Annotated in this window: 88 protein-coding genes and 1 riboswitch (2 of these 89 cut by a window edge); of the genes, 55 read left to right on the top strand and 33 right to left on the bottom strand. The window is 64.3% G+C overall.

Annotated features, from left to right (window positions below; genetic code table 11):
* From ISP20_RS16140 to ISP20_RS16130, 3 genes are all read left to right on the top strand, one after another.
* Positions 1 to 1,641, top strand: the 3' portion of a protein-coding gene (locus ISP20_RS16140; RefSeq protein WP_204637131.1) for a hypothetical protein. It extends 135 nt beyond the left edge of the window; the window shows 1,641 of its 1,776 coding nt (coding positions 136–1,776); its start codon lies beyond the left edge, outside the window; it ends in the stop codon at positions 1,639 to 1,641.
* Positions 1,628 to 2,581 (top strand): hypothetical protein, encoded by a 954-nt coding sequence (locus ISP20_RS16135; protein ID WP_204637130.1) that lies wholly within the window; start codon positions 1,628 to 1,630, stop codon positions 2,579 to 2,581. The genes ISP20_RS16140 and ISP20_RS16135 overlap by 14 nt, the downstream gene beginning before the upstream one ends.
* Positions 2,582 to 2,716: 135 nt before the next feature.
* Positions 2,717 to 3,721 (top strand): hypothetical protein, encoded by a 1,005-nt coding sequence (locus ISP20_RS16130; protein WP_204637129.1) that lies wholly within the window; start codon positions 2,717 to 2,719, stop codon positions 3,719 to 3,721.
* Between the two features lie 292 nt (positions 3,722 to 4,013).
* On the opposite strand, the gene ISP20_RS16125 is transcribed toward ISP20_RS16130, so the two are convergent.
* Positions 4,014 to 4,535, bottom strand: coding sequence for an SRPBCC family protein (locus tag ISP20_RS16125; protein ID WP_204637128.1), 522 nt, complete (start codon positions 4,533 to 4,535; stop codon positions 4,014 to 4,016).
* Entirely contained in the window at positions 4,525 to 4,869 is a 345-nt protein-coding gene (locus tag ISP20_RS16120; protein ID WP_204637127.1) for an ArsR/SmtB family transcription factor, read from the bottom strand. The genes ISP20_RS16125 and ISP20_RS16120 overlap by 11 nt, the downstream gene beginning before the upstream one ends.
* Before the next feature lie 255 nt (positions 4,870 to 5,124).
* Between ISP20_RS16120 and ISP20_RS16115 the strand changes: the two genes are divergently transcribed.
* Positions 5,125 to 5,994, top strand: coding sequence for a hypothetical protein (locus ISP20_RS16115; RefSeq protein ID WP_204637126.1), 870 nt, complete (start codon positions 5,125 to 5,127; stop codon positions 5,992 to 5,994).
* A 210-nt stretch (positions 5,995 to 6,204) separates the two neighbouring features.
* On the opposite strand, the gene ISP20_RS16110 is transcribed toward ISP20_RS16115, so the two are convergent.
* Together ISP20_RS16110 and ISP20_RS16105 are read right to left on the bottom strand one after the other, a co-directional pair.
* A complete protein-coding gene (locus ISP20_RS16110) occupies positions 6,205 to 7,854 on the bottom strand; it encodes an alpha/beta hydrolase (protein ID WP_425490840.1) in 1,650 nt (549 codons plus the stop codon).
* A gap of 578 nt (positions 7,855 to 8,432) precedes the next feature.
* Positions 8,433 to 9,350: a DUF1684 domain-containing protein gene (locus ISP20_RS16105; RefSeq protein ID WP_204637125.1), complete on the bottom strand. Its 918-nt coding sequence runs from the start codon at positions 9,348 to 9,350 to the stop codon at positions 8,433 to 8,435.
* Positions 9,351 to 10,158: 808 nt separating this feature from the next.
* On the opposite strand from ISP20_RS16105, the gene ISP20_RS16100 reads away from it, so the two are divergent.
* The 5 genes from ISP20_RS16100 (at position 10,159) to ISP20_RS16080 (ending at position 15,155) form a co-directional block, all read left to right on the top strand.
* Positions 10,159 to 10,599, top strand: coding sequence for a hypothetical protein (locus ISP20_RS16100; RefSeq protein ID WP_204637124.1), 441 nt, complete (start codon positions 10,159 to 10,161; stop codon positions 10,597 to 10,599).
* 372 nt (positions 10,600 to 10,971) lie between these two features.
* Positions 10,972 to 11,379 carry a GntR family transcriptional regulator gene (locus tag ISP20_RS16095; RefSeq protein ID WP_204637123.1) on the top strand — a complete coding sequence of 136 codons (408 nt, stop codon included), beginning with the start codon at positions 10,972 to 10,974 and terminating at the stop codon, positions 11,377 to 11,379.
* Between the two features lie 14 nt (positions 11,380 to 11,393).
* Entirely contained in the window at positions 11,394 to 12,305 is a 912-nt protein-coding gene (locus tag ISP20_RS16090; RefSeq protein ID WP_204637122.1) for an ATP-binding cassette domain-containing protein, read from the top strand.
* A 21-nt stretch (positions 12,306 to 12,326) separates the two neighbouring features.
* Positions 12,327 to 14,189 (top strand): hypothetical protein, encoded by a 1,863-nt coding sequence (locus ISP20_RS16085; protein ID WP_204637121.1) that lies wholly within the window; start codon positions 12,327 to 12,329, stop codon positions 14,187 to 14,189.
* A gap of 357 nt (positions 14,190 to 14,546) precedes the next feature.
* The gene (locus tag ISP20_RS16080; protein WP_204637120.1) at positions 14,547 to 15,155 is read left to right on the top strand and encodes a hypothetical protein; all 609 of its coding nucleotides are present in this window, start codon (positions 14,547 to 14,549) and stop codon (positions 15,153 to 15,155) included.
* Between the two features lie 548 nt (positions 15,156 to 15,703).
* On the opposite strand, the gene ISP20_RS16075 is transcribed toward ISP20_RS16080, so the two are convergent.
* Together ISP20_RS16075 and ISP20_RS16070 are read right to left on the bottom strand one after the other, a co-directional pair.
* Positions 15,704 to 16,018, bottom strand: a complete 315-nt coding sequence (locus ISP20_RS16075) for a HigA family addiction module antitoxin (protein ID WP_204637119.1) — start codon at positions 16,016 to 16,018, stop codon at positions 15,704 to 15,706.
* 139 nt (positions 16,019 to 16,157) lie between these two features.
* Positions 16,158 to 16,502 carry a hypothetical protein gene (locus ISP20_RS16070; protein WP_204637118.1) on the bottom strand — a complete coding sequence of 115 codons (345 nt, stop codon included), beginning with the start codon at positions 16,500 to 16,502 and terminating at the stop codon, positions 16,158 to 16,160.
* Between the two features lie 777 nt (positions 16,503 to 17,279).
* Here ISP20_RS16070 and ISP20_RS16065 point away from each other — a divergent pair.
* The gene (locus ISP20_RS16065; RefSeq protein WP_204637117.1) at positions 17,280 to 18,146 is read left to right on the top strand and encodes a methyltransferase, TIGR04325 family; all 867 of its coding nucleotides are present in this window, start codon (positions 17,280 to 17,282) and stop codon (positions 18,144 to 18,146) included.
* A gap of 200 nt (positions 18,147 to 18,346) precedes the next feature.
* Positions 18,347 to 18,904: a cytochrome b gene (locus ISP20_RS16060; RefSeq protein WP_204637116.1), complete on the top strand. Its 558-nt coding sequence runs from the start codon at positions 18,347 to 18,349 to the stop codon at positions 18,902 to 18,904.
* Positions 18,905 to 18,906: 2 nt separating this feature from the next.
* On the opposite strand, the gene ISP20_RS16055 is transcribed toward ISP20_RS16060, so the two are convergent.
* Positions 18,907 to 19,977 carry a serine hydrolase domain-containing protein gene (locus tag ISP20_RS16055; RefSeq protein ID WP_204637115.1) on the bottom strand — a complete coding sequence of 357 codons (1,071 nt, stop codon included), beginning with the start codon at positions 19,975 to 19,977 and terminating at the stop codon, positions 18,907 to 18,909.
* A 257-nt stretch (positions 19,978 to 20,234) separates the two neighbouring features.
* Between ISP20_RS16055 and ISP20_RS16050 the strand changes: the two genes are divergently transcribed.
* The 3 genes from ISP20_RS16050 (at position 20,235) to ISP20_RS16040 (ending at position 25,042) form a co-directional block, all read left to right on the top strand.
* Positions 20,235 to 20,810 carry a hypothetical protein gene (locus tag ISP20_RS16050; protein WP_204637114.1) on the top strand — a complete coding sequence of 192 codons (576 nt, stop codon included), beginning with the start codon at positions 20,235 to 20,237 and terminating at the stop codon, positions 20,808 to 20,810.
* Between the two features lie 429 nt (positions 20,811 to 21,239).
* A complete protein-coding gene (locus ISP20_RS16045; protein WP_204637113.1) occupies positions 21,240 to 23,018 on the top strand; it encodes a S53 family peptidase in 1,779 nt (592 codons plus the stop codon).
* A gap of 263 nt (positions 23,019 to 23,281) precedes the next feature.
* Positions 23,282 to 25,042 carry an aspartyl protease family protein gene (locus tag ISP20_RS16040; RefSeq protein ID WP_239535974.1) on the top strand — a complete coding sequence of 587 codons (1,761 nt, stop codon included), beginning with the start codon at positions 23,282 to 23,284 and terminating at the stop codon, positions 25,040 to 25,042.
* 11 nt (positions 25,043 to 25,053) lie between these two features.
* Here the strand turns inward: ISP20_RS16040 and ISP20_RS16035 are convergent, their stop codons facing one another.
* From ISP20_RS16035 to ISP20_RS16020, 4 genes are all read right to left on the bottom strand, one after another.
* Positions 25,054 to 26,601: a glycoside hydrolase family 30 protein gene (locus ISP20_RS16035; RefSeq protein ID WP_239535972.1), complete on the bottom strand. Its 1,548-nt coding sequence runs from the start codon at positions 26,599 to 26,601 to the stop codon at positions 25,054 to 25,056.
* A 370-nt stretch (positions 26,602 to 26,971) separates the two neighbouring features.
* Positions 26,972 to 27,466, bottom strand: coding sequence for an Ohr family peroxiredoxin (locus ISP20_RS16030; protein ID WP_204637111.1), 495 nt, complete (start codon positions 27,464 to 27,466; stop codon positions 26,972 to 26,974).
* 3 nt (positions 27,467 to 27,469) lie between these two features.
* Positions 27,470 to 28,240: an SDR family oxidoreductase gene (locus tag ISP20_RS16025; protein WP_204637110.1), complete on the bottom strand. Its 771-nt coding sequence runs from the start codon at positions 28,238 to 28,240 to the stop codon at positions 27,470 to 27,472.
* A 111-nt stretch (positions 28,241 to 28,351) separates the two neighbouring features.
* Positions 28,352 to 29,422 (bottom strand): LysR family transcriptional regulator, encoded by a 1,071-nt coding sequence (locus ISP20_RS16020; RefSeq protein WP_204637109.1) that lies wholly within the window; start codon positions 29,420 to 29,422, stop codon positions 28,352 to 28,354.
* A 226-nt stretch (positions 29,423 to 29,648) separates the two neighbouring features.
* On the opposite strand from ISP20_RS16020, the gene ISP20_RS16015 reads away from it, so the two are divergent.
* Positions 29,649 to 30,413: an NAD(P)H-binding protein gene (locus ISP20_RS16015; protein WP_204637108.1), complete on the top strand. Its 765-nt coding sequence runs from the start codon at positions 29,649 to 29,651 to the stop codon at positions 30,411 to 30,413.
* Between the two features lie 146 nt (positions 30,414 to 30,559).
* Positions 30,560 to 30,967: a cupin domain-containing protein gene (locus tag ISP20_RS16010; protein ID WP_204637107.1), complete on the top strand. Its 408-nt coding sequence runs from the start codon at positions 30,560 to 30,562 to the stop codon at positions 30,965 to 30,967.
* A 19-nt stretch (positions 30,968 to 30,986) separates the two neighbouring features.
* Here the strand turns inward: ISP20_RS16010 and ISP20_RS16005 are convergent, their stop codons facing one another.
* Complete coding sequence (locus tag ISP20_RS16005; RefSeq protein WP_239535970.1) at positions 30,987 to 31,946, bottom strand: RNA polymerase sigma-70 factor; 960 nt, start codon at positions 31,944 to 31,946, stop codon at positions 30,987 to 30,989.
* 225 nt (positions 31,947 to 32,171) lie between these two features.
* Here ISP20_RS16005 and ISP20_RS16000 point away from each other — a divergent pair, with 225 nt between their 5' ends.
* Positions 32,172 to 33,059: a hypothetical protein gene (locus tag ISP20_RS16000; RefSeq protein ID WP_204637106.1), complete on the top strand. Its 888-nt coding sequence runs from the start codon at positions 32,172 to 32,174 to the stop codon at positions 33,057 to 33,059.
* Positions 33,060 to 33,080: 21 nt separating this feature from the next.
* Here ISP20_RS16000 and ISP20_RS15995 read toward each other — a convergent pair whose 3' ends face one another.
* A complete protein-coding gene (locus ISP20_RS15995; RefSeq protein ID WP_239535968.1) occupies positions 33,081 to 33,614 on the bottom strand; it encodes a gluconokinase in 534 nt (177 codons plus the stop codon).
* Between the two features lie 184 nt (positions 33,615 to 33,798).
* On the opposite strand from ISP20_RS15995, the gene ISP20_RS15990 reads away from it, so the two are divergent.
* The 14 genes from ISP20_RS15990 to ISP20_RS15925 all read left to right on the top strand — a co-directional run bounded on the left by ISP20_RS15990 (position 33,799) and on the right by ISP20_RS15925 (position 54,803).
* Entirely contained in the window at positions 33,799 to 34,314 is a 516-nt protein-coding gene (locus tag ISP20_RS15990; RefSeq protein ID WP_204637104.1) for a sigma-70 family RNA polymerase sigma factor, read from the top strand.
* Entirely contained in the window at positions 34,307 to 35,422 is a 1,116-nt protein-coding gene (locus tag ISP20_RS15985; protein ID WP_204637103.1) for a FecR family protein, read from the top strand. Before ISP20_RS15990 ends, ISP20_RS15985 begins: the two co-directional genes overlap by 8 nt.
* Positions 35,423 to 35,550: 128 nt before the next feature.
* On the top strand, positions 35,551 to 38,352 hold the full coding sequence (locus ISP20_RS15980; protein ID WP_239535966.1) for a TonB-dependent receptor domain-containing protein: 2,802 nt from the start codon (positions 35,551 to 35,553) through the stop codon (positions 38,350 to 38,352).
* A gap of 78 nt (positions 38,353 to 38,430) precedes the next feature.
* On the top strand, positions 38,431 to 39,963 hold the full coding sequence (locus ISP20_RS15975; RefSeq protein ID WP_204637102.1) for a CehA/McbA family metallohydrolase: 1,533 nt from the start codon (positions 38,431 to 38,433) through the stop codon (positions 39,961 to 39,963).
* 376 nt (positions 39,964 to 40,339) lie between these two features.
* The gene (locus ISP20_RS15970) at positions 40,340 to 41,296 is read left to right on the top strand and encodes an HAD family hydrolase (RefSeq protein ID WP_239535964.1); all 957 of its coding nucleotides are present in this window, start codon (positions 40,340 to 40,342) and stop codon (positions 41,294 to 41,296) included.
* A gap of 98 nt (positions 41,297 to 41,394) precedes the next feature.
* Positions 41,395 to 43,062: an arylsulfatase gene (locus ISP20_RS15965; protein WP_204637100.1), complete on the top strand. Its 1,668-nt coding sequence runs from the start codon at positions 41,395 to 41,397 to the stop codon at positions 43,060 to 43,062.
* A gap of 200 nt (positions 43,063 to 43,262) precedes the next feature.
* Positions 43,263 to 45,776, top strand: coding sequence for a fused MFS/spermidine synthase (locus ISP20_RS15960; protein WP_239535962.1), 2,514 nt, complete (start codon positions 43,263 to 43,265; stop codon positions 45,774 to 45,776).
* Between the two features lie 17 nt (positions 45,777 to 45,793).
* Positions 45,794 to 46,774 carry an AAA family ATPase gene (locus ISP20_RS15955; RefSeq protein WP_239535960.1) on the top strand — a complete coding sequence of 327 codons (981 nt, stop codon included), beginning with the start codon at positions 45,794 to 45,796 and terminating at the stop codon, positions 46,772 to 46,774.
* 10 nt (positions 46,775 to 46,784) lie between these two features.
* The gene (locus tag ISP20_RS15950; RefSeq protein WP_204637098.1) at positions 46,785 to 47,735 is read left to right on the top strand and encodes a DUF58 domain-containing protein; all 951 of its coding nucleotides are present in this window, start codon (positions 46,785 to 46,787) and stop codon (positions 47,733 to 47,735) included.
* Between the two features lie 5 nt (positions 47,736 to 47,740).
* Positions 47,741 to 48,244, top strand: coding sequence for a DUF4381 domain-containing protein (locus tag ISP20_RS15945; protein WP_204637097.1), 504 nt, complete (start codon positions 47,741 to 47,743; stop codon positions 48,242 to 48,244).
* Positions 48,231 to 49,253: a VWA domain-containing protein gene (locus ISP20_RS15940; RefSeq protein WP_204637096.1), complete on the top strand. Its 1,023-nt coding sequence runs from the start codon at positions 48,231 to 48,233 to the stop codon at positions 49,251 to 49,253. Before ISP20_RS15945 ends, ISP20_RS15940 begins: the two co-directional genes overlap by 14 nt.
* Positions 49,254 to 49,256: 3 nt before the next feature.
* Positions 49,257 to 50,867 (top strand): VWA domain-containing protein, encoded by a 1,611-nt coding sequence (locus tag ISP20_RS15935; protein WP_204637095.1) that lies wholly within the window; start codon positions 49,257 to 49,259, stop codon positions 50,865 to 50,867.
* A complete protein-coding gene (locus tag ISP20_RS15930; RefSeq protein WP_204637094.1) occupies positions 50,864 to 52,198 on the top strand; it encodes a BatD family protein in 1,335 nt (444 codons plus the stop codon). The genes ISP20_RS15935 and ISP20_RS15930 overlap by 4 nt, the downstream gene beginning before the upstream one ends.
* 136 nt (positions 52,199 to 52,334) lie before the next feature.
* A complete protein-coding gene (locus tag ISP20_RS15925; protein WP_204637093.1) occupies positions 52,335 to 54,803 on the top strand; it encodes a tetratricopeptide repeat protein in 2,469 nt (822 codons plus the stop codon).
* A 60-nt stretch (positions 54,804 to 54,863) separates the two neighbouring features.
* Here ISP20_RS15925 and ISP20_RS15920 read toward each other — a convergent pair whose 3' ends face one another.
* Positions 54,864 to 55,277, bottom strand: coding sequence for a DoxX family protein (locus tag ISP20_RS15920; RefSeq protein ID WP_204637092.1), 414 nt, complete (start codon positions 55,275 to 55,277; stop codon positions 54,864 to 54,866).
* 143 nt (positions 55,278 to 55,420) lie between these two features.
* Positions 55,421 to 56,233 (bottom strand): SDR family NAD(P)-dependent oxidoreductase, encoded by an 813-nt coding sequence (locus ISP20_RS15915; RefSeq protein ID WP_204637091.1) that lies wholly within the window; start codon positions 56,231 to 56,233, stop codon positions 55,421 to 55,423.
* A 202-nt stretch (positions 56,234 to 56,435) separates the two neighbouring features.
* On the opposite strand from ISP20_RS15915, the gene ISP20_RS15910 reads away from it, so the two are divergent.
* Positions 56,436 to 57,047, top strand: coding sequence for a hypothetical protein (locus ISP20_RS15910; RefSeq protein WP_204637090.1), 612 nt, complete (start codon positions 56,436 to 56,438; stop codon positions 57,045 to 57,047).
* Positions 57,048 to 57,330: 283 nt separating this feature from the next.
* Here ISP20_RS15910 and ISP20_RS15905 read toward each other — a convergent pair whose 3' ends face one another.
* Genes ISP20_RS15905 through ISP20_RS15890 form a run of 4 tightly spaced genes read right to left on the bottom strand, consistent with a single transcriptional unit; the run spans position 57,331 to position 62,327 of the window.
* A complete protein-coding gene (locus ISP20_RS15905) occupies positions 57,331 to 58,542 on the bottom strand; it encodes an AGE family epimerase/isomerase (RefSeq protein ID WP_204637089.1) in 1,212 nt (403 codons plus the stop codon).
* Complete coding sequence (locus tag ISP20_RS15900) at positions 58,539 to 59,516, bottom strand: carbohydrate kinase family protein (protein WP_204637088.1); 978 nt, start codon at positions 59,514 to 59,516, stop codon at positions 58,539 to 58,541. Before ISP20_RS15900 ends, ISP20_RS15905 begins: the two co-directional genes overlap by 4 nt.
* 14 nt (positions 59,517 to 59,530) lie before the next feature.
* A complete protein-coding gene (locus ISP20_RS21855) occupies positions 59,531 to 61,234 on the bottom strand; it encodes a sugar MFS transporter (RefSeq protein WP_204637087.1) in 1,704 nt (567 codons plus the stop codon).
* Positions 61,235 to 61,277: 43 nt separating this feature from the next.
* Entirely contained in the window at positions 61,278 to 62,327 is a 1,050-nt protein-coding gene (locus tag ISP20_RS15890; protein WP_204637086.1) for a LacI family DNA-binding transcriptional regulator, read from the bottom strand.
* Positions 62,328 to 62,484: 157 nt separating this feature from the next.
* Between ISP20_RS15890 and ISP20_RS15885 the strand changes: the two genes are divergently transcribed.
* The 4 genes from ISP20_RS15885 (at position 62,485) to ISP20_RS15870 (ending at position 68,834) form a co-directional block, all read left to right on the top strand.
* Positions 62,485 to 64,887, top strand: coding sequence for a GH92 family glycosyl hydrolase (locus ISP20_RS15885; RefSeq protein WP_204637085.1), 2,403 nt, complete (start codon positions 62,485 to 62,487; stop codon positions 64,885 to 64,887).
* Between the two features lie 86 nt (positions 64,888 to 64,973).
* The gene (locus tag ISP20_RS15880) at positions 64,974 to 66,770 is read left to right on the top strand and encodes a sensor histidine kinase (protein ID WP_204637380.1); all 1,797 of its coding nucleotides are present in this window, start codon (positions 64,974 to 64,976) and stop codon (positions 66,768 to 66,770) included.
* Positions 66,767 to 67,213, top strand: coding sequence for a response regulator (locus ISP20_RS15875; protein WP_204637084.1), 447 nt, complete (start codon positions 66,767 to 66,769; stop codon positions 67,211 to 67,213). The genes ISP20_RS15880 and ISP20_RS15875 overlap by 4 nt, the downstream gene beginning before the upstream one ends.
* Positions 67,214 to 67,280: 67 nt before the next feature.
* Positions 67,281 to 68,834, top strand: coding sequence for an ATP-binding response regulator (locus ISP20_RS15870; protein WP_239535958.1), 1,554 nt, complete (start codon positions 67,281 to 67,283; stop codon positions 68,832 to 68,834).
* A 1,100-nt stretch (positions 68,835 to 69,934) separates the two neighbouring features.
* Here ISP20_RS15870 and ISP20_RS15865 read toward each other — a convergent pair.
* The 8 genes from ISP20_RS15865 to pgmB form a co-directional block, all read right to left on the bottom strand.
* Positions 69,935 to 71,341 carry a sigma-54-dependent transcriptional regulator gene (locus ISP20_RS15865; RefSeq protein ID WP_204637082.1) on the bottom strand — a complete coding sequence of 469 codons (1,407 nt, stop codon included), beginning with the start codon at positions 71,339 to 71,341 and terminating at the stop codon, positions 69,935 to 69,937.
* A 77-nt stretch (positions 71,342 to 71,418) separates the two neighbouring features.
* Positions 71,419 to 72,486 (bottom strand): alpha/beta hydrolase, encoded by a 1,068-nt coding sequence (locus ISP20_RS15860; RefSeq protein WP_338031022.1) that lies wholly within the window; start codon positions 72,484 to 72,486, stop codon positions 71,419 to 71,421.
* Positions 72,483 to 74,177: a trehalase family glycosidase gene (locus ISP20_RS15855; protein WP_204637081.1), complete on the bottom strand. Its 1,695-nt coding sequence runs from the start codon at positions 74,175 to 74,177 to the stop codon at positions 72,483 to 72,485. The genes ISP20_RS15860 and ISP20_RS15855 overlap by 4 nt, the downstream gene beginning before the upstream one ends.
* A 49-nt stretch (positions 74,178 to 74,226) precedes the next feature.
* A complete protein-coding gene (locus tag ISP20_RS15850; protein ID WP_204637080.1) occupies positions 74,227 to 76,476 on the bottom strand; it encodes a glycoside hydrolase family 65 protein in 2,250 nt (749 codons plus the stop codon).
* A 40-nt stretch (positions 76,477 to 76,516) separates the two neighbouring features.
* Positions 76,517 to 77,968, bottom strand: coding sequence for a sulfatase family protein (locus ISP20_RS15845; protein WP_204637079.1), 1,452 nt, complete (start codon positions 77,966 to 77,968; stop codon positions 76,517 to 76,519).
* Positions 77,965 to 79,227, bottom strand: coding sequence for an MFS transporter (locus ISP20_RS15840; protein WP_239535956.1), 1,263 nt, complete (start codon positions 79,225 to 79,227; stop codon positions 77,965 to 77,967). The genes ISP20_RS15845 and ISP20_RS15840 overlap by 4 nt, the downstream gene beginning before the upstream one ends.
* Positions 79,228 to 79,332: 105 nt before the next feature.
* Complete coding sequence (locus ISP20_RS15835) at positions 79,333 to 81,873, bottom strand: TonB-dependent receptor (protein ID WP_204637078.1); 2,541 nt, start codon at positions 81,871 to 81,873, stop codon at positions 79,333 to 79,335.
* 64 nt (positions 81,874 to 81,937) lie between these two features.
* Complete coding sequence (gene pgmB, locus ISP20_RS15830) at positions 81,938 to 84,946, bottom strand: beta-phosphoglucomutase (protein WP_338031021.1); 3,009 nt, start codon at positions 84,944 to 84,946, stop codon at positions 81,938 to 81,940.
* 472 nt (positions 84,947 to 85,418) lie between these two features.
* Here pgmB and ISP20_RS15825 point away from each other — a divergent pair, with 472 nt between their 5' ends.
* Entirely contained in the window at positions 85,419 to 86,372 is a 954-nt protein-coding gene (locus ISP20_RS15825; protein WP_204637377.1) for a LacI family DNA-binding transcriptional regulator, read from the top strand.
* A gap of 197 nt (positions 86,373 to 86,569) precedes the next feature.
* Here ISP20_RS15825 and ISP20_RS15820 read toward each other — a convergent pair whose 3' ends face one another.
* Complete coding sequence (locus ISP20_RS15820) at positions 86,570 to 88,201, bottom strand: sensor histidine kinase (RefSeq protein WP_338031020.1); 1,632 nt, start codon at positions 88,199 to 88,201, stop codon at positions 86,570 to 86,572.
* A gap of 299 nt (positions 88,202 to 88,500) precedes the next feature.
* On the opposite strand from ISP20_RS15820, the gene sucC reads away from it, so the two are divergent.
* Positions 88,501 to 89,664: an ADP-forming succinate--CoA ligase subunit beta gene (sucC, locus tag ISP20_RS15815; RefSeq protein WP_204637075.1), complete on the top strand. Its 1,164-nt coding sequence runs from the start codon at positions 88,501 to 88,503 to the stop codon at positions 89,662 to 89,664.
* Positions 89,665 to 89,677: 13 nt separating this feature from the next.
* Positions 89,678 to 90,553: a succinate--CoA ligase subunit alpha gene (gene sucD / locus ISP20_RS15810; RefSeq protein WP_046972115.1), complete on the top strand. Its 876-nt coding sequence runs from the start codon at positions 89,678 to 89,680 to the stop codon at positions 90,551 to 90,553.
* A 223-nt stretch (positions 90,554 to 90,776) separates the two neighbouring features.
* Here the strand turns inward: sucD and ISP20_RS15805 are convergent, their stop codons facing one another.
* Positions 90,777 to 91,676: a LysR family transcriptional regulator ArgP gene (locus ISP20_RS15805; RefSeq protein ID WP_204637074.1), complete on the bottom strand. Its 900-nt coding sequence runs from the start codon at positions 91,674 to 91,676 to the stop codon at positions 90,777 to 90,779.
* A gap of 182 nt (positions 91,677 to 91,858) precedes the next feature.
* Between ISP20_RS15805 and ISP20_RS15800 the strand changes: the two genes are divergently transcribed.
* The gene (locus tag ISP20_RS15800) at positions 91,859 to 92,476 is read left to right on the top strand and encodes a LysE/ArgO family amino acid transporter (RefSeq protein WP_204637073.1); all 618 of its coding nucleotides are present in this window, start codon (positions 91,859 to 91,861) and stop codon (positions 92,474 to 92,476) included.
* A 73-nt stretch (positions 92,477 to 92,549) separates the two neighbouring features.
* The gene (locus ISP20_RS15795) at positions 92,550 to 94,181 is read left to right on the top strand and encodes an NAD+ synthase (protein WP_204637072.1); all 1,632 of its coding nucleotides are present in this window, start codon (positions 92,550 to 92,552) and stop codon (positions 94,179 to 94,181) included.
* Between the two features lie 245 nt (positions 94,182 to 94,426).
* Here ISP20_RS15795 and ISP20_RS15790 read toward each other — a convergent pair whose 3' ends face one another.
* Positions 94,427 to 95,269, bottom strand: coding sequence for an outer membrane protein assembly factor BamD (locus ISP20_RS15790; RefSeq protein ID WP_204637071.1), 843 nt, complete (start codon positions 95,267 to 95,269; stop codon positions 94,427 to 94,429).
* Between the two features lie 69 nt (positions 95,270 to 95,338).
* Here ISP20_RS15790 and rluD point away from each other — a divergent pair, with 69 nt between their 5' ends.
* Both rluD and pgeF read left to right on the top strand, forming a co-directional pair.
* Positions 95,339 to 96,316: a 23S rRNA pseudouridine(1911/1915/1917) synthase RluD gene (gene rluD, locus ISP20_RS15785; protein ID WP_204637070.1), complete on the top strand. Its 978-nt coding sequence runs from the start codon at positions 95,339 to 95,341 to the stop codon at positions 96,314 to 96,316.
* Positions 96,316 to 97,071, top strand: coding sequence for a peptidoglycan editing factor PgeF (gene pgeF, locus ISP20_RS15780; RefSeq protein WP_204637069.1), 756 nt, complete (start codon positions 96,316 to 96,318; stop codon positions 97,069 to 97,071). The genes rluD and pgeF overlap by 1 nt, the downstream gene beginning before the upstream one ends.
* A gap of 325 nt (positions 97,072 to 97,396) precedes the next feature.
* Here the strand turns inward: pgeF and otsA are convergent, their stop codons facing one another.
* From otsA to otsB, 3 genes are read right to left on the bottom strand one after another with little or no spacing between them, the layout of a single operon-like run.
* The gene (gene otsA / locus ISP20_RS15775; protein WP_204637376.1) at positions 97,397 to 98,782 is read right to left on the bottom strand and encodes an alpha,alpha-trehalose-phosphate synthase (UDP-forming); all 1,386 of its coding nucleotides are present in this window, start codon (positions 98,780 to 98,782) and stop codon (positions 97,397 to 97,399) included.
* A 2-nt stretch (positions 98,783 to 98,784) separates the two neighbouring features.
* Complete coding sequence (locus ISP20_RS15770) at positions 98,785 to 100,605, bottom strand: glycoside hydrolase family 15 protein (RefSeq protein ID WP_204637375.1); 1,821 nt, start codon at positions 100,603 to 100,605, stop codon at positions 98,785 to 98,787.
* Entirely contained in the window at positions 100,598 to 101,401 is an 804-nt protein-coding gene (gene otsB, locus ISP20_RS15765) for a trehalose-phosphatase (RefSeq protein WP_204637068.1), read from the bottom strand. Before otsB ends, ISP20_RS15770 begins: the two co-directional genes overlap by 8 nt.
* A 201-nt stretch (positions 101,402 to 101,602) precedes the next feature.
* Here otsB and clpB point away from each other — a divergent pair, with 201 nt between their 5' ends.
* From clpB to ISP20_RS15705, 12 genes are all read left to right on the top strand, one after another.
* Positions 101,603 to 104,185: an ATP-dependent chaperone ClpB gene (clpB, locus tag ISP20_RS15760; RefSeq protein ID WP_204637067.1), complete on the top strand. Its 2,583-nt coding sequence runs from the start codon at positions 101,603 to 101,605 to the stop codon at positions 104,183 to 104,185.
* A gap of 744 nt (positions 104,186 to 104,929) precedes the next feature.
* Positions 104,930 to 105,168, top strand: a riboswitch (cobalamin riboswitch).
* Between the two features lie 21 nt (positions 105,169 to 105,189).
* Positions 105,190 to 107,148: a TonB-dependent vitamin B12 receptor gene (gene btuB / locus ISP20_RS15755; protein WP_204637066.1), complete on the top strand. Its 1,959-nt coding sequence runs from the start codon at positions 105,190 to 105,192 to the stop codon at positions 107,146 to 107,148.
* 64 nt (positions 107,149 to 107,212) lie between these two features.
* Positions 107,213 to 107,791 carry a hypothetical protein gene (locus ISP20_RS15750; RefSeq protein WP_204637065.1) on the top strand — a complete coding sequence of 193 codons (579 nt, stop codon included), beginning with the start codon at positions 107,213 to 107,215 and terminating at the stop codon, positions 107,789 to 107,791.
* A 2-nt stretch (positions 107,792 to 107,793) separates the two neighbouring features.
* Complete coding sequence (gene cobO, locus ISP20_RS15745; protein WP_204637064.1) at positions 107,794 to 108,414, top strand: cob(I)yrinic acid a,c-diamide adenosyltransferase; 621 nt, start codon at positions 107,794 to 107,796, stop codon at positions 108,412 to 108,414.
* 46 nt (positions 108,415 to 108,460) lie between these two features.
* Positions 108,461 to 109,759 carry a cobyrinic acid a,c-diamide synthase CobB gene (locus ISP20_RS15740; RefSeq protein ID WP_204637063.1) on the top strand — a complete coding sequence of 433 codons (1,299 nt, stop codon included), beginning with the start codon at positions 108,461 to 108,463 and terminating at the stop codon, positions 109,757 to 109,759.
* Positions 109,756 to 110,685 (top strand): adenosylcobinamide-phosphate synthase CbiB, encoded by a 930-nt coding sequence (cbiB, locus tag ISP20_RS15735; protein ID WP_204637062.1) that lies wholly within the window; start codon positions 109,756 to 109,758, stop codon positions 110,683 to 110,685. The genes ISP20_RS15740 and cbiB overlap by 4 nt, the downstream gene beginning before the upstream one ends.
* Complete coding sequence (gene cobD / locus ISP20_RS15730; RefSeq protein ID WP_204637061.1) at positions 110,678 to 111,676, top strand: threonine-phosphate decarboxylase CobD; 999 nt, start codon at positions 110,678 to 110,680, stop codon at positions 111,674 to 111,676. Before cbiB ends, cobD begins: the two co-directional genes overlap by 8 nt.
* A complete protein-coding gene (locus tag ISP20_RS15725) occupies positions 111,673 to 113,154 on the top strand; it encodes a cobyric acid synthase (protein ID WP_204637060.1) in 1,482 nt (493 codons plus the stop codon). Before cobD ends, ISP20_RS15725 begins: the two co-directional genes overlap by 4 nt.
* The gene (gene cobU / locus ISP20_RS15720; RefSeq protein WP_204637059.1) at positions 113,142 to 113,663 is read left to right on the top strand and encodes a bifunctional adenosylcobinamide kinase/adenosylcobinamide-phosphate guanylyltransferase; all 522 of its coding nucleotides are present in this window, start codon (positions 113,142 to 113,144) and stop codon (positions 113,661 to 113,663) included. The genes ISP20_RS15725 and cobU overlap by 13 nt, the downstream gene beginning before the upstream one ends.
* Entirely contained in the window at positions 113,660 to 114,706 is a 1,047-nt protein-coding gene (gene cobT, locus ISP20_RS15715; protein ID WP_204637058.1) for a nicotinate-nucleotide--dimethylbenzimidazole phosphoribosyltransferase, read from the top strand. Before cobU ends, cobT begins: the two co-directional genes overlap by 4 nt.
* A complete protein-coding gene (locus ISP20_RS15710; protein ID WP_204637057.1) occupies positions 114,703 to 115,281 on the top strand; it encodes a histidine phosphatase family protein in 579 nt (192 codons plus the stop codon). Before cobT ends, ISP20_RS15710 begins: the two co-directional genes overlap by 4 nt.
* Positions 115,278 to 115,343: the 5' portion of an adenosylcobinamide-GDP ribazoletransferase gene (locus tag ISP20_RS15705; protein ID WP_204637374.1), read on the top strand. Its footprint extends 654 nt past the window's final position; 66 of the gene's 720 nt are visible here — the first part of the coding sequence; it begins with the start codon at positions 115,278 to 115,280; the stop codon falls past the right edge of the window. The genes ISP20_RS15710 and ISP20_RS15705 overlap by 4 nt, the downstream gene beginning before the upstream one ends.

The following is a 115,343-nucleotide window of genomic DNA, read 5'->3' as shown; positions in this document are numbered from 1 at the left end:
GCCACCCTCGGTTGTATCGTCGATATTGTTGTTGATCACGCATCCTCCGATGGCCTCGAACTGAGTTTGCTCCAGCAGGCCGCCGACCTTTGGGCGCAAGGAAGGTCGCTTTACGATCAGCTTGCCAATGCCCGGTCGTCTTTGGAGCAGGCATTGTTGGATCCCGCGGCAACGGACGCGGTTCAGCTTGCCAATTCAGCGCTTTCAACGCTAATGGGTGTGCAGAATGCGGCGCTGTCTCTAAACGCCAATATGGCTTCACTCAAGTCGGCGGTTGATCCCCTCGCTCATATCAAGGCACATCCCCGACAGTCGGACGTACCAGAAGAGAACTGGGGCTGGCGGGATGTCTTTCTCGGGCGCCGCACGGATGCCTTTGTCGAATCGCTCTTTCGCCACGCGAAGACAAAGCGGGCAAGTGCGTTCGCATTTGGAGCGTTATCGAGCTACAGCGCGAACGTCGCCGGATCCGCCTATCTCGGATGCGTAGTTGGTGGTCCGCGACGACTGCATCGATTTCGAGATCGTTTGGCGCGCAACTCGGTAGGAGCCTGGCTGCATAGTCAGGCAGGCACGCCCAGCTGCACTTCGCTCGCCCGTGCTATTGCGTTTCGCCCGTTCGGTGTGGCCATTGGCTTTCCATCCGACATCCAGTCCACGCTCAAGGAAGCCATGAGTGACGCATGGCCAAACCGCACGGGCCCGGATTGGGATCTCGGCCTCTCGCGAACCGTTCGTCATCTTCAACTGCTCGACCAGTTCCAGCGACCTGATATTCCAAGCCCACCGCCGCCTAGCCTGATCTCCGCCTGTAGCGGCATGGAATCGCTCAACGTCATGAACGAGCAGGATCCCAATTTTCCGACGGTGGGCGTGGACACCGACGGTAATGTCAGCGGGAGCATTGGCCAGCCCGATGGTGGAAGTTCACAACCCAAGAGTGGCAGCGCCTGCCTGGCGGTGATCCTTGTCCTGATCACGGTTGGCATTGCGCTGCTCATTTACTGCATCGGTCAGTGGTCGGAAGGTAAGAAGTGCAAGCCCGGGGATTTCTTTGACAGTCTGCAAGGATCGGACGCACCGGATCCTCGCGATCCAACGAATGTGAGCCAGCAACAATTGAGTGCGCTCGCAGACCCCAGTGCAGCCTGCCATATCGTCAACGAATTGTTTTCACTCCAGATGATGATCTGGCAAGGCTTTGACACTGCCGCCGGTTACCTTGGCGTATCGGGACTAATCTACCCCGATGAATTCATGATCGCATCGCCGCTCTATCAGCAATTCTTGAAGACACCGCCGCGCTTAACATGGCCGCTTCGTGAAGATTCGAATGCGGCAACCGATTTTCAGTTTGATCCGCCCACGAGCGCCGAGCAGCCAGCCGCTGCAAACTCGCCTTTCCCGTCGCATGAAAACCCGATGGCATTCGCCGGGCCATGGTCGCCACAACAGAGCCATGGCCCGACGCCCATCGCGCAGCAGATTTTCCGCGTCGTTCAAACGGGATCGCGCGACCACGTCAATCGTGATCTCGACGCCGATCGAGGCTACCTCCATCCGTGTTGGGCAATCGAAGCAGGACATTCGATTCATGATGCGACTCTTGCCGTTGAGGTGCTTTCCTATGACGCTGATTAATGCAACCTTCGTGGAGACCGCCGCGCGATTGATGGCTAGGACGAGCCGAAACACCCAGGACGATCACGACCGTAATGTGGACGCCGGCACTTATCTGGTTATCCCTTACTTTCCCAATGATGTGGGTCGGCCCGCCAATGAGCGCCCGTTAGGTCCTGGCGTGGTGAGTTGGCTGTGCCCTTCCATCGTCGTCAATGACGTGCCAGGCGAGAACAACTTCAAGCGTGGCGAAGAGACCCGCGTCACTGTCGACATCGGCAACTACGGCGCGGGAACACTGACCGCGCCGGTTTACCTGAAAGTGTGGTGGTCCGATCCAAGCGCGGGATTCACCACCCTCAACTTGTTCGGCCAAACGACCTTGGCCATACCGAACGGAACCGTGCGACGTTCAATGGAGCTGGTCGGAGTGATTCCCACATCCGCACCCGCGCATGTCTGCCTGCTGGCGCAGGTCTGGAGCCCGCTCGATGTTGGCGGCTCGCCTCTGCCCGACCCAATGAACGACCGGCACTGGGCACAACTGAATATCAATGACTTAAACGTAGATGCAGGACAGACGATCCAATTCATGTTCTGGGTCGGCAACCCCTCCACCCAGGCTGATGAGTGGGAAGTCAGCGTTGCCAATGTGAGCGAGGAAACCCACGAAGTGGTTCAGCGCATGAGAAGGTCAAGCCACACGCCAAGTGCAATCCATGAACTTCATCTTCACGACCCCCGCGATCTGGAAGCCGCCGTGGCTACGTTCCTCCGACCCCGGTCGACTGTGGTGCTGAAGCTCGCTGGTGGCGAGCGCCGTCCTCTCGTTCTCACCGGCAGGGCGCCGGATGCTTTTGCCAGAGGCTCAATGGCGATGTTGGAAATCACTTCGGCGCCAGCTCGCCGGGGGCAACCGCATACGGGTTCGATCGGTTTGATCATTCAGCCCCGGCATTGACCGGGCTCTATGGGCGCCGAACGGCTAGTGCTACGTTTTGTTGAGCAAAGTTGCCCAAACTTGACAGAATCTCGGGCCACGGTTGGGTTTCTACGATAAAGATGGCTCTCTGCAGCGGGTTGAGGCCATTGAGGAATGGTGTCTGAGGAATTGAGGAATGGTGTCAGGGACAATTTCAGTCAATTCGTGGAAATTGTCCCCGACACGTTTTCGACGGAACTTATGGACAAGCGAGCAAAGAAACTGGTCGTCGTGACGGCGGGTGTGGCTGCGGTCATTGCGGTCATTGCGGTCATTGGGTTGAGCTGGGGTGGCCGGTCTTCGTCAACTGATTCGTCCAGCGAAGGGTGGAATCACGACCAGCCGGCGACATCCGCCGTGGCCGTTTCATCTACGACGCCAGTGACAGTGGTTCGGCCGAATGTTGCATCCTCCGCCAGCGAAGGGGAAAAGCAGGCCGCGGCACTGTCTGTGGCATTTGAAGCCGCGAAGCGCTGTGCGGTGCTCGCACGGTCAATCGATGACATGCAGAGTCAGATCAGGGCCTGCGAGGCAGGCGCCTCTGATGCGAACTTCCACGCGTCGTGCAGCCGCAATACGCAAGGTTTCGCAGAGAAGGTCGAGAAGGCCAGCAGTGAAATGGCGGGATGCAACCACGCAGATCTGGAGCAATCCAAGGAGGCCTTCTTCCAGAGCACCGTAGCCGCAGCTAAAGCAGGAAGCCCCGACGCACAAATGTGTTACGTCGCTTCGGATTTTGACCTAAACAGGCCATGGACCCGCGAAGAAGTGGCGGCTTACAAGGCTGATGCAGGAGCTTACGCGAACGCTGCCATGAACAGAGGCGACTGGCGAATCGTCCAGGCCCTTATGACTTCGCCTCGGGTCCTCGGCCATATGAATGGACTTCTTGGACTCATCGACGATGGTAATCCCGTGACCATTTACAAGATGAACCGTCTAGCGCGTCTAGGGGCATCCGGAGCCTATGCCGCACGGCTGGATTCGATAGCGCTCGACCCCGACAGCCCTCTTCCTGCGCAAACGGTCACGGAAGCAGATACCTGGGCCAGAACGATGTACCAAGACCATTTTTCGCAGTCGCCTAAGCTAGAAAGTCAGCCGGAGACGTGCCATTGATGGCACGCCTTCGGGTCCATACACGCTATTCCTTCGCCCGAAATGATCAATGAAGGTTATGTTTGTCGTTCGGACTCGTATCTTCCCTAATGATCAAGTCGGATTTGTGCTGCCAGTATCCGCTCGCATGCCTGCAGTTCTGGATAGAACCCGCGATACACCTTGATCAAATCCACTTTCGATGACGCCAAGGCGATGGTCTCAGCATCAATCCAAAGGGCGTTTTTGAATACGGACTGCTCTCGCCTGTGCGCACGGCACAGTGACGTAGAGCAGCCTGGTGCCTTCTTGTCTATTGAACAAGCTCTGCGGTTTCGCCCAAGTCCAGCAATAGCTCATCGAGCCGTTCAAGGGTAGAAGCCAGGCCGTCCTTGAGTCCCATGCCGATAGCTTTCTGCACGTCGTCGGCCGAGTTGTACTGCACAACCGTAGTGACGAGGGTTCGCTCGCCGGCGTCAGTGAAAGCGACTTCCCAGCGTGACCTTGGCATGTCGGGGTTGACCTGGCCTGCTTCATCACAGAAACCGTCCAGGGCGGCGTAGTTGTCGATGGGGTTGATTGCCTGATAGTCCAGGCGATTCCAGAAAGTTTGACCGTCGGGGGTGATCATGGCGTAGTGCCAATGGCCGCCGACCTTGAACTCCATGCGCTTGGTCTGGGTCGTGAGCGGCTTGGGAGCGAACCATCTATCGAGCAACTCGCGTTTCGTATGGCAATCCCATACCAGCTGACGCCCTGCGGCAAATTCCCTTTTTACGACGATGCTGTTCTTTTCTTTGTCGACCGCAAAATCGAAATGAAGCTCAGCTTTCACGTTCTTCTCCATTGAGTGATTCCAAGAGACTGTCGAGGTTCTGGTACCGGCTCGCCCACAGGGAGCGCTGGTCCGCGAACCAGCGCTCAGCAGCTGCCAGGTTCTTTTGTTCGAGCGTGCATGTCCGTGTACGGCCGTGTTTTCTTGAGCGAATCAATCCAGTCTTTTCCAGCACCCCCAGGTGCTTCATGAAGGACGGCAACGCCATAGCGAACGGCTGGGCGAGCTCGCCTACCGTCGCCGGCCCCCTGCCGAGGCGTTGAACGACCGCTCTACGTGTCGGGTCGGCAAGCGCCTGAAAGACCGAATCCAACGCCGCTGAATTGTTAGCCATATGGATAACTATAGGTTGGCGAAAGTAGGTGCGCAAGGGCCGGGACCGGAGGTGGATAAATGGTCGAGCCCTGATCGGATGAGAGCTTCCAGTACGTGGCGCTCCTGGGCCAATATTGGCTGGGCGTGGGACGTCCGCTTTCGACCCGGTGCGGACAGCTCGAAATCTGGGTCAGCAAAGGAATGGCGCAACACCGGAATCTATCTGCAGGCTGGGTAGAGTTCGCTCGTCATCTCATACACAGGGGAAGAAATCATGTTGGCTCGACCGTCATTGCTGGTCGCGGTGCTTATGCTGGGCGGGTGTGCTGCCGCACCGAGTAGTCCTCCGTCGTCCAAGATAACAACGCCGGAATCCGTTTCCATCGCAGTCTCCGATGCGCTGCCTGCCTCAGGGTATTTGCCGGAGCAATCGGCCGTGGCACCCGGCACGAAGTATGTTGTGGTTCAAGCAAGCGGCGGCAGTCTTTTCCTCGGTCCTATTCTCGGTAGCGCAAACATCTCCTCCAAAACGAAGGCGATGGCCGAAGAGGTCAAGGGCACGGTCCTTTCCGTTGATCCCGAACCGGTAGCGCTGGACGCCATTCTTCATACTGGCCTGCCAGTAAACGAATCGTCCTCGACCTACACGGTTAAACCTTTTGTATTCATGCAGCACTGCGACGATGGCAAGTTTCGCCTGTCGCTGGTTTTTCATGTCCAAGGCAATGGCGCAGGCTCTTCATGGGTCGGGCGCTACATCTATGACCTGCCGACGGCGTATGACGATTCCCGCCTGAAATCCATGAGTCCAGCAGATCTGGCCAACTATCGTGCAGAGCTCTCCGCTGGCGCAGCGGCCTTGTCGGATCTGATGCAACGGGATCTGAAAGGCGAACTTCCCATGAAGGGCACGGCGGTCAACTTTGGATCGCTCTATATCATGGGGGTCAAGATGGGAGGCATGGGCATCTATACCCAGCCGCAAGAGATCCATTTTCGCGGACAGCTGATTGAAGAAACAGATTCTTATGTGACTGTTCGTCTAGATGGCCATATGCACAACACGCTCATGGGCGGTGGTTTGGCTTTCGGCGTGCATCGCACCAGTCGAAAGCTTGCACACACGCTTACGCCGGTAGGCTAAGTGGCGCAACCGAAGGTCGACTGGCTTGGTGGAGGGCGCGCTGACGTGGCGGGTCGAGGTGTTCCACACATCCAGCATTTTTCGAGGAAGAAGAAGGCCCGGTGGGCGGGCCTCCTTCATCTCCAGCTGGTTATATCCCTGGTCGTCTTGGTGGCATTTACTACCAATGACGATGGCTGACCGCTGAAGCAAAAGCGACAGCCGGCCTGCTCAGTGCAGAATCAATGGCGCCGGTGCCTTGGTGCCAGGACGCGCGATCGCGTACATCTGCCAGCTGATGTCCTTCAACAACGCGTAGCGATCGTCGCCCAGCGTGTAGAGATCGAAGTGGCCTTTGGCGGGCAAGAACCGGAAGTCCGACTTGGCGCCCAAGCCATCCAGTACCGCTTTCAACTTATGCGCGGGGCCCTCCAGATAGGCGCTATCGACGCTGCCCACATAGAGGTGGATCTTGCCGTCCAAATCGCCTTTGAGCTGCGGCCATTGCTGCTGCAAGCGATAGGCGATGTCGTAATGGTCATGCCAGTAGCTCATCACCTTGGGATCGATCGCGCCGGTGTCGCGATCGAACATCGGCATCGGCCGACCGTCCTTGCCGCGCGGCGAGAACACCCATTCGAACGAGGACATCTGGCCGCCGTACTCGCCGGCGACCCGCTCCTGCTTGGAAAACTCTTCAAGCGTGGCGATCACCTTGCCCTGGTCACGAAGAAACGGCCGCTGCTTGCCCTGCGCATCGCGATAGAGGTTGGCGTTTGGCGCGTACAGATCCACGCCAACAAAATCGTGGAAATCGCTGGGGTCTGGCGAGGTCGACCAGGTGCCGCCGAAGATAGACGGGTAGGTGGTCTGCAGCCACAGCGTGGCCCAGCCGCCGGACGAATGGCCGTTGAGGAAACGGCCGTTCGGCGTGGCGTCCATGTGGTATTTCGCCTCCAGCGCAGGGATCAGTTCGGCGGTGAGCGCCTGCCCCCAGGGGCCGTTGTTGACCGAGTCGGCGAACTCCACCGTGCCGGTGTAGCCGGACTCATCCAGGAACACCCAGATCATCGGCGGCATCTCGCCCTTGCTCATTGCCGCATAGACACTGGCCAGCACGGGAACCATGCGGTCGTTGTTGCCACCGTAACCATGCGTGTAATACACCGTCGGATAGCGCGTGGCGGCATGGGCATCGTAACCCGGCGGCAACAGCACGCGGCCACGCATGGCGATCGGGTGGCCCCAGAAAGCACTCAGCGCCGGGCTGGTGAAGTCGATCGCCTGCGTATGCGCGCGCGCTTGCGGCAGCAGTTGGCGCACCGCAGCCGGTGTCTGGGCCGACAGCATCCACGGATCGCTCGTTGGCAAGGCACGCGTGAGCTTCAATACCGGCGCTGAAGTGGCGGGCAGATGCACCGGCACCACCTCGCTGACCAGATCGCCGGGGACACGACCGTCGACCACGTTGTAGCCGTGATCCACATCGAGCACCGCCTGCATCAAGTAGTCGCCCGGCGGTAGCTTGGAAAAAGCCGCCGGAAATGCCAGTTGATCGGCGTCAAGCGTCACCGGCTGGCCTGGCTGCAGATGGGTCACCTCGCGCGCCGCTACCCAGGCCTGCCCGGGGTCAAACGGACTGGCGTCGACCATCTCGACCTTGCCGTTCTTGGCTGCCGCCTGCGCCGCCTTGGCGTCGCTGGCAAATAGCAGCAGGCGACCGCTGACCGGTTGCTGGGAGGCGCCGTCCAGTTCGATCTGGAACAGGCTCTGCGCTGGCGCGGACTGTTCGGCGCGCGCCAGCTCCGTCCAAGCCGTTCCAGCGCCAGTTACGCACACTGCCAGCAGTGCGGCGGCAATCTTCGTTCGATATTGACCCACAAACACTCCTAGGCGGCCATAAGCGCCGCCGGTAAAAACATCGTTGATCAAGGAAGCCAGTGCGAGCCGGCGTCTCAAGTATTTTTATTTGGCGTTGACTGCCGCCGATAGCGTCGGCCGCAAGTCCTGAATGTTTGCTTGCGTGAGCGTTGCAGTCATCGTCACGGCAATAGACAGCCCACCAACAGTCGGTCGTATGTATCCGCTCGTGATTTGTCTCCAATGAAGGCCAAATGGGGCGAAGGCTCTTTTCTACTTCGCTGGCAGCATTCACCCGGTTACGCACTTTTTGTCGACGGAAATGAGAGCTGCTCCAAACTCTTCGTGCGAGACGAGGCCGGAAATTTGCATCTCATGCAGCTACGGAGAGACTCGACCCGCGCCCCAGGGGCCGTATTGAATGGAGCCTCGCCAAGCAAATCCGTGTGTACTTGGCGAGGCGAGGGCATAGTGTCTATCCGATGCCTGTCTTTGCGCCTACGTGATTTTGCGGCCGCTGCACTCAACTCTTGAATAGCATCGTCAGCAGCGCTGAGCCAGACAGGGTTTGCGACGATAGTCCCGTAGACCAGTGCTGATCAGATATCTTCATGCACCTTCTGTTCGCCAGCGTTTATACGCAGAGTGAGACGATTTTCGGGTATCGCTATGGGGCAATTAGGGAAAGGTATGAACGCACAAGGAGGATTGACGGCCTTATTGAAATCCAAGACGATTTTTCCATCTTTGGCCGCAGGGGTCAGTAAGAAGCGGGCGCCACCATAGGTCTCTTTTCCTGAGGTGCGATCCGCAAAGACGAACAGTACCTCGTCATTCGACTCCATGTATGGCATGAGCTCGTAACGCTTTCCGTCTCGATAGAACACCGCCTTGCTCTTGATTTGGACCTTTTGTACGGAGCCTTGTATGTATGCAACCTCGACTTCACGCGGCTCTTTCAGCGGCTCCCAATCTGCCGTGATTTTCCAGCTTTGATCAATCGGGAAATACTTGAGGCCTTTGAAATTGACGAGTCGCGGGGCCTGGGTATCGGTAACCAAGAGCCGCTTTTCACCTTTGTGGTAATCGCCCTCGTAGGAATATATTTTCAATGTTTCGGTGTTGGCATGGATCGTGGAGGGTGTCTTGCTTCCTTCAACAGGATCCAGCAACAAGGTTCCGTCTGGGAAGAAGGCTAAGCCATTCACGTGAAATGGTTCGATGCTGCCTTTCCCTGAGGGCGAGTGGTCGATCGTGGCTTGGCTGCCATTAGCCAATGCCAGACTAATGGACCCATCGTCAGCATAGGTAAGGTTGCCGAGATGGGAGGGGCCCGATGGCAACACGATGTCCTCGTCCGCTGCAGATCCAAGGCGGCTGATTCCCTTTCGCAAAACTTCAGAGTTGGTGACACTGAGCCAGCTTTGAGGGGACTTCAGCTTTTCTATCCGCTGTTGCTGCCATTGCTGTATCTCAAGCTGATAGCTGTCGGCAGCAGCTCGTGCAACTTCACTCATTGCACAGGTTGATGCCAAAGCCACTAAACACGACGAAAACATACGCTTTAAGTTCACGAGCCCTTACCTTGCTTGATAGTGAAAACAGGGGCGTGTCAGCTAGTCCTTCAACCTCCACGAACAAGCGCAGCCGCCATCGCGGCCTGCCTTATGGCGTAAACCCGATGTAGGCCGAAGAAAGTTGCGCCCCTCGTTGCTCACGTCATAAGAACGATTAGTTCGTCCTTGGAGGCGGTTGGTTACCCGCGTAGGCTCGGCGTCCTTAGTCATCGTTCATTTTGCTGGTGCCAGAGCCGAGATTCTTGCCTCTGGCTTTCTGAAGAGGGATCGCCACAGTGTCCGCTTCGGCCAGCGACTTCAGACGGTCAATGCAACACATCGCGAACCCTGCCGGGCTAGATGACAAGGAGGGGCAATGTCGAGGTCGGTCGAAGAGGCCCGGCGCCACTCTCACGCAGCTGCAAACGGTCCGTTTCTAAACCTGGAAAGTCTCGAAGCGCTGCCCGAATTCATCGGGCGCCGAGGAGGCAACGACGCTCAAGGCACGTATGAGTTGGGAACGTGCCGGCGTGACGATCCAGTGTTGGACCGGGGGACCCCGAGCATGAACTGCTTGGAAAGCCGGGCCTTCCGTAAAACTACGGTTTGCTGAAGCGCGCCTTTGCGGGACGATGTGCCGTCGCGGTCGTATGGGCGCGCGGAGTTTCGATGATCTTCATCGCGTTCGTCGTCATAAGGACTTGGGTGTCACTTCATCCAACATGCGGTTGATAGCTGGAACTCTCACCCTCAGTCACGGAGGCATCCTATGAAAGGTCGACACCTCGTTCAGACGTCCTTGGTGCTGTGCGCGCTGACCCTCTCGCAGATCGTCAGTGCCGCTGATCTGGAATGCACCATGCGGTTCAGCCTGTCCGGCTGGTCAGTGATCTACAAGCACACGAGCGGCAAAGGTGTGGTTACTTGCAAAGACGGTCAAACCATGAAGGTCAAGATCGAAAGTCATGGTGGTGGACTGACGGCGGGTAAATCGCGCATCGATAATGGCATCGGCAATTTCAGCGACATCATCAAGATAACCGACGTGCTCGGCACTTACGCACAGGCGGACGCCAGTGCAGGTGCCGTGAAATCCGGTACGGCGCAGGTGCTCACCAAGGGCCAGGTCTCCCTTGCGCTATCAGGTGCGGGCCAAGGCATCGATCTCGGCGTAAGCATCGGTGGCATGACGATTTCGGAAGACAAGTAGAGTTGAAGCCTTTCTCGAAATGAAGCTCCAAAAGCGACGATAAGAGACAGGCAACCTCCTGCATGGCGAGGTTGCTCCCACTCTGCCGGGAGCATCCCTCGCGCCACCGCGTGCGAAAAGTCAGGGGCGGCGGGATGCGCCCACGATGGTTCCGTTCGGGTCCATGGAAAGGCAACTTCCTCGCTGCCATTCTCATGGCGCACCAGGTACTCGTCCCATCTCTGGGGCGTGACTCCAATTAACTCGTGCGATGTGACTGGACCCAGCTTGGGTGCCAGGCGGGCATCGTGCGCTGAACCCGCCAAAACGCATATTGACTCGTTCACTGAGTTGACTGTACTAATACGCGCAGTACAGTGGTGGATGAGGGTTATGACCAAGAAGCAAGGGTTGGCGATCAGCATTGCCACCGGCGACAGCCGGTCGATCAGCAAGCAGATCGTGGATGCGATTCGCATCAAGGTGGCCAAAGGAGAGCTTGATTCAGGCGCGCAGCTGCCGAGCGTGCGCGGACTGGCCATGCAGCTCTCGATCAATCCGAACACCGTGGCCAAAGCCTATGCGGAGTTGACAGCCGAAGGCTGGCTACAGGCGCGTCAGGGTTTGGGCCTGTATGTGGCCGAGGCGCGCGCGAGGCTCTCCACCGAGGAACGAGACCACCGTTTGAACGAGGCGGTGAATCGCTTTGTCAATGAAGTCGTGGCGCTCGGGGTAAGCCACGACGCCGCGCTGACGCGGTTGGACCAGGCCCTGCGTCACGTCATGCGCCGGTCGGCGTAAGCAAGGAGGCTTGCGTGAAAACATCAACACCCATCATTCATACCCAGGGCCTTGCCATGCAGTTCGCCGGCAAGGCGGCGATCAATCATCTGGACCTGACGCTTGAACCCGGGATTACGCATGCCATCGTGGGTGCGAACGGCGCGGGCAAGTCCACGCTGTTTCGCATACTGCTTGGTTTCATGCAGCCCAGTGCCGGACAGGCTTGGATTCTCGGCTGCGCCAGCCATGCACTGACGCCGGAAGTGCGCGGCCGCATTGGCTTCGTCAACGAAGAACACACCTTGCCCTCGTGGATGCGCGTCGAGCAGTTGGTGGCCCTGCAGCGCAGTCTGTATCCACGTTGGCGTCAACCGTTGTATGACGAAATCATCGGCCACTTCGACGTCGGGCCGCGGCAGCAGATCGCTGAACTCTCTCGCGGCGAACGCGCCGGCGTGAATCTCGCGTTGAGCGTGGCACAGGCACCGGAGCTCTTGATTCTCGACGAGCCGACGCTGGGTCTGGATGTGGTGGCCAAGCGTGCCTTCATCGAGGCGTTGCTCTACACGGCGGAGGAAGAGGCGCGCTCGCTGATCTATTGCTCCCATCAGATGGATGAAATAGAGCGGGTCGCCGATAACTTGATCATTCTGGAGCGGGGCACATTGCGTCACGTTTCGCCGCCGGACGAGTTTACCGACGGTATTCGCTACTGGATCGCCGAGATGCCGTTCCGCGGGCCTGATCCGCATAGCGTGCCCGGCCTGCTTGAAGTGCAACGCATCGATGGCCTGCATCATTACCTGGTGCTCGATACCGACGATAGCTTTGGCGACTTTCTCAAGCAGCACGGTGCGCGCTCCATGCACAGCATGCCGGTAAGTCTCGATCGCGCCATCAACGGTTTTCTCGCCAAGGGCCATCGAGTGCCTGTGGCAGCCTGACATTTCGAGGAATTCTTTGCCATGTGGTTATTGTTCAAGGCTGAACTTCGCCGCTTCCGCACCCCGGGCGTACTGACCCTGCTCGCGCATCTGGTTGTGCTGGGTTTCTTATCGCGGACCAGCGATCTAGCCCAGCAACCCCTGCTTTACTACCGTACTTTCGCGGCGTGCTACGTGTTGGTCGGCGTTCTATTGGGTGCCTATCAAACGTTCACCTATGCGCGTCCCGCAGCTTGGATACAGCTGATCCATCGGCCCCTGTCTCCCGCGCGTATCGGCTCGGCGTTGCTGGCCGCCGGCGCGGTCTGGCTCGTGCTCACGGTCGCTTTGCCGCTGTTGTTGATCGCAGCCTGGCAGAGTGAGTTCACCGCGCGTGTGGTGGATCTTCGTCACTGGATGATGGCGCTGCCTGCACTCAATTGCGCGTTGATTGGCTACGCCGCAGCTGCCTATGCGGTGTTGGCCAATCGCCGCATCGGTTTTGGCGTACTCATATTCTTCCTGTTGATCACGGTGGCGCGTGCGCAGTCGTTTGATGCCCTGTTGCTGCAATGGCTGGTGCTTGGCTATCTGGGTGTTCTGCTGTGGCTGGTGTTTCAGCCTGCTCACGCGGCCGTGCCCGCATCCCCCTGGCGACTGGCGACAATGCTCGCGCCAACCGTGTTCGTGCTCTACGTGTTAATACTCAGCACCGCGCGTTTCGGCATGCAGTGCACCTGGATCATGCTTGGTGACGCGCCGGCTACCGCAACCGTGCCGCCTGCGAACTCCGTACAAGAAAGTCTCCGCTCCACCGACAAGGACCTGATGCTCGCGGGTTTGGCGGCGAGCCATGATCCCTCTGCTGGACGTTGGGCCAGCGAGCTGCGCGCGCAGGAAAAGCTCGAGAGATACGGCCCTTTTTTCACGGAACTGCCCCGTCGGCAAGCCTTCGCAAACGTGCTGACGTTGAGCTTCAATGATGCAGCCAATGACACTTTGTGGACCTTCAGTCACGACCATATGCGGTTTGAGGGCCGCGGGCTTGCCGATGATCGAAGCCCCCGCGGTTCGCTGGCGCCGCCCCAAGCCAGCGCTTTTGCAAGCCCTACGATGCCTATCGCCGGCGTGCTTGGCCTCGACCATCTTGATAGCGTTGTGATGCTGGGCGAGCGCGAGGCATGGGTCTATGAACCTCGTTCGCGGGTGGTGCGGCCGTTGCTTGCGCTGAGCGGCAGTGAAGTCTTTGCCTCCCCGCCGATGCGCGTGGGTAATCATCTGGCCGCACTCAGCGATCAGGCTCTGTATGTCGGTAACGAACTGACGTTTCCCGAGCACGGCAGCGCGCGCATCTCGCTGGGTGGTCCCATTGACGTGCTATCTCGTGTGGCTCTGGCTGACGTGGACGACGGCTACCTCGTCTCATTGACGTTCCTGCGCAACTTTCGTCAGGAGTCTTTTTCGCGCGTTCAACGCGTGCTGCATGTCGATAGCGATGGTCGTTCGCGGATCGTGGCGACACGCCTTCTGGCACAGGATTATCCGGCCTGGTTTCGTTTTGCGGATTGGTGGATGTCGCCGCTGCTGGACCGTGTGGCGATCACATTGAAGGGGCTGTTCGCTGCTCAGCCTGGGCTTGAGCCGCCAGAACGGGAACTGCCTCCTGCCGATATGGTCTCGCTGGCTGCCGTATGCGCCGCGTTGTCGATGTTCGCGACCGCGATCCGCTCGTCGCAACGGCGTTTGTCGCCGAAAGTCACGCTGTCGTGGATGCTGGTCAACGCGCTGCTCGGCCCGGCGGGAGTCGCAGCGTTCTACTTGGCGGGCGGGCCTTCGGTTGCACGCCGTTCGATCGTCCGGACAGGGCAAGCCGCGTGGCACGACGGGGCATGCGGCACGTCGTAAATTCGTCCTTTGGCCATGTCTATTTTCGACGGCGGAATCCGCAACCTCTGGCGGACATCGAAGCAGTATCTTGCGTAGCCAGAAATCGTCCATCGCTGGGCGAAACAGGACCTCGCAAAGCTCTGGTTCGGAGCTGGGTGTCCACGAGTAACTTTACTCGCGGGGCATCAAAAGCGGCAGTCTGACGGAAGCCGCGCGTACCCCACAAAAGAAAACGAAAAGCCTGCTGTTCTACGATCACGGCCGTTTGGTTTGAGTAACCACCTGCGTGGATCCCTACTCAGACGACATGATCGAAGAGCCGCCACCGCCGCGTCAGCGCTTTTCGGCTTTGCACCTTCAACGGGAGCGCGTGACATGAATAGAAAGCGATACTCAATGGCGGCAGGCGCGTGGTCACGCGCTACGTGGATCCGCTGGCCGTTGGCCTGCGGTTTGCTGGTTTCGTCGGTCCATGTGAATGCGGAATCGACCCTCCCGCTCCCCCAGGCACCGGCCGGCTCGGCTTTCGGGCAGTGGGGGTACACGCATGACCAACTCGCCGCGATGGTGCCGAAACCTCGCCCGGAGGATGTCGCCAGTCCTGAGGCGATAGTGAAAGCGTGCCATGAGGCGCTGAACGGTCCCAAGGGACCCTGGAATAGCGATCGGTTCCGTTCGTTGTACCTGCCGAACGCGGTGCTTACCGACGTTACGAAGGGCAAGCATGGAGAAGTGATCATTGGCAACCGAACCCTGAGCCAGTTCATCAAGGACGTGAAGGACGTCCATGACGAATCGGCCTGGTACGAGAATATCGAAATTTTGCACGTCGAGAAGACGATGAAGAACGGCGGCGGTATCGCCATGGTCTATCACCATGGCATTGCGGGTTCGACGTTGACCAAGCCTAAGGAGATTGGCGAGGGCATGGCGATGGTGATGTACGATGGCGAGCGATGGTGGATCGTCACCGACGCGTTCTAGAACAAATCAGGTTCGAACGCCGTGGTCCAACACACTCCGAAGTAAACCGGGCATGTCCGTTTCCGAGCCGTAGCGGATATAGACATCGCGGTGGATGCGGAAAATGGTGTCGGAAAATGGTGTCAGGGACAATTTCTGCCAATTCGTGGAAATTGTCCCCGACACTTTTTCAGACACCTCTTCGGCACCACCGATCGCTGTCGCTCCCGGCGCCCATGCTTTCGTACCGGCGCGGATTCGTGTTGCCCTGACTCGCTTAATCAACGAGCGGACGGGGAAAATGGTGTCAGGGACAATTTCTGTAGAACAAATCAGGTTCGAACGCCGTGGTCCAACACACTCCGAAGTAAACCGGGTATGTCCGTTTCCGAGCCGTAGCGGATATAGACATCGCGGTGGATGCGGAAAATGGTGTCAGGGACAATTTCTGCCAATTCGTGGAAATTGTCCCCGACACTTTTTCAGACACCTCTTCGGCACCACCGATCGCTGTCACTCCCGGCGCCCATGCTTTCGTACCGGCGCGGATTCGTGTTGCCCTGACTCGCTTAATCAACGAGCGGACGGTAGGCGCGGATCGCGGGCTTCGCCCTCTCCAGATCGTATCGGGCCTGAAGCGCCAGCCAATAAAAGGCGGTGGTGTCGAAGATGAGGGAAAGGCGTAGCGCGGTCTTGGGGGTGATGGGGTGGGTGTCGGCGATGAAGGCTTTGATGTGGTCGGAGGGGATGCCGGAGCGGCGGGCCAGTTGGGCGGGATTGAGTGCGCTTGGGATCAGGTAGGCGTGCAGCAGGATGTCGCCGGGGGCTCGCAGCGGTTGCGAGGGGTCCACTTCCGAATGCGGGGTGAGCTGGATCAGTTCCATAACTGTTCTCCCTGTCGGACACGGCCGCGCAGCGGCCCAAGCGCTTACAGCGCTCCGTGTCAGTGAATGCTTGGCAGCTTCGTCGGTGATTGCCCGAAAGAGGCGCATCGCCATGCCGGCCGATGCGCCGTAACGGCGATCATCGGAGGCGTGTGGTGTTCACTCGAGGCTCGTTACCGAGCAGGCGGGCGTATTGCTGGAGGCAGTGGACCGCCGTACCCAGGCTGGCCGTGACGGCCACGGGAAGCGGCCAGGGCAGCGGTCTGCCGGGGAATCCCCGTGCCTGCGCGTGGCGGCACTGTTCGCTGTCGAGGCGCAAGCGCGTGAGGGCGAGCACCGCCAGGGCGATATCGCCGCGAGTGCTGTGACGCAGGGTTTCGGGCCATGCCACCGCCGTGGATGACGGGTCATCAGGCGGAGAAGTGAGAGTGTCGTCAGGGGGAACGGACGAGCGAATGCGTCCCGTATGATCGCGGGTAGCCATGATCAACTCCAGTGAAGTTGTTGATGGTTAGCGGGTCGTGGGTGTTTCCGCACTCACGGCCCGCGCCTCATGACCGGGTGGTCATGATCACCCGCGAAGCCGTGCAATACGACATCGCAAATGACCGACTGACCCTAACAAGCAGGGTTGGCATCGTCTGTCAGGGATCAGCGAGATAGGTGTCCACTTGGGCGAGGTGGCGCGTGACGGCGCGGGGCCGGCCGAATGTCAGCACCATTCCCTTACTCACCCATGTGAAGCGCTTCTTCATCGACCTGTGCCACCTTTCCGCCGACTCGATCCAAGTGAATCTCGACAGACGCGGCGCTCATCCGGTCTGCCTTGAGGCAGTTCGTGATGTCGACGACACGATCATGCAGGTGATTTGGAGCTGCATCGGATGGCGCTGGCGGGACTGGCGCAGGATGCGGTGCGCATCGAGCCTCCGTGGATCAGTTGAAAAGGCGCTGGCCAAACGGAAGAGAATCCCATCGGTTCGTTCAGGAAGTCGTCTGCCCTATGGTCTACGGCCAACTGGCGATCTTTCTAGTGCCGCTTTCGTGCCGTAAGTTCTTGCGCATGAGGGGCGCAATGCTCTTGTCCGTGGTCGTCATGCTGGTGATGGCATTCGAATGATCGCTGCTTAAGTGCTCGCCTTGATTGCCATCGTGATCGCGACCACGTCGGCGAGAGCGCCAGGCGGTGCATCCATGCCGTAGCGAACGGCACGGATAGCCGCCACATCAGTCTTCTGAAGACACCTGTAGGAGTGTCGCCATGAGTAGCAACGCATCGGGTTGGGGACTCTACCGATTGCGCCAAAGCCTGATCCGTGCGGCCGCCGATGTCGGGCAGCTACCGGGGATGCATTCGATCGCGGAGCCGTTCTATCGGCGTTATTTCAAGCGACCATGCCGCCGCGGAAATTTGTACTACGGTATCTTCGAAAGCTACGACGAGGCGCTGGCGCAAGCCGAGCAATTGTCGTCAGCGTCCCTTCCCGCCAGCTACGACGTCGAAGGCGCCGCGCTCAAGTATCGCGCTCAACTTGAAACGTTGCGCACATGCGACTATCCCGCGTTGTATTGGCTCCGCGAGATTATCGAAGCAGGCGGCCGCAAAGTGTTCGACCTTGGCGGGCACCTCGGCCTGGCCTATTACGGTTACAGCAAATATCTTTCCTATCCGCACGATCTGCGCTGGCGGGTCCATGATCTGCCGCAGGTCATGGCGGCAGGGCGTAGCTTGGCCAGCGAGCGCGGTTGTTCGGGGTCGCTGCAATTTGTCGAATCGCCATCGGACGCCGACGATGCGGACGTATTGATCAGCGCCGGCGCTCTGCAGTATCTGAATTACCGACTGCCGGCGCTTATCCAGCGCCTGCGCAAGCCGCCGCGCCACGTCATTTTCAACCTCACGCCGCTGCATGATTCGAAGTCATTCTTCACCCTGCAGAACCTCGGCATCGCCATCTGTCCCTACCGCATCGATCACGCTTCGACGCTGTTCGACGAAATGCGGAACCTTGGCTACAAAGTGAGAGACCACTGGACGCTAGCCGACCGCCGGATACGCATCCCGTTCGCCGAAGCTTATAGCGTTGACCATTACCACGGATGCTATCTGGAGCTGGCGCCTTCCTGATGAGCGGAATGGCCCGCCATCGGGATCGATGGATGGCGATGGACGGGTGCGTGGCTGTGGGCCCCCGATCCCAACAGGGAAGCGCGCAGCCGCGCTTGTCGCCCTGTGCCGGAATAAAACGGACCGTAACCGGGTTATGTGGATAGCGCCCCGTGCCGAAGAGCCTGGCGCGAAGTCCATTCCATAAGGTCCCTACACCCATGCCGTTGCCCGCGCGTATTCCCGCAAGCTACACACGCACCGCCAAAGTCCTGCATTGGCTGGTGGCTCTGTTCATACTGACCAACCTCGTCATCGGCCTGCGGATGGAGCGTTTCCCTGGCTACTCGCACAAGTCGCCGGAATGGAATGGCATCTTGTTCTGGCACGGCTCGATCGGCGCGGTGGTGCTGTGGCTGGCCATAGCACGGATCATCTGGCGCACGGGCCATCGGCCGCCGCCGCTGCCGCTGCCGGGCAGCATCCCGCCCTGGCAAGCGTGGATCGCGCACGGCGTCCATGCGCTGCTCTATCTGGCCATGTTGGCGTTGCCGCTGTCCGGCTACGCGCATCGCGTAGCGGGAAATCATCCGGTGAGTTTTTTTGGTCTATGGAGCTGGCCCGATCTTCTTGCCCCCAACGAGTCGCTGCGCGTTCTGTTCGGAAGCATCCATGTCGATCTTGCCCTGGCGCTCGGTGGCCTTCTCATTCTCCATGTCGGCGCAGTGCTGAAGCATCTGCTGATCAATCGCGACGGTGTGGCCAAACGCATGCTGTGACGCTAGTGGATCGCGCGCTTGGCGATGTCCCCGACCAGCGCATCGGAATCGATCACGCTGGTGTTGCCCAGCATGATGATGGTGATGTCCTGGTCCATCACGTGGAAGAACTGGGCCTGCGCGCCCATGATGAGTCCGGGCCGCTTGACCACGGGATGCTTGGCACCCTTGGCGGTGAGTTGGTAGGACCACAGGCCGTCGCCGTATTCGTCCAGCCCGGGTTTGATCATCTGCTGCAAGGTGGCGGGTGCGATCAGCCGGCCATTGAACAGGGCATCGGCAAACTTCCGCAGGTCGTCCGTGGTGGAATACATGGCGCCGGCGGCATACCAGTTTTCCGGATACACCGGGATTTCCCGGGACAGGATTTTCCTGTCGTCGGGATACCAATACGTATCGGCGAGCCGGTCCACGATGTCGCCATGGAGAAGCACGCCGCTGTCGATCATGTGCAGCGGATCGAGGATGCGCTCCTTGAGCACGTCCTCGTAGGGCTGTCCATACAGGCGCGCGATGATCTTGCCGAGCACCACATAGTCGGCATTGTTGTAGTTGAACTTCTCGCCGGGCACGCTGATGAGCTTGCCGCTGCTGATCTGCGCCAGCAGTTGGTCGCTGGTGTGCGGCAACTGGTAAACGGGAATGCCTTCCTTCAACGCCGTCGCCTGGTCGGTGACTGCATCGAAACTCGGCAGGCCCGAGGTGTGGTTGAGCAGTTGCTGGATCGTCACCTTGCTGCCTGCCTCACCGGCAAAGTCGGGCAGGTAGGTTCTGATGGGCTGATCGAGATCCAGCTTGTGCTGCTCGACGAGCTGCAGGATCAGTACCGAGGTGAACAGCTTGGTGACCGAAGCAATCTTGAAACGCGTCTGCGGCGTATTGGCCACCCGCAAAGGAATGTTGGCAAGCCCGTAGCTCCTGTCCAGGCGGGTGCCGTCGTGCCACTGCACCAGGATCGATCCGCTGTAGTGGTGTGTATTCGCATACCCGTCGACAAAGCTCGCCACGGCATCGTCCTGGGCGAACAGGCGGGCGGAGCACAACAGGCAAACCATCGCGACAATGCAGCGCATAACCAGCTCCCGGGCAGGACACGGCGGGCGAATCGGCGGTGGCATGTCCAGCGTTGAGCCGCGCGATTCGGTTGATCGCATTGAGCGTATCCATCTTCTGCTTGCGTGCCAGATGTCATGCGACGAAAACCGCCCTGGGGCGACGAAGCGGGCGGCCGCCGGGATGAAACGCCGGGTAGGGTCCGATTCACTGCGCTTGCGGCGGGGCTCGGTCGGCATCAAGCTTTGTGGGAAAGGGGCAGCCGCCGCAGGGGGAAATGGTGAAGCGCATCGTCGCAGTCTTTATTCTCTTTGCGTTGCCATGCCTATCAGTACGGGCTGGTCCGGCTTCCCGAACGTTCCAGGAAGAAGATGCGTCGGTCCTGCAGGCCGCTTTGAGATCTCAATGCCAGACCGAAGATGGCTACGTCCTGTTGTCGTCTACAACGGTTGCCCCCGAAAAGACGGACGACATGGGGGAAGCCGATGAATCAGGTGCTTTTGCCGACCTGAAACGCAGAAACGGCGCCGCCGCCTCTCTGCCGGAAAGCGTTTCCTGCAAGGGAGCACGACTGCACCGTGAGCAGGACATCCTACGGTTCTTCGATCGTGCACCCATTGCAGCGGGCAAGGTGTCGTTGAACGAGGCCTGGAAGAAGCTGCACGAGTCTTTCCCAGGGGCAACCGGTTGGACATCGGTGAGCCTTCCGGGTTATTCCGCGGAGAGAGACATCGCCGTTGTCTATGTGGCCCATCACCGCGGCAGCCTCTGCGGGCAGGGCTATTACCTCTACCTGCATCGCCTCGGTGATCAGTGGAAGGTGCTCGTCCGCTTTCCAATCTGGACTTCGTGAATAGGTTCGCTTTTGAGTCCGGCTTCGGGCAATGAAAGCAGCATGCTGTAGACGTGCAAGCGAACTCATTCAAAGACGCTGCAAGTCACAGAGAAGTGGCCGATCATCGCCGTCGAACACGCATATGGGCATCTATACGTCCATCAAATAGTCGTGAACTTACGCCTGCGCAAGCCCGAAGCAAGCATCTTCTTGCGCCACGTAACGAGAACGCAATCACATTATGAGATCGACGACTTTCCTATAAAAAAAAGACAGCCAGGGCGCTGACGGTCGCAAGGTCGACCTCTCTCACGCGCGCTTCTGTACCCGACTATCCGCACGGCACGACTCTTCGACGACGGTCGAGGACGGGACGTGTTTTGGCGAATTCGGGCTGTGCAAGCCTGCTTTGGGCTTGTCTTTTCATTTTATTGGGGAGTTACCTGCATGAAAGAAAAAAGCAACGGCATGTCCCGGGCTATCGTCGGGGGACGCGTAGCCGGTTTGTTGGCGTTGGCATTGGGTGTCCAGGGGGCGCTGGTGGCGCAGTCCGCGTTTGGCGCGGATGCGTCGACGTGGTCCGCGACGCGCACCCAGGTTCCCTACACGGGGGATGCCTCGTTCCAGGGTTATGCGGCCGATCAGGAGCCGGTGTCCATCACCGTGTCGCTGAAGCTGCGCAACCAGGATGTGCTGGAAAGTTTCACGCAGGAGCTCTTCAGGCCGGGCAGCCCGTCCTTTCATCAGTTCCTGAGCAGCCAGGACAGCACCGCGCTGTTTGCGCCTACCGAGGCGCAGGCGAAGTCGGTGGCGGACTATCTGGCGCAGCAGGGCTTCACCAACATCCAGATCGCGCCGAATCGTCTGCTCGTCACGGCTGACGGCACCGTGGGCTCGGCTCGCAACGCGTTCCGTACCTCGATCGGCCACTACACGCGCCATGACCGCAGCGGCATCGCCAACACCAGCGGCGTGCAGGTGCCTGCCGCGTTGAGCCAGGTGGTGGACCAGGTGCTTGGCTTCAACACGCTGCATCAGGCGAAGGTGTTCTCGCTGCCGGCAAACCAGATCAAGCCGGCGTACACCGTGGTGTCGACGCAGACGAACTCCTCGGCTCACGCCTACTATCCCCAGGAGTTTGCCACCGTCTATCACGCGGGCACGGCGGCCACGGCCAGCAATACGACGGTTGCCGTGGTGGGTTGGGGCAGCATGACCAACGCTCAGACGGACTTGACCAAGTTCGAAAGCGGTCAAGGCATCACAGCCGTGCCGACCTCGATCGTGTCGACGACCACCGTCACCAGCAAGGACGACAGTGGACAGGGCGAGTGGGGCATGGATGCGCAGGCCATCGTGGGTATTTCGGGTGGCGTGAAGAAGGTGGTCTTCTATACCGACGGCGGCACGTACAGCGCGAGTGCGGGTTCGAGCGGCGCCACCAACAGCGGCCTGCTGTCGGTGATCAACCGCGTGGTGAGCGACAACACCGCGAAGGTGGTGAACATGTCGTGGGGTCTGCCCGAGTGCGACGGTGCACCCGGCTTCGCCGATTCCGCGCTTGCGCTGGGCGTGACCCAGGGCCAGACCTTCTCCGCCGCGAGCGGCGACAACGGTTCGTACCCGTGCCCGCTCAACGGCTCGGCGCCTGAGAACGGTGCGTATGGCAGCACGACGCAGCTCTCGGTGAACTATCCGGCGAGTTCGCCGTATGTGGTCGCCGTGGGCGGCACGACGCTCAACACCTCGTCGACCGACAGCTACGTTTCCGAAGCATCATGGGCGTATAGCGGCGGTGGCGTGAGCGCGTCGGAAGCCACGCCGTCGTGGCAGTCGTCCAGCTATGCGCATCGCAGCGTGCCGGACGTGGCGTTCAACGCTGACTGGAACAACACGCCGATCATCGTGTACTTCACGGCCAGCTCGACCTCGGGCATCTCCCAGTCCGGTTACTACTTGAACGGTGGCACCAGCCTGGCATCGCCGCTCTTCGTGGGCGTGTGGGCTCGCCTCGAGTCTGCCAACAACAACGGTCTGGGCTTTGCCGCTCCGGCGCTCTATGCCTACTCCGGTTCGTTCCCGTTCCACGACGTGGCCACGGGCAGCAACGGCTACTACTCGGCCACCACCGGACGCGACAACGCCACGGGCTGGGGTAGCATCGACATCCAGGCGGCAAGCACCTTCATTACTGCCACGCCGGGCTTCAACACGGCTACGCATTAATCCGCTCGGCAGTTACTGCCAGTTGGAGGCGGCTTCGTGCCGCCTCCAACACTGAGGACGTTGCGCGCGATCAACAGGCCAGCAGATCGCCGATTTCTCCCGCCCACGAATCGATTCGTGGGTTTTTGCGTTCAGGGGGGCGGGTGCCGGCGCTTATCCGAAAGGGGGCATTGCGTGTGCCGCGAGGCGAATTATGATCGTCCCGCAACTCATGCCCGCGGGCTCGCCCGCCGGCCATGACACACAGGGGGATGGGGATGGGAATGTTGCGTTGTTGCCTGGGCCTTGGCCTGGTGTTGTTGCTCGCCGGTCAGGCCTGGGCTGACGACTGCCATTTGAAAAGCTACGGCACCTTGCCCGTGGAGATGGTTGGCAGCCGGGCCACCACCATGGTGAAGATCAACGGGAACAACGCGCGTTTCATGCTCGATACCGGGGCCTTCTTCAACTTCATGTCCAAGGCCAATGCCGCGGCGCTGGGACTGACGCTGCAACCCGCGCCCTTTGGCTATCGCATCACCGGGGTGGGCGGGGAGGCGAATGTCCAGCAGGCGCACGTCAAAGAGTTCGGCATACTCGATACCACGCTGAACAATGTCGATTTCATCGTTGGAGGTACTGACACGGGCGAGGGCTTGCTCGGTGCCAACCTGCTCGACCTGGCGGACCTGGAACTCGACCTGGTGCACGGCAAGGTGACGCTGTTCAAGGCCGAGCATTGCGACAAGACCTCGCTGGCCTATTGGGTGAAGGACGGCAAGTACAACATCGTTGACATCGAACCCAGCAAGAACGAGCACGACCGGCGCACGTTCTTCACCGTGGTCATCAACGGCACGAAGCTGCGGGCGGTGCTCGATTCGGGCGCCAGCGCCACGGTGCTGAGCCGCCGCGCTGCCGAACGGGCCGGCATCGATGTCAATGCGCCGGGCGTCAAGGCGGGCAGTAGCAGCATCGGCCTGGGTTCCAAGCCGGTACGGACCTGGACGGTGAACGTCGATTCGTTTGCCGTCGGTACTGAAATGATCCAGCACACACAGATGCAGGTGATCGATTCGCGCATGGGCGACGATACCGACATGTTGCTCGGCGTGGATTTCATCCTCGCCCATCACATGTTCATCGCCAACGGCAAGAAGAAGGCGTATTTCACCTATAACGGCGGACGCGTGTTCACCTTTGCCGATGCGGGCGACGGCGATGCCGCGACCGGAGCTGCGGCGGCGAACGACAGCGGGGCGGACACCAGGAGCGCTGCCGACTACGCGCTGTCGGGCCAGGCGCATCTGTCGCGTGGCGAATCGAAAGCAGCCATGGCCGATCTCGATGAGGCGATCAAGAAGGCTCCCGATCAAGCCGCCTACTACACGGCTCGCGCGAAAGCGCACCTTGCGGACAAAGACCGGGACGCAGCGCTGAGCGACCTGGACCAGGCGTTGAAGCTCGATCCCAAGAACTTCGATGCGTTGCATCTGCGCGCCGAACTTCGCTTTGCGCGCAAGGACCGCACCGGTGCCGCCTCCGATGCAGCCGCTGCGGCAGCGGTGGCGCCGGCAGGTTCCTCGCAGGCGCGTTCGATTGCCGCGTTGTACATCGACCTCGACCAACCCGCCGAGGCGCTGCCGATACTCGATGCCTGGATCGACCTGCATCGTGATGACGCCATGCTTGGCCCCGCACTCAACGAGCGTTGCTGGGCGCGCGCGCTCAGCAATCAGATGCTCGAAGACGGCCTAAAGGATTGCCGCAAGGCCATCAAACGCAATGGCCCCAACCCGGCCTATCTCGACAGTCTTGGCCTGATCGAGCTGCGGCTGGGGCAGTACGCCGAATCGATCAAGGCGTACGAACAAGCGTTGGCGCAGAAGCCGCATTCGGGATGGACGCACTATGGGCTGGGCCTGGCGAAGATCCGTAGCGGCCAGGCCGATGCCGGCCGTGCCGATCTGGTGGCCGCCCGTGCGATCGATTCGCACATCGATGAGCGAGCCGCCAAGTTCGGCCTGACCGCGCCGGAGCCCTGAGGCGCGCGCCCTTATCGCTGGGCGCGCAGCAGCCATTCGCGGATGCGGCGCATCAGCGCATCCGCGGGATTGAGGTTCCACTCGAAGGTCGCCACGCTGCGTGGCGGCATCGTGTAGTCGAAACGGTGCTGGCGTTCCGCCACGGAGATAGGGCGCTCCACCGTATCGCTGTTCACCACCACCAGCACGATCGATCCGCTGGCGCGGTTCTGGAACGCCACATTGTCGATGCCCTTTTCGGTGGCGGTGGATCCCACCCGCACCGCACCCGGCAAGACAAATCGGCTGAAATGCGCGAGTGCGTAGTATTCGTCGTTGCGGCTGATCGCGCCGGTCTTCGAGTCGACGGTGACCACGCCCTTGCACAGCTCGCAGCCGCCGAAGTGCGGGCCGTGGTTCTCGTCGAGCACCAGGTTCCAGTAGATCACGCCGCGCGCCCATTGCCGGATGCCGGTGACCAGCAGGTCGCGCGAAAACCAGATCAACTCGCCATTGGCGGCCGAGGCCCAGTCGCCACCGGAACACTCGGTGATATAGACGTTCTTCTGCGGGAATGCGTGATGCACGCGACCCTGGTTGAACGGGTTGCCTTCGTAGCAGTGCCAGGCCACGCCATCGATATAGCGCGTGGCCAAGGGATCGCCCAGCACGCTCATCGGCTGCTCGGGCTGGTTCCAGTTGTGGTCCCATTCCAGAATGCGCGTGGCGGGCTGGCGGTTGGCCAGCTTGGGACCGAGGTATTGCCCGATGATGCGCGCCCGGGTGTCCGAGGGCATCAGCATGCCGGGGTAGGTGATCGGTACGAAGCCGGGCTCGTTCTGCAGGGTCAGCGCGAAGATCGGAATGCCGTAGCCGCGCATGGTGTCGAGGTACTTGATCAGATAATCGGCATAGGTGCTCTCGTACTGCTCCAGCAAATCGCCGCCGATCAGGTTCTGGCTGGTCTTCATCCACGCCGGCGCGCTCCAGGGCGTGGCGACGATCAGCAGGCCCGGATCGATCGCCAGCACTTCGCGCATCACCGGTATCACGTCCTGCAGATTGGAGGTGACGTTGAAATGCTCCAGCGCCTCGTCGGTCTGGCCGAACGGCACGTCGTCCAGGGTATAAGGCTTCAACGAGAAATCGGAGGCGCCGATGGTCATGCGCATCATGTTGAAGTCGAGGTTCGGCGGAGGGCCGAACAGTTCCTGCAGCAGGGCGCGGCGTTGCAAGGGATTGAGCTTGTTCTGCAGCAGCCACGCCGACGAATCGGTCATCGCCGCGCCGAACCCGTCCATGGTCTGATAGGTCTTCTGGACGTCGATCACGATGGTGGCAGGCGACTCGTCCCGCGCGCCCATCGCGATGTCAGGCTGCGGTTCCAGTTTCAGGCGGCGATCGGCCGTGCTCAGCCACAGCTCTACCACAGGCCCCGCCGGCCGGGCCGTGGGTGCCGCAAGGAGTTCGACGGTGGGATGCTCGAAGCGTGGTGCGAACAGGGCAGCCAGGGTGAGCAGGGTGATCAAAGCGATGAAGGCGGCGGCAGCCCCGGCGGATCCGGTTTGGCGCTCATCCATGGCGCGCGCCAATCCCATCGCTGCTATTGCTGTTCATTTGGATCACGAAGCTTCCAGGCCTCCACTTCAAACCGGGGTGCGACCGGTGTTCAGAACGGCGCCGGGTTCGTGGTCGACCCGGCGGCAAAACCGGTAGCGCGGTTGCAGCATACCAATCTGGCGCCGTTTTGACTGTGAGAGGGCATCGCGGGGTTGCGATGGCAATGCTCGATCTGGCCCTGTCGGAGTGGCCGAGATCAGCATCGATGCCAAATTCTTGCGTTGCGACGCATTCGCACGCGGCAGCAGACAGCAGCAAGCAGCGCTCGGCAGGTCGGGCGCTGCTTGCTGGAAGTGTGGTTTTCTTCGCGGCCTCACATGGCCAACGCTGCTAGCAATCGAGCGATACCACGCATGCGATGCCGTCCCTGGCCATCTTGCTGTAGGGACAGATGCGTTCCGTGTTGCGCACCAGCTCCTCGGCCATGGCCGAGTCCATGTGGGGCAGGCTGATGCGGATGTCCGCCGTCAGCGTGAACAGGCCATCGACCGGATCGCGCCCGAAGGTGACCGAGGCGGTGACCGCTGCATCGGGAATGGCCACCTGCGCGCGGGTCGCCAGCAGGTTCAGGGCGCCGTGGAAACAGGCGGCATAACCCGCGGCAAACAGTTGCTCGGGGTTGGTTCCTTCACCGTTCCCGCCAAGCTCGGGTGGCATCCTCAAGCTCAGCTCGAGGCTGCCGTCCTGCGATCGAGCCGTGCCGGTGGCGCGCCCATGCCTGGCCTCGCCACCGGTCACGTGCACCGTCGCCGTATACAGCGGCTGGAATTCCGCGCCACGGTATTTGTCGAGCAGCGACGGCGGGGGCGGCTGCGGTCGCTTCATGATTCAGGCTTTCCCCGCTGCCTGCGCATACGAGGAATGATCGAACCAGGATTGAAAGCCGATCCTGCCGAGTCGCGCGTTGGCGGCGGGCAGCAACGTGTCTTTCTCCAGCTGCGCGCCGAAGTAGGGTGTACGTGCATCCGCGAAGACCTGGTGCGGATCGTGCGTGAGCTTGAGGAATCGCTCCACCAGCTGGGACATGTCGACCTTGTCCGGCCCCGCGATTTCCACCACGCCGTTCACGGGCGTGCCGAGTGCATAGTCGGTGACGGCATCGGCAACGTCGTCGGAGGCGATGGGTTGCATCAGCGCACTCGACACATGGATGCCCTGCTCGCCGGTGGCGGATTTGACGATGCTGCTGAGGAATTCGAAGAACTGCGTGGAGTGGACGATGGTATAGGGCACGCCCGAGGCGCGAATGATCTTCTCCTGCGCGATCTTGCCGCGGAAGTAGCCGCTGGCCGCAAGACGGTCGGTGCCCACCACGGACAAGGCGAGATGATGTTTCACGCCGGCCTTCTTTTCCGCTGCAAAGAGATTCCGGCCGGACGTCTCGAAGAAATCGAGCACGGCCTGGTCTTCGAACGACGGCGAGTTGGCGACGTCGACGACGATCTGCGCGCCGGCCATCGCCTGCTCGAGACCTTCGCCGGTCAGCGTGTTGACGCCGGAGGCGGGCGATGCCGCCAGCACCTCGTGGCCCCGCTGCCGCAGCCGTTCGACCACCTTGCCGCCGATCAGTCCGCTACCGCCGATAACTACGATCTTCATGGGACACCTCTCGCTGGGGCAAACGCCGATGCGTTGGAAGACTCATGGTAGGCGTGGCTCGCGCGAGCCCGGTAGACATCGCGGCGGGCTCACGGTGTTGCCTGCGATGCATCAATCCACGCGGTCCTGCAGGCGCGGATGAACGATGTGGCCATGCCCGGGCGCAAGCAGGTTGCCAGCGCCGGCAGCAGGCGGCGCAGGCGACAGGCCTCTCACGTACTGCAGATCCATCGCACGTATCGCATCGGTCATGTAATCGATGAACGCGCGCACCCGCGCGGGCAGTTGTTGCCTGCTGAGATAACAAAGGTAGTGGCCACGATCGTCGGGTGCATGGGCGGCGAGGCAGGACACCAGCCGTCCTTCGCGCAGGTGTTCGGCCACCTGATAGCCCGCCAGCTGGGCGATGCCAGCGCCGTCGAGCACGCTTTGCAGCACGAGGTCGACATCGTTGAACGTGCACAGGGACGGCGGCACGAGCTTGTGCCTGTGCCCGCCCACCTTGAACTCCCATTCCGCGATGCGTCCCGAGGCCGTGCGGAAGTTGATGCAGCTGTGTTCGGCCAGTTCGTCGACGCTGCGCGGCAAGCCGTGGCTGGCGACATAGCCGGGCGATGCGCACACCAGCATCTGCATCGGCACCAGCCGTTTGGCCACGATCTGGCTGTCTTCCAGCTGCCCTTCGCGGAAGGCGAGATCGATGCGATCGGAGGTGAAGTCGGTCGGGCGGTCGTCCAGCAGCAGATCGATCGAGATGTCGGGATAGCGGACCCGGAAGCCGGCCAGCAGCGGTGCGACGATCTGGCGGCCGAAACCCGCGCTGGCGCTGATGCGCAGATGCCCCCGCGGCGGCCCCTCGCGAAGTTCGCGCATGTCCTCCAGGGCCTGCACGATGCGTTGCACGCCCGGATGGCAGTTCTCGTAGAACAGCTCGCCTTCGCGGGTGAGCGAGGTGCTGCGGGTGGTGCGCAGGAACAGCCTCGCGTTGAGTTGAGACTCGAGCTTGCGCACGCTGCGGCTCACCGCGGAGCGTCCGACGCCCAGCCGGTCGGCGGCACGCGCAAAGCTGCCCTCGGCAGCGACCGCCATGAAGGCGACGACACCGGCATAACTGGCCGTGAAGCTCGACGCGAGGGAATCGGCGGCGTCGCCCTGAGGCTTGTCATGAAGGTTGGCGGTCATGTGCGAGGTACCTCGTCGGGTGCTGCCGGGTGACATGGGGCAGGGGCGCGCGCATGCGGCCCGCGCGGCGCCTCCCGTACCCTCTAGTCGGATGAGACGGGGCGTTTGTGACGTCGGCTCCGGATTGGTGCCTCGCCGACAACTCGATATGTCCCTTGTCGTATCTATTGATGCGCCGGGGCGCGGCCTAGCATCCGATGCCAATGGGCGACGATGGAGGTGGGCCGTGAAGATCGTGGTGATCGGCGGCAGGGGGCTGGTGGGCAGGAATATCGTTCGCCGGCTGCGCGAACAGGGGCATGAGGTATCGGCCGCGTCGCGCTCCACCGGCGTGGACATCGTGACGGGCGTGGGGCTCGCTGACGCGCTGGCGGGTGCCGACACCGTGGTCGACGCCAGCAATTCGCCGGAGCTGGAAGGTCTGGCGCCCTTCGAATTCTTCAGCAAGGCGATCGACAACCTGCTTCAGGCGGAAGCCGATGCCGGTGTGAAGCATCATGTGGCGGTCTCGGTCGTGGGCACCGAGCGCATGGCGGACAGTCCGTATTTTCGCGGCAAAGCGCTGCAGGCGGCGCGCATTCGCGCCTCCGGCATTCCCTTCACCATCGTGCATGCCACCCAGTTCTACGAGTTCCTGTTGCAGATCGTCGAACTCAGCGTGTATGAGCAGACCCTGCGTCTTTCGCCTGCCTATATCCAGCCGGTCGCTTCGGCCGATGTGGCGGTGGCCATGGCCGAGCTTGCGCTTCGTCCGCCGCGGAACGCCGTGCTCGAAATGGCCGGCCCCGACCGCGAACGGTTGTCCGAACTGATTCAACGATTCCTGGTCGAGATCGAAGCGCCGTACGACGTGATAACCGATCCGCTCACCCCGTACTTCGGCGCCACGCTCGACGACGAATCGCTAGTGCCGGGACGCGATGCGCGCCTGTGCAGCACAGGGTTCGGCGCCTGGCTCAAGCAATCGGAGTACTGGGGTGCCAACTGGTGAGCGCGCCGCGTCATTGGCAGTGGCGCACCGACGCCGGCCGCATTGATGCCAATCGTGCAACACCGTGAGCACCTGCGCAGATCTAGCGAACGCTGCGCGGCGCGCCTAGCCTCGCTGCCAGAGGTCACACCAAGAGGAAGTCCGTCATGCTCAAGTCCATCTCCTGCACCATCGCCGCGCTGCTGCTTTTCGTGGGAAGCGCGGTTGCCGCGGAACAGCCTGCGCCGGAGGCGGTGGTGTCGTCGCTGCTGACCAAGGCGTTGAACGACTATCCCGGCAAGGAAGTCCAGATGATCACCGTGGACTACCCGCCGGGCGCGGTCGATCCCGTGCATCGCCATCATGCGCATGCGTTCGTGTATGTGCTCGAAGGATCGATCGTGATGGGCGTGCGTGGCGGCAAGACCGTTACCCTGATGCCGGGTCAGACCTTCTACGAGGGACCGGACGACGTGCACACGATCGGCCGCAACGCCAGCCAGACCAAGCCGGCGAAGTTCGTGGTGTTCCTGATCAAGGGCGTTGGTGCGCCCGTGCTGACGCCGGCGACCTGACCGGCGCCTGCCGGCGGTATCACAGCGGCGTGAACAGCATCACCTGCAGCTGGGAGGCGATGCGCGCGAGTTTCGCCGGATTGCGCTGCACGCGGACGCGGGTGATGCGTTCGCCGTCCGTTTCGATGGACTGGACCGACTCCAGTGCATCGTCGAAATAGCGCAGCATGGCCGACTGGCCGTTGATCGACGCCAGCTCGATGCGCAGGCCGCTCTTGTAGCGAAGATTGGACGCGTAGAACAGCTGCGCGATACGCTGACCGCCGACCATCGGCTTGGGGAAACTGGTGACTCTGCCGCCGCCATCGCCGACCAGTTCCGCATCTTCGGCAAGCAGCGACTTGATCAGCTGGAACTCGCCCTTGCCAAGCGCCTGCGCAAAGCGCTGCACGATGTGCCTATGCGACTCGGACGAAACGGCATAACGGGGTTCGCCGTCGCGCAGCTGCGATTTCGCGCGGTGCACGATCTGGCGCGTTGTGGCCTCGCTCTTGTTGATCGCGCCGGCGACATCGGGGTAATCCACGTCGAACACCTCGCGCAGCAGGAAGGCCGCGCGTGCCTCGGGGGAAAGCCGTTCGAGCAGCGAGAGCAGGGCCACCGAAACCTCGCTGGAACGTTCCTCGATCTGCTCGGGCGTCGGCGGGCTTTCCGTGAGCACGGGCTCGGGCAGCCAGATGCCCACATAGTTCTCGCGGCGGGCCTTGAGCGTGCGCAGACGGTCGATCGACACCCGCGTGGTGGCGGTGACCAGCCACGCTTCGAGGTTGCGGATGAGCGACTGTTCGGCGCCGTGCAGGCGCAGCCATACGTCCTGCACGACGTCTTCGGCATCGGCGACGGAACCCAGCATGCTGTATGCAATGCCCTGCAGCCGGGCGCGCAGTCGCTGGAAAATGGCGTTGACGTCGTTCACGGCAATGAGGGGCCTCGGCGTGCGGGTGCTGGTCAACGAGATATCGAGTTTGCGACAGGCCATGCTAGCCAACCATCCGACTTCCGTCGTAGTGGACTTGCACGATTGCACGGGATCGGCTCCCCGAGCGTGCAGCACGGGGTACGAGTCCGCTGCATGCGTCGCGTATTTTTCACCGTGCCTGGCGCATCATCAACCATTCGCGTCCGGCACATGCGCAAATCACGGCCTGCGCTCCGAATACCTTGCACGGGACGTGCGGGTTAGCCCCTTTCAAGAGTGACGATCATGCGTTCCATCCAGCGAATTCTCCTGCAGACCACCATTCCCCACGCGGACGACGACTGGCATATCGGACGCTTCAGTCTGTTGCGGCAATGCCTGGCCGATCTGCGGGCCGACGATGGCCGGCCGTTGTTCGAAGTCACCGCGCGGGATCGCGATGCGCTGGGTGCGCCCGACAGCGTGCTGTCTGCATTGGACCGCTCGCCCTACGATCAGTTGTGGCTGTTTGCCGTGGATACCGGCGATGGCCTGACCGAAGCCGATTGCGCGGCGATCGGCCGCTTCCGTGAGCGCGGCGGTGGCATGCTGGTGGCGCGCGATCACATGGACCTGGGAAGTTCGGTGTGCACCTTGGGCGGCGTGGGCGCGGCCCACTACTTCCATTCCAAGCACCCCGATCCCGATCCCACGCGACGGCAGATCGACGATACGGTGACCACCAACATCCTGTGGCCCAATTACCACTCCGGCGCCAACGGTGACTTCCAGCGCATCGAGGCCTGCCTTCCCGTGCATCCGGTGTTGCGCGATGCGGATTCGCCGGAAGGGACGATTCGCTTCCTGCCGGCGCACCCTCATGAAGGCGCGGTAGGAAAACCCGAGCACGACGACTCGGCGCGGGTGATTGCAAAAGGGCGCAGCCAGGCCAGCGGCCGCGAATTCAATCTCGCCGTCGCCTTCGAACCCTCCGCAAGCGCGGGGCCGGCAATTGCCGAGTCGACCTTCCATCATTTCGCCGATTACAACTGGGATCCCTCGAAAGGTTCGCCAAGCTTCGTCAGCGAACCGCCGGGCAGTGCATTGGCAGGGTCGCCGGAGGCCCGGCATTCCGTTCGGCAGTATGTGAAGAACCTGGCGATCTGGCTGGGCAGCGGACGTGCATCATCCTGATGCGCGCACGACAACGCTGCATCAAGTGCGCGCACCCGGTGCGCTTGTGGTACGCCACCATGCCTGTGCCCGCTCAACGACGACGTGCAGCGGTTCGCAGGCATCCACCGTCAGCACCAGCGGCTCGTCCGTGGGCGGCTCCAGATCGCGGAACTGGCTCTCCACCAGCGTGGCAGGCATGAAATGACTGGAGCGGTGCTTGACGCGTTCCGTGGCGGCTGCAGGCGATAGCTGGAGAAAGACGAAACCGAGCTCTGGCACGGCGGTTCTCAACAGATCGCGATAGCGACGCTTGAGCGCGGAGCAGGCGAGTACGGCAAGCTCGTGCGCGGCAACCGTCCGCGCGAGTTCGGCGGCCAGCTGTTCCAGCCAGCCCTGGCGATCGGCGTCGGTCAGCGGGATGCCGGCCTGCATCTTCTGCACATTCTGTGGGGGATGGTAGGCGTCGCCTTCGATCATGCGTGCACCGATATGCTGGGCGAGTGCGCTGGCGACGCTGCTTTTGCCGCAGCCGGATACGCCCATGACCACGATGGCGCGCATGGGTTCCTGCATGCTCATTTTGCCTGGCCCGCCGATCGCGTTTCGCCTGCTGTCCATTCGGCGAGGATACTGTGACCACGGTCGCGATGGTCATCTCAAAGCCGCTGAAGTCACGAAGCCGTCATAAGCCCGCCCTAGGCTCCTTGCGGTCTGAGTGCCGTAGCCTTCCTCGGCAAATGCGGTCGGAGGTGGCGCGGTGCGTGAAAAGCATGGGGCGTGGTCGGCGTTGTTCGCGGAAAAAGGCGCCACGCTGAGCAAGTATTTCCTGCGCCGGGTGGCGCATCGATGGGACGCGCAGGACTTGGTGCAGGAGGTCTATCTGCGCCTGTTGCGCATCGAACCGGCCGACGCGGCCAATATCCGCAGTCCCGAGGCCTATCTGTTCACCGTCGCCGCGAATCTGGTGAAAGAGCACGCCGTGCTCCGCCAGCAGCAGCCGATGGGCAGCGACGAACTGGAGCAGGTGGTCGAGCAGCTGGCTGCGCCCACCAATCTCGAGGCGGACATGGACAGCGAGCTGCGCCAGCAGCGCCTGGGCGTGCTGATCGATCGCCTGTCGCCCAAATGCAAGGCCGTGCTGATCATGCACTACCGCGACGAGCTGTCGTATCGCGAGATCGCCAAGCGCATGGCCATCTCGACCAGCATGGTGAAGAAGTACATCGTGAAAGGCTTGGCAGCATGCCGGCAAAGGATGGCCGACTATGAATGATTCCACCCAGTTCGATGCCGCACGACAGGCGCGCCGCATCACCGAACAGGCCGTGTCCTGGTACATCGAGCAGCAGGAGCCGCTGAGCGAACGCCAGCGCGTGGCCTTCCTCAACTGGCTGCGCGCTTCGCCGCGGCACGTGGCGGAGTACTTCGCGGTGGCGCAGATGCACGGCGATTTCAAGGCGGCCGCGATACTGAAGACGATCACCGCCGAGGAATTGGTGGAACGGGCCGGCCGCGACAGTCCCGTGGTGATGTTCCCGCTGATGGGCAGCGCCATCGCCAAGGAACATCGGCCGCGTACGGGCCGCGCGCGTCGCGTGGCTGCCCGCGCGGCCGGTCTGGTCGCGGCGGTGCTGATGGCATGGCTTGGCGTGGGCTACTGGCGCGAGGCCAATGGGCGGGTGGAACGCAGTTTCCAGGGCGATACGGCGGCCGTGCGCAGCGTGACGCTGCCGGACGGAACGCTGGTTCAGCTCGACCAGAACAGCAGGATCGACGTGCATTTCGACGGGCGCTTCCGCCGCATCGAGGTGGTTCGCGGCAACGCCTTGTTCGATGTGGGCAAGGATGCGAAACGGCCGATGCTGGTGCACGTCGGCGGCCATGTGTTGCAGGACATCGGCACCGTCTTCGATGTGAAGCGTGAGGCGGGCGGCGACACGCTGACCGTGATCAGCGGTCACGTGCGCGTGCTCAATGCACTCGATGCGTCGCACAAGGACGAATTCGCCTCGCTGCTCGACGGCATTGCCGTGGCCGACCTCACCGCCGGCCAGCAGATTTCCCTGAACGTGGCGGGCGTGAGCACCAAGCAGCCGGCGCAGATCGCCAGGGCCACCGCGTGGCTGCCGTCGGAGATCCGCTTCCAGCACGAAACCATCGGCAACGTGGCGCGACGGTTCAATGCGTATACGAGCAAGCCGCTGGTGATCGAGAACGAAAGCATTGCCGATGAACGCATCAGCGGCATCTTCCACGCGGACAATCCGCAGGCGTTTGCCGCCTATCTGTCAACGCTGCCGGATGTGCGTGTGGTGGAGGAGCGCGATCGCGTTCGCATCGTCGCTTCGAGCCGAACTGCAACAAAAAATGGATCCATGTAAGAAAAGATTCATGCAATCGGAGGTGCCCGGTTTCGCGCCGGAGGGCTCTTCAAAGGTATGGGCCGGCAAAAAGTGCTTAGCGCGCTGCATGCCGGCCACCACTTACCCCACTCAGAGCTGCTCCCCACATGCGTAATCGTTTGGCCTTCCAAATCGCACTCGCGCTTGGCGTGTGCCTTCCCCTGGCGGCGCTTGCCCAGGCGCCCGCTGCCACGCACACCACGGCGATCGCACCGATGCCGCTTTCCAAGGCATTGGAGAGCTTCTCGCATGAGGCAGGCATGCAGGTCGTCTATGGCTCCGAGATTCCGGACACCGTCCGCAGTCCGGGTGCCGATGCGGGCATTGCCCCGGAGCAGCAGCTGCGCCAGTTGCTCACGGGTACGGGTCTCAGCTATCGCCTGGTCACACCCAACACGGTGACGATCGTCCCGGGAAACGTGGCAGCCAATGCGGGCAACCCGGCCTCCGCTGCGGTGACGACGGCCGGTAGTGCGGGTGGCGAGGCATTGGCCGGCGACACGACGGCTGCTTCGGGAAGTGGCAAGAGTGCCAAGGATCTCGATCAGGTCGTGGTGACCGCCCGCTCCGGTGTGGACGAACGCACCAAGGCGCAGACCAGCTATTCGATCACCACCATCGACGAAGATCGCCTGCGCATGCAGAACCCCACCAGCGTCACCGAGGCCTTGAAGTCGGTGCCGGGCTTCTGGGTGGAAGCGTCCGGTGGCGAGGCCAGCGGCAACATTCGTGCGCGCGGCATTCCGGTGGACGGCTTCGGTTCGGTGAACCTGCTGGAAGACGGCATCCCGGTGCAGCACGATCCGGCCCTGGGTTATCTCAATGCGGACCAGGTGTTCCGCCTGGATGAAACCATCGACCGCATCGAAGTGGTGCGCGGCGGTCCGTCGTCGATCTTCTATTCGAACGCGCCGGCCGGCGCGATCAACTTCATTCCGCGCCAGGTTGGCGATTCCGCGGAAGGGCTGGTGAAGTACACGCTGGGCAATTACGGCCTCAATCGCCTGGACTTCTGGTACGGCACGCCCATCGGCGATGGCTGGAAGTTGAGCGCGGGCGGTTTCTATCGCCAGGACAACGGCATCCGCAGCCCGGGCTACACCAACGACCAGGGCGGCCAGTTGCGCGCCACGCTGTCCAAGCAGTTCGAGGAAGGCAGCATCAGCTTCGACATCAAGCGCATGGACGACAAGGTGGCGCTGGATCTGGGCATCCCGATGTTCCGCAATGCCAGCGGCGACCTGCAGGCCGTGCCGGGCTTCAACGGCAACTACGGCACGCTGGCCGGCCCGGAGACCGAACATATTCAGATGATCCAGGGCAACGGCAGCCTGTACAACTTCGACAACTCGCTGGGCACGCAGGTCAAGCGCACGCAGTTCACGGTGAAGTTCGACTACAACCTGGGCGACGACTGGAAGATCGCCGAGAACCTCCGTTACAGCGATACGGATACCGTGCGCAACGGCGTCTATCCGAACGCCGTGCAAACCGAAGCCGATTTCGCCGCCACGGCGAAGACGCAGCTGGCCAAGTACTACCCGAGCGCCGCCGGCACGCAATTGCAGTATGTCGACAACGGTCAGGCCTATAACGCCAGCCCCAACAACGGTCTGGTGGTGACCGGTGGCCTGCGTGGCATCACCATGCCGATGAACGAATTCACCAGCGACACGCGCCTGCTGCGCAAGTTCGAGTTCGGCGACCAGACCCACGACGTGACGCTGGGCTACTACTACGCGCACTTCAACCAGAGCTTCGATCGCTACTCGTCCACCGCCATCCTCACGGCGACGGACAATGCGCGTCTGCTCGACGTGGTGGCGGTGGATGCCGCCGGCAACGCGCTCGGCAAGCTCACCAACAACGGCATCTACGGTTACGGCTACGAGTGGGCGCATGCCAGCGGCACGTCGAGCACGAACGCGTTCTACGCCTCCGACGAATGGCAGGTCAACGACAAGCTGCGCATCGACGGCGGCGCGCGCTGGGAGCGCGTGAATACCACCGGCTGGACGGAACTGTCGCAAAACGTGAACCTGGGCACGCCGCCGACCAACAACATCCTCACCGGCACCGGGCAATACGTCGACTACGATCACAGCTTCAGCAAGCTGGGCTGGACGCTGGGCGCCAACTATCAGTTCAGCGAACACCAGGGCGTGTTCGCGCGCTACACCTCCACCTTTCGCCTGCCGAACCTGAGCTCGTACATCACCACGCCGACGGCCACGCCGATCACGCAGACGATGGCACTGCCGGAGATGGGTTACAAGTACAGCAACCGCTACATGGATGCGTACGCTACGTTGTTCTATACCAAGTACAACAACGTGAGCTTCAGCAACTACGTGTTCGATCCCAACTCGGGCGTGTCGACGCCGCAGACGGGCTACGCCGATACCGAGACGTACGGCCTGGAACTCGAAGGCACGTTCTATCCGTCCAAGTGGTTCGATGTGCAGTACACGGCGACGGTGCAGGATCCCAAGTACAAGGGCCTGACCTATACCACGGTGACGGCGGGCGCCCCGGTGCTGCTCGACTACGACGACAACCAGCTGATCCGCGTGCCGAAGAAGAGCTTCCGCGTGGTGCCGGGCGTGAACCTGCTGGACGACAAGCTGCGCCTGCAGATGTCCTACGAGTACGAAGGCCGCCGCTATGTCGATACGGCCAACTCGGTGGTGTTGCCGCAGTACCACACCATCGGCCTGAGCGCGCGCTACCAGATGACGCCGGAGCTCTCGTTCTTCCTGTATGCCGACAACCTCAACAACTCGCTCGGCCTGACCGAAGGCAACCCGCGTGCCGGCGAACTGGCCAGCAGCGATGCGACCAAGAGCGTGTTCATTGCGCGCCCGCTGTTGGGCCGCTCCTTCCGCGCCTCGGTGATGTACCGCTTCTGACGGCGACCGGCGTTTGGCATCCTGCGCGTCGCACCGCATGGCGGCGCGCGGGATGGTTTTTCCTCCAGGAAACTCCTCATGAACGAGAGTTCGCGTTATTCCTATCGCTTCCTGGCGCTGCTCGCGCTGTGGCTGGCGATCCTGGGCGTTGCCTGCGCCACCGATAGCGAACCGGACGTGGTGCTGCACGGCTCGCTTCAAGGCAGCGACAACCACACCTATCGCGAAGTGCCGTTCCAGGTGCCCAGCGGCGTCAATCGCATCACCGTGCAGTTCGAATCCACAGGCCGCGCCGAACACACGACTATCGACCTGGGACTGGAAGACCCTGATGGCTTCCACGGCCCGCAAGGCCTGCGTGGCTGGACCGGCGGCAGCAAGCGCTTGTTTACCGTGGGCGTGCTCGACGCGACGCCGTCGTTTTCGCCGGGGCCGATCCAGCCAGGCCGCTGGGCACTGCTGCTTGGCATTCCCAATATCCGTCCCACGTCCAAGGCGGATTTCACGGCGAAGATCTGGTTTGGCCATCCGGGCGATCCGGCCTGGCTTCCCGCGGTACTCAATCCGCCGCTGCGCAGCGGGCCGGGTTGGTACCGGGGCGATCTGCACATGCACGGCGCCCATAGCGACGGTAGCTGCCAGACCCAAAGCGGCGACGCACGCGTGCCGTGCCCACTGGTGTTCACCGTGGAAGACGCAGCGAAACGCGGGTTGGATTTCATCGCGCTGAGCGACCACAACACGGTGTCGCAAGCGAACGACATCCGCGAGCTGCAGCCTTATTTCGATCGACTGCTGCTGATTCCGGCACGCGAAGTAACCACGTTCCAGGGCCACGCCAATCTGTTTGGCAGCACCGAGCCGCTGGATTTTCGCCTGGGCAGCAAGACCGTGCCCGACTGGAACGCGTTGCTGAAGCAGGCGGCGCTCCTGCACGGCGTGTTTTCCATCAATCATCCGAACCGCCCCAACGACGAAACCTGCATGGGTTGCGGATGGACGCCGGAGCTGCCGGTGGACATGCGCGGATTCCAGGCCATCGAGGCGGTCAACGGCATGGATGCATCGAGTCCGAAGTACACCGGTATTCCGTTCTGGCAGGATCAGCTCAACAAGGGTTTCCATTTGACCGGTATCGGCGGCAGCGACAACCACAACGCGAAGCTGCCGCTGCCGATGGCCGGGGGCAGCATGGCGATCGGCTTGCCGACCACCGTGGTGCACGCCAGCGAGCTGTCGATGAAGGCCATCCTTGATGCCATTCGCGCCGGTCACGTGTTCATCGATGCGCAGGGCAGTCGCGATCGCTCGATGGATTTCGTGGCGAGCGTGGACGATCGCTCGGCCGAGATGGGCGATACGCTGGCCGCGCCGGCGGGCAGTGCGGTGCACGTGACGATGCATGCTACGGCCGTCGATCGTGGCAGCGTCGAGATCATCGTGGATGGCCAACCGTTCCACCCGAGCACCGATATGTCGATCCACGGCGCCACCCAGGCGTTTGCGTTCGATTGGCCCAGCGACGGCAAGCAGCACTGGATGCGCGCCAACGTGCGTGCTGCGGATGGCGCGTTGCTGCTGGTGGGCAACCCGGTCTACCTCAACCACTGACCGCCATTGCCGAAGGCGCACCGTGATGGTTCTCGCGGTGCGCGCCTTCACTCGATCCTCACGAGCACGGGACAGGCGGCGCGATTTTCTGCGGTATCGCCGTTCACACCGTAGTTTTGCTTAGAACCCCTAGGTAGTCTCTCGAATTGTCAGTGCCTCCCAAATCCGCGACCGTGATCATCGGCGCGTCGTGTCACCGCGCCCGGGCCGGGCGCCGGATCCCATAGCGCGCCCATCATGAGTTGTCGTCGCTGACGCTGACGGCACCGATCCATGGGGAGATGCTTGGATGCACGCCGCCATTCGCCCTGTTAACCGCGGGGCATTCGCGCGAAACACCTGGGCGGTTCGCTGGGCGTTGTGCTGCATGCTTGGCATGCTCATATGGGCCAATGCCTGCGCGGCAGCGGACGACCCGCTGCCTTCGTGGAACGACGGAACCACCAAGCAGCAGATCCAGGGCTTCGTCAAGAAGATCACCACCACCGGCTCATCGGACTTCGTGGAGCCGGCCAAGCGCATTGCCGTGTTCGACAACGACGGCACGCTGTGGGCTGAGCAACCGGCCTACTTCGAATTCTTCTTCGCGCTGGACCAGGTGAAGGCGATGTCGCCCCAGCATCCGGAATGGAAGACCACCGAGCCGTTCAAGTCGGCCTTGGCGGGCGACATGAAGGGGCTCGCCGCGTCGGGCGAGAAGGGCATTCTGGAGTTGGTGGCCGTCACGCACTCAGGCATGACCACCGATGAGTTTGCGCGCAACGTGAGCCAGTGGGTATCCACGGCACGGCATCCCAAGACGCAACGGCCGTTCACGGAGATGGTCTACCAGCCCATGCTGGAGCTTTTGCACTACCTGCGCGACAACGGTTTCAAGACCTACATCGTCTCCGGCGGCGGCCAGGATTTCATGCGCGCCTGGGTTCCCGCGGTGTACGGCATTCCCCCCGAACAGATCGTCGGCAGCCAGGGCGAGTTGAAGTACGAGCTGCGCAACGGCACGCCCGTCATGGTGAAGCTGCCCAAGGTGGCGCTGATCGACGACGGCCCGGGCAAACCCGTCGGCATCCAACGCGTCATCGGCGTCAAGCCGATCTTTGCGTTCGGCAATTCCGACGGCGATCAACAGATGCTCGAGTGGACCGCTTCCGGCGACGGCGCGCGTTTCGCTGGACTTGTTCACCACACCGACGCCGCTCGCGAATGGGCGTACGACCGCCAATCGAAGATCGGCAAGCTCGACAAGGCACTGGATGAAGCGAACGCCAAGGGCTGGACCGTGGTGGACATGAAGAAGGACTGGAAGGTCGTCTACCCCTCGGAAAAGCCATGACGCATGACGACGGCGCAGCGCCTTGAGCGCCGTTGCGGAATGAAAGATGTGATCGACGGTGGCTGCCCCGTGCAGTCGTGCACATTAGGAGGTTCCCCATGTTTCGCCCGTGGCAGCGCAGCACCTTACTCAAGTCACTGACGACGGTAGTCGCGACGGCGTTGCTCGTCGTGGCGGCTGTCACCCTTCAACCGCCCGCCGCCAAGGCACAACCGCCGGCGCAGGATCAGCAGCAGGAGCAGGCGAACAGCGGCAAGCCGAACATCCTGGTGATCTTTGGCGACGACGTGGGCATCTCCAACATCAGCGCGTATTCGATGGGCCTGGTGGGGTATCGCACGCCCAACATCGACCGCATTGCGCGCGAAGGCATGATCTTCACCGACTACTACGGCGAGAACAGCTGCACGGCGGGTCGCTCCACCTTCATCACGGGTGAGAACGTCCTGCGCACCGGCATGTCGAAAGTGGGCGTGCCGGGTGCGCCCGTGGGCATCCAGGATGGCAACGTCACCATCGCCCAGGTCCTGAAGGGCATGGGCTATGGCACGGCGCAGTTCGGCAAGAACCATCTCGGCGACCAGGATCGCTTCCTGCCGACCAAGCATGGCTTCGACGAATTCTTCGGCAACCTCTATCACCTCAATGCCGAGGAAGAGCCCGAGCGTCCGTATTGGCCCAAGGACAATCCGGATTTCCTCAAGGTCTATAACCCGCGCGGCGTCCTGCACACCTTTGCCGACGGCAAGATCGAGGACAGCGGTCCGATGACCAAGAAGCGCATGGAGACCATCGACGACGAGACCACCGGCGCCGCGATCTCCTACATCCAGAAGCAGGCCAAGGCTGGCCAACCTTTCTTCACCTGGATGAACTTCACGCGCATGCACATCTTTACCCATGTGCGGCCGGAATTCGAAGGCAAGGCGGGCCTCGGTGCCGGCGACATGTATGCCGACGGCATGTGGGAAATGGACCAGAACGTGGGCAAGCTGCTCAAGGCCCTGGACGATGCCGGTATTGCCAAGAACACCATCGTCATCTTCACCACCGACAACGGTCCCAACTTCTTTACCTGGCCCGACGCGGCAAGCACGCCTTTCCGCAGCGAGAAGGATTCCAACTGGGAGGGTGCCTTCCGCGTACCCGCCATGATCCGCTGGCCGGGCCACATACGGCCCAACACCGTGAGCAATGCGCTGATCTCCGGTCTCGACTGGTTTCCCACCCTGGTGGCCGCTGCGGGCGATGGAGACATCGCCGGCAAACTGCTCAAGGGTTCGAGTTTTGGCGGCAAGAGTTTCAAGGTGCATCTGGACGGCTACAACTTCCTGCCGTACCTCACAGGCCAGACCAACGTGAGTCCGCGCACGGAATTCTTCTACTTCAATGACGACGCCGAAGTGGTCGCCATACGCTTCGACATGAACAGCAACGGCGCACAACGACCTACGGCCTGGAAGGTGGTGTTCTGCGAGCAGAAGGCGCCGGGCGGCATGCAGATATGGATGGAGCCGTTTGACTGCCTGCGCACGCCCAAGCTGTACAACCTGCGCATGGATCCCTACGAGAGGGCGGATATCGGGCCGACCAACGGTTACTACCAATGGGTAGCCGAGAACGCCTACTTACTGTTCGAGGGCAATCGCCGGGTCTTCAACATGCTGGCCACGTTCAAGGATTTCCCGCCGAGCCAGACGCCGGCGACGTTCTCGATCGATCAGGCCGAACAAGCACTCAAGCGCCAACTCGAACAGAAGAAATAAGCAGCACGCTTTAACGGCGGCACGGATGTCGCCGCAACGGAAGCAGGAAACGCCAGTTGTCGCAGCGATGCGCGACTGGCGTTTCGCCTTCTGACCGTTGCGATATCGGCGCCGGCCATTCCTACTTAAGTAACGAACCACACGCCGATTCCTCCCTATACTCAAAAGCAATCCAGCCTCGCGCGAGTTGCATGCCTGTCATGAAGCCTCCTCGTGTTGGACAACATGCCTTCGTGGCGAAGCGCGCGGTTTCCCCGCTGAATGCCGCGCTTGCGCTGCTGCTATTTGGCTCCGGCGCGGCGTCGCTGGTGTACCAGCTGCTGTGGATCAAGCAGCTGTCGCTGGTGGTGGGCGTGGAGGTCTATGCCGTCACCATGGCGGTGAGTGCGTTCTTTGGCGGGCTGGCCGTGGGCGGTGCGTGGCTGGGGCGCAAGGCCGACGACCTGCAACGGCCGTTGAGGCTGTACGCCCTGCTGGAGGTCGCGGTGGCGATCCTGGCCGTGGCCACAACGGTTGCGTTGACGCACAGTGCGGCGGCATTCGCGCTGCTGGAGCAACGGGTCGGTTGGCTGGCCTGGCTGTTGCCGTTCGTGTTGGTTGGCGTTCCCGCGGTGGCGATGGGCGGTACGTTGCCTGTACTGGTGCGTGCCGCGGCGCGCGGGAGTGTCGCCCGTACCGGCGGACGTCTCTATGCCGCCAATACGGCGGGCGCCATTGCCGGCGTACTGGCCGCTCCCTTTCTGTTGCTGCCTGTATTGGGCGTGCAGGGCTCGGCCTGGGCTGCCGCTTCGATCAATGGACTGGCGGCTGCGCTTGCGCTGGTGATCGATAGACGCATTGCGCTGCCTGCGCCTCCCGCGAAGGAGAAACAGGCGGGTGCCTCACCATCCGCGCGACTTGCGCTTGCCCTGTATGCCGTCGCTGGCGGCATCGCGCTGGGTTACGAGGTGGTGTGGTCGCAGACGGTCGTGCAGTTCATGAGCACGCGCGCATTCGCTTTTTCGGTGATGTTGGCGGTCTATCTGCTGGGCTTGATGGCGGGAAGCGCGATTTACGCGCGCTTTGCCGATCGCGTCCGCGATGGCTGGCTGGCGTTTGGCGTGCTGATTGCGCTGGCCGGTTTTGTCGCGCTGTTGCAGGTGAGCTTGCTCGGCGACTGGTTGCCCACGCTGCAAACCCAGGCATCGAATCTGACGATGGCGATCACGGGGAGCCGACTCGCCGCGATGTGCGCACGCTTTGCGGTCGCCGCGTCCGCGATCGTGCTGCTGCCCACGTTGTTTCTCGGCGCTGCGTTTCCCGCCGTGCTGCGTCTTTCTGCCCATCAGCAAAGCGCAGGGCGAAATGTCGGCCTGGCGCTGGCACTCAATACGCTGGGCGGCATCGCGGGCACCGCGCTGACCGGTTTCGTGCTCGTGCCTGCGTTTGGCCTGGTGCATTCGCTTGCGCTGCTGGCGATGGCGGCCTCCGTGGTGGGTTTGCTCGCCGTGTTCGCGGGCTCCGTGCAGCGTCCGCGCCTGCGCTGGAGCGTGGCGCTCGTCGCGGTCGCCTCGCTCGCGGTGGCGGCGCTCACGCCAGCGCAGAAACTCGCCGATCTGCTCGCGCAAGGGCGCGGCGGCGAGGTGACGTATTACGAGGAAAGCCGTGGCGGCACGGTGGCCGTGCTTGCGCAGGGGCAGGGCGAGCAGCGCTTCCACCGGCTGTACATCCAGGGCGTGTCCAATTCCGGCGATACGTTGCCGTCGCTGCGCTATATGCGGCTGCAGGCGCTGTTGCCCTTGATCATCCATCGCGGCGAGCCGCACTCGGCGCTGGTGATCGGATTCGGCACCGGCATCACGGCCGGTGCGCTGTCGCAGTATCCGGGGCTCAGCACGCGCGTATGCGCCGAGCTGTTGCCGGCGGTGGTGCGCGCCGTGCCGCAGTTCCAGGGCAATTACCGGGCTGGCAGCGATGGGGGCCTGGAGATTCGTTTGCGCGACGGCCGCCGCGAATTGCTGGCAAGCACGCAGACCTACGACATGATCACGCTGGAACCGCCGCCGCCTTCGGCCGCGGGCGTGGTGAACCTGTATTCGCGCGATTTCTACCAGCTGGCCGCCAGGCGGCTGGCGCCGGATGGCGTCGTCGCCCAATGGTGGCCCATTCCCACCCAGAACGATGAGGACTCACGCGCCATGGTGCGCGCCTTCCTGGACGCGTTTCCCCACGCCACGCTGTGGACCACGGAACTGCACGAAATGCTGCTGATCGGTTCGAACCAGCCGATCGAATTGGATGCCGCCCGGATCGAGCGACGCTTCAACCAGCCCTCCGTGGCGAAGGCACTGGGCGAGGTCGGCATTGCATCGCCGGCCGCCTTGCTGGCCACCTGGATGGGCGATCGCGACAGCCTGGAGCGTTATGCGGGCAAAGCAGCTCCCGTGACGGACGACCGCCCGAACATCGAATACGCCACCTGGGTGCGCCGCAACGAGCTCGTTCGCGTGCTGCCCGAGCTCGTGGCCGTTCGCAACGAACCGCGCGTGCAAGGTGCCAGTCCCGAGCTCATCGCCGCGATGCATCACCAGCGCGACCTGCTTTTCACGTTCTACGCCGCAGGCCTGGCCGCCTATCAAGGCGATCGCGAGCATTGGTCGCAGGCGCTTGAACTGGTGCTGCAGGCCGATGGCCAGAACCCCTATTACCGCTGGATTGCCGGTGGCGGTCCCTGATCGAGCCGCGAGGTCACATGAACGCGAAAGAAGCCATGGCGACGCTGCAGACACAGATGGAACGCTCCATCATCGGCCAGCGCGACCTGATCCGGCAGATGATCGTCGGCTTGCTGGCCAACGGACATCTGCTGCTCGAAAGCCTGCCGGGGCTCGCCAAGACGCGTGCGGTGAAGAGCATGGCGAAGAACCTGGATACCGACATGCGGCGCATCCAGTTCACGCCCGACCTGCTTCCTTCCGACATCACCGGTACCGAGGTGTTGCACCAGCAGGGTGGCCAGAACATCTTCCAGTTCCAGCCCGGGCCGATCTTCGGCAACGTCATCCTGGCCGACGAGATCAACCGTGCGCCGGCGAAAGTGCAGGCGGCGCTGCTCGAAGCGATGGAAGAGCGGCAGATCACCGTGGCGGGCACCACCCATGCGATGCCCGAGCTGTTCATCGTGATGGCCACGCAGAACCCCATCGAGCAGGAGGGCACCTACCCGTTGCCCGAAGCGCAGCTGGACCGGTTCCTGATGAAGGTACTGGTCGACTACCCGGACAAGGACAGCGAGATCCAGGTGCTCGAACTGGTGCGCAGCGAAGAAGTGGCCGCCTCCGCCAAGACCGCCGCCGCGCAGATCACACGCATCGAGCCGGCCAGCGTATTCGAGGCGCGCGGCGAGATCCATGCGACGCACGTGGCGCCCGCCATCGAGCAGTACATCATGGCGCTGGTCGATGCCACGCGTCATCCGGCCAACTACGACAAGGCGCTGGCCAGCTGGATCCAGATCGGTTCCAGCCCGCGCGGCGGTATTGCGCTGGAGCGCACCTCGCGCGTCAACGCGTGGCTGGATGGGCGCGGCCACGTCACGCCCGACGACGTCCGCGCGATGGCGCATCCGGTGCTTCGCCATCGCATCATGCTTTCCTACGACGCCAGCGCCGAAGGCATCCATGCCGATCAGGTGATCGACAAGATTCTCGAGCTGGTGGCGGTGCCGGCCTGAGCGCTGCGCCATGGCAGAGATAGCGGCCAGCGATGTCGGAACGGTCTATGTCACGCCCGCCCATCTGGCGCGCATGGAATACGACGCGCGCCGCCTCAACGCCACGCCGCACCGTCCGCATCACAGCATCCTGGCGGGCCGGCATGCGTCGCGGCTGCGCGGACGCGGCCTCAATTTCGAGGAGATCCGCGCTTACGTGCCGGGCGACGATCTTCGTCATCTCGACTGGAAGGCGTCGCTGCGTGTCGGCCGCGCCCTGGTGCGTTCGTATACCGAGGAGCGCGACCGGCCCGCGCTGTTCGTGGTCGACCAGCGCATCTCGATGTTCTACGGCACCCGCCGCGCGATGAAGTCGGTGGTGGCGGCGGAAGTCGCCGCGCTGGCGGCGTGGATGTCCTTCCAGGCGGGCGATCGCGCCGGTGCTGTGTTGTTCGACGACAGCGCAATCCACAGCATCCGCGCCCATCGTAGCCGTACGCGCGTGCAGGCCGTGCTAAGTGCGTTGGCACGTTGCAATCAGGCGTTGCGCGCCGACAGTCCCGTGCGGCCCAATGCGGGACAACTGGACGCCGCGCTGCGGGCTGCCTTGCACCTGGCCACGCACGATTACCTGGTGTGCATCGTCAGCGACTTCTTCGGTGCGGACGAGCAGACGCTGCAACTGGTGCGGGAACTGGCCACGCACAACGACGTGGTCGCCGTGCTGGTGTTCGACCCGTCGGCGCGCGCCGTGCCCGCGCGCGGCAAGATCGTGGTGACCGAGGGCGAGCTTCAGGTCGAACTGGATTTTGCACGCAAGGCCATCCGCGAACCGCTGGGCGCCATGTTCGAGCAGCGCCTGGCGCAGACGGAGGATCTGGTGCGCCGTTGCGGCGTGCCGATGCTGACCATCGACACCGAACAGCCCACGCTGTTGCAGGTGGCGCGGATGCTCGGCCACTTCGCGCAGCGGCGGAGTTGAGCGCGATGCTGCTGCCTGCCGCCAAAGTCCCGATGGCGTCCATCGCCGATCTCAAGGACATTCCGCCGCCGCCTCCGGTGTCCTATATGCCGCAGACAGCGGGTTGGTGGGTGCTGGGCGGCCTCATTCTGCTTGGCCTGCTCGTGTTTGCCTTGCTCAAGTGGCGCAAGTGGATGCGCAATCGCTATCGGCGTGAGGCACAGGCCGAGCTGGCTGCGATTGAAGATGCGCTGGTCGATCCGGCGCGGCGAGCCGACGCGATGGCCTCGATTCCTGCCCTGGTCAAACGCACGGTGTTGGCTTGGGCGCCGCGGCAACCGGTGGCGCCGATGAGCGGCGATGCGTGGCTTCGTTATCTCGACGGCACCTATGCCCAGGGCGGGTTCGTGCAAGGTCCCGGTCGCACGCTCGACCGGCTTGCCTACGGCGATGGCGCGATCGGCAACGACGAACTCGCCTCGCTGATGGCCTTGCTGCATCGATGGATCGACCACCATGTTCGAGCTTGAATACCCCTGGCTGCTGCTCCTGCTGCCGTTGCCCCTGCTGGCATGGTGGCTGCTGCCGCCCTACGGCGAGCGCACGAAGGCGATTCGCGTGCCGTTTTTCGACGACCTGGCCAAGGCCACCGGGCAGACGCCCGCGCGCGGCGCGGTGATCCTGCGCGGCAACTGGCTGCGGCGCATCCTGGCGCCCGTATGCTGGGCGCTGCTGGTGTTGGCCCTGGCCGGGCCGCAGCGATTGGAGCCGCCGATCGAACGCACCGAATCGGCGCGCGACCTACTGCTGGCGATCGATCTGTCCGGTTCGATGGCAACGCCGGACTTCCTCGATGCGCAGGGCCGGCGCGTCGATCGCCTGAGCGCGGTAAAAGGCGTGGTGGACGATTTCATCCGCCGTCGCGCCACCGACCGCATCGGGCTCATCGTGTTCGGCACCAACGCGTTTCCGCAGGCGCCGCTGACGCTCGATCACGTGGCCGTGCGCGAGTTGCTGGACGAATTGCGCGTGGGCATGGCCGGCGAGCAGACCGCCATCGGCGATGCGGTGGGTGTGGCGGTGAAGATGACCGCCAGTTCGCAACAGCGCGAACGCGTACTGATCCTGCTTACCGACGGCAACGACACGGCGGGTCGCATCCCGGCGGAGAAGGCCGCCGAGATCGCCAAGGCCAACCATATCGTCATCCATACCATCGGCATCGGCGACCCCGATGCCAAGGGTGAGAACCGCGTGGACCTGGCGGCGCTGCAGCGCATCGCGACGGCTACCGGCGGGCGGAGTTTCCGCGGCGAGAATGGCGAGCAGCTTGCAGGCATCTACGCCTTGCTCGATCGTGTCACGCCGAGCAAGGTCAAGCACTCGGTCTACCGGCCCAAGCTCAAGCTGTATTACATCCCGCTGGGCGCGGCCTTGTTGCTGATGATCGCCTATCACCTGCTGATGCTGGGTGTGCTGGCGCCATTGGCGCGCAGGCATGCCAGCGCATCGCTCTCGCCCGAGACGCCGGGGAGCTGAGCGATGGAGCAGGGCTTCCATTTCATCCGTCCGCTATGGCTGTTGCTGCTGCCGCTCGGCCCGCTGGTGCTGTGGTGGTGGCAGCGGCGCAACGATCCGTTGCAGCGCTGGAAGGGCATGATCGCGCCGCATCTGCTGGCCCATCTGGTGGTGGGCGACAGCGAGCACTGGCGTGCGCGTCCGATCCATCTCGTCTGCGCCGTGATCGTGATCGGCAGCATCGCCTGTGCCGGCCCGACCTGGGAACTGGAATCGCCACCGTTTGCGGAAGACCGCGCGCCGATGATGGTGGCGATGGATCTGTCCCCCGCGATGAATGCCATCGATGTGTCGCCTACGCGGCTGGAACGCGCGAAACAAAAGGTGCGCGACCTGATGAGCTTGCGGGTGGGTGGGCGCACCGGCCTGATCGTGTATACCAACACCGCGCACATGGTGCTGCCCCCCACGGACGATGCGGCGCTGATGGAGATGTTCCTTTCCGCGCTCAGCACCGACCTGCTGCCGGGCAAGGGTCAGAACTCCGCCGCCGCGTTGGCGCTGGCCGATCGGCTGCTCGATGCGGAAAGCGATCCCGGCACCATCGTGTTCTTCACCAGCGGCTTCGACGATGCGCAGATACCGGCGTTCGTGGCGCATCACCAGCGCTCGCGCCAGCAGGTGTTGATGTTGGCCGTGGGCACGACCAAGGGTGGTCCCCTGCGTACCGCGTCCGGTGCCATGCAGACCGGACAGGATGGTGCGCCCATCGAGGCGAAGCTCGACGACCAGGCTCTGCAGCGACTCGCCTCGCAGGCGCATATCCCGCTCACCAGCATCACCGCCGGCAATGCCGACATGCAGTGGGTGCAGCGCGAGGCCTTGCATCACCTGCAGATCATGAACGACAAATCGTCCGTGCACTGGAAGGAATACGGCTATTTCCTGTGCTATCCGCTGGTGTTGCTCAGTGTGTTCTGGTTCCGTCGTGGTTGGGTGGTGCGATGGGTGCTCGTGCTGGGATTCGTCGGTGTCGGCGCGATGCCGTCGACGGCATCGGCCGCCGACTGGCACGTGGCCGACTGGTTCTTTACGCCCGACCAGCAAGGGCGCTGGTACTACGAGCATCGCGACTTCGAGCAGGCCGCGCAGCACTTCCAGAATCCGTACTGGAAAGGCCTGGCGCTCTATCAGCATGGACGCTGGGAAGACGCGCAGAAGATCTTCGAGACGCTGCCCGGCGCCGATGCGAAGCTGATGTCCGGCAACAGCTACGCGCACCAGTTCGAATACGAGGAGGCCAAGGATGCCTACAACGAGGCGCTGCGCATGCGCCATCCCTTCCCGGAGGCGGAAGCCAATCTGCAGTTGATGACGATCCTGATCAAGCAGCGGGCTGACGTCCCGCCGGAAAAGCAGGACGAGGATACGCGCCCCGACCAGATCAAGCAGGACAAGGAAGGCAAGCAGGGCAAGGACACCTCGACGGTGCAGGGCCAGCGCCTGATGCCATTGCCGGCCGACGTATGGATGCGCAATCTCAGCGTGTCGCCGGCCGATTTCCTGCGTACCAAGTTCAGCATCGAGAGCGGCCAGCCGGCCGCTGCGTCGAGCAATGGGGGAGCACCGCCATGAAGGCCTGGCTGGCGAGTTGTCTGTGCTGGGTCGCGATCATGGCGCACGCCGATCAAGCGGCGCCGCCAGCGCCTCCCGTGCAGGTGCGTGTGCACGCCGTGCCGACCGGTTCACTGATGCAGGGCGAGACGGCGCGTATCGCGGTGGATCTGCTCACGCCGGATTTCTTCACCGATGCCCCGGTGCTGCCCGAGCTGCATGTCGACGGTGCCTATCTGTCGCTGTCCGACGAGACGCCCGGTCACCTGGTGGAGACGGTGAATGGGCAAACCTGGTCGGGCGTTTCGCGCACCTATCTCCTCACGCCGCTGATGTCGGGCGCGATGGAGATACCGTCGTTCGAGATCACCGCGCACGTGGGCGCCGCGCGCACGCCGGTCAGCGTGCAGACCCAGCCGCTTTCGCTCAGTGTGCGTGCGCTGGTGTTGCCGCCCGGTGTGAGCGAGGCGTTGATCGCCGGTTCGGTCAAGCTCACTCAGACCATCACGCCACAGGACGGCAGCCTGCACGTGGGCGACACCGTCACGCGTCGCATCGAGATCGTGGCCGAAGGCGCACCGGCGATGATGTTGCCGCCGACGACCTTCGCGCCGGTCGACGGACTTACCTTGTACGCCGCCTCGCCAGTCACGCGCGATGCGGTCGACAGTCACGGCGGCTTCGTTGGTGGCGACCGCGTGGACACGGCCAGCTACGTGATCGGGCATCGCGGCCACTATCGTTTGCCGGCGGTCACCGTGCGCTGGCTGGACAGCCGCACCCGCCAATGGCGTGAAAGCACGGCACCCGAGGTGCGTTTCCACGCGTGGTGGGGCGCTCCGGACAAGCCACGCTTTGCCTTGCCTGGGCGTGGATTCATGCCACGCCTGATCGGCTGGCTTTCCAGCGATGCCGGTTTGGCCGTGCTGCTGTTGATCGTGCTGGGGTGGCTTGGCTGGTTCTTTCGCGATGCCTGCCGGCGCGGCTGGCAGCGATGGCAGGCGTGGCGGTATCGCCGGCGCCATTCCGAACCGGTGGCGTTTCGCGCGGTCAGGCGCCAACGCCAGGCCAGCTCGGCCGCCGCTATGGCCGAGGCGATCGATGCCTGGGTGCGCCGCGCCGCCGATGACGGTGCGCCTGTCAGCGTCAGCGCATGGGCCAGCCGCTACGGCGACGCCACGCTGCGCGTGCAGTGGGCCGGTGTGCAGGATGCGCTGTACGGCCAAGGTGGATCGGCGTGGTCGGCATCGTCGCTGGTCGATGCGCTGGGCAGCGCACGGCAGCGCTGGAAACACAGCCGGCGCCGCTGGCGTCACCGCAGCGCGTTGCCGCCGTTGAACCCGCTCAACTGATGCGCCGCATCGTGCAGTGCGCTGCCGCTTTCACGGCTTCATCGCCCGCGGCCGCTACCATGCCCGCGCAGCCGGTGGAAAACAGTGCCCCAGGAAAGGTGCGCAGAACTCAAACCGTAGGCGGGGAGACGAAGGGATGGCGCGTTCCAAGAGGAGCCACGGCAAGCGCTCTGGCAAGACGGCGTCCGCGCGCCCGACGCCGCCCGTGGTGGCACCTTCCGGGCAAGGGCAAGGTCGGCTCTGGTGGATGCCGCTGGGCCTGGGCGTGCTGGTGCTCGTGCTGCTGGGCCTCTGGTGGCTGCGCGTGCCGTCGCCCGGCGTGGCGACCACGCCCGTGGCATCGGTGGCCACCGTCCCCACGCCTGCAGCGGCTGCGCTGCCAGCGGCGCATTACGTGGGTGCACAAGCCTGCGCCTCCTGCCATGCGAAGGAAACGCAGGCCTGGCAGACCTCGCATCACGCACTCGCCATGCAAGTGGCGGACGACAAGACCGTGGCGGGGCGGTTCGACGGCAACACCTTGAAGCAGGACAGTGCCACGGCCAGCTTCGTCAAGCGCGACAAGCGCTACTTCGTGAAGACCGACGGGCCGGACGGCAAGCCCGGCGAATTCGAAGTGAAGTACAGCTTCGGCGTCTACCCGCTGCAGCAATACCTGGTGGCGTTTCCCGATGGCCGCCTGCAGGCGCTGCGCACCGCCTGGGATGCGCGCCCCGCGACGGCAGGCGGGCAGCGCTGGTTCAATCTCTATCCTGGCGAACACATCGATGCGCACGACACGCTGCACTGGACGCGCCTGAACCAGAACTGGAACTACATGTGCGCGGACTGCCATTCCACCAACCTGCAGCGCAACTACGACCTCACCAGCAACACCTTCAAGACCAGTTGGAACGAGATCAACGTGGCGTGCGAAGCCTGCCATGGTCCCGGTTCGCGCCACCTCGAATGGTCGAAGGCCAGCGAAGCGATGAAAAAGACCGATCCCTCGATGGGCCTGGGCATCGCGCTGGACGAACGCAAGGGCGTGCACTGGATTGCCAACCCGGTGTCCGGCAATCCCGCACGCAGCGCGCCATTGGCGACGCACCGCGAAGTGGAAACCTGCGCGGTCTGCCATTCGCGGCGCAGCATCATCGCCAAGGACACCGCGCCCACGGGCCGCCTGATGGATACGCACGATCCGGTACTGCTCACGGAAGGCCGCTATCACGCGGACGGACAGCAACTGGATGAGGTCTATGTGTATGCCTCGTTCCTGCAGAGCCGCATGTACGCCAAGGGCGTCACCTGCAGCGACTGCCACGATCCGCACACCGGCAAGACGCGGGCGCAGGGCAACGCATTGTGCGAGAGCTGCCATACGCCGGCCGTGTACGACACGGCGGCCCACCATATGCACAAGCAAGATAGCGCGGGTTCGCAATGCGTGGCCTGCCACATGCCGTCGAAGAACTACATGGTGATCAACGCCCGCCCGGATCACTCCATCCGCGTGCCGCGCCCCGATCTCACCGTGCAGTACGGCGTGCCCAATGCATGCGCCCAGTGCCACGCGGACAAGGGTGCGCAGTGGGCCGCCGACGCCATCGCCAAGGCACATGGTCCCGAACGCAAGGGCTACCAGCACTTCGTCGACGCACTGGATGCCGCGCGGCGTGGCAAGCCTGGCGCGGCCTCGCTGTTGACAGCCCTGGCCGCTGACGCGAGCTCACCGACGATTGCGCGCGCCACGGCGGTCGACGAACTGCGCCACTACGCCAGCCCGGATGCGGTGCCCACGCTCCAGGCCGCGCTGGGCGACGCCGATCCGCTGATGCGCGAGGCCGCACTGGATGCGTTGCTCGCCTTTCCGCCGGAAGTGCGCGGGCCGATGGCGGCGGCATTGGCGGACGATCCGGTGCTCGCCGTTCGGGTCAAGGCCGGGCGTGTGCTGGCCGGCGTGCCGGATGCACCGCTCGATGCCGGCCAACGCGCCGCACGGGATCGCGCCTTCGCCGTTTACCAGCAAGCGCAGGCCGCGATAGCCGAGCGGCCGGAGTCGCATTTCGACCTGGGGCTGGTCTATGTCGAACGCGGCGATACTGCCGCTGCGGAGCAGGCATTCCGTCAGGCCCTGAAGCTGCAGCCGGATTTCGTGCCGGCCTATGTGAATCTCTCCGACATGTTTCGCGCCACGGGGCGCGAGGACGAAGCGGTCAAGGTCATCGACGAAGGCCTGGCGCTCGTGCCCGAGAACGCCAGCCTGCTGCACGCGAAGGGGCTTGCGCTGGTCCGCCAGAACCAGCCGCAGCAGGCGCTGTCCTGGCTTGAGCGCGCGCATCGCGCCGATCCCGCCAATCCGCGTTTCGCCTATGTGTACGGGGTGGCGCTGAACTCGGCCGGCAAGGGCGAGCAGGCGCGCAAGCTGTGGGAGGAAAGCCTGCGTGCGTCGCCATACGATCCGTCGTTGCTGTTCGCGCTGGCGGGCGCGGAGCGCGATGCCGGCAACGCGGACAAGGCGCGCGGTTACGCCGAACGCCTGGTAGCCGTGGCCCCGCGTTCGCGCGAAGCGCACGAGTTGCTGAAAAGCCTGGGCGGCGGCGATGCGCCCAGCTTCCACTGAGCGGAGCGTGCCCGGCCTGACGCGAGTCGTCGCGTCAGGCGCCAGCGGCCTGCGGACCGCCTATCGCTTGTCCAGCGAGTACTTGCCCGGACCGGCGACACACAACAGCAGCAGTCCGCCGCTGATGCTCACGTTCTTGTAGAAATTGATCATCGTGCCGATGCGCTCGGGATCGACCATATGCCAGAACTGGTGCCCGATCACCGCCGCGGCCAGGGTGTAGAAACCCAGCAACAAGGCCAGCGGGCGCGTGTAGAAGCCCACCACGATGGACAGGCCCACGACGAACTCCAGGAACACCGCGACAGATGCGACGACCGTTGGCATCGGAACACCGACCGAGCCCATATAGGCCACGGTCGCCGAAAAGCCGGTGACCTTGAACCAGCCGAAGATCACGAACAGAACCATCAGCAAGAGGCGGGCAAGGAGAAGCAAACCGTCCCTGCTGCCTGCCAATAACGTATATCGCATGGTCGTTCTCCCATGGTTCTACGCAAGCGTGACGCTGTGCAAGGCGCGCGAGTGATGCTCCGCGTGGATCGCGCCGCCGGGGCGGCGCGGTCGGCCCCACTATATGCCAGCGCGCACCGGATGGCGCAGCTGGCCTTCGCATTTCAGGCGTCTTCGGGAATGTCGCTCTTGTAGCGGTCGGCGGCCACGTTGCGCGAGAGCTCCGGTGCCATGCGGCGTCGTGCTTCGTCGAAGCGGTTCCATTCCTCGATATCCGGCAGCGAGGGAATGGTGATCACTTCGCCCTGGTCGTAACCGGAGAGCGCGGCATCCACCATTTCGTCCACTTCCATGATCATCTGCGCGGGAATCGCATCGAGCCCGCCGATCTGGTCCCAGATCTCGGTGCGCGTGACGCCCGGCAACACGCATTGCACGCGCAGGCCATGCTCGGCCACTTGCTTGTGCAGCGCGAGGGTATAGGTCAGCACATAGCTCTTGCTGGCGGCATAGGCGCCGCCGAACAGCTCCGGCGCAATCGCCAGCGCCGAGGCGATATTGATGATGCTGCCGTGACCGCGCGCCAGCAGTCGCGGCAGCAACGCGGCAACCAGCCGCGACGGTGCGGTGACGTTGAGTTCGATCATGCCCTGCACGACCTCGGGCGAGGCCTGCGCCAGCACCGACCCGCCACCCACCCCTGCGTTGTTCACCAGGATGCCGATGCTGTCGTCGTCGCGCAGGCGCTGCTCGACCTTGGCCCGTTCGGTCGACGAGGTAAGGTCCGCCGCCAGCACATCGGCTTTTACGCGATATTCACGCTCAAGACGCGCAGCCAGTTCCTGCAACCTGGCTGCATTGCGCGCCACCAGCACCAGCGGGTGGCCGCGTTGGGCGAAGCGATCGGCATAGGTGGCGCCGATGCCGCTGGATGCGCCGGTGATGAGGACGGTGTCGAGCGGTTCTGCGACGGACATGCGTGTCTCCAGCAAGGGCGCGAGGCGAGCGCCACGCGGATGCCCGCAAGCTTGCGCCTGCATCGCTGCGCTGTCACGCCCCGGGCCTGGGTAGAAGTACGTAGCCCGGCCGAGTGGTTTTACGCTCGTGACGCGCCACATCCTGGACGAACATGGCGGGTGCCGCGTGACCTGGGCGATCGACACTCAGAGGAGACCCGCCATGAAGCATTTCCAACGTTCCACCCGCTGCCTGATCACCGCAGCCATCGCGCTGTCGACACCGCTTTTCGCATGGGCGCAGCAGACCGAAGCGCCCGTCAATTCCACCGTGCACGAACTGGGACGGGAAGACCGCACGATCACCGCGACCGTCGTGTCGGTGGACCAGGCCACGCGCATGGTGACGTTGAAGGGACCCAAGGGAAAGGAAGTGACCGTCCAGGCCGGCCCCGAAGTGCAGAACCTCGACAAGGTGCAAGCCGGCGACCAGGTGACCGCGCATTACCAGTCGGCGGTGGCGGTGCAGGTGATGCCGGCCGACAGCGCCCAGGCCGGTGTGGACTACCAGGCGGGCCAGGCCACCGCGCCCAAGGGCAGCGAGCCGGGCATGAAGGCCGGGCAGACGGTCACGGTGACCAGCAAGCTGTCCGCGGTGGATCTGAAGAACCACACGGTGACGCTCACCGGACCCGACGGCAAGGAGCGCACCATCGAAGTGAAGAACCCGGAGCGCCAGGCGCAGCTGTCCAAGCTCAAGGTGGGCGACATGGTGGTCGCGACCTATGTGGAGGCGTTGGCGGTGACGGTGACGCCGAAGGCGAAGGCCAAGTAAGCGGATGGGAGAGGGGCGTTATGCCCTCTCTTTATTTCGCGATGCACTTCACTTCTCCCTCTCCCCGCTGGGGAGAGGGTCGGGGCATTGCCACCTTTACGGTGGTGAGGGCCGGGTGCTCGCGGGAACGCGTGGGTCTTCTTTTGTGGGAGCGCACTTGTGCGCGACAAGCCAACGGAGCGATACCTCCCGGCGTGGCTTGTCGCGCACAAGTGCGCTCCCACAGTAGCCCTGCAACTTTGATTACGGACTACCTTTCACCAACAAACCCAACCAGGATTCCCTACGGAACCCCACCATCCCGCACCAGCGCCATCACCTCATAGCACGCACCCATGGTGTGATAGTCGGTCTTGCCAGCTGGACTCTTCTCGTCGTCGTACTTGCGATTGTCACGGGTAAGGATGCGATACCACGCACCGTACTTGTGGTCGACGAAATGCTTCCACGAATAGGCCCACAGCTTCTCGTACCACGCATCGTATTCGGCCAGGCCGGTACGGGCGTGCAGCAGCGCGGCGGCGGCGAGCGATTCGGCCTGCACCCAGAAATACTTGTCGTCGTCGCAGACCTTGCCGTCGGGTGCGAAACCGTAGGCCATGCCGCCGAACTCGTTGTCCCACGAATTGGCCAGCGCGGTGTCGAACAGGTGCTTGGCGGTGGGCGCCAGCCACTCCACCTCTCGCCCGCGCTCCAGCAGCAGCGGCTCCATGATCAGCAGCAGCTTGGCCCATTCGGTTTGATGGCCGGGCTGGAAGCCCCATGGGCGGAACAGGTGCTTGGGATTGTCGAGGTTGTACTTCCAGTCGACGTTCCAGTTCACGTCGTAGTGTTCCCACACCAGGCCATCGGCCTTGGCGGCCTGGCGGCGGGTCATGTTGTCGGCGAGCTGCAGTGCGCGTTCCAGGTAGCGCGGTTCGTCGCTGGCCTGGTAGGCGGCGAGCATCGCCTCGCACATGTGCATGTTCGCGTTCTGGCCGCGATAGTCGGTGAACTGCCACTGGTCGTTCGCCTCGTCGCGATAGAGGCCTGCATCGGCATCCCAGTAACGCTGCTCGAGCAGTTCCCACGTCTCGTCCATCCACGCTTCGGCCTCATGCACGCCGGCCTTCTTCGCGGTCGAGTAGGCGAGCAGCACGAAGGCGACGCCGTACGCGTGGTACATGGTGTCTTCGGGCTTGCCGTCGCGGATCGTCCACGCATAGCCGCCGGTGGCCGGATTGCGGTGCACCTCGCGCAGGTAGCGCAGGCCGTGATGGACGGCATCGAGGTACTCGGCGTTGCCGAACTCGTTGTACGCCATCGCGTAGTTGAAGACGAAACGCGTGCTGCTCACCAGGTGACGGTGGCTGCGATCGTAGATCGTGCCGTCGTCCTTGTAGTAATGAAAGAAGCCGCCGGCCGGATCGATCGCGTGCGGGTGGTAGAACGCCATGGTCTGCGCAATGTGTTCGCGCAGGAACGCCTCGCTGCGGAAATCGGGCGTGGTGGTCATGCGTAGGTCTCCATGAAACTCAGCACTTCGGCTTCGTCGGGAATGGCCGAGAACGAACCCTGGCGCGTCACGGTGAGCGCGCCACAGGCCGCTGCGAAGCGCAGGGCTGCATGCAGGCGGGGCAGTTCGGTGATCAGGTGATCGATGCGATCGTCGGTGTGTTCGAGCATGGCCAGCTGATAGAGCAGGCCGCCGACGAACGCATCGCCGGCCGCCGTGGTGTCCACCGCAGGCACGGTGTACACCGGCAGCTCGCCTTCCACGTCGGGATGGAACCAGCGCAGCGCCTTCGCACCATCGGTGATGATGACCAGGCGCGTGCGGCCTTTCCACAGCTTTTCCAGCGCGGCTTCTTCGCCGTCCACGGCGAGCCAGGCGAATTCCTCCGCGCTGAGCTTCACCACGTCGGCCAGATGCAGCGCCGGCCACAGCAGCGGTCGCGGTTCCACCTGGCGCGGCCACAGGGCGGGGCGCAGGTTGAGATCGAAGCTCACCAGCGCGCCCGCCGCGTGCGCGCGACGCATGCCGTCGCGGGTGGTTTCCGCCAGCGCGGCATCGGTCATGCTGTTGGAGCAGACGTGGAAGACGGCCGTGCCCTCGAAACTTTCCGCATGGAAATGTTCGGGACGGAACAGCAGGTCGGCCGACGGTGGACGATAGAAGCTGAAGCTGCGTTCGCCGCTGGCATCCAGCGACACGAACGCGAGCGCGGTGTTCGCTTCATCGGTGCGCGCCACGCCGTTCGTATTCACGCCGACACGCTTGAGGCTGTCGAGCAGGAAGTCGCCGAACATGTCCTTGCCGAGCATGCCGGCAAAGGCGGCATCGCCGCCCAGGCGTGCCACGGCCACGGCTACGTTGGCCGGCGCGCCGCCCGCGTAGGGCACGAAGCTGCGCGGAAAGCCGGCTTCGTCGCCGCCTTCGCTGTGAAAGTCGATCAGTGCTTCGCCGAAGCAGAGGATAGTGCGTGACATCAACGGGAAACTCGTCAGTGGGGAGCGGGCGTGACGGGGTCGCGAACCAGCGAGCCGCGCAGACCGTAGAACACGATGTAGCCGTAGCAGAGCAACGGCAGGATAAAGGCGTGCTGGATGCCCATATGGTCGGCCAGCAGGCCCTGCGCCAGCGGCAACAGCGCGCCGCCGACGATGGCCATGATCAGCAGGCTCGAGGCCTTGCCGGTGAGCGGACCCATGCGTTCGATGCCGAGCGCAAAGATGGTCGGGAACATGATCGAATTGAACAGGCCGATGGCGATCACGCTGACCATCGCCACGTCGCCGTGGGTGAGCATGGTGGTGAGCACCAGCAGGCCGGCCACGCCCGCGAACGCAGCGAGCAGCTTGCGCGGGTTGATGTAGACCAGCAGCGCCGAACCGGCCAGGCGGCCGACCATGGCGCCGCCCCAGTACAGCGACACATAGTGCGCCGCCTGCTGCTCGCTCATGTGGCCGATCTCAGGCAGCGACAGGTAGTTCACCAGGAAGCTGCCGATCGACACTTCCGCGCCGACGTAGAAGAAGATCGCCAGCACGCCGAACAACACGTGGCTGTGGCGCAGCGCGTCCATCAAGGTGTGGTGCGTGGTGTCGGCCGCTTCGGTCGACTCGGTCAGCGGCGGCAGGCGGAACAGCCACACCACCACGGCGAGGATGAGCAATGCGCAACCCAAGCCGAGGTACGGCTTCTGCACCAGCTCGGCCTGCTGCTGGCGATAACCGGTCAATTGCTGCGACGTGGCCGGAGCCAGGTCTGCACGCACCTTTGCCAGCTGAGCGGCATCGTCGGCATTGAGATGCGAGGAGGCGAGCTTGTCCAGCGCAGTGGCCAGATTGGCCGCCGGCAACGCGGCCAGTTGCTGCTGCGACAGCGAGGCCAGCGTGGCCAGCAAGGGTGCACCCGAGAGCTTGTCCAGCGCGTGCGGCAGCTGGTCCGCGGGAAGGCGCGCGATACCCGCGGCCACGTCGCTGGCGGGGAGACGGTCAAGCGCGCCGGCGGCGGCATCGTTCAATGCGGCCACCAGGCGTTCCGGCGGTGCCTGGCGAATCGCGTCGACGGCCTGCGCGGGCGGCGCATCGTTGAGCGTCTGCACCAGTTGCACGGTTTCCGGCGCCTTGCGTACGGCATCGGGCACGCTGAAAGCCACGGCGGAAAGAATCAGCAGACCGCCGAACCAGGGGCCTAGCGTCGTGCCCAGCGAATTCATCGCCTGCGCGAGGGTAAGGCGGCTGGAGCTGGTGCGTTCCGGGCCGAGCAGCGCCACGTACGCATTCGCCGCCACCTGCAGCACGGTAATGCCGGTGGCCAGCACGAACAGCGCGGCAAGGAAGGCCGGGTAGGCATGCGACCACGCCGCCGGCCAGAAACCGAACGCGCCTACCGCGGCGATCGCCAGTCCCGCCACGATGCCCTTCTTGTAACCGAGCGCCGCGACCAGCCGTCCTGCCGGCAGCGACATCAGGAAATACGCGCCGAAGAAGGTGAACTGCACCAGCATCGCCTGCGCGTAGTTCAACTCGAACACGGTCTTCAGATGCGGGATCAGGATGTCGTTGAGGACGGTCAGGAAACCCCACATGAAGAAGATCGTGGTGGTGACCGCCATCGCCATCGGGTAATCGGTGTAGCGCGTGGAGCCGGAGGCCGGCGACGACGATGTCGCCGACTGAGTGGGAGGTGCTGCAAAGGCCATGCGGAATCCGTGGGTCAGGAAACGTGGATCAAGGACATATGGATCAGAGAGGGGGACAACTGCTTTCGCGCACGACCAGTTCCACCGGCGCGATGATGGTGCCCGAGGGCGCCTGCGGATCGCGCAGGCGGGCGAGTAGCATCTCCGCCGCCTGGCGCCCGCGTGCGCGGGGAGCGGTGGACAGCGTGGTGAGCGAAGGCATGCTCATGGAGGCTTCTGAAATATCGTCGAAGCCGGTGATGGCGAAATCGCGCCCCGCCTGTCGTCCATGTTGATGCAGGCCCAGCATCAGGCCCAGCGCCACCGCGTCGTTGTAGCAAACGGCGGCGGTGGGCGCGCTGCCCTTGCCTTCGAACAACTCACCCGCGGCCCGCGCGGCGTCGATGCGTGTCGGCGTGCTCTGCACGCGCCACTGCGCTTCCACCGGCAGACCGGCCGCCTGCATCGCCTGCGCATAGCCGGCATGGCGTTCGCGGGTGGAGCTGGCGTGGTCGTGCCCGCCGAAGAAGGCGATATGGCGATGACCCTGCTTGATCAGGTGTTCGGTGGCCTGGCGGGCGCCGCGCTCGTTGTCGAGCATCAGCCGGTCCCAGTGCGCGTATTCCGGCAGCTCGCCGCCCAGCTCGCGGTTGAACAGCACCACCGGCGTGTGGGTGCCCACCGCGGCGAGCACCTTGCGGGCTTCGCTGTCTTCGGCAGGCGAAAGGATGATGCCGCCCGGTCCGTGCTCGATCAGCGAGCCGAGCACGGCGTGCTCGCGCTCGGCCGAGTCGCCGGAGCTGCCCAGCAGCGTCACGAAGCCGGCCGTGCCCAGGGTTTCGTCCACGCCCGCAGCGAATTCGGCGAAGAACGGGTTCGCCAATTCGTTGATGACCAAGGCCACGCTCGACGACGTACGCCGGCGTAGGTTGGCCGCGGCCCGGTTGTAGACGTATCCCTGGCGCCGCAGTTCTTCCTCGACCCGTGCCCGGGTAACCTTATTGACGAGGGGACTGCCACGCAGCACCAGCGAAACCGTGGCGCGAGACACACCGCAGCCGGCTGCGATGTCGTTGAGTGTGATCTTTCTACCGACCGGGGTCTGGCTTTCCATCGCAGGCCTGGGTTGATTGGAACGATCCAAAGGTACCTGCGTCCGCCCGCGAACGGAACCGATTTCGATGGCGCGACGCAGCATGCAACGATGCCTGCAGAGATGTTAGCTTCAGGCGAAATTAGAACGATTCAAATCTACTCGTTCGGGGAATTCTATGCGTTCTTTGCGTTTCCGTGCATGGCTGCCCAGTTTGTTGGCCGCCGCGGTCTCTTTTTGCCTGGCTGCACCGGCTCCCGTGAGGGCGGCCGAGGGGCATTCGGTCGATGTGGACCCCCGCATCGGCACGGGCGGCGACGGCCATACCTTCCCCGGCGCCACGGTGCCGTTCGGCATGATCCAGCTGTCGCCGGATACGGCCATGCCGGACTTCAAGCACGCCTACAAGTGGGCCGCCGGCTACCAGTACGGCGACGGCAGCCTGCTGGGCTTCTCGCATACGCATTTCTCCGGCTCCGGCCATTCGGACCTGGGCGACGTGCTGGTGATGCCGATTGCCGGCGACGTGCGCCTGGAGCAGGGCGACCCGGCCAAGCCCGGCAGCGGCTACCGCTCGCGCTTCAGCCACGACAGCGAGGTGGTGCAGGCCGGCTACTACGCCGTGACGCTGAGCGACTACAACGTCCGCGCCGAGCTGACCGCCGGTCGCCGTATCGGTTGGCATCGCTATACCTTCCCGGCGGGCAAGCCGGCACACCTGTTGCTTGACCTGCGCCCGAGCATCTACGACTACGAGGGCAAGGTGCTGTGGGCCAGCCTGCGCGTGCGCGAAGACGGCACCGTCACCGGCTGCCGCACCACGCGGGGCTGGGCACCGGGCCGCGAGCTGTGCTTCGCCATGCGTTTCTCGCAGCCGATGGCGTCGCGCACGCTCTACAACCGCGAAACCGACATCCTCTACAAGGGCTTCAAGGGCCCGGGCTATCAGCCGGAAGACCATGACGCACAAGGCGGCCGCGCGCTCGAAGGCGTGTTCGACTTCGGCATGCTCAAGCAGCCGCTGGGCGTGAAGGTGGCCATTTCCTCGGTAAGCGAAGCCAACGCCATCGCCAACCTCGATGCCGAGGGCCAGGGCTGGGACTTCGATGCGCGCCGCGCCGAAGCCCGCGGCCAGTGGGACAAGGCGCTCGCCGCCATCGATGTGGAAGGCAGCAAGGATCAGCGCGTCGGCTTCTATACCTCGCTCTATCACGCGTTGCTGTCGCCCACCCTCAGCATGGACGTGAACGGCCAGTTCCGCGGCCCGGATGGCGCCGTGCACGAGGCCGTCGACAAGAACGGCAAATTCGAATTCCACTCCACCTGGTCGCTGTGGGACGTGTACCGCGCACAGCAGCCGCTGATGGCGTTGTTGATGCCCGAGCGCAGCAGCCACTTCATCCGCTCGCTGATTGCCTCGCGTGAAACCAGCCCGTTCGGGATCCTGCCGGTATGGGCGTACCAGGGCCTGGAGACCTGGTGCATGATCGGTTACCACGCCGTGCCGGTGATCGCCGATGCCTACGTGAAGGGCGTGCGCGGCTTCGACGCCGACGCCGCGCTGAAGGCGATGGTGGCCAGTGCGACGTATGCGCCGTATGGCGACCTGGGCGATTACATGAAGCTCGGCTACGTGCCGATCGACAAGGAACCCGAAGCCGCATCCAAGACGCTCGAATACGCCTACGACGACTGGTCGCTGGCGCAGATGGCCAAGGCGATGGGCCGCAAGGACATCGCTGCGACCTTCGACAAGCGTGCCGGCAACTGGCGCAATGCGTACGACCCGAAGACCGGCTTCATGCGCGCACGCAAGACCGATGGCAGCTTCCGCGAACCGTTCAACCCCGATGCGGCCGGCTACGGCAGCGACTACACCGAAGGCAATGCGTGGCAGTACTCCTGGTACGTGCCGCAGGACGTCGCCGCGTTGATCAAGGCGATGGGCGGCGACGACAAGTTCGTCAGCAAGCTCGACAGCGTGTTCGAGGCCAAGGTCGACAAGTCGCACTTCGCCAACGTCGAGGACATCACCGGCCTGATCGGCTGGTACGCGCACGGCAACGAGCCCAGCCATCACCTGGCCTATCTCTACGACTACGCGGGCGCGCCGTGGCAGACCCAGAAGCGCCTCAAGCAGATCATGGACAGCCAGTACGCCAACCGTCCGGACGGCCTGGCCGGCAACGACGACCTCGGCCAGATGTCGGCCTGGTACATCTTCTCGGCGCTGGGTTTCTATCCGGTGACGCCGGCCAGCGACGAGTACGCGATCGGCCGCCCGTTCGTGGGGCGTGCCACCCTGCATCTGCCGGGCGGCAAGACCTTCACCGTCACGGCCGATCCGCTGGATGACGCCCACCCGTATGTCGGTTCGGTGACGCTCAACGGCAAGCCGCTGGAGCGGGTGTTCCTGCGTCACGGCGAAATCGTTGCCGGCGGCGAGCTGCACTTCACCATGCAGGCCGAGCCGAACCGGGCCTGGGGACAAGCCGCAAACGCCCGCCCAGCCTCGATGAGCGTGTCTACGACCAAGGTCTCGGCTAGTTCGGACAAAAAGTCAGGGAAAACGCCGCTTTAAGAGGTGGCGTTAGCTGGGGTGATTCTGCAACCATGCCTGACATGTTGCGCTCATCCTGGAAACTGGCGTCGACGTTACGGCCGGCCATGAAGGACCGCGTCGCCCTGCGCTGGCGCCTGGGCGGTCTGCTGGCGGCTGTGCTGGTGATCGTGGCCTTGCCCTACGTGGTGACGCGCAGCGGTGCCAGCGAAGCCATTCAGGCCAATGAGCGAGTCACCCACTCCAGTGAGGTGAAATCGCTTACCTACCGTATCGCCTATGTCACCAGGGACAGCGAGGCGGCCATCTACCGGCTGCTCCACGGCGATGCGGATGCGACGGTGCGCATGCGCGCCGAACGGGCCGCGCACGAAACGCCTGGCCTGCTGCAACAGCTGCGCGACATGACGCGCGACAGTCCGGACCAGCAGGCGCTGATCGGCTCGCTCAGTTCCACCGTCAGCGGACGTCTCGCGCTGAGCGGCCAGGCCATCATGCGGCACGATCACGGCGATGACGCCGGCGCATCGGATGCGATGCGCGACTCCGGCACCTTGTTCAAGATGGACGATCTGATCGACGGGATCGTGCGCAACGAGAACGGCACGCTGCTCAATCGCCGCGATGCGGCCAACCGCGAATCGTTCAACAGCGAACTGGCGCTGACCATCACGGCGATTGCGCAGGTGCTGTTGCTGACCATCGTGGTGATCGTGTCCGAGCGGCAGATCAGCCGCCGCCTGCGTGCCGAAGTGCGCGAAGGCCAGGCCGTGCAGCGTTCGCAGCTGATCGTGCAGGCCGTGCGCGAACCCATCGCGCTGCTCGACTCCACCCTGGGCACCCTGCTGGTCAATGCGGCCTTTGGCGAACTGTATGGATTGCCGCCCGATTTCCGGCAATCGCTGCCGCTGACCGAGATCGGCGACGGCGCCTGGAGCGACGGCGCGCTGCTGCAACGCTTGAACGACGTGCTGCTGCTGGATCGCGAGCTGTGGGATTACGAACTCATCCAGCGCACCGTCGATGGCGTCGACCGTCACGTGGTGATCAATGCCCGCCGCCTGGAGCAGGACAACGGCGGCGATCCGGTCTTGCTGCTCACCCTCAGCGACGTCACCGCCCGTGCGCTGGTCGAGCAGCAGGTGAAGGAACTCAACCGCCAGCTCGAAGGCAAGATCGAGCAGGTATCGGATGTGAACCGCGAGCTGGAAGCCTTCAGCTATTCGGTGTCGCACGACCTGCGTGCACCGCTGCGCCACATCAGCGGATTCGCCGGCAAGCTGCAGCAGCACCTGGGCGAGGGCGCGGACGAACGTTCGCGCCACTACATCGAAGTGATCAATGACGCGGCTAGGCGCATGGCGCTGCTGATCGAAGACCTGCTGGTATTCTCGCGCCTGGGTCGCGGCGCGCTGCGCCTGCAGCCGGTGGACATGCAGTCGCTGGCGGACGAGGCGCGCGCGCTGGCCGAAACCGATGCGCACGGCCGCCACATCGTATGGTCGATCGCGCCGCTGCCGATCGTCATCGGCGACGAGAACATGCTGCGCACGGTGTGGCAGAACCTGATGGGCAACGCGGTGAAATACACCGGCAAATGCGAAGTGGCGCGCATCGACGTGGACGTGCAGCGCCACCGCGACGGCAGCTACGAATTCGTGGTGAGCGACAACGGCGCCGGTTTCGACATGCAATACGCGGGTAAACTGTTCGGCGTGTTCCAGCGCTTGCATCGTGCCTCGGAATTCCCGGGCAACGGCATCGGCCTGGCCAACGTGCGTCGCATCGTGACGCGACACGGCGGACGTGTGTGGGCCGACGCCCAGCCCGGGCAGGGCGCGCGTTTCCACTTCACCCTGCCGTCCTCGGACCTCGCAGAAAGCTTCGCGCAGAGGCGCCCATGAACCATCGAGACCTGCGTACCATCCTGCTCGTCGAGGACAGTCTCGCCGACGCTGAAATGGCCCTGGATGCGCTGGCCGGTGCCCACCTGGCCAACCCGGTGGTGCATGTCGAAGACGGCGTGGACTGCCTGGACTACCTTTATTGCCGCGGCGAATGGGCCGGGCGCGAACCGGTCGATCCGGCCGTGGTGCTGCTGGACATCAAGATGCCGCGCATGAGCGGCCTCGAAGTGCTCACGCAGTTGCGTGCCGACGACCGCTTCCGCCGCGTGCCGGTGGTGATCCTGTCATCGTCGCGGGAAGAGAGCGATCTGGCGCGCAGCTGGGACATCGGCGCGAATGCGTACGTGATCAAGCCGGTCGACGTCGACCAGTTTTTCGAAGCGGTACGAACCCTGGGGCAGTTCTGGGCAGTCCTCAACCAAGGGCCTGACCATAGCTGAGCGCAACGAAATGGCAACGGTTAGCGGCACGACGGAGTAGTTGAACGTGGACAGGCAGCAGTGGGCGTTGCCCCGAATCCGTGTACTGCAGATCGAGGATAGCCAGCTCGATGCGGAGCTCGTGTTGTCCGAACTGGACGCCGATCACATCGAATACGACGTGACCCTGGTGGATGCCGAACGCGAGTACCTCGCGGCGCTCAACGAATTCCAGCCGGACATCGTGTTGTCCGACCTGAGCATGCCGGGGTTCTCGGGCCAGCGCGCGCTGGACATCCTGCGCGAACGCGACCAGGACCTGCCTTTCATCTTCGTCTCCGCCACGCTGGGCGAAGAAGCCGCCATCGAAGCGCTTCGCAATGGCGCCACCGATTACATCCTCAAGCAGAATCCCGCACGACTCGCCTCCGCCGTTCGCCGCGCCATGCGCGAGGCGGAAGCGCAACGCGCGCGGCGACGCGCCGAAACCGAACTGATCCGCGCGCAGCGCTTCGAGAGCCTGGCCATGCTGGCCGGTGGCCTCAGCCACGACTTGCGCAACCTGCTGCAACCGTTGCTGCTCGCCGGCGACAGCCTGCAGGACTATCAGGACGACCCGCGGCTGGCGCGCCTGGGCCGGCTGGTGCGCGATTGCGGCAAGCGCGGCCTGGACATGGTGCAGTCCATGCTGTCCTTCGCGCGTGGCGCGCGCCGTGCCGAGCAGGTGCGCGTGAGCGCGCTGCTCGAAGCACTCGGCCTGCTGCTGCAAGGCAGCGTGCCGCGCAATGTGACGCTTGAGCTGGACGATTGCGATCCCGAACTGAGCTTCGACGGCAATCACACCGAGCTGCAGCAATGCCTGCTCAACCTCAGCCTCAACGCACTGCAGGCGATGCCCGAGGGCGGCAAGCTGCGCATCGGCACCTCGCTCGCCGCGCTGCCGGAACATTTCTTCCAGCCAGGCGAGGAACGCCGCGAAGGCAACTACGTCTGCCTTACCGTGACCGATACCGGCACCGGCATGGACGACGCGGCGTTGCGGCATCTGTTCGAACCGTTCTACACCACCAAGGAGAGCGGCACGGGCCTGGGACTGGTGTCGTGCAAACGCATCATCACCGCACACGGCGGCGTGATGCGCGTGGAAAGCGCGCCCGGCGAGGGCACCAGTTTCCACATGCACATCCCGCTGATGCAGCAGCCTGCCGATGTGGAAGAGCAGGAGACAGCGAACCTGCAGGGCGAAGCCGAACGCGTGCTGGTGGTGGTGGAAGAGGCCGGCCAACTCTCGCTGCTGGTCGATACGCTCGACTCGTGGGGCTACCAGGCCCACGCGAGCCAGAGCGGTACCGCGGCGTTGCAGTGGCTGGAGGCGCAGGGTGTGCCGGATCTGGTGGTGCTGGATGCGGACATGAACCTGTTTACGGGCGTGCGCACCTTGGCGGCCTTGTTCGACCACGGTTATCGCGGCGCGGTGCTTTTGCTCGCGCGGCCCGACGCGCCGCCGGACATGGACGAGCTGCCGGTGATGGAGCATCTGTATCTGATCGACAAGCCGATCTCGACGTTGCGGTTGTTGAAGACGGTGAGGGAGGCGTTGGAGGCGAGTGCGGCGGGGGCGGGGCCGCCGGCGCCGATGTGAGGTAGCGCGTGCTCTTGCTCCCTCTCCCCTCCGGGGAGAGGGTTGGGGTGAGGGGCGGGTGCTCGCGGGAACGTTCCCTAGCTTGTCATCCCGGCGCAGGCCGGAGGCGCTTCTCAACAGCCGAATGGCTGGTCATCCAGAGCCTCAGTGTTTAGTTGTCGCGATACGGCGACCTGGCTCGCCTGCCGCGGGCTTCCGTCCTCCTGCCGGAGGCCGGGTTACTTTCTCTTGCTTGCCCAAGAGAAAGTAACCAAAGAGAAGGGCCCCCCGGATGACGCGCCTTGCGGGCCTAGCGGCCCTCCAGGTGCGCGGGTGGGCTCCGGGGTTTTTCGACAGGGCATCCTGCCCTGGCGAAAAACTGGCCCGCATCCATGCGGGCCACCCTGCGGGCTGATCCTCCACCCACCCGCCGCGTCATACGGGGACCCCTGAGAGCCAAGAGCCAAGAGCCAAGAGCCAAGAGCCAAGCCAAGAGCCAAGAGCAGAGCCAAGAGNGATGACGCGCCTTCCGGGCTTCGCCCTCCAGGTGCGCGGGTGGGCTCCGGGGTTTTTCGACAGGGCATCCTGCCCTGGCGAAAAACTGGCCCGCATCCATGCGGGCCACCCTGCGGGCTGATCCTCCACCCACCCGCCGCGTCATACGGGGACCCCTGAGAGCCAAGAGCCAAGAGCCGGAGCCGGAGCCGGAGCCGGAGCCGGAGCCAGGAGCTAAGAGCGAGAGCTACAGGGCTACTGTGGGAGCGCACCCTGTGCGCGACAAACTTACGGAGCGATACATCCCAGCGCGGCTGTCGCGCACAGAGTGCGCTCCCACAGAAAGCACGCGGGTTCCCGCGAGCACCCGCCCCTCTCCCCGGAGCGGAGAGGGAGAAGCGAGTTGCAATGGATTGCCGAACTATTGTGGGAGCGCACTTGTGCGCGACAAGCCGACGGAGCGGTACATCCGGCGTGGCCAGTCGCGCACAAGTGCGCTCCCACAGGAAAGCGTGCACGAACGGAGATGGGCAGAGGCGGATGCGAAGCGAGACTCGGAATGACGATCCAAAAACAAAAAAGGCCGCAACAAGTGCGGCCTTCTCGTGTGCATCGACAAACCACCCTCAGTCGATACCCAGCTTCTTCAACTTGTAACGCAGCGCCCGGAACGTAATGCCCAGCTTCTTTGCCGCCGCCGTCTTGTTGTAGCGCGACTCCTCCAGCGCCTTGATGATCGCCGTGCGCTCAAGATTGCTGATGTAGTCGTCAAGGCCGCCATTGGCAGTCGGTGCCGCCGCTGCAACCGGCGTCGGTTCGGCGGCTGGCGTGCCAGTGGCAGCAGGTGCTGGCGCTTCGGCATGCGAGCGGGCGGAGCGTTGCGGCAGCATCAGGTCGCTGACGTCGATCTGGTCGCCGTCGCACATCGCCATGGCGCGTTCGAGGATGTTCTCCAGTTCGCGCACGTTGCCGGGGAAGTCGTAGCTGTCCAGCGCCTGTTGCGCGGCCGGCAGCAGGTGGCCCGGGGTGCCGCCGCTCTTGTTGGCGAGCTGGCGCAGGACGAAGTTGGAGAGCTGCGCCACGTCGCCGCGGCGTTCGCGCAGCGGCGGTACGCGCAGTTCGATCACGTTGATGCGGTAGAACAAGTCCTGGCGGAACTGGCCTTGTTCCACCAGCGCGGCAAGGTTCTTGTGCGTGGCGGAGAGAATGCGCACGTCCACCGGCACTTCCTCGCGCGCGCCGATCGGGCGCACGGCCTTTTCCTGGATCGCGCGCAGCAGTTTCACCTGCATGTGCAGCGGCAGTTCGGCCACTTCGTCGAGGAACAAGGTGCCGCCGTGGGCGGCCTGGAACAGGCCTTCCTTGTCGCCGACCGCGCCGGTGAAGCTGCCTTTGCGATGGCCGAAGAACTCGCTTTCCATCAGTTCGGACGGAATGGCGCCGCAGTTCACCGGCACGAACGGGCCGGTGGCGCGCGGGCCCTGCTCGTGGATCAGGCGGGCGACCAGTTCCTTGCCCACGCCCGATTCGCCGGCGATGTACACCGGCGCCTGGTTGCGCGCGAGCTTGCCGATGGTGGCGCGCACCTGCTGCATGGCCGCCGAGTCGCCGATCAGGCGTTCGTTGCCGTCGGGCTTGGCGGCGGCCTGGCCGCTACGTTTTTCCTCGGCCAGGCGCAGTGCCGTGCGCACCAGGCGGCGCAGCATCTGGATGTCGACCGGCTTGGAAACGAAATCGAAGGCGCCCGCCTTGAGCGCGCTGACCGCCGCGTCCACGTTGCCGTAGGCGGTGATCATCGCCACCGGCGTGTCGGGATGTTCGGCGGAAATCAGCTCCACCACCTCATGGCCGTTGCCGTCGGGCAGGCGCATGTCGGTGAAGCAGAGGTCGTAGTGCCGTTCGGCGAGGGCGCGTCGGGCTTCGGTCACGGTACCCACCGCATCCACCAGCAAATCCATGCGGCCGAGGGTGATGGTGAGAAGCTCGCGAATATCGCGTTCGTCGTCGATGACCAGAACGGTCTGTTGGCTCATGTCGTCACTGTTTGCTGTGGACACGGCTAGGATAACCGCCCCCCTCGCGGGGGGCAAAGATTCATCTGCGCGAATGCCTACCCGCGCGTCAAATGTTTGTCGAAGAATTTCACGATGGTCGCGTAGGCCGCCCTGGATTCAGGCATCTCCGGGTCGGAGAAGAAGGAGTGCCACATGCCCTCCCACACCTGCAGTTCGGTGGCCACGCCAGCCTGGCTGAGCAGGGTCTGGCTGCGGATGACCGCGCTCATGGCCGCATCGCGGGTGCCGGTAATCAGCAGGGTGGGCGGGAACTGGTGCAGCAATTCCGGCGAAAGTCCGGGAAAAACCAGCGGATCGGTCGCCTTGCTGCCCTTGAAGTAGGGCAGCTCGCCCAGCCGCAGCGGGTGGTCCGGGACCGGGGCGCCGTTGAGCAGCGGGCCCACCATCACCGAATCGCCGGCCATATCCACCACCGACCCGCAGAAGGTGCCGATGGCGCCGGGCACGGGCAGCTTGTCGGTGATCAGCCGCGCCACGGCCTCGCCGGTGAGCACGCCGCCGGCCGAACAGCCGTAGATGCCGATGCTGCCGGGCTTGTACTGCTTGAGCAGGGCGCGATAGACGGCCTCCACGTCCTCGCTGGCGGCGGGAAAGACGTTCTCAGGGCCCTGCCGGTAGTCCACGCTGATCACCTTGATGCGGCCCAGGCTGGCGATCGGGATGGATTCCACCAGCGCGCCGCTATGCGCGCCCCACAGGAAGGCGCCCCCGTGCAGGTTGATCAGCACGCGCCCCTGGTTCTCGGGTGCGATGCCCTGGGCGGGCTCGACGACATCCGTCAGCACGCCAGCGATGGTTTCGCGATGGGTCTTCACCGGGTAAAGCGCCATCAGGCGATGGGCGCGGTCGGTGTTCATGCGGTCGTAGAACGCGCGGCTCTGTTCGATCGGCGCGGTAATCGGCGGCGCCTTGCTGCCGGCGGCGAGCATCTTGGGAAAGAAGGCGCGCGCCTCCGGTGAAGCTTCCGAGGAGTACGGCAGGGTGATCTTGCCCACGTGCACGCTGCCGTCGGCGCTGACGGTGGGCTTGGCTTCCTGCGCGTGAAGCACGCCGCACGACATCACTGCGGCGAGCGCAAATCGAAGCGCGACGCCGCGCTTCACGGCGTCTTCTCCGTCTTGGCGGCGGGGGCGGCCTTCTTCGCCTTGCCATCGAGCAACTCGTGCAGCTTCAGCCAGACGCCGTTGGTCCAGCCGAAGCCGACCACGTTCTCGCTGTAGCCGGCCATCACTTTCACGTCGGCGTTGCCGAGCACCATGTTGTATTTCTCGCGGATGGTGCCGTCGTCGGCCAGACCCTGGTCGACCGTGGCGGCGAACTTGCCGGCGAGGCGGCGCGCGTCGTCGTGGAAGCCGTAATCATCCAGACCCTTCACTGCCAGCCAGTTGGTGGGCGCCCAGCCGAACGGTTCGCCCCACTGCACGCCGGCCGCATGGTTGTCCATGCTCAGGCCGCCCTTGCGCTCGAACACCTTGAGCTTGCTGCGCAACGCCGCGGCCTGTTGCGGTGAAGCCATGCCGGCCCACAGCGGGTAATACGTCGTCACATACGGATACGGCGACGGCTTGCCGGCGATGAAGTCGTAGTCGAGATACATGCCGGCCTGCGCATTCCACAGGTACTTGTCCATCGCCGACTTGCGCGCCTCGGCGGCCTTGGCCCACTGGTCCGCCTCGCCGGCCTTGCCGAGTTGCAGGGCGAAATCGTGCAGGTCGCGTTCGTAGCGATAGAGCAGGCTGTTGAGGCTGGCGTCCGCGTAGTGATGGGTGGAACCGCCGAACGGGCCGAAATGCGCGTTGGTGTCGAAGCCCGATTCGCGCATCGCGCGGTCGCCGTGGAAGTAGTCGGCGGTGAGGCGATAACCGTCCACCCACGCGCCTTCGCACACCTTCGATGCGCGCACGTCGCAGCTGGCGTCCTTCAATTGCGCCGCCTCCGCATCGTTCGGATGCTCGGCGCCCTTGATCAGGTAACCCGGGTCGTCCTTCGGATGCGCGCGCAGCCAGCGGATCACGCTCTTGTAGTACTCGCTGTCCTTCGCTTCCAGCACCGGGCCACTGCCCAGGTCGTAATAGCGCGACAGCCCCGTATCGCCCGCGCGATGTTCGGGCCGCGTCCAGATCTCATAGTTGCGCACTGCCAGCGGATACGCCCTGGCCAGCCATTCGCGTCGCGCATCGGCACTGGCGAAAGCGGCCGGATCGTCCAGCACCGCCGCCATCATCGCGGTGAGGAAGGGCGGCTGCGAGCGGCTGAGGTAATACGTGCGGTTGGCGTTGAGCACGCCGCCGTAGTTCTCCACTTCGTACAGCGCGTTGTCGACCATGTCCTTGGCCAGGTCGAGGCGATGATCCGATACCAGCCCGATCTGGATGAAGTAGCTGTCCCAGCCGTACATCTCGTTGAAGAAACCGCCCGGCACCACGTACGGATGCGGCAGGTAGAGCAGGCCTTGCTGCGGCAGCTTGGTCGCGTCGATGTCGCCCAGCTGTTCGACCTTCTTCGGCAGCGGACGCACATCGACGCCGCAGCGTTTGCCGATCGCCGTCACGGCCTCCGGCACGGCCTGCCCGGCGGGAACATAGAGCACCGGATGCCCGACCACCTTGGTGTCGACCAGCGCCGCGCAGTCTTCCTGCGAACGCGTGAGCGTGGTCCAGGCCTTGTCGATATAGGCGCGCGTCTTGACCGGATCGGGCGTGCCGGCAGCGAACGCCGTGGTGGCCATGGCGCAGCACAGCGCCATGGCGGCAAGGCGAGGACGAAGCAACGATGGATGGGCTTGGCGGGTCATATCGGCTCCCGGGTGGGTGCGTGATCGTGGGTCTTCATCGCGTTGGCGCTTACAGCGTCTTGCGCGTCAGGTGTGCCTTGCCGTCGGCGCCATACTCGACGGTGATGTCGTACTGCTTGCCGCGGAAATGCACGCCCTTGAGCTGCATCGATTTCCACGCCGACGGCAAGGTCGGTGCGTAGGCTTCGGTGAGGCCGTCGTCGTCGATGCGCAGGCCGCTCAGTCCGTAGACGAAGCTCTGCACGAAGCCGGCCGAGGTGGCGAGGATGTAGCCCGCGTTGTTCGCTACCGTTTCGGTGCGCACATTGAACGGCGGCTTGAGGAAGCCGACCAGGTTGCGCTGGATCCAGTCGTTGGCACCCTGCGCGTCGCCCAGCTCGGCCGAGCCGACGGCCAGCATCACCATCATCATCTCGTTCGGATCGTCGCCGTGTTCCTTCAGCTCGTGCAGCTGGAAGTCGAAATCGTTGCGGCGGATCTGCGGCGTCATCGGCAGGTCAAGGTTGGGATACATCAGCCACGCCAGCGACGAACCCATCCAGGTGATCTTGTCGTGCGGCACCGACGCGTCGAAATCGAGATGGCGCTGGTTTTTCTCATCGAACGGGATGTACATCTTGTCGGCGATCACGCTCCACTGCGGATCGGCAGGCGCACCCACCTTCTTCGCCGCCTTCACCGCGATGCGCAGCGCCTTCTGTGCCACCGCATTGGTGAACGAGTCGTTCGGCACGTCGTCGTAGGCCTCGTCGGGCGAGGTGACGTGATGAATCTCGTAGCGGTCGTTGGCCTTGTCGTAGCTGACGCGGCTGGCCCAGAACGTGGCCACCTGTTCGATCACCGGCCAGCCGTATTGCTTGAGCCACGCCTCGTCGCCAGTGGCGTTGTAGTACTGCCACTGGGCGATCGCGATGTCGGCATTGACGTGGACCTCGCGGAACACGCCATAGGCAAAGTGCGGGGTGTAGTCCTTGCCGGTTTCCGGATCGGATTCCCACGGATACATGGTGCCCTTCACGCCGTACTGCTTCGCGCGCTCCTGTGCGGGGCCGATGGTGCGATGACGGAACATCACGATCGGCTTGGCGCGCTCCGGATGCAACAACAGCAGCGCGGGGAACACCCACGAATCGCTATCCCAGAACGCATGGCCGGCATAACCCGGAGTGAGCGCACACGCGCCCATCGGCCAACTGGTGCCCACCGTGGTGTTGGACAGCAGGTAATACAGATCCGAATGCACGGCCTGCTGGACCTTGGCATCGCCGTCGATGCGGATATCCGACTTCCACAGTGCATGCCAGGCCGCCTGATGCCTGGCGAGCAAGCTATCGAAGCCGGTCTTGCGTGCCTGTGTGGCGAGCGCGAGGTCGGCCTGCGCATTGCCGCCCCAGCCTTCGCGCGAGGCAGCTATGTACTTGGTGAAGCTGTAGCTCTGGCCTTTGTGCAGCTTGGCCTTGAGGTTCAGCGAGAGCTTGTACGGGCCTTGCTCCAGCTGCACGTCTTCGACCTCGAGCCCCTTGGGCAATTCCACCGCCACCGCCTGCGCCACCGCCACGCCTTGCTCGGCGCGTCCGTCCAGCCACAGCGTCAGCGTCTTGGTGTCGCCGCCATTGGATGCGACCCGCACCACGCCGGGATACCACACGGCCGCGCGGTCCGGCGTCGGCACCGGTTTGTTGTCGAGGTTCTGGCCGCTGGCGATCACCGCGGCGATCATCTCGTCGCCGGTCATCTTGCCGATCGGGAAGCGCGGCTGGTGTTCCGACCACAGGCGAATCGGAAAGGTCAGCTGCACACTGCCGTCGAACTGCGGCGTGAGGGTGAGGCGGGTGGCGGCGAGATGCCCCGCATCCTGGCTGACGAAGGTGGTGACCTGCACGTCGGTGGACTTGTTGGCGTACACGAAGCGGTACTTCGTGCTCAGCGTGGCGCCATACATGTCCAGCGTCTGCGAGTAGTCGGTGAAGATCTCCTTCGCCACGCGGGTGGAATTGAGCCAGCCGCCGCCCGGGTTGTAGTCGATCTCGTTCCAGCCCGGCATGGCGGCGGGGCGGGCGATATCGTCCTTCGCATAGTCCATGGTCGCCACCATGTAGCCCATGGTGGGCTCGGTGCCGCGCACCGAGGTGAGCGTGGAGTAATAGCCGTTGGCCAGATAACTCGGGAAATAGCTGCCGAACTGTTCCGACGTGCCGGTCAGCACGAAGCTGGGGTCGGTGGCTGCGCTGACGCGGGCGGCGACCGACAACAGGCCGAGCGCAACCAGGCGGGGAAGGTGTCGTAGCGGGGATGTCATGGGCTTGCGCATTCCTCGTTGCAGCGGTCGAACCTCGCGCTCAGCGTGCGGGTCCAAAGGGATTGGTGATGCCGGCCATCCACGGGTCGTGGGTGGCGGTGCGCCAGCGCGCCAACTGCGCGCGGACATCGGCCAGCGCGGCGGCATGCGCCGGGTCGCTGGCCAGGTTCACGATCTCGTCGGGGTCGGCGTGCAGGTCGTAGAGTTCTTCATCGGGCCGGTGTTCGAACGCTCCCAGCGACCGTTTGCCCAGGCGGGCGCCGGGCGTGGAGGTGATCGCCTTCCACGAGGGCGACAGCGCCACGTCGCTGGCAATCGGCACGCGCAGGCTGGGCTGCAGATTCAGGAAATAGCTGTAGCGCCGCGTGCGCAATGAACGAGTGGGGTAGTACTGATCGATCTCGTGGAACGAGTGCGTAGCAAACACCTCGTCCCAACCGCCGGGCGATGACTGCTCCAGGATCGGTAGAAGCGAACGACCGGGCAGTGGCAAATACCGATAACCCTGCGGCGGTGACACGCCGGCCCAGTCGAGAATGGTCGGCGTGATGTCGATCCAGCTCACCATCGCGTTGTTGCGGATGCCACGACGCGCGGCGTGCGGCGCCCGCACGATCAGCGGCAGATGAATGCCTTCGTAGTAGAGATTGTCCTTGGCGCCGGGAAACGGACGGCCGTTGTCGGACAGATAGATCACCAGCGTGTCGTCCGCGTGCCCGGAGGCTTCGAGTTCGCGCAACAGGATGTCCACGCCGCTGTCCATGCGGCTGACGGCTTCGTAGTACTGGGCGAGATCTTCGCGCACACCCGGAAGATCCGGCAGATGCGAGGGAATGGTCACGTCCTGTGGCCGATAGCGCATGCGCTTCACTTCCGGCCAGTCGCGCGTATTGCCGAACTGCGAAGGGTCGCCCGCGCGATGCGGATCGCTATAGCCCATGGTCAGGAAGAACGGGCGCGTGCCTTGCGCCCGCATCCATTGCCCGGCGGCGTGTCCCATCGCCGCCACGTCGCGGTTGCCGGCTTGTTCGGGCAGCAGCCACGCATCGTAGGCCAGCGCGGCTTCCGGCTTCACGTGCAGCTTGCCGACCAGCGACGTGGCATAGCCGTGCTGCTTGAGCATCCACGGCAGCGTCTTCACGTCTTCCAGCAACGAGAAGTTATGCACGTCGTGCGAAAGGCCGTACATGCCGTTGGTATGCGAATAAAGGCCAGTGTAAAGAGTGGAGCGGCTCGAGCTGCAGGAAGACACCGAGGCATAGGCGTCGGTGAACAGCGTGCCTTCGCGGGCCAGCCGATCCAGTGTCGGCGTATGCACGGCACTGCCCAGGCTCGACATGTCGTAGCCATGATCGTCGGCCACGATCAGCAGCACGTTGCGCATGCGCCCCGTCTGCTTCGCGCTGCCGGTGCCCGACCATGCCTTCGATGTCAGCGCCGCACCCGCAGCGACCATGCCCGACGCCAGGAACTGGCGGCGCGTGAAACTCACGCCGTGCCCTCCGGCGCCAGCATGGGCGGCACCGCGAAGCGATCGGTTTCGCGCTTGAAGAAGAACAGCGTCACCAGGATCAGCGTCATCGGCACCAGCGAGAAATAGAACGCATGGATGCCGCCGAAGTTGGTGAAGACGATGGCGGTGATGCGCGAACCCAACGTGCCGCCGAGCGCGGAGAAAATCACGATGAGGCCGGTCATGGCCGCATGCGAGGGCTTGGGCAGCGAGCTCAACGCCACCGAATTGATCACCGGATAGATCGGCGCCATCAGCAGGCCGATCAGCGGAATCAGGTAGGCGGCGATCGGCGCATTGAACCAGCCCACATCGACGCCCACCACCGCATGGCGCGCCAGCGGCAGCACCAGCAGGATCAGCGCACCCATGCCGACCACGCACAGGTTGAGCAGCACGTGCCAGGACATGCGCCGCAGCAACTGGCCGGCAATGATGCGCCCCAGCGCAGTGGCACCGGCGAGAATGCTCGCCATCTGGATGCTCATCGCATTGGGCAGCTTGAGGATCTCGTTGTTGAAGGTCGGCAGCCAGGTGCTGAAGCTCTGCTCGATCAACACATAGAGGAAGGCGGAGAGCAGGAACACGTAGACCAGCGTGCGCATCAGCAGGCAGTACATGTCGCGCAGGGCCTGGCCCATCGACAGCCGCACTTCGCCATGCGCCGCCGATTCGTCCAGCCGCGCGCCCGACAGCAGCGCCACCGTGCCGAAACACAGCACGGCCAGCACCCAGTACACGTTGAACCACGAGGGGTTGGCCGGGTTGCCATGATCGATGAACGCACTGAACAGCCAACCGCTGGCCAACACGCCGAGCATGAACAGCCCCTCGATGGTGTTGGTGAGCCGGCCGTGCTCGGCCTTGCTGTCGGTCAGCAGGCCGATGGAGGAATACACGGACACCTTCGCCAGCGCGAACGACACGCCCACGCAGGTGAACAACAATTCGGTGGTATGGAAGCTGGGGAACAACGGCATCAGCACGCAGGCGCTGCCCACGATGCACAAGGCCAGCATCATCGCGCGGCGATAGCCCAGCCGCGGCAGGAACGAAGCCACCAGGAACGAGGTGACGGCGATCGGCAAGTCCTTGAACAGTTCCAGCAGGCTGGCCTGCGGCTTGTCGATGCCGAAGGTGTGGATCGACTGCAGGATGACCGTGCCGACGCTGTTGAGCAGTATCGCGAACACCATGTAGATCGATGCCAGCGCGACGACCATGCGGAACCGGTTCATGCACACCCCGTAGTGAGGTTTCTAAAAAGGTCCCGGACCGCCGCACTAGTGGCGGCCCGGGACAGTCGAGGGAAGTGCTAGGTGAAGCGTCTTGCGTGAAACGATTTAGAAGTTGTACTTGACCTGCAGGTTGACCTCACGACCTTCGATCGAGCGGGCAAGAATCACTCCGCCCGCGCTGGCAAAGCCGAACAGACGCGAGTTGCCTTCGGTGATGCCGATCTCGTTGGTGAGGTTGGTGCCCTGCAGGTTAACCTGCCAGTTGTCGCCGATGTTCGCCGTGGCACCGAACGCCAGCGTGTGGTACTGGCCGAGCGGCTGCTGCTCGATCAGGTCGCCGTAGCGGTTGCCGACGTATTCGTAGGTCAGCCACAGCTTCATGTTGCCGAAGCCGGTGGGCCACTGGTACGACGGCGTCAGGATGCCGTGGAACTGCGGCTGGCGCTGCAGCTGCATACCGTTGAGGCTGGCGCAGCCCTCTTCTCCACTCTGCTGCAGGTAGGGCGTGCAGGCGGCGCTGTGCGTGTAGTGGCCGTCCATGTAGTTGCCGCTGAACGCGATCTGGAAGCCCGGCGTGCCCGGCACCGGCTTCAGCACCGTGGTGAAGTTGATGCCCTTGGTGGCCGAGCCGTAGTCGAACGAGAACTGCTGGCCATTGCCCTGGGTGATCGTGTACGGCACGTTGTAGAACAACTTGCGGTACGCGTTCACGTCCACGTACACCCAGTCGGCCTGGTACTTGAAGCCCACTTCCATGTTGTGGATCTTGTTGATCGGCTGGCTGGGCAGGCCACGCAGGTCATCGAAGCCCGGGAAGTGCACGCCGTCGTTGACGCGTGCGTACACGCTCATGTTGCTCTGGATCTCGTAGTTGGCGCCGATCGTCCACGACGGTGCGGTCTTTGCGTAATTGATGTACGTGTTGCCGGCCGTCAGGTACTGCGAGTTGTTGTTGTAGAGCGTGGTCGGATTGCCGTCGAGATCGCCGGTGGCCGTGTTCTGGATGCGGCCATTGGCTTCCTGGCGTTCCTCGCGGACACCGACGTCGAACAACCACTTGTCGACCTTCCACGAGTCGGTCAGGAAGAACGCCGTATTGAAGCCGTTCCACGCTTCGCGAATCGCCGTCGACGGACCGCTGACGAAACCGCCCGGGCTCGACAGCACGTCGCCGTTGCTCAGCGTCACGGCGATCGGGTACGGATTGTTCTTGGCCTGCAGCAGCATGTTGTTGCCGAGCAGCCAGTTGTCGTGATCGTTGTAGACGGCGGTGTAGTTGCCGAACGTCAGCGTGTTGCCTTCGAAGATGTCCTTGCTGATGTGGAACTCGTTCGACGCACCCTGGATGCGCTTGTGTACGTACCAGTAGCCCTGCGTGGTGACGTTCTGGTTCATGTCCGCCGCGCCGCCGTTGTTGACGTAGGTGGCGGTGGCGGTGGTGCCGGCCGGGAGGCCGTCGGCGGTGATCTGGTCGTCGATGTAGCTGCCCAGCGTCTGCGGATTGGCACCGGTGCTGAAGAACGCGACCGTGTTCATCTCACCGCCGGTGAAGTTGAACTTGTCCGAAATGTTCCAGCCGTCGCCGAAGGTCAGGTCGAGATTGCCACCGACGGACACCACGTCGGCGCCGCGGCCGTCGGCCAGGTTCACATGCTGGCCGGCCGGCTGGCAGCCCGCCGTGGTGCACGGCGTGGTCTGCAGGAAGGCGTACTGGTCGGCCTTGCTGCCGAAGGTGCCGGTGAGCGCATCGAAGCCGGGGTAGTTGTCGAACTGGCCACGGCCCGGATTGAGGATCGGCGTATCGGTGACGAACTGGTTGTGGTCCTTCAGGTCGCGCGCGTAGAACATGATCGAGCCGCTGTCGCCGAAGTTGTGCGTCAACGTGGCGGTCAGCGAGCCGCCCTTGTCGGCATCGAACTGCGGATCGCGCACGCCGTCGGACTGGCGCCAGAAGCCGCCCACGCTGCCGTACCAGCCGTCGGCGATCTTGAAGCCGTAGAAGCCGTCCAGACGCACCAGGCCTTCCGACCCGTAGGTGACGCCGATGTCGCCGCTGGGTTTGTCGGTGCCTTCGCGCAGGATGAAGTTGGCGGTGAGGCCGGGCTGGCCGTTGCCGTACAGCACGGCCGGGCCGCCGAGCACGAATTCCGCATGATCGATGGTGTCATCGAGGCGGAACATCGAGGAGTTTTCCATGAACGACAGCGTCGGCATCGGATAGATCGGCGAGCCGTTGATCTGCAGCGTGGCGAACGGCGCATCGCCGCCGCCCGGGAAGCCGGCCACTTCGATGTTCGCACCGGTCTGGCCGCCCGACGATTCCGGGAACACACCCGGCGCCATCTTCAGCAGGTCGGCCGTGCTCTTGGGATTGAATTCGCGGATCTGGTCGAGCGTGGCCGCGGTGACCGAGTACGAGGTGTCGATCTTCTTCAGGCCGCCGGCAGCGGCGGTACCGGTGACCACCACCTGGTCGAGATTGGTGGCGTTCTTCTGGTTGGCCGGCGCGGGCGGTGCCGGCGTCGTGCCTTGTGCGGCAGCGGGCGCCGCGTTGGGTGTCGCATCCTGCGCATGTAGAGAACCGGCGGCGAGCAAAGCGGCGATGCTGGTGACAAGCAGCCGACGAGTCATGCGTTGCGTGTTCATAGTGTTTCCTCCCCATCAAAGAAAAGCTGTTGTTTGTGTTTCTTAGGAGTGGTGCTTCACGCTGTCAGAGTGGTCCTGAGCAGTGGTTCGGCAGGACTTCCGACGACGTCTCCCGGTCGTTCGGCTGCCCGCTGATGTAGCGTTGGATATCGAAAGCCTCGATACCCACCAGAATGTCTTCGGCGCGCGCCAGCACGGTCGCGTCGCCCACGCCCACGGCACGCATGCCGGCGGCGAGAATGCTGTCGACGCCGGCCGCGGCATCTTCCACGCCAAGACACGTTTCCGGCGCCACGCCCAAGCCGGTGGCCGCGGCGAGAAAGATTTCCGGATGCGGTTTGGAGTGCGTGATGCGCGAAGCGTCGACGACGTAATCGAACAACTCGGCGATACCCAGCCGATCCAGCAGCAACGGCGCGTTGCGGCTGGCCGACGCCAGCCCGGTGCGCAGGCCCGCGTCGCGCACGCTTTCCACCGCGCTGCGCGCACCGCGAAGCAGCTGATCGGGGCCGAAGCACTCGATCTGTGCCACGTAGTAGGAATTCTTGCGATCTTCCAGCACGCGTTTCTCGCGCTCGGAATACGCGTGCGGCGCACGTTCCAGCAGGATTTCCAGCGAGCCGCGGCGATCCACGCCCTTCATGCGCTCGGCGATGTGTTCGTCGAACGGCGCGCCGATGTCGTGCGCCAGCTGTTCCCAGGCCGCGCGATGCACGACCGCGGTGTCGGCGATCACGCCGTCGAGATCGAAGATCACGGCTTGCAGCGAGGCGTCGCTGGCGGGCGCGCGATGCGGCATGGAAATCGATTCGCCCTGGCGCAACCGCACGTGTTCGCCGGCATGACGGAAGTGCAGCTGATCGCCGCGCGTCACCGTGTAACGCACGCCGGTGCGATCCACTTCCACGCGCAGATGGCCCCGCTGCCAGGCGATGCCGAAGCGATAGCGATGCCATGCATCGGGCAGTTGCGGGCGCAGGCGCAGTTCGCCATCCACCACGCGCATGCCGCCGTAGCCCCAGGCGAGCGACTGCCAGCTGCCGGCCATGGCCGCCATGTGCAGGCCGTGCGCCGCGTTGCCGTGCAGGTCGTCCAGATCCACCCGCAAGGTGTCCTGGAAGTAGCGCCATGCCTTGTCGGCTTCGCCCACTTCCGCCGCCATCACGCCGAACGTGGAAGCGGACAGGGTGGAGTCGTGCACCGTGACGTCTTCGTAGTAGTCGAAGTTGCGGCGCTTGGCGGCCACCGTCACGTCGTCGCCGGCGAGCAGCAGCGCAAGCAGGGTATCGGCCTGCTTGCACACCTGGTGCCGATAGATGGTCAGCGGATGCAGTTCCAGCAGCAGCGGACGCTTGCCTTCGCCCGCCGAGCGCGCCGGCATGCGCGGCTTGTCGAGGAAGGTGTCGTCCTGCGGGAAGATGCCCAGTTCCGCGTCTTCGGCCAGGTACATCAGCTCGGCGGCGCGCTGCCACTGCATGATCTCGAACTGTTCCAGGCCGATGCGGCGCGCCAGCTCCGCGAAGCTGTCCGGCGCGGTGTCGGCCAGCCAGCGGGCCACGTTCGCGGCATCGCGCAAGTGACGCTGCGCCATGCGGTTGGTGTAATGGTTGTTGTCGACCAGCGCGGTGTATTCGTCGGGGCCGGTCACGTCATGGATGCAGAACGCACCGCCGCGACGCGCATTGAAGTGGCCGATGTCCAGCCAGATGCGCGCCGTCTCGAACAGCATCTCCGCGCCCACGTCGCGCAGGAACGCGTCGTCGCCGCTCGCATCGACGTAGTGGCGGATCGCCCAGGCCACGGCGGCATTGATGTGGTACTGCGCCGAGCCGCTGGGGAAATAGGCGGAGCATTCGTCGCCGCTGATGGTGCGCCATGCATACAGCGCACCTCGCGCGTGGTTCATTTCGCGGGCATGGGCGCGTGCGCGGTCGAGCGTGCCGTGGCGATACATCAGCATGCTGCGCGCCACGTCGGGCGCAAGCGCCACCATCGCCGGCAGCATGAAAGCCTCGGCGTCCCAGAAATAGTGGCCTTCGTAGCCTTCGCCGGTGAGGCCCTTGGCCGCGGTGCTGCCCCGGCCGTCGCGACTGCTCGACTGGAAGATATGGAACAGGTTGAAACGCAGCGCCTGTTCGGTGACGGGATCGCCGTCGATGGCCAGATCGGCGTTCTGCCACAGCTGCGTCAGCGCCTGCGTCTGGCGCGCCAGCAGGGCGTCGTAACCGTGCTCGTATGCCTGGATAAGCGCGCTGGCGGTGCGCGCAAGCAGCTCGGCGTCAGTATCGGCGCCACCGGGTTGGGTCCATGCATAGGCGACGTATTTCTCGAACGTCACCGACTTGCCCGGCGCCAGGTCGCCTTCGAACACCTGCATCACGCCATGTTGCGCGAGGTTGGCCAGGCGGAAGCCGAGGCTGTCGTCGATGATCGCGTGCTGCTGCATGCAGGCCACGCGGATATCGCTGTGCGCGGTGCGCTGGAGCACATGGGCCACGCTATCGCCCGCGGCGGCATCGATGGTGGCCAGGCCGCCGTCGACTCGCGTGCCGATGCGCGGATCGTCGCCTTGCTCGGTCGCGCTGCGCGCCGTGCTGATGGAAGACTCCAGCGTCACCGGGCCGGTGTAGTCCACCGAAGTCACGCGGTACCGGATCGCCAGCAAGGCGGCGCTATCGAAACTGACGATGCGTTCGGCGTCGATCAGCAAGGTGGCGCCGTCCGGCGAACGCCAGCGCAACTGGCGGCGATAGCTGCCGGTGCGCAGGTCGAGGGCGCGTTCGAACTGCTGCCATTCGCCTTCGCCAAGCCGCACCGGCGTGTCGCCCAGGCGCAGATGGATGCGGGTGCCGTCGGCGACGGGGATGCGCGTGTCGGTATGCGCGGCAAAACCGGGGAAGCGCTCGTGGTACTCGATCGGCGTACGTTCCCAGGCACCGGCGAGGAAGCAGGCCTGGCTGGCGCTGTCGCCTTCCTCCAGGCCGCCGCGCACGCCGAGCGCGCCGTTGGACAGGGCAAACAGGCTTTCATCCTGCGCGAAGGCGGCGGGATCGGCGTTCTGACGGGTTACCACCCACGGGTCGCGCCAGGCACGACCAAGGGGCGGCAAGACCTGCGCCGTTTCTTGAAGGTCCAACGTCACTCTCTCCGCTTTATTTTTGGCTTTCCGGAAGGCCTGCAGATCGAGCAGGCCATCCTGGCTTCTTGGTGTGCGGGCGGAGCTTCGCAGCAAATGTTATCGATATCAAGATATCGATAACATTTGCTGCGTCACAACATAGTTGCGTCTGGTATCGATATCATCGGTGGTGTGTTGCGAACTTGCGACGGCAAGCGAAAACTTGCGGCGCCGGGTCACCTTGGCGGCTAAAGGATCATTTCCATACGGCGTTGGACGTTGAGGCCGCAAACCACGACACTGTTCGCGTTTGCCAAGGTTGGCCGTTGTGCGGAAAACCGCGCGACCGCTCACAAGACATTGGGGCTAGGTCTTGAGTCGTCACCAAAAGAATCGCCAAGGCGCCGCGCCGACCGCCAGTCTCACCATGGCGGATCTTGCGAAGGTCGCCGGGGTATCCAAGATCACCATTTCGCGGGCGCTCAGCGATAGCCCGCTGGTGCAGCGCGAGACCCGCGAGCGATTGCAGGCGCTGGCCCACGAGCTGGGCTACAAGCTCAATGTCAGCGCGCGCAATCTGCGCCTGCGCCGCAGCCATACGGTGGCGGTGATCGTGGAAATGAAACCCTCCCACGACCGCACCATGCTCGACCCGTATCCGCTGATCCTGCTGGGCGGCATTTCGCAGGAGCTGACCGCGCACGGCTATAGCGTGCTGCTCACCACCCGGCAGGGCGCCACCGCTGCGGCGGTGCAGGCGGCGGATGGCTTGATCCTGCTGGGCCAGGGTTCGCGCCAGGACGCTGTGCGCCGCTTCGACAAGCTGGGCCTGCCGATGGTGGTGTGGGGCGCGCCGGGCGACGAGCACATCGTGGTGGGCAGCGACAACGAACAAGGTGGCCGCGTGGTGGCGGAACATTTCATCCGCCTGGGCCGCCGCAATCCGGTGTTCGTGGGCAACCCGAACCACCCCGAGATCTTCGAGCGACTCAACGGCTTCGTGGCGGCACTGGCCAAGCACGGCGTCAAGCCGCTGCTGATCCGCCGCGACGAATTCACGCTGGCGTCGGGCGGCGACGCCATGCATTCGCTGATGGATCGCGGCGTGCCGTTCGATGCCGTGTTCGCCTGCAGCGATCTGCTGGCGATGGGCGCGATCCGCGCACTCAACACGCTGGGATGCACGGTGCCGGGCGATGTTTCCGTGGTGGGCTACGACGACATGCCGCTGGCGGCGAGTTTCCTGCCGCCGCTCAGTTCGGTGCGCCAGGACTGGCAGGAAGGCGGCACGCTGCTCGCGCGCAAGGTGCTGGCGCTGATCGGCGATCAGCCGCAGCAGTCGGAAACGCTGCCGGTTGAGCTGATCGTTCGCGAGACCTGATGGGGCCAGGGCGCCTGGCGATATGCCCGCAGCCTCCCTCACCGTCATTCCGGCGCAGGCCGGAATCCAGTGGCGCGAGGTTTAGTTTTCGCGCACCTCTGAGCCCAGGCTGTTTTAAGGCAGTGCCGGCCACTGGGGCGCCTGGATTCCGGCCTGCGCCGGAATGACGGTGAAGGGTGAGGTGCGCTCGGAGGGCCTTACCCTGCCGCTGCCGCATCCCCAGTCGCCTTGCCCACCCGCGCCGGCGTCAACACCAGCCGGAAGCAGCTGCCGCCACCCGCCACACGCACATATTCCAGCGACGCCTGATTCGCCTCGCTCATCTGGCGCGCGAGATAAAGCCCAAGACCCGTGCCGTATTCGTGCGTCGTATAGAACGGCTCGAAGATCTGCGCCGCCACTTTCGGTGCAATGCCCGGACCGCGGTCGATCACTTCGAGAATCGGCACGCCGTGTTCGCCATGGCGGGCCACCACCATCACGCGGGCGGGTTCGCCCGGCATGCGTCCATAGCGCAGTGCGTTCTGCACCAGGTTCCACACCACTTGCTGCAGCTGCTGCGGATCGGCCACCGCCGCCACCGGCGTGCTGGCCTGGATCACGCGCAGCGAATCCTCACCCAGGTCGTTGCCCTGGCGGTATTCGTCGACGAACTGGTTGGCCCAGGTGCCCAGGTCCAGCGTCTCCGGGCGCGAGCGCTCGCGCCGCGACAACTGCAGGATGTTCTCGATGATCTCGTTCAAGCGCACGCAGTGGTTGTTGATGATCTCCACCATGCGCTGGTCGGTCGGCGGCAGGTCTTCCGACTCCGCCAGCAACTGCGCGGAATAGCGGATCGCCGCCAGCGGGTTGCGGATTTCGTGCGCGATCGAGGCCGACAGGCGGCCCAGCGAACTGAGTGTGAGTTCCTCGGCGCGACGCGACACCAGCGAAGTGTCATCGAGGAAGATCAGCACGTGCGAGTCGTCGTTCGGCGCCAGTCGGCTGAAGCGCGGCACCACTTCGGGCACGCCGTCGGCCAGTTGGGTGGCCGATTCATCCAGCTTGCCCGAGGTCATCCAGTGGTACAGGCGGCGCGACAGCTCCGGCGCCACGCGGCCCAGGTCGCGCTGGTCGGCGGTGGGATTGCCCAGCAGCATCCAGGCCGACTCGTTCATCTGGTGGATGCGGTTGGCATCGTCCACCAGCAGCACGCCGGTCTTCATGCGGCGGATGATCAGCTCGTTGACCTGGGCCAGATTGGCCAGGTCGACACCGCGCTGTTCGGCCAGCGCTTCGCTGGCGCGGATCTGCCGGCTCAGCACGTAGCACAGCATGGTGATGGCGAAATAGGCCAGGCCGAACAGGCTCGATTCCAGCAGCTCGCGGTCCATGCCGCCCTGGCCCTGCGCCTCGAGCACCGAATGGCCGATCACCCCCAGCGTCGCCAGCGCGGCGAAGAAGCAGGAGAGCCGCAGCGGCAGGATCAGCGCGCCGGCCGCCAGGTTCACCGCCAGCATCATGGCGATGCCGATGCGGGCGTCGTGCATGGTGATGATCGCCAGCACCGCCGCAATGATGTCCACCGCCAGCGCGCCCGACACCGTCCAGCGGATCCAGGGGGTGGAGCGGCGGGTCAGCGAGAGCATCCCCAGGGCGAACAGCAGGAACAGCACGGCCACGCCGCGGGCCAGTCCCACGTCGGCCAGCTTGGGCCAGCCCAGCGTGCTGGGACTCAGCGCCAGGCCGATGTAGACCAGCGCCTGGGCCAGCCGGAAACAGTTGAGGAACAAGAGCTCGTGGCGCGCCGCCTCGGGAGCCGGACGCGCGGTGGGGTAGGCAGGCTGCACGGTGTTGGACACCTGGGCGGGCTCTCTTTCAGTCGGCCGGAAGGCGGGCGGAGCCAGTATAGACGGGGCTTCCGCGGCTTGTACGCACCGGCCGTCCGCGGCCGCCGGCCGGGCCGCCCCTTTCCATCGGGGGCCGCTGCTGCGAAAATACCGGGCCGTATTGCGCGGTTTCCGTCATGTCGACAGGCAGGCGGCGGCGCACTGCATCCCGGCAGCGCTCGTACCGCCGTCGTTCCCCTGACCGTCCGGTCTCCCACAACCGGCCGGCCGTCATGTTCCCCCGTACTCTCGAGGTATCCATGAATTTCCACGAGTACCAGGCCAAAGAATTGTTCGCGAAGTACGGCATTGCCGTGCCCCCGGGCAAGGTCGCCAACTCTCCCGATGCCGCTGTCGACGCCGCCAAGCACCTTGGTGGTTCGCAGTGGATGGTCAAGGCACAGATCCACGCAGGAGGCCGCGGCAAGGCCGGCGGCGTCAAGTTCTGCAAGAGCCTCGACGACGTGCGCGCAGCTGCCAAGGGCATGCTGGGCACCAACATGGAAACCTACCAGTCGGCCGGCCGTGCGCTGCCGGTGAACCTGGTGCTGGTCACCGACGCGACCAACATCGCCAAGGAACTGTACCTGTCGATCCTGACGGACCGTGACAGCAAGTCGATCTCCTTCATCGCCTCCAAGCACGGCGGCGTGGACATCGAACAGGTCGCCAAGGACACCCCGGAAGACATCCACACCATCGTGGTGGACTTCGTCGAAGGCCTGCAGCCGTACCAGTGCCGCCAGCTTGGCTTCGCCATGGACCTCAATGCGAAGCAGGTCGGCCAGCTGACCAAGATCATGCTGGGCCTGTACAAGCTGTTCAACGAGAAGGACCTGTCCCTGGTCGAGCTGAACCCGCTCGCCATCCTCGAAGACGGCAACCTCGCCGCCCTCGACGGTAAGGTCAACTCCGACGACAACGCCGAGTTCCGTCATCCCGATCTGGCCGCCATGCGCGACCTGACCCAGGAAGACGCTGCCGAGGCTGCTGCCGTCGTGCACAACCTCAACTACGTCACCATGGACGGCACCATCGGCTGCATGGTCAACGGCGCCGGTCTGGCCATGGCCACCATGGACGTGATCCAGCTGGCAGGCGGCGAGCCGGCCAACTTCCTCGACGTCGGCGGCGGCGCCACCAAGGAACGCGTCACCGAGGCGTTCAAGCTGATTCTTTCTTCCGACAAGGTGAAGGCCATCCTGGTCAACATCTTCGGCGGCATCGTGCGTTGCGACCTGATCGCCGAAGGCATCATCGCGGCCGTGAAGGAAGTGGGTCTGAAGATCCCGGTGGTGGTGCGCCTGCAGGGCACCAATGTGGAGCTGGGCCGCGAACTGCTGGCCAACTCCGGCCTGGCGATCACGCCGGCCAACGATCTCAACGACGCGGCGCAGAAAGCCGTGGCTGCGGCCAAGGGCTGAGGAGCAAAGATCCATGAGCGTTCTCGTCAATAAGAACACCAAGGTCCTCGTGCAGGGCTTCACCGGCCAGCAGGGCACCTTCCACGCGCAGCAGGCGCTGGATTACGGCACCAAGGTCGTCGGCGGCGTGACCCCGGGCAAGGGCGGCAGCGAGCACATCGGCCTGCCGGTCTTCAATTCGGTTTCCGAAGCGGTCGATGAAACCGGCGCCGATGCGTCCGTCATCTTCGTGCCGCCGCCGTTCGCGGCCGACTCGATCCTCGAAGCCATCGATGCCGGCATCAAGGTCATCGTGGCGATCACCGAGGGCATCCCGGTGCTGGACATGCTGCGCGTGAAGAACGTGCTGGCCCAGCACCCGGAAATCGTGCTGATCGGTCCCAACTGCCCCGGCATCATCACCCCGGGCGAGTGCAAGATCGGCATCATGCCGGGTCACATCCACATGCCGGGCAAGGTCGGCATCGTCTCGCGCTCCGGCACGCTGACGTACGAATCAGTGTTCCAGACCACCAACGAAGGCCTGGGCCAGTCCACCGTGATCGGCATCGGCGGCGACCCGATCAACGGCCTGAGCTTCATCGACTGCCTCAAGCTGTTCCAGGACGATCCGCAGACCGAAGGCATCATCATGGTCGGCGAAATCGGCGGCAGCGCTGAAGAAGACGCCGCCGAGTTCATCGGCGAGTACGTCACCAAGCCGGTCGTTTCGTTCATCGCCGGCGCCTCGGCTCCTCCGGGCAAGCGCATGGGCCATGCCGGCGCGATCATCTCGGGCGGCAAGGGCACCGCCGCGGCGAAGTTCGCTGCGCTGGAGAAGGCAGGCGTCACCACGGTGAAGTCGCCGGCCGATCTGGGCAAGACGCTTGCGGGTCTGATGAAGAAGTAATCGAGTCTTTTCGATCGAGCGAAGAAGGGCCGCAGCGATGCGGCCCTTTTTCTTTGGATAGCCTCCAGCACAACCTCGTCTGACACCGCATCTGTGGAAGCGCACCCTGTGCGCGACAGGCGCCGCCTACATGGCGAGGCCTCCGAGCTGCGCAGGGCATGCTCCGATTGCGGTGCACCGCCGTCGCGCACAGGGTGCGCTTCCACAGTACGGGCGAGGCCGCTCACCTGCGCTGGCGCAACCCCTCCTGCGCTGCGCGCAACAATGCCACCGTCACCGTCGCCAACGTCGCCGAGCGAATCGACCAGCACTGCCAATACAACGGAACGTCTAGCCATTGATTGGCCGCGATCGGCTTGAGCGTGCCGGCCGCAAAATGCTTCGCCAGCATCGACTCCGGCGCCATCGCCCAGCCCAGCCCCAGTTCGGCGCCTTCGACAAACGCCGTGGACGACGGCACGTAGTGCATCGGCGGTGCCATGCGCGCGCGGGTGACGCTGTGGATATAGCGCCACTGCAAGGCATCCTTGCGGTTGAACACCAGCATCGGCGCCTGGCCGAGCGAGGCGGCGTTGACGCCGCTGGCGAAATGACGCTTCACGAACGCCGGCGAGGCGACCGGGAGATAGCGCATCACGCCGAGCTTCTTCACGCTGCAGCCCTGGACGGGTTGAGCTTCCGCGGTAATGGCGCCCAGCACCGAGCCGTCGCGTAACAGGTTGGTGGAGTGGTCCTGGTCTTCCACGCGTACGTCGAACAACAGCTGATGGCGGTCGTGCAACTGCGCCAGCGCGGCGAGAAACCAGGTTGCCAGCGAGTCGGCGTTGACGCCGATGGCGACCGTGGCCGGGCCGCTGCTGTCCGGGCCGACCCGGAACTCGTTCAAGGTCTCGGCTTCCAGCAGGCGCATCTGCTGCACGCTGCGAAGCAGGCGTTGGCCGGCTTCGGTCGCTTCGCTGGGCGTGTGGCGCAGGATCAGTACCTGGCCCAGCCGATCCTCCAGCGCCTTGATGCGTTGGGAAATGGCGGAAGGGGTCAGTGACAACCGCCGCGCTGCGCCATCGAAACTGCCTTCTTCCAGGACGGCGGCGAACGCGACGAGTTGGGGGTTGAGCAGGCTCATGGTGCGTCGTCCTGGTCATTCACTGTGGGAGCGCACCCTGTGCGCTAAGCCCTCAGGTACGGCAGTCGCGCACAGGGTGCGCTCCCACATTGGTCATTAGGAAAATTCAGGCAAGTTAAGAATAATTAGTTTTACTGTCCAAGACGTCTACGCCACAGTGGCGGTCTTTTCGGAGCATTCCCATGATTTCCACGGCCTATCTGGCCGGCCTCGCCGCGGGCGCGGGGCTGATCATCGCCATTGGTGCGCAGAACGCCTTCGTGCTGCGCCAGGGCCTGCAGCGGCACTTCATCGGCTCGGTGGTGGCCGTGTGCATTCTCGCGGACGTGGGGCTGATCCTGCTTGGCGTCGCCGGCATGGGGCTGGCGGTGAAGCAACATCCCAGCCTGCTGGAGTGGCTGCGCTACGTGGGTGCTGCCTTCCTGGCGGTCTACGGCATGCTGGCGCTGCGGCGCGCATGGCAGGGCGAAAGCGGCCTGCAGCCGGTGGGCAATGGTGCCTTGAGCCGGGGCCGCATCGTGCTGGCCTGTCTGGCCTTCACCTTGCTCAACCCGCACGTCTACCTGGATACGGTGGTGCTGCTCGGCAGCCTGTCGACGCACTACGCAGGCAATGCGCGCTGGTTCTTCGCCGCCGGCGCGTCCACGGCCAGCGTGTTGTGGTTTCTTTCGCTGGGCTATGGCGCGCGCCTGCTGCTGCCGGTGTTCCGCAGCCCGCTCGCCTGGCGTGTGTTCGATGTGGCCGTCGCGGTGTTCATGCTGACGCTTGCGGTGGTGTTGCTGCGGCAGTCCGTGAGCTGACCGGCGCAGGGCAGGCGGCTTCCGGGCGGGCCTCGGGTACAATTTCAGGCCCCAAGAGTGTGGATTCCCCGGCATGCCCTCCCTACGCTTCGCGCTGGCCCAGTTCGATTTTCCCGTAGGCGCGGTTGCGGCCAACGCGGCCAAGGTGGGGGACCTGCTGGCGCAGGCGCGCGATGGCGGCGCGGCGCTGGTGGCGTTCCCCGAGTTGACCTTGAGCGGTTATCCGCCCGAAGACCTGCTGCTGCGCCCGAGCTTTCTCGCGGCCTGCCAATGCGAGCTCAATGCGCTAGCAGGCGGAACCAACGGCGTGGCCGCGCTGGTCGGTCATCCGCATAGCGAGGGCGAGGTGTACAACGCGGCCAGCCTGCTGCGCGGCGGCAGCATCGAACTGACCACGCACAAACAGGCCTTGCCGAACTACGGCGTGTTCGACGACAAGCGCTATTTCCGCCCCGGCCACGACAGCGCGGTGGCGATGATCGACGGCGTGCGTGTCGGCATGCTGATCTGCGAAGACATCTGGCAACCCGAGCCCGCGGCCAAGGCCGCAGCGGCAGGCGCTGAGCTGATCGTGGTGATCAATGCATCGCCGTGGGACGACGCCAAGCAGTCGTCGCGCGAGGCGGTGCTCACCGAGCGCGCGCTGGAAACCGGCTGTGCCATCGCCTATGTGAACCTGGTGGGCGGACAGGACGAAGTGGTTTACGACGGCGGCTCGCTGCTGGTGAACGCCGACGGCAGCATCGCCGCGCGCGCGCCCACGTTCGCGGACGTCATGCTGTGGGCCGAATTCGACAGCGAAACACGCACCCTGCGCGCGGAAAACTGGCCCACGGCCAGCGATGCGTCGATCGAAGCCACGCTCTACGCCGCGCTGGTGCGCGGCATTCGCGACTACATCGAGAAGAACGGTTTTGCGGGCGTGCTGCTGGGTCTGTCCGGCGGTATCGACTCCGCGCTGACCTTGGCGCTGGCGGTCGACGCGCTGAGTGCGGACCGCGTCACCGCCGTGATGATGCCCACGCGCTACACCTCGCAGCTGTCGCTCGACGGCGCGCGCGCGCAGGCCGTGCAGGCGGGCGTGGATTACCACATCATCAATATCGAGCCGATGGTCGATGCCTTTCTCGGCGCGCTCACGCCCGCGTTTGCCGGCAAGGCCGCCGACACCACCGAGGAAAACCTGCAGTCGCGCACGCGCGGCGTCACCTTGATGGCGTTGTCCAACAAGCACGGCCGCCTGCTGCTGGCCACCGGCAACAAGAGCGAAATGGCGGTGGGCTACGCCACCTTGTACGGCGACATGTGCGGTGCCTATGCGCCGCTGAAGGACGTCTACAAGACCGTGGTCTACCGTCTCTCGCGCTGGCGCAACGCGCACGCGGCACGCCTTGGCGAGCCGGAGGCGATTCCTTCGGCGGTGATCGATCGTCCGCCCTCGGCCGAATTGCGCGACAACCAGACCGACCAGGATTCGCTGCCGCCGTACGACGAGCTCGATGCCATCCTCGAGCGCTTCATCGAAGGCGAACAGTCGCAGGCGGAAATCGCCTCGCAGGGTTTTCATGCCGACACGGTGCGCCGCGTGGTCCGCCTGGTGCTGCTCAACGAATTCAAGCGGCGGCAGGCGGCGCCGGGTCCGCGCGTGACCACACGTGCCTTCGGGCGCGAGCGTCGTTATCCGATCACTTCCGGCTGGAAGTAACGCCTACCTCAGTCTCCTGTAGGAGCGCACCCTGTGCGCGACCGCGGAGCTGAGATGTACCTCTGTTCCACTTGATTGCCTCGCGACAACCCGAAACTGTGGTTCGATTCAGCTCCGCGGTCGCGCACAGGGTGCGCTCCTACAGTGGCTGGCCAGATCGCAGCAAGAAACAAAAAAGCCGGCGGCCCAAGGCCACCGGCTTTTTCATTCACGGGTCGCAAGCGACCAGCGTCACCGCTCTCGAATCAATGATGCCCCGAGAACGGAATCATCTTGCGCAGCGTCGACGGCGGATGCGGCCACTTCGGATCCTTCAGGTACGGATGATCCGGGTAGTTCATGGCCAGCACCTGGCGGGTCTGGTCGGCCAGGTTCTTCTGGTCCATGCCCAGGTAGCTGCGGGTGAGGATGGCCAGCGCGTCGCCGGTCTGCGGTGCCTGCTGGTAGTGCTCGATCACGTACTGCGAGCGGTCCGCGGCGGCCACATAGGCCTTGTTGCGCAGGTAATACTCGGCCACGTTGATCTCGAACTGCGCCAGCACGTTGCGCAGGTAGATCATGCGCTGGCGGGCATCGGCGGTGTACGCGCTGTCCGGGTAGCGGCGCGACAGCTCGGAGAAGTCGTCGAACGACTTCAGGTTGAAGCCCTGGTCGCGACGCGTCTGCGCCTGGTCGCCACGCTGCAGCAGACGCTCCATCGCACCGCCGGTGCGATCGAAATTGATCAGACCGCGCAAGTAATAGGCATAATCTACGTGCTTGTGGGTCGGATACGTCTTGATGAAGCGGTTGATCGTGGAGTAAGCGTCGTCCGGCTGATTGTCTTTGTACTGCGAATAGGCCAGATCGAGCTGGGCCTGTTCGTTGTAGTTGCCGGACGGGAAGCGCGCGATCAGGCGCTGGTAGGCCTTGCTCGCAGCCGAATAATCGGCGTGTTCCATCGAGTCGTGAGCCTTGGCGTACAGCTTGTCTACCGGCAGCGTATCGTTGGTGTCCCTCTTGTGATGGAACATCGAGCATGCGCTCATCGACAAAACGATGGCGAGCACGACAAAAATTTTGAAAGCCGGCAGCTTGGTTACGCGCATGAGAAGGGTTCAGATGTTTGAGCGAAAAGGGATGATAGCCGAAACGGCCGGGCGGCCGGGTGGCCAGCCATGACGATGATCCGTCATGAAGCCGCGGTGCCCCTGACGGCCGCGGGTCGGAGGTTCGACCAGACCTTGGCCGAGATGTTCCCCGACTACTCCCGTTCGCGTCTCACGGCGTGGATCAAGGCCGGCGCGGTGACCCTGGACGGCGCCATCGCGCCGCCCCGCCAGCTGTTGCGCGGCGGGGAAAAAGTCCTGCTGCAAGCGGAACTTGAGACCGAAGTGGAGCTCGAGCCCGAAGCCATTGCGCTGGATGTCGTGCACGAGGACGAGCACGTGCTGGTGCTGAACAAGCCGGCCGGGCTGGTGGTGCATCCGGGCGCAGGAAATAGTGCGGGCACCCTGCTGAACGCCTTGCTGCACCACGATCCGAAGCTGGCCCAGCTGCCGCGCGGCGGCATCGTGCACCGGCTGGACAAGGACACCTCGGGCCTGATGGTGGTGGCCAAGAGCCTGCCCGCCCTCACGGCGCTGGTGGACATGCTGTCCCGCCACGACGTGGAGCGGCAGTACGAAGCGGTAGTGCTCGGCACCCTGGTGGCCGGCGGCACGGTGGATGCCCCGATCGGCCGCCATATGGGCGACCGCCTGCGCCAGGCCGTGCGCGACGAGGAGGACGGCAAGCACGCCGTCACCCATTACCGCCTGCGCGAGCGCTTCCGCGGCCACAGCCTGCTGCAGTGCAGCCTGGAGACCGGCCGTACCCACCAGATTCGCGTGCACCTGTCGCATATCGGCCATCCGCTGGTCGGCGATCCGCTGTACGGCGGCGGCCTCAAGCTGCCCAAGGGCGCCACGCCCGAGCTGGTGGCGGCGCTGCGCGGCTTCCGCCGCCAGGCCCTGCACGCCGAGCGGCTGGCGTTCGAGCATCCGGTCAGCCACGAGCCGCTGTCCTTCAGCGCCGAGCGGCCAGCCGACCAACAGGCCCTGATCGACGCACTGCGCGCCGATACCGCCCAGGCCGACCCGGACGACTGGCGCTGATGCCGGGCGACGCCTGGCTTATCCCGGATTGGCCGGCGCCCGCCCGCGTGCGGGCTGCGGTCAGCACGCGGCAGGGCCCCGGCGTGTCCGAAGGCGCCTGGGCGCGCTTCAATCTCGGGGCCCGCTGCGGCGATCTGCCCGAAGCGGTGGCCGCCAACCGGGCCGCGGTTCGGAGTTCGCTGGGGCTGGCTCGCGATCCGCACTGGCTTCAGCAGGTCCACGGCGTGGACGTGGCCGATGTCGACCGCCTTGCCGGTGGGCCGGAGCCGCGAGCCGACGCCTCGGTGACCCAGCGTGCCGGCGAGCCGCTGGCGATTCTCACCGCCGACTGCCTGCCGGTGCTGTTCTGCACCACCGACGGTCGCGCGGTGGCGGCCGCCCATGCGGGCTGGCGCGGCCTCCAGGCCGGCGTGCTGGAAGCGGCCCTGAATTCCCTGCAGGCGCCGCCTACCCAGGTGATGGCGTGGCTGGGTCCATGCATCGGCAAGGCCAGCTATGAAGTGGGCGAGGAAGTGCGCGATGCCTTCATCGTCTGCGATGCGGGCGCGGCCGAGGGTTTCGAGCCGACGCGACCGGGTCACTGGCTGTGCGATCTCGCCTGGCTGGCGCGTCGCCGGCTGCAGGCAGCAGGCATGACTCGCGTGCATGGCGGCGGCTTCGATACGCGCACCGACGATCGCTTCTATTCCTATCGACGCGATGGGGCGCAGAGCGGAAGGTTTGCGAGTTTGATCTGGCTGCAGGACCAGCCATAACGTCGACCCGTTGTGAGAGGGCCCATGGTGGGAGACCCCCTGTGGGAGCGCACCCTGTGCGCGACAGGCGTCCGAAGGCTTCGCTAGAACCGGTTGCCGAGGTAGCGCTCGGACGCCTGTCGCGCACAGGGTGCGCTCCTACAGAAGTAGGTTGGCCGCGGCTTAGCCTGCCAGGTCCCGCAAGAACGCATTGCGCCACGCGGTCACGTCCTGCTTCTCCAGCACATCCATCATCCGGCGCCAGCGCAAGCACCGGTTGCCGAGGTAGCGCTCGGACGCTTGTCGCGCACAGGGTGCGCTCCTACAGAAGTAGGTTGGCCGCGGCTTAGCCCGCCAGGTCCCGCAAGAACGCATTGCGCCAGGCGGTCACGTCCTGCTTCTCCAGCACATCCATCATCCGGCGCCAGCGCACGCGGCGCTCGTGCAGGGACATTTCCAGCGCGATGCCCAGCGCCTCGGCCACTTCCTCGGTATCGGCTGGATTGACCAGCAACGCATCGCGCAATTCCTGTGCCGCGCCGGCGAAGCGCGACAACACCAGTACGCCCGGATCGTCCGGATTCTGGCTCGCCACGTATTCCTTGGCGACCAGGTTCATGCCGTCGCGCAGCGGCGTTACCAGGCCTACCCGCGCGATGCGGTAGTAGCCGCTGAGCAGGCTGTGCGGGAACGAGTTGTTGACGTAGCGGATCGGCACCCAGTCCGGCGCGGCATACATGCCGTTGATGTGGCCGGCCATGCGTTCGAGTTCGCGGCGGATCTGGCGGTATTCCGGCACGCCGCCGCGCGAGGGCGGCGCGATCTGCAGGAAGGTCACTTTGCGATGCAATTGCGGCGAACGCTCAAGCAGGCGCGCATAGGCGTGGAAACGCTCGGGCAGGCCCTTGGAGTAATCCAGCCGGTCGACGCCGATGATCAGCGCACGGCCTTCCAGGCTCTGCTTGAGGTCGTTGATTTCCTCGTGCTCGTCGGCATGGCTGGCCGATTCGGCCACCTGGGCGGTATCGATGCCGATGGGAAACACCTCGGCGCGGAAGGTGCGTCCTTGCGGCGTGCGGATGCGGCCGTCGCGGCGCATGCTGGCGCCCACTTCGTAGAGGAAATATTCCTCCAGCGCACGTTGGTCGCGCGGCGTGTGCAGGCCCACCAGGTCATAGCTCGCCAGCGTTTCCAGCAACTCGCGATGACGCGGCAGTGCGATCAGCAGGCTGGCGGCCGGCAACGGCGTATGCAGGAAGAAGCCGATGCGATTGCGCACGCCGCGTTCGCGCAGCATGGCGGCCAGCGGAATCAGGTGATAGTCGTTGATCCACACCAGGTCGTTCGGCCCGATCAGTGAGATCAGCTGCTCGGCGAACAGGTTGTTGACGCGCAGATAGCCGGCCAGGTGCTTGCGGTCGTAATCGACCAGATCGGGCCGGTAATGCAGCAGCGGCCACAACGTGCGATTGGCGAAGCCATCGTAGAAATCGTCGTGATCGGTGCGGGAAAGATCGATGGTGGCGTATTCCACCACGCCATCGGATTGCTTGTGCACTTCGCTGGCGGTTTGACGAGCCACCTTGCCGCTCCAGCCAAACCACACGCCTCCGCGCTCCTGCAGGGACGCCCGCATGGCAGATGCCAGGCCGCCGGTGGCGGTCTGGTCGGGAAGGGCCACTCGGTTTGAAACCACGATCAGTCGTCCTTGACCGCTGTTTCTTCCAGCCATCATCACAGGGCGTCCTCCCAGCGTCTGGATAGACGCATCGCGGCCTGGATCAGGCCCACCATCGAATAGGTCTGCGGGAAATTGCCCCAGTGCTCGCCGTTCGCCGGCGCGATGTCTTCCGACAACAGGCCCAGGGGATTTCGTTGCGCCAGCATGTGCTCGAACATCATGCGCGCGCGCTCCCGGCGGCCGGTGGCGGCCAGCGCCTCGATGAACCAGAAGGTGCAGATGTTGAAGCTGGTTTCCGGTGCGCCGAAATCGTCGGGTGCGATGTAGCGGAACAGGTAATCGCCGCGGCCCAGCGCTTCGCCGATGGCATCGACGGTGGCGATGAAGCGCGGGTCCATGGCGTTGACGAAGCCGATGTCGGCCAGCAGCAACAGGCTCGCGTCGAGGTGTTCGCCATCGTAGGCATCCACGAACGTGCCCAGCTTTTCGTTCCACGCGCGCGCCTCGATGCGCGCGTGCAAGGCCACCGCCTCGTCGTGCCAGTAGCGGGCACGGTCGTCCAGGCCCAGTTCGGTGGCGATGTGCGCAAGGCGGTCGCAGGCGGCCCAGCACATGGCGGCGGAATAGGTGTGCACGGCGGCGCGACCGCGGTATTCCCACAGCCCCGCATCCGGCGTTTCGGCCACGCGCAGTGCCAGCTCGCCCATGCGTTCGAGGCGTCGGAAGGTGAGTTCGTTGCCGGGATGCTCCAGCCGCCGGTCGAAGAATATCTGCGCGGAGGCGAGCACCACCGAGCCGTAGACATCGTTCTGGCGTTGCCGCCAGGCGTCGTTGCCCACGCGCACCGGACCCATGCCGCGGTAGCCGGCAAGGCTGGCCACCTGCGTTTCGGGCAGTTTGTGTTCGAAGGTGATGCCAAACACCGGTCCTATCTCGTTGTCGCCATCGCTGGCGACCAGGTTGAAGACGTAGCGGATGTACTCCTCCATGCTGCGGGTGGCGCCGAGACGATTGAGTGCGCGCACGGTGAAGGCGGCGTCGCGGAGCCAGCAGTAGCGGTAGTCCCAGTTGCGTCCCGAATTGGCCGACTCGGGAATGGAGGTAGTGAGCGCGGCGACGATGGCGCCGGTCGCCTCGTATTGGCACAGCTTCAGGGTGATGGCGGCGCGGATGATCGGCTCCTGCCACTCGTACGGCACCGATAGATTGCGCACCCACTCGCGCCAATAGGTGAGCGTGTTTTCCAGCGTGTGGTGAATGAAGTCCGCCGGGCTCTCGGTGAGCGTTTCATCGGGCCCGAAGACGAAATGCGCGGGTTTCTCCAGGAAGAACGGCAGGCCGCGTTCGATCATGGTGGAAGCCACGTCGCTGGTCAGGCGCTGCACCACGCCGTCGAGCAGGAAGCGGATGTGATTGCTGCCCGCGGTGAAGTGCGGCACTTCGCTGCCGTACTTGCACAGCGGACGCAGCCGTACGCGGATGCGCGGCGAACCGCCGATGGGACGGACGCGGCGTGCGATAAGCACCGGGTGATAGAAACGTCCGCGCGTGCGAAAGCGCGGCATATAGTCGACGATCTCCACGCCCGAGCCGTGATGGTCGTACAGGCGCGTCACCAGCACCGCGGTATTGGGCATGTAGTGCTGTTCGGCGCGATCGATATCTTCCAGCTCGATCGACCAGTCGCCCCCTTCACACTGTGGCGACAGCAGCGCGCAGAAGCTCGCGTCGCCGTCGAAGCGGGGCAGGCAACACCAGACGATGCGGCCGCGCCCGTCGATGAGCGCGGCAACGCTGCCGTTGCCGATGACACCCAGTTCCAGAGACGACTTCGGCTCCGGCTTGGACTGGGGATCAGGCTGGGTGTCAGGCATTTCCTCCAGAGGAGTGGGCATGCGACAGAGCTCCATGCTTGAGTGCGTGCAGCACGCGGAACAGCCAGGCCCGCGCGGCGGCAGGCTCCGACAGCGAATAGCGGGCGAGGCTCGGTTCGCGGGAACCCACGCGAATGCTCAGTCCGCTCTGAAGATTGGCCGTGGAAAAGCCGTGTTCGTCGGTGAGATCGTCGCCGACATAGACAGGCACGCGGCCACGGAAGGGCCATGCGGACATCAGGTTGGCCACCGCCGAACCCTTGTCCATGCCCTCGGGCTTCAGTTCGATCACCATGTTGCCCGGCTGCATTTCGTAGCCGGCCAACGAAGGCAGTACCTCCCGCACACGCTCGCGCAAGCGTTCGAACAGTTGCGGCGAGGTGCGGCAATGCAGGGCGACCGCCATCCCTTTGTCTTCCACCAGCACGCCGGGAAACTCGCCGGCGATGGTGCCGGCGATGTCGCGAACCAGCGACCGGCGACTGGCGCCGATGTGCACGCCGCGATAGCGGCCGTCGACGCCGCGCAGTTCCAGCCCATGCAGACCGGCCATCGCCCACGGCGGATGGCTAAACAGATCGTCCAGGTCGTCCAGGCTGCGACCGCTCACCAGCGCAAGCGCGCCATCGAGGGTGCCGTAGAGGTCCTCGATCAGTTCGCTCAGGCGCGAATCGACATAGACGTGATCCGGATGATCGGCGAAGTCGAGCAGCGTACCGTCGACATCCAGAAACAACGCCCAGCGATCATCGACGCCTGGCAATGGCGGAGCCGGGAGAGACGGTTGGGCGGACATGGTGGAGTGGGGCACGGGGGATAGCACGAGGCCAGACTATCAAGCCAAATGTGAAGGCAAGCTCTGGGTGATTGGCAGCGCAGGCTGAAGAAATGTCGTACACCTGGCGTTGACGTGGCTTGAATCACGCGCGAGTGATCCGCATGTGTTTTTGCAGTGGCGGCGAGGGCTGCCAGATCCTATTGATCGAGGGGACACCCCATGAGGATGGACAAACTTACGTCGCGTTTTCAGCAGGCACTGGCGGATGCCCAGTCGCTTGCCGTGGGTCGCGACAACAACATGCTTGAACCGGTGCACGTGATGGCTGCGCTGCTCGACCAGCAGGGCGGCTCCACCGCGCCGTTGCTGACCCAGGCGCAGGTGAATGTGCCCACGCTGCGCCAGCGTGTGAACGAAATGGTGGAACGCCTGCCGCGCGTCAGCGGGCAGGAAGGCAATATCCATGTGGGCAACGAACTCACCCGCCTGCTCAACCTCACCGACAAGCTGGCGCAGCAGCGCGGCGATCAGTTCATCGCCAGCGAACTGTTCGTGCTGGCGGCGCTGGAAGACAAGGGCGAGCTGGGCTCGGCGCTCAAGGCGGCCGGGGCCACCAAGGCGAACGTCGAGGCGGCCATTGAGAAGCTGCGCGGCGGAGAAAAAGTGCAGAGCGAAAACGCCGAGGAGCAGCGCCAGGCGCTGGAGAAATATTGCATCGATCTCACGGCGCGCGCCGAGTCGGGCAAGCTCGATCCGGTGATCGGCCGCGACGAGGAAATCCGCCGCACCATCCAGGTGCTGCAGCGTCGCACCAAGAACAACCCGGTGCTGATCGGCGAGCCCGGCGTGGGCAAGACCGCCATCGTCGAAGGACTGGCGCAGCGCATCGTGAAGGGCGAAGTGCCCGAAGGCCTGCGTGACCGTCGCGTGCTCTCGCTGGACATGGGCGCGCTGATTGCCGGCGCGAAGTTCCGCGGCGAGTTCGAAGAGCGCCTCAAGGCGGTGCTGAACGATCTGTCCAAGCAGGAAGGTCGCGTGATCCTTTTCATCGACGAACTGCACACCATGGTCGGCGCCGGCAAGGCCGATGGCGCCATGGACGCCGGCAACATGCTCAAGCCGGCGCTCGCGCGCGGCGAGCTGCATTGCATCGGCGCCACCACGCTGGACGAATACCGCAAGTACATCGAGAAGGACGCCGCGCTGGAGCGCCGTTTCCAGAAGGTCTACGTGGGCGAGCCCAGCGTGGAGGACACCATCGCGATCCTGCGCGGCCTGAAGGAGCGCTACGCGGTGCACCACGGCGTGGAGATCACCGACCCGGCGATCGTGGCGGCAGCCACGCTGTCCAATCGCTATATCCCCGATCGCCAGCTGCCAGACAAGGCGATCGACCTGATGGACGAAGCGGCCTCGCGCATCCGCATGGAAATCGATTCCAAGCCGGAGGAACTCGATCGCCTGGAGCGCCGCCTGATCCAGCTGAAGATCCAGCGCGAGATGCTGAAGAAGGAAACCGACGACGCCTCCAGGAAGCGCCTCGCCGATCTCGACACGGACATCGAAAAGCTGGAGCGCGAATTCTCCGACCTCAACGAAATCTGGAAGTCCGAAAAGGCGGCGCTGCAGGGCGCGACCAAGGTGAAGGAGCAGATCGAGGCCGCGCGCGTCGAGCTGGAAGCGGCGCAGCGCCGGCAGGACTACGCCAAGATGAGCGAGATCCAGTACGGCAAGCTGCCCGAACTGGAAAAGCAGCTCGCTGCCGCGCAGGCCGCGGAGAAGCAGGACTTCAAGCTGGTGCAGGATCGCGTCACCGAGGAAGAAATCGCCGAGGTCGTGTCGCGCTGGACGGGCATTCCCGTCAACAAGATGCTCGAAGGCGAGCGCGACAAGCTGCTGCACATGGAAGAGGCGCTGCACAAGCGCGTGGTGGGCCAGGACGAGGCCGTGCGTGCCGTCTCCGATGCCATCCGTCGTTCGCGCGCGGGCCTGTCCGATCCCAACCGCCCGAACGGCTCGTTCCTGTTCCTCGGTCCCACCGGCGTGGGCAAGACGGAGCTGTGCAAGGCGCTGGCCGAGTTCATGTTCGACACGCAGGATGCGATGGTGCGCATCGACATGAGCGAGTTCATGGAGAAGCACTCCGTCAGCCGCCTGATCGGTGCGCCCCCGGGTTACGTGGGTTACGAGGAGGGCGGCTATCTCACGGAGGCCGTGCGTCGTCGTCCGTACAGCGTGATCCTGTTGGACGAAGTGGAGAAGGCGCATCCGGATGTATTCAACATCCTGCTGCAGGTGCTGGACGATGGTCGCCTCACCGATGGACAAGGGCGCACCGTCGACTTCCGCAACACCGTGATCGTGATGACGTCCAACCTGGGCTCCCAGATGATCCAGGAGCAGGCGGGCGACAGCGAAGCGGATTACATGCAGATGAAGGCGTCGGTGCTGGCCGTGGTGCAGGCGCACTTCCGTCCGGAGTTCATCAACCGGCTCGATGAGCTGGTGGTGTTCCGCCCGCTGGACAAGAAGCAGATCCGCAAGATCGCGCTGATCCAGCTCACCTATCTGGAGAAGCGTCTGGCCGAACGCCAGCTGCGCATGGAGATCAGCGACAAGGCGCTGGATCTGCTCGGCAACGTGGGCTTCGATCCGGTGTATGGCGCAAGGCCGCTGAAGCGGGCGATCCAGCAGCAGCTGGAGAATCCGTTGGCGCGGCAGATCCTGGAAGGGAAGTTTGCGGCGGGGGCCACCATCGTGGTGGAGGCGGAGCAGGGACATCTGGCGTTCCACACGCTGTAACGCGCTGGCGTCCTGTTGATTTGATGGTTGTAGCGCCCGTCCTATGCAAGCAGGGCGGGCGTTTTGTTTTGGACGTCCATTCAACGAGCCACCATCTGCTCCCTCTCCCCTCTGGCGAGAGGGTTGGGGTGAGGGGCCAACCTAGCCTCATTGTGTGGACGTGCCGCAGTCCTCTTTTGCTCGTCATCCCGGCGCAGGCCGGGATCCAGAGCCTCGGTACTTGGTTGTCGCTTTGCCGCGACCTGGCTCGCCTGCCGCGGGCTTCCGTCCTCCTGCCGGAGGCCGGGTCACTTTCTCTTGCTTGCCCAAGAGAAAGTAACCAAAGAGAAGGGCCCCCCGGATGACGCGCCTTCCGGGCTGCGCCCTCCAGGTGCGCGGGTGGGCTCCGGGGTTTTTCGACAGGGCATCCTGCCCTGGCGAAAAACTGGCCCGCATCCATGCGGGCCACCCTGCGGGCTTTCCTCCACCCACCCGCCGCGTCATACGGGGACCCCCGAGAGCCAAGAGCCAAGAGCCAAGAGCCAAGAGCCAAGAGCCAAGAGCCAAGAGCCAAGAGCCAGGAGCCAGGAGCTGCGGATCTACTGTGGGAGCGCACCCTGTGCGCGACAAACCTACGGAGCGGTCTCTCCAGCGCGGCTGTCGCGCACAGGGTGCGCTCCCACAGGACCGTGCGCACGAACGAAACCGGCGAGACGGCTCACCCCAAAACCTGCCTCGCCCCAGCGGCCACACGCCTCACTCTGCTACCATCCCCGGACCTGAGGTGACCCCCAGCCAGTCGGCTGGGAGTTGAAACGGGAATCCGGTGCGGCGCTTAGGCGCCTATTCCGGAGCTGCCCCCGCAACGGTAGGCAGGCGCGATCCAGATGGGGATCGGCGGAGCGACATCAGCCACTGTGCCAAGCGCATGGGAAGGCGTCGTTCCGGAAGACGTGACGTCTTCGCCCGCGAGCCCGGAGACCGGCCTTGAGGTACGACCAGACTGGCGGTGGGCCGTGTCATGGATGCCGCGCACGCGCACGGCCGCCACGCTCCTTCCGCCTGTCTATTTTCCATGCGATCCGCGCGGGCAGGCGCGGTTGAGGAGCAGTACTTTGACCATCCGACTTTCCACGATCCGTCGCTCCGTACTGGCGACGGCGCTCTTGACCATCATTTTGCCGGCGTTCGCCGACGACACCACCAATCTCGACGGCGTGGTGGTCACGGCCACGCGTACCGAGCAGACCCAGAACCTGACGCTGTCCGCGGTGACGGTGATCGACCGCGCCGATATCGAGCGCCTGCAGCCGGCCTCGCTGGGCGAGCTGTTGCGCGGCACGCCGGGCATGTCCATCGTCAACAACGGCGGTCCGGGCAAGGCCACCAGTGCGTTCCTGCGCGGCACCGAAGCCGATCATGTGCTGGTGATGATCGACGGCATCAAGATCGGTTCGGCCACGCTGGGCACGGCTGCGCTGCAGGACATCCCGCTCGAACAGATCGAACGCATCGAGATCGTGCGCGGTCCGTTCTCCAGCCTGTATGGCTCCGAAGCGATCGGCGGCGTGATCCAGATCTTCACCCGCCGCCCGGAAGGCGCGTTCGTGCCGTCCTTCAGCCTGGGCGTGGGCAGCTACAGCACGCTGACTGGTTCGGCCGGTTTTGCCGGCAAGAGTGGCGATGCCTGGTACTCGCTGGAGGCGTCGCACGACCAGACCCACGGCATCAATTCCTGTCGCGTCGGTGCGGCTGAAGTCGGCGCCGCCTGCTTTGCCGACCAGCCGGACAAGGACGGCTATCGCAACAACGCGCTGACCCTGCAGGGCGGCTACAAGTTCGATGAGCAATGGGATGCGGACGTTCGCCTGTTCCGCAGCGAAGGTCACAACTACTACGACGGCACGTATACCGACTCCGACGAGAGCGCCACGCAGATCGTGGGCGGCAGCGTGCACTATCGACCGGCGTCCAACGTGAAGCTCACGCTCAGCCTCGGCACCAGCGGCGACTTCAGCAAGGACTTCTACCAGGGCGTCTACGTCGATCGCTTCGACACGCACCGCGACATCGGCACGCTGCAGGCGGATGTCGGCTTCTGGGGCGGCTTGCTCAGCACGGGCTTCGACTGGCAGCGCGACCAAGTGGACAGCACGGCAGGCTACAACAATGCATTCACCGGCTTGCCGGTCGACAGCCGCATCGATCGCGGCGTGTTCGCGCAGTGGCAGCAGACCTTTGGCAGCCAGTCCGTGCAGGCCAGCGTGCGCCACGACGACAACAGCCAGTTCGGCAGCAAGAACACCGGCAGCGTGCTGTGGGGCTGGGACTTCACCCAGACCCTGCGCCTCACCGCCAGCTACGGCACCGCGTTCAAGGCGCCGACCTTCAACGATCTGTACTACCCGTACTACGGCAATCCGGATCTGAAACCCGAGCGCTCGAAGAATATCGAGCTGGGTTTGCGCGGCAACTACGGGTGGGGCTACTGGTCGTTGAATGCGTTCCGCAACAACGTGACCGACCTGATCACCTACGACGCAGCGACGCAGGCACCGGGCAATGTGGACGAGGCACGCATCCGCGGTGCGGAAGGCGTGGTGAGCGGACACGTGCTGAGCTGGCTGGTGACGGGTACGGCCACCTGGCTGGATCCGCGCGACGAATCGGCCGCCTACGAAGGCAACCTGTTGCCGCGCCGTGCGCGCCAGACCGGCAACATCGATCTCGATCGCAGCTTCGGCGACTTCAGCGTGGGCGGCACCTGGTATGTCTCGGGCCGTCGCTACGACGACCTGGCCAACCAGCATCCGCTGGGCGGCTATGCCATCACCAACCTGCGCGTGGCGTATGCCATCTCGCGCGACTTCAAGCTGCAGCTGGCGCTCAACAATGCCTTCGGCAAGGACTACGAGACCGCCTGGTACTACAACCAGCCGGGTCGTAACTACATGTTGACCCTGCGTTATCAGCCTGCGCAGTAAGCCATGACGCCGGGGCCTGCAAGGGTCTCGGCGTTTTTCGATGCCTTCGATCAGGAGTCGTTTCGTGAAAGCACTCTCCGGTTCCCGTTTCAACGCGCTGTGGCTGGTCTTGGTGGCGGTGATGATCGCCACCCGCTTCAAGCATTTCGGCGACATGCTGCATCTGCCTGATGCTTCGATGGCGGTGTTCTTCCTGGGCGGTCTGTATCTGCGCAGGCATTGGACGTTCGTGGCGATGGTGCTGCTCGCCGTGGCGCTGGACTGGGTGTCCATCAGCTATGCCGGCGTGAGCGATTTCTGCGTGACGCTGGCCTACTCGTTCCTGCCCCTGGCCTATGCGGTGCTGTGGTACGCCGGCCGCTGGTATGCGCCGCGCGTGGATCAGGGCGCGCTGTCGCTGCTGGGCGCGTTTGGCGTGGCGTTGGTGGCGGCGGTGCTGTCCTTCGCGGTTTCCAACGGTTCGTTCTATTGGCTGGGCGGCCGTTATGCGCAACCGCATATGACCGAATACCTGTCGCGCCTGTGGCAGTGGGGTCCGCTGTTCATGCGCACCACGATCAGTTATGTCGCCGTGGCGCTGGTGCTGCATGCGGTGATCGCGCGCATGGCCTCCGCTTCCGCGGCGCATGAAAAGGAGGCCTGAGCATGAGCGACACGCCCGAACAGACCGATCCGGAAGAACGCCACCGCGAGCGCATGCAGCGCAAGAAGGAGCTGGTCGACCGGAAGATCGCCCGCGCCACCATCGAACGCGGCGTGCTGGTGGTGAATACCGGCAACGGCAAGGGCAAGAGTTCGTCGGGCTTCGGCATGCTGGCGCGTTCGCTGGGGCACGGTTTTCGTTGCGGCGTGGTGCAGTTCATCAAGGGCAGTTTTTCCACCGGCGAAGAAGCGTTCTTCCGCCGCTTTCCCGACGAGCTCGATTACCACGTGATGGGCGAAGGCTATACCTGGGAAACCCAGGACAAGGCGCGCGATATCGAGGCGGCGGAAGCGGCATGGAAGGTGGCGGCCGATATGCTGGCCGATGCCTCGATCGACTTCGTGCTGCTCGATGAACTCAACATCGCCCTGGTGAAGGGCTATGTCGACGTGGCGAAGGTGTGCGAAGCGCTCAAGGCGCGTCCGCCGCAGCAGCACGTGGTGATCACCGGTCGCGGAGCGCCGGACACACTGGTGGAACTGGCCGATACGGTGACCGAGATGCGCCTGGTGAAGCACGCGTTCCAGGCGGGCATCAAGGCGCAGAAGGGCATCGAGCTCTGACGCATTTTCCCTGCTGAAGCATGCGAGTGAACGACCGGAGTCGGCGATGAGCGATACGAACACATCCTGTCCCGCGCTGCTGATCTCGGCACCCGCATCGGGACAAGGCAAGACCTCGGTGACCGCTGCGCTGGCGCGCTGGCATGTGCGCCAGGGCCGGCGTGTGCGCGTGTTCAAGACCGGCCCCGACTTTCTCGATCCGATGGTGCTGGAGCGCGCCAGCGGCGCGCCCGTGTACCAGCTCGATCTATGGATGAACGGCGAGGACGACGTGCGCGCGCGCTTGCATGAAGCGGCCGGCGACGCGGATCTTTTGCTGATCGAAGGCGTGATGGGCCTGTTCGATGGCGGCCTGTCGAGCGCCGACCTGGCGCAGCGCTTTGGCGTGCCTGTGCTGGCCGTGATCGACGGCTCGGCGATGGCGCAGACGTTCGGTGCCCTGGCCTTGGGTCTGGCCAACTATCGCGAAGGGCTCCTTGTGCACGGCGTTGCCGCCAATCGTGTCGGCAGCGCGTATCACGCGCAGTTGCTCGCAGGCAGTGTGCCGTCCCATCTGCATTGGCTGGGTGCGTTGCCGCGCGATGCGTCGCTGGCATTGCCCGAGCGGCATCTGGGCCTGGTGGCGGCCGGCGAACTGGGCGATATCGATGCGCGGCTGGACGCGTTGGCGGACGCCTGGGCAACCCATGCTTCCGCCGAGCTTCCCACGCCCGTGGCCTTTCCTGCGGCATCGCGCGCTTCGGTACCGGCCACGCTGCACGGCTGCCGCATCGCCATCGCCCGCGATGCGGCCTTCTGCTTTCTGTATCCGGCCAACCTCGATCTGTTGCGCGAGGCGGGCGCCGAGTTGCGCTTCTTCTCGCCGCTGGCCGGTGAGCCGCTGCCGGAGTGCGACGCCGCGTGGCTGCCGGGCGGCTATCCGGAATTGCATCTGCCGGCGCTCGCCGCGAACGATGCGCTGCGCCATGCCTTGCACGATCACGTGAATGCGCGCCGGCCCTTGCTCGCCGAATGCGGCGGCATGCTTTACGCGCTGGACTCCCTTGCCGGAACCGATGGCGTCGCTTTTCCCATGGCGGGTCTGTTGCGCGGCCATGCAGCGATGCAGGCGCGGCTGGGTGGATTGGGCATGCAGTCGATCGGCCTGCCCGAAGGTGAGTTGCGCGGCCACACCTTCCACTACGCCCTTGCGCAGATCGGCGAGGCGCCACTGGCCATGGCGACGAATCCGGATGGCGGTCCCAGCCGGGAGGGCGTGTACCGGCGCGGACGCTTCACCGCGAGCTTCATGCACCTGTACTTTCCCTCGAATCCCACCGCTGCAGTGGCGTTGTTCCAGCCATGACAATGGCCCTGGCCATGGTCGCAGCGGTGCTGCTGGATGCGTGGCTGGGCGAGCCGCGGCGGTTCCATCCCTTGGTGGCGTTTGGACGTCTGGCGAACTTCGTCGAATCGCGCCTTTATCGCGACCGTCGCTCGTCGGGTATCGCATCGTGGTGCGCGGTCGTGCTGCCCGTCGTGTTCGCTGCCTGGGCGTTCGGCGCATGGCTCATGCATGTCGCGCCGTGGCTGTGGTTCGTCTATCAGGCTGTAGTGCTTTATCTGGTGATCGGTCTGCGCAGCTTGAGCGATCACGCCATGCCAGTGGCTCGCGCACTCGAAGCGGGCGATATCCTCGGTGCGCGAACGGCCGTTGGGCGCATGGTGAGTCGCGACACGGTGTCGCTGGACGACGTGCAGGTCGCCGCCGCGGCGACCGAATCGGTGCTGGAGAACGGCAACGATGCCGTGTTCGGCGCGCTGTTCTGGTTCGCTGTGCTGGGTGTGCCGGGCGCTGTGTTGTACCGGCTGGCCAATACGCTGGACGCCATGTGGGGTTATCGCAACGCGCGCTATGAGTGCTTCGGCTGGGCGGCGGCGCGCTTCGATGACGTACTCAACTTCCTGCCGGCGCGCTTGACCGCGCTCAGCTATGGATTGCTGGGCGATGCGGCGCGCGCATGGCGTTGTTGGCGCGTACAGGCGCCGCAATGGGACAGCCCCAATGCGGGCCCGGTGATGGCTGCCGGTGCCGGCGCGCTGGGCGTGTGCCTTGGCGGTGCCGCGCCTTACGACGGCGTGTGGGAACCCCGGCCAGCACTGGGCGAAGGCGAGCCCGCCGATGCGCGTTCCATCGTGCGCGCGCTGCAGCTGGTTCGTCGCGGCGTGATGTTGTGGCTGGCCGTGATGGTTGTGCTCGGCATCGTCCGTTGGGGAGCCTCGCATGCTTGAGCACGGCGGACGCCTGCTGCGAGCGGCGCAGACCTATGGCATGGCGCCCGATGCATGGCTGGATCTTTCCACCGGCATCAGTCCGTTCGGATGGCCGGTGCCGCCGATTCCTGCGTCGGTGTGGCAGCGACTCCCGGAAGATGACGATGGTCTGATGGAAGTTGCCTGTGCGTATTACGGAGCGAAGCATCTGTTGCCCGTGGCCGGATCGCAGGCTGCCATCCAGGCGCTGCCCGCGCTGCGGCAGGCTTCACGCATTGGCGTGATCGCTCCCGGATACAAGGAGCACGCGCATGCATGGCGTCGTACAGGACACGTTGTCGAAACGGTGCCGGCGTCCGTGTTGCTTGCGGAGGCCTCGCGCTTCGACGTGATCGTGCTGATCCATCCGAACAATCCCGCGGGCGATCGTTTCGAGCGCGCAGCTTTGTTGGCCTGCCACGCGTCGCTCGCCGCACGCGGCGGCTGGCTGCTGGTCGACGAAGCCTTCATGGATGCCACGCCGGACGACAGCCTGTGCCGTGAAGCCCATCGCGAGGGACTGATCGTGCTCCGCTCGGTCGGCAAATTCTTCGGGTTGGCGGGCGCGCGCGCCGGATTTGTCGCGGCGCATCCCACACTGCTCGAACGACTACGCGAACAGCTCGGGCCGTGGACATTGAACGGGCCGGCACGTCATGTGCTCACGCAGGCGCTGGCCGATCGCGTGTGGCAGTCGAGCGCGCGCGAGTGGCTGCACGCAGCGAGCGACAGCCTCGCGGCCGTATTGTCACGCCATGGCTTGTTACCTACTGGGGGCAGCGCCTTCTTCCAATGGTGGCAGGACGCACGCGCCGAGCACGTGCACGTGGCATTGGCGAAGCAGGGCATCCTGACCCGGCTATTCAATGCGCCCGCCAGCCTGCGTTTCGGCTTGCCCGCCGATGCGTCTGCGTTGCAGCGACTCGACCGCGCGCTCGGCACGTTGAACTTCAAGGAATCATCGCCATGACCGCCAGCGTACTGATGGTGCAGGGCTGTACCTCCGATGCAGGCAAGAGCACGCTGGTCGCCGCGTTGTGCCGTTGGGCGTATCGACGTGGCATGTCGGTGGCGCCGTTCAAGCCGCAGAACATGGCGCTCAATTCCGCGGTCACCGTGGACGGCGGCGAGATCGGCCGGGCGCAGGCGGTGCAGGCGCAAGCCGCCGGCCTGTTGCCGCACACCGACTTCAACCCGGTCTTGCTCAAGCCCAACAGCGACATCGGCGCGCAGGTGATCGTGCACGGGCATCCGGTGGCGAACATGGACGCGCGCCACTACCACGACTACAAGCGCATCGCGATGGATGCCGTACTCGCCTCGCATCACCGTCTGGCCAACCGCTACGACGCCGTGATCGTCGAAGGCGCGGGCAGTCCGGCCGAGATCAACCTGCGCGATCGCGACATCGCCAACATGGGTTATGCCGAAGCCGTCGACTGCCCGGTGATCCTGATCGCCGACATCGATCGCGGGGGCGTGTTCGCGCACCTCGTCGGCACCCTGGCACTGCTTTCGGAAAGCGAGCGGGCACGCGTCGTCGGTTTCGTGATCAATCGTTTTCGCGGCGACATGGCGCTGCTGCAGCCGGGGCTGGATTGGCTGGAGCGCGAAACGGGCAAGCCGGTGCTTGGTGTATTGCCCTATCTCCACGGGCTGCAGTTGGAAGCGGAGGACGCCTTGCCCCGCGAGACGGCCCGCAAGCAGGCCGCGCGCCTGCGGGTGCTGGTGCCGGCATTGCCGCGCATCAGCAACCACACCGACTTCGACGCCTTTGGCGCCCATGCGGAGGTGGACTTTCGTTTCATCGGCCCGGACGAAACCCATCCGCCCGCGGATCTGATCGTCCTGCCCGGGTCCAAATCCACCCGCGCGGACCTCGCCTGGCTGCGCGCCCAGGGCTGGAACGAAACCATCACACGGCATCTACGCTACGGGGGGAAAGTGATCGGCATCTGCGGCGGCTTCCAGATGCTGGGGCGGTTCGTGCATGATCCTCAGGGCATCGAGAGCGAGCCGGGCTCGAGCGCTGGACTGGGCTGGTTGCAGATGGAGACCACGCTGGAGGCGCGCAAGCAGTTGCGCCGCGTGGAGGGGAAACTGGTCCTTGGGGATTCGCGGGTGAGCGGCTATGAAATCCACTGCGGCGTCAGTCGCGGTGCAGCACTGGGGCAACCGGCCAGCTGGCTCGGTGCGGGCGAGCCGGACGGCGCGCTGACGCCGGACGGGCAGATCCTCGGCACCTATATGCACGGCCTGTTCGACGAACCGCAGGCGCTCGCCGCATTGCTGGGCTGGGCCGGCCTGCGCGATGCCGCGCCGCTGGACATGCATGCTTTGCGCGAAGCGAGCATCGATCGCCTGGCCGACGCGGTCGAAGCGCATCTCGATATTTCCGCCTTGCAGCGTCTGCTGCAACCCAGGGAGCGCACGCCATGCGCACCCTGATCCTGGGCGGCGCGCGCTCCGGCAAGAGCGCGCTGGCCGAACGGCTGGCGACCGAATCCGGCCACGAGGTGGTCTACATCGCCACCGCGCAGGCGCATGACGAAGAGATGGCTGCACGCATTGCGCATCATCGCGCGCAGCGTCCGCCTCACTGGCTCAGCGTCGAAGAACCGCTGGCACTCGCCGATGCACTGCAGACGCATGCGCGGCCCGGCCGCTGCGTGCTGGTCGACTGCCTCACGCTCTGGCTCAGCAATTTGCTGGGCCATCCCGATAGCGAACATTTCAAGCGCGAACGCGACGCGCTCCTGCACCTGCTGCCTTCGTTGAAGGGGCAGGTGTTGCTGGTCAGCAACGAAGTCGGCATGGGCGTGGTGCCCATGGGCGAGCTGACGCGGCGATTCGTGGATGAAGCCGGACGGCTGCACCAGTTGCTCGCGGCGCAATGCGAGCGGGTGGTGCTGGTGGTCGCCGGTTTGCCGATGCCTCTTAAAGGAAGCCTTACATGAGCCAAGACTGGCTGACCGAACCCTGCTTCGCCATCGACGAAGAGAGCCGCCAGCGTGCGCTCGATCATCAGGCGCAGCTGACCAAGCCGCCGGGCTCGCTGGGCACGCTGGAAACGCTGGCCGTGCGGCTGGCCGGCATGCAGCACGTGGCGATGCCCACGCTGCAGTCCGTGTGGATCAGTATTTTTGCGGGCGACCACGGCGTGGCCGCCGAAGGCGTGTCGGCGTTTCCGCAGGTCGTCACCGGCGAGATGATCCGCAACTTCGCCAACGGCGGCGCGGCCATCAGCGTGCTGGCGCGCAGTCTCGGCGCGATGCTGGAAGTGGTGAACCTGGGCACGGTGAACGATCCGGGCGAACTGCCCAACGTGCGTCGCGCCATCATCGCGCCGCAGACCGGCAATTTCTGCGAGCGACCGGCGATGAGCGCCGTGCAACTGGATCTGGCCTTGCGCGCCGGTGCCGACAGCGCGCAGGCAGCGCAGGACGCCGGCGCGAAGCTGTTCATCGGTGGCGAGATGGGCATCGCCAACACCACCTCCGCTGCCGCGCTCGCCTGCGGTCTCCTGCGCGAATCGCCCAGGGCGCTGGCCGGTGCAGGCACCGGCCTGGACGCAGCGGGCATCCAGCACAAGGTCGCGGTGATCGAACGCGCGCTGGCGTTGTATCCGGCCGATGACGATGCGTTGTCGTGGTTGGGTCGCGTCGGTGGCTTCGAGATTGCGGCCTTGTGCGGTGCGTATATCGGCGCGGCGCAGCGTGGTATTCCAGTGCTGGTCGACGGCTTCATCACCACGGCGGCGGCGCTGGCCGCGGTGCGTATCCATCCGGCGTGCCGCCAGTGGATGTTCTTCGCGCATCGTTCGCAGGAGCGCGGTCATGCGCGCCTGCTGTCCGTGCTGGAGGCCGATCCGCTGCTCGATCTGGGCTTGCGCCTGGGCGAGGGTAGCGGTGCGGCCACCGCTGTTCCGCTGATGCGACTGGCCTGCGAGCTGCACTCGCGCATGGCGACCTTCGCGCAGGCGGGAGTGAGCAGCGCATGACCGGCAAGCACGTTGGCATCGATCTGTTGCGCCACGGCGATACCGGGCAGCGCAGCTATCGCGGCCAACTCGACGATGCGCTCAGCCCACTGGGTTGGAGCCAGTTGCGCGCGGCGATTTTCGGCCGCAGCTGGGATGCCATCGTCAGCTCGCCGCTGCGTCGTTGCGCGGAGTTCGCGCAGGACTTGGCGCGCGCGCGGCGCGTGCCGATGCGCCTCGATCCGCGGCTGGCGGAATACCACTTCGGCCAATGGCAGGGCGTGCCGATCGAAACCCTGGCCCAGGAGCAGGGTGACGCGCTGGCCAACTTCTGGAGAGATCCGGTCGCCCATCCGCCGCCGGGTGCCGAATCCTTTGCCGGTTTTCGCGAGCGTCTTTGCGCTGCCTTGAACGATGTCGGCGAAGCGGCGGAAACCCAGCGCGTGCTGGTGGTGACGCATGGCGGGGCGATCCGCCTGCTGCGTTGCGAAGCGGAAGGCCGCGACTTCGGCGAGATGGCGAATATCGAGGTGCCGCACGCATCGCTGCATGCGTTGCAGTGGGTGCCCCCCACCGGCACGCGGGCCAAGGCCTGATGCGCGGATTGTTTGCCGCCATCGGCTTTCTCACCCGTATACCGGTGCCGGCGCGGGTGTTC

The organism is Dyella kyungheensis, from assembly GCF_016905005.1.
In the GTDB taxonomy this organism is placed as follows: domain Bacteria; phylum Pseudomonadota; class Gammaproteobacteria; order Xanthomonadales; family Rhodanobacteraceae; genus Dyella; species Dyella kyungheensis.
Note: the sequence above shows the minus strand (reverse complement) of the source record. Positions and strands in the feature narration are given on the sequence as shown.

Bases quoted from the DNA above. Each gene is read 5' to 3' on its own strand.
- ISP20_RS16135 (WP_204637130.1), top strand. From the start codon at position 1,628: ATGACGCTGATTAATGCAACCTTCGTGGAGACCGCCGCGCGATTGATG.
- ISP20_RS16130 (WP_204637129.1), top strand. From the start codon at position 2,717: ATGGTGTCTGAGGAATTGAGGAATGGTGTCAGGGACAATTTCAGTCAA.
- ISP20_RS16120 (WP_204637127.1), bottom strand. From the start codon at position 4,869: ATGGCTAACAATTCAGCGGCGTTGGATTCGGTCTTTCAGGCGCTTGCC.
- ISP20_RS16115 (WP_204637126.1), top strand. From the start codon at position 5,125: ATGTTGGCTCGACCGTCATTGCTGGTCGCGGTGCTTATGCTGGGCGGG.
- ISP20_RS16105 (WP_204637125.1), bottom strand. From the start codon at position 9,350: ATGAGTGAAGTTGCACGAGCTGCTGCCGACAGCTATCAGCTTGAGATA.
- ISP20_RS16100 (WP_204637124.1), top strand. From the start codon at position 10,159: ATGAAAGGTCGACACCTCGTTCAGACGTCCTTGGTGCTGTGCGCGCTG.
- ISP20_RS16095 (WP_204637123.1), top strand. From the start codon at position 10,972: ATGACCAAGAAGCAAGGGTTGGCGATCAGCATTGCCACCGGCGACAGC.
- ISP20_RS16085 (WP_204637121.1), top strand. From the start codon at position 12,327: ATGTGGTTATTGTTCAAGGCTGAACTTCGCCGCTTCCGCACCCCGGGC.
- ISP20_RS16080 (WP_204637120.1), top strand. From the start codon at position 14,547: ATGAATAGAAAGCGATACTCAATGGCGGCAGGCGCGTGGTCACGCGCT.
- ISP20_RS16075 (WP_204637119.1), bottom strand. From the start codon at position 16,018: ATGGAACTGATCCAGCTCACCCCGCATTCGGAAGTGGACCCCTCGCAA.
- ISP20_RS16070 (WP_204637118.1), bottom strand. From the start codon at position 16,502: ATGGCTACCCGCGATCATACGGGACGCATTCGCTCGTCCGTTCCCCCT.
- ISP20_RS16065 (WP_204637117.1), top strand. From the start codon at position 17,280: ATGAGTAGCAACGCATCGGGTTGGGGACTCTACCGATTGCGCCAAAGC.
- ISP20_RS16060 (WP_204637116.1), top strand. From the start codon at position 18,347: ATGCCGTTGCCCGCGCGTATTCCCGCAAGCTACACACGCACCGCCAAA.
- ISP20_RS16055 (WP_204637115.1), bottom strand. From the start codon at position 19,977: ATGCGCTGCATTGTCGCGATGGTTTGCCTGTTGTGCTCCGCCCGCCTG.
- ISP20_RS16050 (WP_204637114.1), top strand. From the start codon at position 20,235: ATGGTGAAGCGCATCGTCGCAGTCTTTATTCTCTTTGCGTTGCCATGC.
- ISP20_RS16045 (WP_204637113.1), top strand. From the start codon at position 21,240: ATGAAAGAAAAAAGCAACGGCATGTCCCGGGCTATCGTCGGGGGACGC.
- ISP20_RS16040 (WP_239535974.1), top strand. From the start codon at position 23,282: ATGTTGCGTTGTTGCCTGGGCCTTGGCCTGGTGTTGTTGCTCGCCGGT.
- ISP20_RS16035 (WP_239535972.1), bottom strand. From the start codon at position 26,601: ATGGATGAGCGCCAAACCGGATCCGCCGGGGCTGCCGCCGCCTTCATC.
- ISP20_RS16030 (WP_204637111.1), bottom strand. From the start codon at position 27,466: ATGAAGCGACCGCAGCCGCCCCCGCCGTCGCTGCTCGACAAATACCGT.
- ISP20_RS16025 (WP_204637110.1), bottom strand. From the start codon at position 28,240: ATGAAGATCGTAGTTATCGGCGGTAGCGGACTGATCGGCGGCAAGGTG.
- ISP20_RS16020 (WP_204637109.1), bottom strand. From the start codon at position 29,422: ATGACCGCCAACCTTCATGACAAGCCTCAGGGCGACGCCGCCGATTCC.
- ISP20_RS16010 (WP_204637107.1), top strand. From the start codon at position 30,560: ATGCTCAAGTCCATCTCCTGCACCATCGCCGCGCTGCTGCTTTTCGTG.
- ISP20_RS16005 (WP_239535970.1), bottom strand. From the start codon at position 31,946: ATGGCCTGTCGCAAACTCGATATCTCGTTGACCAGCACCCGCACGCCG.
- ISP20_RS16000 (WP_204637106.1), top strand. From the start codon at position 32,172: ATGCGTTCCATCCAGCGAATTCTCCTGCAGACCACCATTCCCCACGCG.
- ISP20_RS15995 (WP_239535968.1), bottom strand. From the start codon at position 33,614: ATGCAGGAACCCATGCGCGCCATCGTGGTCATGGGCGTATCCGGCTGC.
- ISP20_RS15985 (WP_204637103.1), top strand. From the start codon at position 34,307: ATGAATGATTCCACCCAGTTCGATGCCGCACGACAGGCGCGCCGCATC.
- ISP20_RS15980 (WP_239535966.1), top strand. From the start codon at position 35,551: ATGCGTAATCGTTTGGCCTTCCAAATCGCACTCGCGCTTGGCGTGTGC.
- ISP20_RS15975 (WP_204637102.1), top strand. From the start codon at position 38,431: ATGAACGAGAGTTCGCGTTATTCCTATCGCTTCCTGGCGCTGCTCGCG.
- ISP20_RS15970 (WP_239535964.1), top strand. From the start codon at position 40,340: ATGCTCATATGGGCCAATGCCTGCGCGGCAGCGGACGACCCGCTGCCT.
- ISP20_RS15965 (WP_204637100.1), top strand. From the start codon at position 41,395: ATGTTTCGCCCGTGGCAGCGCAGCACCTTACTCAAGTCACTGACGACG.
- ISP20_RS15960 (WP_239535962.1), top strand. From the start codon at position 43,263: ATGAAGCCTCCTCGTGTTGGACAACATGCCTTCGTGGCGAAGCGCGCG.
- ISP20_RS15955 (WP_239535960.1), top strand. From the start codon at position 45,794: ATGAACGCGAAAGAAGCCATGGCGACGCTGCAGACACAGATGGAACGC.
- ISP20_RS15950 (WP_204637098.1), top strand. From the start codon at position 46,785: ATGGCAGAGATAGCGGCCAGCGATGTCGGAACGGTCTATGTCACGCCC.
- ISP20_RS15945 (WP_204637097.1), top strand. From the start codon at position 47,741: ATGCTGCTGCCTGCCGCCAAAGTCCCGATGGCGTCCATCGCCGATCTC.
- ISP20_RS15940 (WP_204637096.1), top strand. From the start codon at position 48,231: ATGTTCGAGCTTGAATACCCCTGGCTGCTGCTCCTGCTGCCGTTGCCC.
- ISP20_RS15935 (WP_204637095.1), top strand. From the start codon at position 49,257: ATGGAGCAGGGCTTCCATTTCATCCGTCCGCTATGGCTGTTGCTGCTG.
- ISP20_RS15930 (WP_204637094.1), top strand. From the start codon at position 50,864: ATGAAGGCCTGGCTGGCGAGTTGTCTGTGCTGGGTCGCGATCATGGCG.
- ISP20_RS15925 (WP_204637093.1), top strand. From the start codon at position 52,335: ATGGCGCGTTCCAAGAGGAGCCACGGCAAGCGCTCTGGCAAGACGGCG.
- ISP20_RS15920 (WP_204637092.1), bottom strand. From the start codon at position 55,277: ATGCGATATACGTTATTGGCAGGCAGCAGGGACGGTTTGCTTCTCCTT.
- ISP20_RS15915 (WP_204637091.1), bottom strand. From the start codon at position 56,233: ATGTCCGTCGCAGAACCGCTCGACACCGTCCTCATCACCGGCGCATCC.
- ISP20_RS15910 (WP_204637090.1), top strand. From the start codon at position 56,436: ATGAAGCATTTCCAACGTTCCACCCGCTGCCTGATCACCGCAGCCATC.
- ISP20_RS15905 (WP_204637089.1), bottom strand. From the start codon at position 58,542: ATGACCACCACGCCCGATTTCCGCAGCGAGGCGTTCCTGCGCGAACAC.
- ISP20_RS15900 (WP_204637088.1), bottom strand. From the start codon at position 59,516: ATGTCACGCACTATCCTCTGCTTCGGCGAAGCACTGATCGACTTTCAC.
- ISP20_RS21855 (WP_204637087.1), bottom strand. From the start codon at position 61,234: ATGGCCTTTGCAGCACCTCCCACTCAGTCGGCGACATCGTCGTCGCCG.
- ISP20_RS15890 (WP_204637086.1), bottom strand. From the start codon at position 62,327: ATGGAAAGCCAGACCCCGGTCGGTAGAAAGATCACACTCAACGACATC.
- ISP20_RS15885 (WP_204637085.1), top strand. From the start codon at position 62,485: ATGCGTTCTTTGCGTTTCCGTGCATGGCTGCCCAGTTTGTTGGCCGCC.
- ISP20_RS15880 (WP_204637380.1), top strand. From the start codon at position 64,974: ATGAAGGACCGCGTCGCCCTGCGCTGGCGCCTGGGCGGTCTGCTGGCG.
- ISP20_RS15875 (WP_204637084.1), top strand. From the start codon at position 66,767: ATGAACCATCGAGACCTGCGTACCATCCTGCTCGTCGAGGACAGTCTC.
- ISP20_RS15865 (WP_204637082.1), bottom strand. From the start codon at position 71,341: ATGAGCCAACAGACCGTTCTGGTCATCGACGACGAACGCGATATTCGC.
- ISP20_RS15855 (WP_204637081.1), bottom strand. From the start codon at position 74,177: ATGACCCGCCAAGCCCATCCATCGTTGCTTCGTCCTCGCCTTGCCGCC.
- ISP20_RS15850 (WP_204637080.1), bottom strand. From the start codon at position 76,476: ATGACATCCCCGCTACGACACCTTCCCCGCCTGGTTGCGCTCGGCCTG.
- ISP20_RS15840 (WP_239535956.1), bottom strand. From the start codon at position 79,227: ATGAACCGGTTCCGCATGGTCGTCGCGCTGGCATCGATCTACATGGTG.
- ISP20_RS15835 (WP_204637078.1), bottom strand. From the start codon at position 81,873: ATGAACACGCAACGCATGACTCGTCGGCTGCTTGTCACCAGCATCGCC.
- ISP20_RS15825 (WP_204637377.1), top strand. From the start codon at position 85,419: ATGGCGGATCTTGCGAAGGTCGCCGGGGTATCCAAGATCACCATTTCG.
- sucC (WP_204637075.1), top strand. From the start codon at position 88,501: ATGAATTTCCACGAGTACCAGGCCAAAGAATTGTTCGCGAAGTACGGC.
- sucD (WP_046972115.1), top strand. From the start codon at position 89,678: ATGAGCGTTCTCGTCAATAAGAACACCAAGGTCCTCGTGCAGGGCTTC.
- ISP20_RS15805 (WP_204637074.1), bottom strand. From the start codon at position 91,676: ATGAGCCTGCTCAACCCCCAACTCGTCGCGTTCGCCGCCGTCCTGGAA.
- ISP20_RS15800 (WP_204637073.1), top strand. From the start codon at position 91,859: ATGATTTCCACGGCCTATCTGGCCGGCCTCGCCGCGGGCGCGGGGCTG.
- ISP20_RS15795 (WP_204637072.1), top strand. From the start codon at position 92,550: ATGCCCTCCCTACGCTTCGCGCTGGCCCAGTTCGATTTTCCCGTAGGC.
- ISP20_RS15790 (WP_204637071.1), bottom strand. From the start codon at position 95,269: ATGCGCGTAACCAAGCTGCCGGCTTTCAAAATTTTTGTCGTGCTCGCC.
- rluD (WP_204637070.1), top strand. From the start codon at position 95,339: ATGACGATGATCCGTCATGAAGCCGCGGTGCCCCTGACGGCCGCGGGT.
- pgeF (WP_204637069.1), top strand. From the start codon at position 96,316: ATGCCGGGCGACGCCTGGCTTATCCCGGATTGGCCGGCGCCCGCCCGC.
- otsA (WP_204637376.1), bottom strand. From the start codon at position 98,782: ATGGCTGGAAGAAACAGCGGTCAAGGACGACTGATCGTGGTTTCAAAC.
- ISP20_RS15770 (WP_204637375.1), bottom strand. From the start codon at position 100,605: ATGCCTGACACCCAGCCTGATCCCCAGTCCAAGCCGGAGCCGAAGTCG.
- otsB (WP_204637068.1), bottom strand. From the start codon at position 101,401: ATGTCCGCCCAACCGTCTCTCCCGGCTCCGCCATTGCCAGGCGTCGAT.
- clpB (WP_204637067.1), top strand. From the start codon at position 101,603: ATGAGGATGGACAAACTTACGTCGCGTTTTCAGCAGGCACTGGCGGAT.
- btuB (WP_204637066.1), top strand. From the start codon at position 105,190: ATGCCGCGCACGCGCACGGCCGCCACGCTCCTTCCGCCTGTCTATTTT.
- cobO (WP_204637064.1), top strand. From the start codon at position 107,794: ATGAGCGACACGCCCGAACAGACCGATCCGGAAGAACGCCACCGCGAG.
- ISP20_RS15740 (WP_204637063.1), top strand. From the start codon at position 108,461: ATGAGCGATACGAACACATCCTGTCCCGCGCTGCTGATCTCGGCACCC.
- cbiB (WP_204637062.1), top strand. From the start codon at position 109,756: ATGACAATGGCCCTGGCCATGGTCGCAGCGGTGCTGCTGGATGCGTGG.
- cobD (WP_204637061.1), top strand. From the start codon at position 110,678: ATGCTTGAGCACGGCGGACGCCTGCTGCGAGCGGCGCAGACCTATGGC.
- ISP20_RS15725 (WP_204637060.1), top strand. From the start codon at position 111,673: ATGACCGCCAGCGTACTGATGGTGCAGGGCTGTACCTCCGATGCAGGC.
- cobU (WP_204637059.1), top strand. From the start codon at position 113,142: ATGCGCACCCTGATCCTGGGCGGCGCGCGCTCCGGCAAGAGCGCGCTG.
- cobT (WP_204637058.1), top strand. From the start codon at position 113,660: ATGAGCCAAGACTGGCTGACCGAACCCTGCTTCGCCATCGACGAAGAG.
- ISP20_RS15710 (WP_204637057.1), top strand. From the start codon at position 114,703: ATGACCGGCAAGCACGTTGGCATCGATCTGTTGCGCCACGGCGATACC.